Source organism: Burkholderia sp. SRS-W-2-2016 (assembly GCF_001931485.1).
Classification (GTDB): domain Bacteria; phylum Pseudomonadota; class Gammaproteobacteria; order Burkholderiales; family Burkholderiaceae; genus Paraburkholderia.
This window is the reverse complement of record NZ_MSDV01000019.1, coordinates 1-114,325: the sequence shown is the minus strand read 5'-3', so window position 1 is coordinate 114,325 and position 114,325 is coordinate 1. Positions and strand designations below refer to the sequence as shown.

At 64.4% G+C, this 114,325-nt stretch carries 98 protein-coding genes and 2 pseudogenes (1 of these 100 cut by a window edge); 34 read left to right on the top strand and 66 right to left on the bottom strand.

What is annotated here, in order from left to right:
- Together BTH42_RS06960 and BTH42_RS06955 are read right to left on the bottom strand one after the other, a co-directional pair.
- Positions 1-334 carry the 5' portion of a 3-oxoacid CoA-transferase subunit B gene (locus tag BTH42_RS06960; RefSeq protein ID WP_075297243.1) on the bottom strand. Its footprint begins 326 nt before the window's first position, so only the first 334 of its 660 coding nucleotides appear in the window; its start codon is at positions 332-334; the stop codon falls past the left edge of the window.
- A gap of 13 nt (positions 335-347) precedes the next feature.
- Positions 348-1,055 (bottom strand): 3-oxoacid CoA-transferase subunit A, encoded by a 708-nt coding sequence (locus BTH42_RS06955; RefSeq protein ID WP_075297241.1) that lies wholly within the window; start codon positions 1,053-1,055, stop codon positions 348-350.
- Positions 1,056-1,528: 473 nt separating this feature from the next.
- On the opposite strand from BTH42_RS06955, the gene BTH42_RS06950 reads away from it, so the two are divergent.
- The 3 genes from BTH42_RS06950 to BTH42_RS06940 all read left to right on the top strand — a co-directional run bounded on the left by BTH42_RS06950 (position 1,529) and on the right by BTH42_RS06940 (position 4,458).
- Entirely contained in the window at positions 1,529-2,458 is a 930-nt protein-coding gene (locus tag BTH42_RS06950; RefSeq protein WP_075297239.1) for a LysR family transcriptional regulator, read from the top strand.
- 118 nt (positions 2,459-2,576) lie between these two features.
- Positions 2,577-3,215: a GTP cyclohydrolase I FolE gene (gene folE, locus BTH42_RS06945; RefSeq protein WP_075297237.1), complete on the top strand. Its 639-nt coding sequence runs from the start codon at positions 2,577-2,579 to the stop codon at positions 3,213-3,215.
- Between the two features lie 79 nt (positions 3,216-3,294).
- Positions 3,295-4,458 carry a VTT domain-containing protein gene (locus BTH42_RS06940; protein WP_075297235.1) on the top strand — a complete coding sequence of 388 codons (1,164 nt, stop codon included), beginning with the start codon at positions 3,295-3,297 and terminating at the stop codon, positions 4,456-4,458.
- 135 nt (positions 4,459-4,593) lie between these two features.
- On the opposite strand, the gene BTH42_RS06935 is transcribed toward BTH42_RS06940, so the two are convergent.
- Positions 4,594-6,108, bottom strand: coding sequence for a diguanylate cyclase (locus BTH42_RS06935; RefSeq protein ID WP_083654684.1), 1,515 nt, complete (start codon positions 6,106-6,108; stop codon positions 4,594-4,596).
- Positions 6,109-6,315: 207 nt separating this feature from the next.
- A complete protein-coding gene (locus BTH42_RS06930; protein WP_075297231.1) occupies positions 6,316-7,161 on the bottom strand; it encodes a CHAD domain-containing protein in 846 nt (281 codons plus the stop codon).
- 516 nt (positions 7,162-7,677) lie between these two features.
- On the opposite strand from BTH42_RS06930, the gene BTH42_RS06925 reads away from it, so the two are divergent.
- Positions 7,678-9,264 (top strand): inorganic phosphate transporter, encoded by a 1,587-nt coding sequence (locus BTH42_RS06925; RefSeq protein WP_075297229.1) that lies wholly within the window; start codon positions 7,678-7,680, stop codon positions 9,262-9,264.
- Between the two features lie 97 nt (positions 9,265-9,361).
- Here BTH42_RS06925 and ppk2 read toward each other — a convergent pair whose 3' ends face one another.
- Together ppk2 and BTH42_RS06915 are read right to left on the bottom strand one after the other, a co-directional pair.
- A complete protein-coding gene (gene ppk2, locus BTH42_RS06920; RefSeq protein ID WP_075297227.1) occupies positions 9,362-10,288 on the bottom strand; it encodes a polyphosphate kinase 2 in 927 nt (308 codons plus the stop codon).
- A gap of 218 nt (positions 10,289-10,506) precedes the next feature.
- Positions 10,507-10,905 carry a glyoxalase/bleomycin resistance/extradiol dioxygenase family protein gene (locus tag BTH42_RS06915; RefSeq protein WP_075297225.1) on the bottom strand — a complete coding sequence of 133 codons (399 nt, stop codon included), beginning with the start codon at positions 10,903-10,905 and terminating at the stop codon, positions 10,507-10,509.
- A 116-nt stretch (positions 10,906-11,021) separates the two neighbouring features.
- On the opposite strand from BTH42_RS06915, the gene BTH42_RS06910 reads away from it, so the two are divergent.
- Both BTH42_RS06910 and BTH42_RS06905 read left to right on the top strand, forming a co-directional pair.
- Entirely contained in the window at positions 11,022-12,071 is a 1,050-nt protein-coding gene (locus tag BTH42_RS06910) for a S1C family serine protease (protein WP_075297223.1), read from the top strand.
- Between the two features lie 166 nt (positions 12,072-12,237).
- The gene (locus BTH42_RS06905; RefSeq protein ID WP_075297221.1) at positions 12,238-13,440 is read left to right on the top strand and encodes a Fic family protein; all 1,203 of its coding nucleotides are present in this window, start codon (positions 12,238-12,240) and stop codon (positions 13,438-13,440) included.
- A gap of 50 nt (positions 13,441-13,490) precedes the next feature.
- Here the strand turns inward: BTH42_RS06905 and ggt are convergent, their stop codons facing one another.
- From ggt to BTH42_RS34705, 7 genes are all read right to left on the bottom strand, one after another.
- The gene (ggt, locus tag BTH42_RS06900; RefSeq protein ID WP_083654683.1) at positions 13,491-15,218 is read right to left on the bottom strand and encodes a gamma-glutamyltransferase; all 1,728 of its coding nucleotides are present in this window, start codon (positions 15,216-15,218) and stop codon (positions 13,491-13,493) included.
- A 120-nt stretch (positions 15,219-15,338) separates the two neighbouring features.
- Positions 15,339-16,742, bottom strand: coding sequence for an MFS transporter (locus BTH42_RS06895; protein ID WP_075297219.1), 1,404 nt, complete (start codon positions 16,740-16,742; stop codon positions 15,339-15,341).
- 243 nt (positions 16,743-16,985) lie between these two features.
- Positions 16,986-17,750: an NTP transferase domain-containing protein gene (locus tag BTH42_RS06890; protein WP_075297217.1), complete on the bottom strand. Its 765-nt coding sequence runs from the start codon at positions 17,748-17,750 to the stop codon at positions 16,986-16,988.
- Between the two features lie 27 nt (positions 17,751-17,777).
- Positions 17,778-18,809: a lysylphosphatidylglycerol synthase domain-containing protein gene (locus tag BTH42_RS06885; RefSeq protein ID WP_075297215.1), complete on the bottom strand. Its 1,032-nt coding sequence runs from the start codon at positions 18,807-18,809 to the stop codon at positions 17,778-17,780.
- Entirely contained in the window at positions 18,806-19,621 is an 816-nt protein-coding gene (locus tag BTH42_RS06880; RefSeq protein ID WP_075297213.1) for a 2OG-Fe(II) oxygenase, read from the bottom strand. The genes BTH42_RS06885 and BTH42_RS06880 overlap by 4 nt, the downstream gene beginning before the upstream one ends.
- Positions 19,618-20,313, bottom strand: coding sequence for a CDP-alcohol phosphatidyltransferase family protein (locus BTH42_RS06875; RefSeq protein WP_075297211.1), 696 nt, complete (start codon positions 20,311-20,313; stop codon positions 19,618-19,620). Before BTH42_RS06875 ends, BTH42_RS06880 begins: the two co-directional genes overlap by 4 nt.
- Positions 20,310-20,555: a hypothetical protein gene (locus BTH42_RS34705; RefSeq protein WP_143751988.1), complete on the bottom strand. Its 246-nt coding sequence runs from the start codon at positions 20,553-20,555 to the stop codon at positions 20,310-20,312. Before BTH42_RS34705 ends, BTH42_RS06875 begins: the two co-directional genes overlap by 4 nt.
- On the opposite strand from BTH42_RS34705, the gene BTH42_RS06870 reads away from it, so the two are divergent.
- Positions 20,554-20,985: a hypothetical protein gene (locus BTH42_RS06870; protein WP_075297209.1), complete on the top strand. Its 432-nt coding sequence runs from the start codon at positions 20,554-20,556 to the stop codon at positions 20,983-20,985. The genes BTH42_RS34705 and BTH42_RS06870 overlap by 2 nt on opposite strands.
- 51 nt (positions 20,986-21,036) lie before the next feature.
- Here the strand turns inward: BTH42_RS06870 and BTH42_RS06865 are convergent, their stop codons facing one another.
- On the bottom strand, positions 21,037-21,573 hold the full coding sequence (locus BTH42_RS06865) for a hypothetical protein (RefSeq protein ID WP_075297207.1): 537 nt from the start codon (positions 21,571-21,573) through the stop codon (positions 21,037-21,039).
- Positions 21,574-22,202: 629 nt separating this feature from the next.
- On the opposite strand from BTH42_RS06865, the gene BTH42_RS06860 reads away from it, so the two are divergent.
- The gene (locus BTH42_RS06860; protein WP_075297205.1) at positions 22,203-23,354 is read left to right on the top strand and encodes a porin; all 1,152 of its coding nucleotides are present in this window, start codon (positions 22,203-22,205) and stop codon (positions 23,352-23,354) included.
- 116 nt (positions 23,355-23,470) lie between these two features.
- Here the strand turns inward: BTH42_RS06860 and BTH42_RS06855 are convergent, their stop codons facing one another.
- A complete protein-coding gene (locus tag BTH42_RS06855; RefSeq protein WP_075297203.1) occupies positions 23,471-23,677 on the bottom strand; it encodes a hypothetical protein in 207 nt (68 codons plus the stop codon).
- Here BTH42_RS06855 and BTH42_RS06850 point away from each other — a divergent pair.
- Positions 23,676-24,029, top strand: a complete 354-nt coding sequence (locus tag BTH42_RS06850; RefSeq protein WP_075297201.1) for a hypothetical protein — start codon at positions 23,676-23,678, stop codon at positions 24,027-24,029. The two genes, BTH42_RS06855 and BTH42_RS06850, sit on opposite strands and share 2 nt — an antisense overlap.
- A gap of 122 nt (positions 24,030-24,151) precedes the next feature.
- On the top strand, positions 24,152-24,664 hold the full coding sequence (locus BTH42_RS06845; protein WP_075297199.1) for a metal-dependent hydrolase: 513 nt from the start codon (positions 24,152-24,154) through the stop codon (positions 24,662-24,664).
- Between the two features lie 69 nt (positions 24,665-24,733).
- Here BTH42_RS06845 and epsC read toward each other — a convergent pair whose 3' ends face one another.
- Together epsC and BTH42_RS06835 are read right to left on the bottom strand one after the other, a co-directional pair.
- Positions 24,734-25,660: a serine O-acetyltransferase EpsC gene (epsC, locus tag BTH42_RS06840; protein WP_075297197.1), complete on the bottom strand. Its 927-nt coding sequence runs from the start codon at positions 25,658-25,660 to the stop codon at positions 24,734-24,736.
- 190 nt (positions 25,661-25,850) lie between these two features.
- Positions 25,851-26,084, bottom strand: coding sequence for a hypothetical protein (locus tag BTH42_RS06835; RefSeq protein WP_075297195.1), 234 nt, complete (start codon positions 26,082-26,084; stop codon positions 25,851-25,853).
- A 334-nt stretch (positions 26,085-26,418) separates the two neighbouring features.
- On the opposite strand from BTH42_RS06835, the gene BTH42_RS06830 reads away from it, so the two are divergent.
- Positions 26,419-26,871, top strand: coding sequence for a DUF3005 domain-containing protein (locus BTH42_RS06830; protein WP_075297193.1), 453 nt, complete (start codon positions 26,419-26,421; stop codon positions 26,869-26,871).
- Between the two features lie 154 nt (positions 26,872-27,025).
- On the opposite strand, the gene araD is transcribed toward BTH42_RS06830, so the two are convergent.
- From araD to BTH42_RS35915, 7 genes are all read right to left on the bottom strand, one after another.
- Positions 27,026-28,795 carry an L-arabinonate dehydratase gene (araD, locus tag BTH42_RS06825; protein WP_075297191.1) on the bottom strand — a complete coding sequence of 590 codons (1,770 nt, stop codon included), beginning with the start codon at positions 28,793-28,795 and terminating at the stop codon, positions 27,026-27,028.
- 31 nt (positions 28,796-28,826) lie between these two features.
- Complete coding sequence (locus tag BTH42_RS06820) at positions 28,827-29,762, bottom strand: ABC transporter permease (RefSeq protein ID WP_075297189.1); 936 nt, start codon at positions 29,760-29,762, stop codon at positions 28,827-28,829.
- Entirely contained in the window at positions 29,762-30,658 is an 897-nt protein-coding gene (locus BTH42_RS06815; RefSeq protein ID WP_075297187.1) for an ABC transporter permease, read from the bottom strand. The genes BTH42_RS06820 and BTH42_RS06815 overlap by 1 nt, the downstream gene beginning before the upstream one ends.
- Positions 30,655-31,734, bottom strand: coding sequence for an ABC transporter ATP-binding protein (locus tag BTH42_RS06810; RefSeq protein WP_075297848.1), 1,080 nt, complete (start codon positions 31,732-31,734; stop codon positions 30,655-30,657). Before BTH42_RS06810 ends, BTH42_RS06815 begins: the two co-directional genes overlap by 4 nt.
- A gap of 233 nt (positions 31,735-31,967) precedes the next feature.
- Positions 31,968-33,137 carry an extracellular solute-binding protein gene (locus BTH42_RS06805; protein WP_075297185.1) on the bottom strand — a complete coding sequence of 390 codons (1,170 nt, stop codon included), beginning with the start codon at positions 33,135-33,137 and terminating at the stop codon, positions 31,968-31,970.
- Positions 33,138-33,448: 311 nt separating this feature from the next.
- Positions 33,449-34,402 carry an SMP-30/gluconolactonase/LRE family protein gene (locus tag BTH42_RS06800; RefSeq protein WP_075297183.1) on the bottom strand — a complete coding sequence of 318 codons (954 nt, stop codon included), beginning with the start codon at positions 34,400-34,402 and terminating at the stop codon, positions 33,449-33,451.
- Positions 34,399-35,541 (bottom strand): dihydrodipicolinate synthase family protein, encoded by a 1,143-nt coding sequence (locus BTH42_RS35915; protein ID WP_256701847.1) that lies wholly within the window; start codon positions 35,539-35,541, stop codon positions 34,399-34,401. Before BTH42_RS35915 ends, BTH42_RS06800 begins: the two co-directional genes overlap by 4 nt.
- Positions 35,542-36,114: 573 nt before the next feature.
- On the opposite strand from BTH42_RS35915, the gene BTH42_RS06790 reads away from it, so the two are divergent.
- Positions 36,115-36,819 (top strand): LuxR family transcriptional regulator, encoded by a 705-nt coding sequence (locus BTH42_RS06790; RefSeq protein ID WP_075297181.1) that lies wholly within the window; start codon positions 36,115-36,117, stop codon positions 36,817-36,819.
- On the opposite strand, the gene BTH42_RS06785 is transcribed toward BTH42_RS06790, so the two are convergent.
- Entirely contained in the window at positions 36,803-37,120 is a 318-nt protein-coding gene (locus BTH42_RS06785) for a hypothetical protein (RefSeq protein ID WP_075297179.1), read from the bottom strand. The genes BTH42_RS06790 and BTH42_RS06785 overlap by 17 nt on opposite strands.
- 153 nt (positions 37,121-37,273) lie before the next feature.
- Between BTH42_RS06785 and BTH42_RS06780 the strand changes: the two genes are divergently transcribed.
- Positions 37,274-37,867 (top strand): acyl-homoserine-lactone synthase, encoded by a 594-nt coding sequence (locus tag BTH42_RS06780; protein WP_075297177.1) that lies wholly within the window; start codon positions 37,274-37,276, stop codon positions 37,865-37,867.
- Positions 37,868-37,998: 131 nt separating this feature from the next.
- On the opposite strand, the gene BTH42_RS06775 is transcribed toward BTH42_RS06780, so the two are convergent.
- A complete protein-coding gene (locus BTH42_RS06775) occupies positions 37,999-38,688 on the bottom strand; it encodes a FadR/GntR family transcriptional regulator (protein ID WP_075297175.1) in 690 nt (229 codons plus the stop codon).
- Between the two features lie 274 nt (positions 38,689-38,962).
- On the opposite strand from BTH42_RS06775, the gene BTH42_RS06770 reads away from it, so the two are divergent.
- The 3 genes from BTH42_RS06770 (at position 38,963) to BTH42_RS06760 (ending at position 41,942) form a co-directional block, all read left to right on the top strand.
- Positions 38,963-39,430 (top strand): universal stress protein, encoded by a 468-nt coding sequence (locus BTH42_RS06770; protein ID WP_075297173.1) that lies wholly within the window; start codon positions 38,963-38,965, stop codon positions 39,428-39,430.
- A 385-nt stretch (positions 39,431-39,815) separates the two neighbouring features.
- The gene (locus BTH42_RS06765; protein WP_075297171.1) at positions 39,816-40,472 is read left to right on the top strand and encodes a helix-turn-helix domain-containing protein; all 657 of its coding nucleotides are present in this window, start codon (positions 39,816-39,818) and stop codon (positions 40,470-40,472) included.
- A 177-nt stretch (positions 40,473-40,649) separates the two neighbouring features.
- Complete coding sequence (locus BTH42_RS06760; protein ID WP_075297169.1) at positions 40,650-41,942, top strand: SUMF1/EgtB/PvdO family nonheme iron enzyme; 1,293 nt, start codon at positions 40,650-40,652, stop codon at positions 41,940-41,942.
- 238 nt (positions 41,943-42,180) lie between these two features.
- Here the strand turns inward: BTH42_RS06760 and BTH42_RS06755 are convergent, their stop codons facing one another.
- The 8 genes from BTH42_RS06755 to BTH42_RS06720 form a co-directional block, all read right to left on the bottom strand.
- Complete coding sequence (locus tag BTH42_RS06755) at positions 42,181-43,182, bottom strand: LysR substrate-binding domain-containing protein (RefSeq protein ID WP_075297167.1); 1,002 nt, start codon at positions 43,180-43,182, stop codon at positions 42,181-42,183.
- A gap of 316 nt (positions 43,183-43,498) precedes the next feature.
- Positions 43,499-44,992: an aldehyde dehydrogenase gene (locus BTH42_RS06750; RefSeq protein WP_075297165.1), complete on the bottom strand. Its 1,494-nt coding sequence runs from the start codon at positions 44,990-44,992 to the stop codon at positions 43,499-43,501.
- 17 nt (positions 44,993-45,009) lie between these two features.
- Positions 45,010-46,341, bottom strand: coding sequence for an FAD-binding oxidoreductase (locus BTH42_RS06745; protein WP_075297163.1), 1,332 nt, complete (start codon positions 46,339-46,341; stop codon positions 45,010-45,012).
- An 8-nt stretch (positions 46,342-46,349) separates the two neighbouring features.
- Entirely contained in the window at positions 46,350-47,237 is an 888-nt protein-coding gene (locus tag BTH42_RS06740; protein WP_075297161.1) for a dihydrodipicolinate synthase family protein, read from the bottom strand.
- Positions 47,238-47,307: 70 nt separating this feature from the next.
- On the bottom strand, positions 47,308-48,603 hold the full coding sequence (gene glyA / locus BTH42_RS06735; protein ID WP_075297159.1) for a serine hydroxymethyltransferase: 1,296 nt from the start codon (positions 48,601-48,603) through the stop codon (positions 47,308-47,310).
- Positions 48,604-48,703: 100 nt separating this feature from the next.
- The gene (locus BTH42_RS06730; RefSeq protein ID WP_075297157.1) at positions 48,704-49,585 is read right to left on the bottom strand and encodes a glycine betaine ABC transporter substrate-binding protein; all 882 of its coding nucleotides are present in this window, start codon (positions 49,583-49,585) and stop codon (positions 48,704-48,706) included.
- Positions 49,586-49,666: 81 nt separating this feature from the next.
- The gene (locus BTH42_RS06725; RefSeq protein ID WP_075297155.1) at positions 49,667-50,548 is read right to left on the bottom strand and encodes a proline/glycine betaine ABC transporter permease; all 882 of its coding nucleotides are present in this window, start codon (positions 50,546-50,548) and stop codon (positions 49,667-49,669) included.
- Positions 50,545-51,834 (bottom strand): glycine betaine/L-proline ABC transporter ATP-binding protein, encoded by a 1,290-nt coding sequence (locus tag BTH42_RS06720; RefSeq protein ID WP_075297153.1) that lies wholly within the window; start codon positions 51,832-51,834, stop codon positions 50,545-50,547. Before BTH42_RS06720 ends, BTH42_RS06725 begins: the two co-directional genes overlap by 4 nt.
- 557 nt (positions 51,835-52,391) lie before the next feature.
- Here BTH42_RS06720 and BTH42_RS06715 point away from each other — a divergent pair.
- Positions 52,392-52,982: a dimethylsulfonioproprionate lyase family protein gene (locus tag BTH42_RS06715; protein ID WP_075297151.1), complete on the top strand. Its 591-nt coding sequence runs from the start codon at positions 52,392-52,394 to the stop codon at positions 52,980-52,982.
- Between the two features lie 174 nt (positions 52,983-53,156).
- Here the strand turns inward: BTH42_RS06715 and ilvD are convergent, their stop codons facing one another.
- Complete coding sequence (ilvD, locus tag BTH42_RS06710; RefSeq protein ID WP_075297140.1) at positions 53,157-55,019, bottom strand: dihydroxy-acid dehydratase; 1,863 nt, start codon at positions 55,017-55,019, stop codon at positions 53,157-53,159.
- Between the two features lie 265 nt (positions 55,020-55,284).
- A complete protein-coding gene (locus BTH42_RS06705; RefSeq protein ID WP_075297138.1) occupies positions 55,285-56,106 on the bottom strand; it encodes an alpha/beta hydrolase in 822 nt (273 codons plus the stop codon).
- Positions 56,107-56,608: 502 nt separating this feature from the next.
- On the opposite strand from BTH42_RS06705, the gene BTH42_RS06700 reads away from it, so the two are divergent.
- The gene (locus BTH42_RS06700; RefSeq protein ID WP_075297136.1) at positions 56,609-57,997 is read left to right on the top strand and encodes a TIGR00366 family protein; all 1,389 of its coding nucleotides are present in this window, start codon (positions 56,609-56,611) and stop codon (positions 57,995-57,997) included.
- A gap of 108 nt (positions 57,998-58,105) precedes the next feature.
- On the opposite strand, the gene BTH42_RS06695 is transcribed toward BTH42_RS06700, so the two are convergent.
- Positions 58,106-59,251, bottom strand: coding sequence for a branched-chain amino acid ABC transporter substrate-binding protein (locus tag BTH42_RS06695; protein ID WP_075297134.1), 1,146 nt, complete (start codon positions 59,249-59,251; stop codon positions 58,106-58,108).
- A gap of 704 nt (positions 59,252-59,955) precedes the next feature.
- On the opposite strand from BTH42_RS06695, the gene BTH42_RS06690 reads away from it, so the two are divergent.
- The 3 genes from BTH42_RS06690 to BTH42_RS06680 are packed head-to-tail and all read left to right on the top strand — an operon-like array spanning position 59,956 to position 64,195.
- Entirely contained in the window at positions 59,956-62,700 is a 2,745-nt protein-coding gene (locus BTH42_RS06690) for a xanthine dehydrogenase family protein molybdopterin-binding subunit (RefSeq protein WP_075297132.1), read from the top strand.
- On the top strand, positions 62,688-63,206 hold the full coding sequence (locus BTH42_RS06685) for a (2Fe-2S)-binding protein (protein WP_075297130.1): 519 nt from the start codon (positions 62,688-62,690) through the stop codon (positions 63,204-63,206). Before BTH42_RS06690 ends, BTH42_RS06685 begins: the two co-directional genes overlap by 13 nt.
- 2 nt (positions 63,207-63,208) lie before the next feature.
- On the top strand, positions 63,209-64,195 hold the full coding sequence (locus tag BTH42_RS06680; RefSeq protein WP_075297128.1) for a hypothetical protein: 987 nt from the start codon (positions 63,209-63,211) through the stop codon (positions 64,193-64,195).
- A gap of 43 nt (positions 64,196-64,238) precedes the next feature.
- Here the strand turns inward: BTH42_RS06680 and BTH42_RS06675 are convergent, their stop codons facing one another.
- From BTH42_RS06675 to BTH42_RS06660, 4 genes are all read right to left on the bottom strand, one after another.
- The gene (locus tag BTH42_RS06675; RefSeq protein ID WP_083654682.1) at positions 64,239-64,670 is read right to left on the bottom strand and encodes an NUDIX domain-containing protein; all 432 of its coding nucleotides are present in this window, start codon (positions 64,668-64,670) and stop codon (positions 64,239-64,241) included.
- Positions 64,671-64,731: 61 nt separating this feature from the next.
- Positions 64,732-65,385 (bottom strand): LysE family translocator, encoded by a 654-nt coding sequence (locus BTH42_RS06670; RefSeq protein WP_075297124.1) that lies wholly within the window; start codon positions 65,383-65,385, stop codon positions 64,732-64,734.
- An 83-nt stretch (positions 65,386-65,468) separates the two neighbouring features.
- Complete coding sequence (locus BTH42_RS06665; protein ID WP_075297122.1) at positions 65,469-66,458, bottom strand: substrate-binding domain-containing protein; 990 nt, start codon at positions 66,456-66,458, stop codon at positions 65,469-65,471.
- Positions 66,458-67,825 (bottom strand): leucine-rich repeat-containing protein kinase family protein, encoded by a 1,368-nt coding sequence (locus BTH42_RS06660; RefSeq protein ID WP_075297120.1) that lies wholly within the window; start codon positions 67,823-67,825, stop codon positions 66,458-66,460. The genes BTH42_RS06665 and BTH42_RS06660 overlap by 1 nt, the downstream gene beginning before the upstream one ends.
- A 270-nt stretch (positions 67,826-68,095) precedes the next feature.
- Between BTH42_RS06660 and BTH42_RS06655 the strand changes: the two genes are divergently transcribed.
- Complete coding sequence (locus BTH42_RS06655) at positions 68,096-68,785, top strand: methylated-DNA--[protein]-cysteine S-methyltransferase (protein WP_075297118.1); 690 nt, start codon at positions 68,096-68,098, stop codon at positions 68,783-68,785.
- Positions 68,786-68,901: 116 nt separating this feature from the next.
- Here the strand turns inward: BTH42_RS06655 and BTH42_RS06650 are convergent, their stop codons facing one another.
- From BTH42_RS06650 to BTH42_RS06630, 5 genes are all read right to left on the bottom strand, one after another.
- Positions 68,902-70,143: a Zn-dependent hydrolase gene (locus BTH42_RS06650; protein ID WP_075297116.1), complete on the bottom strand. Its 1,242-nt coding sequence runs from the start codon at positions 70,141-70,143 to the stop codon at positions 68,902-68,904.
- Positions 70,144-70,147: 4 nt separating this feature from the next.
- Positions 70,148-71,182, bottom strand: coding sequence for a helix-turn-helix domain-containing protein (locus BTH42_RS06645; protein WP_083654681.1), 1,035 nt, complete (start codon positions 71,180-71,182; stop codon positions 70,148-70,150).
- 130 nt (positions 71,183-71,312) lie between these two features.
- A complete protein-coding gene (locus BTH42_RS06640) occupies positions 71,313-72,020 on the bottom strand; it encodes a dienelactone hydrolase family protein (protein ID WP_075297112.1) in 708 nt (235 codons plus the stop codon).
- A 683-nt stretch (positions 72,021-72,703) separates the two neighbouring features.
- Positions 72,704-73,777 carry a porin gene (locus BTH42_RS06635; protein WP_372237248.1) on the bottom strand — a complete coding sequence of 358 codons (1,074 nt, stop codon included), beginning with the start codon at positions 73,775-73,777 and terminating at the stop codon, positions 72,704-72,706.
- Positions 73,778-73,924: 147 nt separating this feature from the next.
- The gene (locus BTH42_RS06630; protein ID WP_075297108.1) at positions 73,925-74,707 is read right to left on the bottom strand and encodes an IclR family transcriptional regulator; all 783 of its coding nucleotides are present in this window, start codon (positions 74,705-74,707) and stop codon (positions 73,925-73,927) included.
- Positions 74,708-74,950: 243 nt separating this feature from the next.
- Here BTH42_RS06630 and BTH42_RS06625 point away from each other — a divergent pair, with 243 nt between their 5' ends.
- The 4 genes from BTH42_RS06625 to BTH42_RS06605 all read left to right on the top strand — a co-directional run bounded on the left by BTH42_RS06625 (position 74,951) and on the right by BTH42_RS06605 (position 79,314).
- Positions 74,951-76,327, top strand: a complete 1,377-nt coding sequence (locus tag BTH42_RS06625) for an MFS transporter (protein WP_083654680.1) — start codon at positions 74,951-74,953, stop codon at positions 76,325-76,327.
- Between the two features lie 78 nt (positions 76,328-76,405).
- A complete protein-coding gene (locus BTH42_RS06620) occupies positions 76,406-76,861 on the top strand; it encodes a type II 3-dehydroquinate dehydratase (RefSeq protein WP_075297104.1) in 456 nt (151 codons plus the stop codon).
- A 349-nt stretch (positions 76,862-77,210) separates the two neighbouring features.
- Positions 77,211-78,719 (top strand): MFS transporter, encoded by a 1,509-nt coding sequence (locus BTH42_RS06610; protein WP_075297101.1) that lies wholly within the window; start codon positions 77,211-77,213, stop codon positions 78,717-78,719.
- 67 nt (positions 78,720-78,786) lie between these two features.
- Positions 78,787-79,314: a DUF2867 domain-containing protein gene (locus tag BTH42_RS06605; protein WP_075297099.1), complete on the top strand. Its 528-nt coding sequence runs from the start codon at positions 78,787-78,789 to the stop codon at positions 79,312-79,314.
- A gap of 135 nt (positions 79,315-79,449) precedes the next feature.
- On the opposite strand, the gene gudD is transcribed toward BTH42_RS06605, so the two are convergent.
- Positions 79,450-80,799, bottom strand: coding sequence for a glucarate dehydratase (gene gudD / locus BTH42_RS06600; RefSeq protein ID WP_075297846.1), 1,350 nt, complete (start codon positions 80,797-80,799; stop codon positions 79,450-79,452).
- Between the two features lie 550 nt (positions 80,800-81,349).
- Between gudD and BTH42_RS06595 the strand changes: the two genes are divergently transcribed.
- Positions 81,350-82,060 (top strand): FadR/GntR family transcriptional regulator, encoded by a 711-nt coding sequence (locus tag BTH42_RS06595; RefSeq protein WP_075297097.1) that lies wholly within the window; start codon positions 81,350-81,352, stop codon positions 82,058-82,060.
- A gap of 42 nt (positions 82,061-82,102) precedes the next feature.
- Here BTH42_RS06595 and gcvA read toward each other — a convergent pair whose 3' ends face one another.
- On the bottom strand, positions 82,103-83,014 hold the full coding sequence (gene gcvA, locus BTH42_RS06590) for a transcriptional regulator GcvA (protein WP_075297095.1): 912 nt from the start codon (positions 83,012-83,014) through the stop codon (positions 82,103-82,105).
- Positions 83,015-83,233: 219 nt separating this feature from the next.
- On the opposite strand from gcvA, the gene BTH42_RS06585 reads away from it, so the two are divergent.
- Both BTH42_RS06585 and BTH42_RS06580 read left to right on the top strand, forming a co-directional pair.
- On the top strand, positions 83,234-84,007 hold the full coding sequence (locus BTH42_RS06585) for an SDR family NAD(P)-dependent oxidoreductase (protein ID WP_075297093.1): 774 nt from the start codon (positions 83,234-83,236) through the stop codon (positions 84,005-84,007).
- Positions 84,008-84,199: 192 nt separating this feature from the next.
- Positions 84,200-84,475, top strand: coding sequence for a DUF4148 domain-containing protein (locus tag BTH42_RS06580; RefSeq protein ID WP_075297844.1), 276 nt, complete (start codon positions 84,200-84,202; stop codon positions 84,473-84,475).
- A gap of 39 nt (positions 84,476-84,514) precedes the next feature.
- Here the strand turns inward: BTH42_RS06580 and BTH42_RS06575 are convergent, their stop codons facing one another.
- The 8 genes from BTH42_RS06575 to BTH42_RS06540 all read right to left on the bottom strand — a co-directional run bounded on the left by BTH42_RS06575 (position 84,515) and on the right by BTH42_RS06540 (position 96,475).
- Positions 84,515-85,933, bottom strand: coding sequence for a heavy metal sensor histidine kinase (locus tag BTH42_RS06575; RefSeq protein WP_075297091.1), 1,419 nt, complete (start codon positions 85,931-85,933; stop codon positions 84,515-84,517).
- Positions 85,933-86,613: a heavy metal response regulator transcription factor IrlR gene (irlR, locus tag BTH42_RS06570; RefSeq protein WP_075297089.1), complete on the bottom strand. Its 681-nt coding sequence runs from the start codon at positions 86,611-86,613 to the stop codon at positions 85,933-85,935. The genes BTH42_RS06575 and irlR overlap by 1 nt, the downstream gene beginning before the upstream one ends.
- A 6-nt stretch (positions 86,614-86,619) precedes the next feature.
- Entirely contained in the window at positions 86,620-89,841 is a 3,222-nt protein-coding gene (locus BTH42_RS06565; RefSeq protein ID WP_075297087.1) for an efflux RND transporter permease subunit, read from the bottom strand.
- A 76-nt stretch (positions 89,842-89,917) separates the two neighbouring features.
- Positions 89,918-91,393 (bottom strand): efflux RND transporter periplasmic adaptor subunit, encoded by a 1,476-nt coding sequence (locus BTH42_RS06560; RefSeq protein WP_075297085.1) that lies wholly within the window; start codon positions 91,391-91,393, stop codon positions 89,918-89,920.
- A 16-nt stretch (positions 91,394-91,409) separates the two neighbouring features.
- Positions 91,410-92,741 (bottom strand): TolC family protein, encoded by a 1,332-nt coding sequence (locus tag BTH42_RS06555; protein WP_075297083.1) that lies wholly within the window; start codon positions 92,739-92,741, stop codon positions 91,410-91,412.
- Positions 92,742-93,482: 741 nt separating this feature from the next.
- The gene (locus tag BTH42_RS06550) at positions 93,483-93,788 is read right to left on the bottom strand and encodes a hypothetical protein (protein WP_075297081.1); all 306 of its coding nucleotides are present in this window, start codon (positions 93,786-93,788) and stop codon (positions 93,483-93,485) included.
- Position 93,789: 1 nt separating this feature from the next.
- Entirely contained in the window at positions 93,790-95,145 is a 1,356-nt protein-coding gene (locus BTH42_RS06545) for an acyclic terpene utilization AtuA family protein (RefSeq protein WP_075297079.1), read from the bottom strand.
- 25 nt (positions 95,146-95,170) lie between these two features.
- Positions 95,171-96,475 (bottom strand): CitMHS family transporter, encoded by a 1,305-nt coding sequence (locus BTH42_RS06540; RefSeq protein ID WP_075297077.1) that lies wholly within the window; start codon positions 96,473-96,475, stop codon positions 95,171-95,173.
- 99 nt (positions 96,476-96,574) lie between these two features.
- Here BTH42_RS06540 and BTH42_RS06535 point away from each other — a divergent pair, with 99 nt between their 5' ends.
- From BTH42_RS06535 to BTH42_RS06525, 3 genes are all read left to right on the top strand, one after another.
- Positions 96,575-97,498, top strand: a complete 924-nt coding sequence (locus tag BTH42_RS06535) for a LysR family transcriptional regulator (RefSeq protein ID WP_075297075.1) — start codon at positions 96,575-96,577, stop codon at positions 97,496-97,498.
- 133 nt (positions 97,499-97,631) lie between these two features.
- Positions 97,632-98,486 carry an alpha/beta fold hydrolase gene (locus BTH42_RS06530; RefSeq protein WP_075297073.1) on the top strand — a complete coding sequence of 285 codons (855 nt, stop codon included), beginning with the start codon at positions 97,632-97,634 and terminating at the stop codon, positions 98,484-98,486.
- 426 nt (positions 98,487-98,912) lie between these two features.
- A complete protein-coding gene (locus BTH42_RS06525) occupies positions 98,913-99,140 on the top strand; it encodes a hypothetical protein (protein WP_075297071.1) in 228 nt (75 codons plus the stop codon).
- A gap of 162 nt (positions 99,141-99,302) precedes the next feature.
- On the opposite strand, the gene BTH42_RS06520 is transcribed toward BTH42_RS06525, so the two are convergent.
- Positions 99,303-101,522, bottom strand: a complete 2,220-nt coding sequence (locus tag BTH42_RS06520; protein ID WP_075297069.1) for an NADP-dependent isocitrate dehydrogenase — start codon at positions 101,520-101,522, stop codon at positions 99,303-99,305.
- A gap of 328 nt (positions 101,523-101,850) precedes the next feature.
- The gene (locus BTH42_RS06515; protein WP_083654679.1) at positions 101,851-103,242 is read right to left on the bottom strand and encodes an MFS transporter; all 1,392 of its coding nucleotides are present in this window, start codon (positions 103,240-103,242) and stop codon (positions 101,851-101,853) included.
- 127 nt (positions 103,243-103,369) lie between these two features.
- Here BTH42_RS06515 and BTH42_RS06510 point away from each other — a divergent pair.
- A pseudogene (locus BTH42_RS06510) lies at positions 103,370-104,350 on the top strand (LacI family DNA-binding transcriptional regulator); the annotation flags it as partial.
- A 98-nt stretch (positions 104,351-104,448) separates the two neighbouring features.
- Here BTH42_RS06510 and BTH42_RS06505 read toward each other — a convergent pair.
- The 7 genes from BTH42_RS06505 to BTH42_RS06475 all read right to left on the bottom strand — a co-directional run bounded on the left by BTH42_RS06505 (position 104,449) and on the right by BTH42_RS06475 (position 112,519).
- The gene (locus BTH42_RS06505) at positions 104,449-105,333 is read right to left on the bottom strand and encodes an alpha/beta fold hydrolase (RefSeq protein WP_075297065.1); all 885 of its coding nucleotides are present in this window, start codon (positions 105,331-105,333) and stop codon (positions 104,449-104,451) included.
- A gap of 79 nt (positions 105,334-105,412) precedes the next feature.
- Entirely contained in the window at positions 105,413-106,666 is a 1,254-nt protein-coding gene (gene mhpT / locus BTH42_RS06500) for a 3-(3-hydroxy-phenyl)propionate transporter MhpT (RefSeq protein WP_075297063.1), read from the bottom strand.
- 104 nt (positions 106,667-106,770) lie between these two features.
- A complete protein-coding gene (gene dmpG / locus BTH42_RS06495; RefSeq protein ID WP_075297061.1) occupies positions 106,771-107,802 on the bottom strand; it encodes a 4-hydroxy-2-oxovalerate aldolase in 1,032 nt (343 codons plus the stop codon).
- Between the two features lie 20 nt (positions 107,803-107,822).
- On the bottom strand, positions 107,823-108,764 hold the full coding sequence (locus tag BTH42_RS06490; RefSeq protein ID WP_075297059.1) for an acetaldehyde dehydrogenase (acetylating): 942 nt from the start codon (positions 108,762-108,764) through the stop codon (positions 107,823-107,825).
- Between the two features lie 64 nt (positions 108,765-108,828).
- Positions 108,829-109,638 carry a 2-keto-4-pentenoate hydratase gene (mhpD, locus tag BTH42_RS06485; RefSeq protein WP_075297057.1) on the bottom strand — a complete coding sequence of 270 codons (810 nt, stop codon included), beginning with the start codon at positions 109,636-109,638 and terminating at the stop codon, positions 108,829-108,831.
- Between the two features lie 18 nt (positions 109,639-109,656).
- Positions 109,657-110,607: a 3-carboxyethylcatechol 2,3-dioxygenase gene (locus tag BTH42_RS06480; RefSeq protein WP_075297055.1), complete on the bottom strand. Its 951-nt coding sequence runs from the start codon at positions 110,605-110,607 to the stop codon at positions 109,657-109,659.
- Position 110,608: 1 nt separating this feature from the next.
- Positions 110,609-112,519: a bifunctional 3-(3-hydroxy-phenyl)propionate/3-hydroxycinnamic acid hydroxylase gene (locus BTH42_RS06475; RefSeq protein WP_075297054.1), complete on the bottom strand. Its 1,911-nt coding sequence runs from the start codon at positions 112,517-112,519 to the stop codon at positions 110,609-110,611.
- A gap of 207 nt (positions 112,520-112,726) precedes the next feature.
- Between BTH42_RS06475 and BTH42_RS06470 the strand changes: the two genes are divergently transcribed.
- Positions 112,727-113,572, top strand: coding sequence for a DNA-binding transcriptional regulator (locus BTH42_RS06470; RefSeq protein ID WP_075297052.1), 846 nt, complete (start codon positions 112,727-112,729; stop codon positions 113,570-113,572).
- 279 nt (positions 113,573-113,851) lie between these two features.
- Here the strand turns inward: BTH42_RS06470 and BTH42_RS06465 are convergent.
- Positions 113,852-114,325 (bottom strand): annotated as a pseudogene (locus BTH42_RS06465) (highly repetitive protein); the annotation flags it as partial.

Sequence of the window (114,325 nt, the reverse complement as noted above, 5' to 3'; positions counted from 1 at the left end):
CCTTGGCCGACACCTGGAACGCGCCGAGCACGCAGAAGTCGAGGTGGCCGCCGCGCATCATCGCGAACGAATCCGCGTGATGGAAGAACGCGCCGCCCGTCAGCAGCGTGACGTGCTGCTTGCCGGCGTTGATCAGTTCGTCGTCTTCCTCGCCCTTCGCCGGTGCCGGGCCCATGCCGAGCAGACCGTTTTCGCTGTGCAGGAAGATTTCCTTGTCGGCGCCGAGGTGGTTCGCCACCAGCGTCGGCACGCCGATGCCGAGGTTCACGTACGCGCCTTCAGGGATGTCCTGGGCAACGCGCTTGGCCATTTCGTCGCGGGTCAGTTTTTTCATGTCGGTCTCCGGTTCAGGCAGCGGCGTCGTGAGGGTTCGGCGCCGGGGCATGTGCCGCTTGCGGCACTTCGATCACGCGTTGCACGAAGATGCCGGGCGTGACGATCACTTCCGGATCGAGCGCGCCGAGCGGCACCACTTGCGACACCTGGACGATCGCGGTCTTCGCGGCGCTCGCCATGATCGGGCCGAAGTTACGCGCGGTCTTGCGATAGGTCAGGTTGCCCCAGCGGTCGCCCTTGTACGCCTTGATCAGCGCGAAGTCGGCGTGCAGCGGCGCTTCGAGCACATAGTGCTTGCCGTCGATCAGGCGCGTTTCCTTGCCTTCGGCCAGCTTGGTGCCGTACGCGGTCGGCGTGAAGAAGCCGCCGATGCCGGCGCCCGCCGCGCGGATGCGCTCGGCGAGGTTGCCTTGCGGCACGAGTTCGAGTTCGATTTCGCCGGCGCGATAGAGCGCGTCGAACACATACGAATCGGTCTGACGCGGGAACGAGCAGATGATCTTGCGCACGCGCTTCGCTTTGAGCAGCGCCGCGAGGCCGATGTCGCCGTTACCTGCGTTGTTGTTGACGATGGTCAGGTCGCGCGCGCCCTGCTCGATCAGCGCGTCGATCAGCTCGGACGGCATGCCGGCCGTGCCGAAGCCGCCGATCATGACGGTCGCGCCGTCGTGGACATCGGCGACCGCCGATTGAAGTGTCTCGAAAATCTTGTTGATCATGTCGAATTTCCTTTGGGGGCGCTACGTGCCGTAGGGCTGACAGCCCTCACCGATCAGGCTCGCGGCAAGGCTCGCGCGGAAACAGGCTCCGGGCAATGCTGGCGACGGCTCGCGCGATGCGAAGCGGGCTGGCGCCTTCGGTTGGTTCACCACCGGGTTGCTCGATATAGCCAAAAAGTTCGGCATATGAACAGTGATTCGTTTAGCGAACGCTGCGGCGATTATGGTTGCGCAGCGGCCGGCTTGTCAAGGCAGGAAAACCCCCTTCATGATAGGCGTCAAAAGACGGCCGGAGGGAGCCAGCGTGCGCCGGGGCGTGCTCTGCGAGGTGTGCCCAGTTGCGCGCGAAAAAGCCGGCTACGGCAAATCCCACTATGCTGACGGGCGATTTTTCACCTAGGCTTTATAACGTTCAGCGATAACGGCGCTGCGGCCATTTGCCTGCCCGCTTGCCCTGCCCAAACATAACAAGCATGTCCGAGACATCCCTGGATCTTAATCTGATCCCCTACCTGGTCGCGATGGAAGACACCCGCAACGTGAGCCGCGCGGCCGAACAACTGGGCGTCAGCCAGCCGCGCGTGAGCACCGCGCTCGGCCGGCTGCGCGAATACTTCGACGACCCGCTGTTCGTGCGCACCTCGAAAGGAATGGAGCCGACGCCGCGCGCGCTGGCGATTCTGCCGGCCGCGCGCGACGCGCTGCTGCGGATCGAAAAAGGCATGCTCGATGTGCAGGACTTCGATCCGGCGACCAGCACCCATACGTTTTCGATCGCGCTCTCCGACGTCGGCGAGATCGTGTTTCTGCCGCGGCTGTTGCAGCTCTTCGCGGAGCGCGCGCCGAATGCGAATCTGCGCTCGGTGTCCTTGTCGCCCGCGCAGGTCGAACGCGGGCTCGAATCGGGCGACGTCGATCTGGCGGTCGGCTACTTCCCCGATCTGGCGGGCACCAACTTCTTCCAGCAGCGGCTGTTCACCCACCGTTTCATCTGCCTGATGCGCAGCGGCCATCCGCTCGCCAAAGCACCGTTGACGCTCGACCAGTACGTCGCGTCCGGGCACGCAGTGGTGCGCGCCGAGGGCCGCAGCCAGGAAGTGCTCGAACAATATCTGGAGAAAAAGCGCATCAAGCGCCGCGCGGTGCTTGAGACGCCGCACTTCATGAGCCTGCCGTTTATCCTCGCGCGCACCGATCTGCTCGCCACGGTCCCGCACGCGATCGGCTTCGCTTACGTGTCCGAGCATGCGTCGATCACGCTGGTCGAACCGCCGCTGCCGTTGCCGCGCTTCGATCTGCGCCAGCACTGGCATCGCAAGTTTCATAACGATCCGCGCGGCGGCTGGCTGCGCGGCGTGGTCGCCGAGCTGTTCAACGATGCGCTCGACGAGTGGCCGAAGTAGGCAACGCCGCAAAGCGCAGCGGCACCCCGCGACGCAAAAACATGGAACAATGGCCGAATCAGTTACTGACCCCGCGCGCAATCCGCAGCGTCGGCGCGCGATCCAGAAGGAGCGACGCATGACCAGCAGCAAGGCAAAGAAAACCAAACCCGCAGCGGCCGTCGAACGTCCGAGCCGCGACGAAGCCGAGGCGGCCGTGCGCGTGCTGTTGCGCTGGGCCGGCGACGACCCGAAGCGCGAAGGCCTGATCGATACGCCGGCGCGTGTGGTGCGCGCGTACGAGGAGTTCTTCGCGGGCTACCAGACCGACCCGCGCGAGATCCTCGCGCGCACCTTCTCCGAAGTGGACGGCTACGACGAAATGATCGTGCTGAAGGACATCCGCTTCGAAAGCTATTGCGAACACCATATGGTGCCGATCATCGGCCGCGCGCACGTCGCGTATCTGCCGAATCACCGGGTGGTCGGCATCTCGAAACTCGCGCGGCTGGTCGATGCGTTCGCGAAGCGGCTGCAGATCCAGGAAAAGATGACGGTGCAGATCGCCGATACGCTGAACGACGTGCTGCAACCGGCCGGCGTCGGCGTGATTCTCGAAGCGGCGCACCAGTGCATGTCGACGCGCGGCGTGCACAAGGCCGGCGTGACGATGGTCACCTCGCGGATGATCGGCACGTTCCGCAGCGATCCGTCGACGCGGCGCGAGTTTCTGTCGATCGTCGGCAGTCCCGGCGTGATGGCGGTGCCCAATACCTGAGCGCACCTGAGCGCACTGGCAGCGCCGGCTCGATGCCGGCTCAACCGCCGGTTCAACCGCAGCAACAGGAGCGCGTCAATTGCTCGAGTTTCCGACGTCGGCGGTTGCCAGCTGGGGCAGCGCGATCGTCTTTGCGAATGTTCTGCTGACCCGCCTCGGCGTGCCGATTCCGGCCGTGCCGGTGCTGCTGTTCGCGGGCTCCGCGATCGCCGCCGGCACGCTGTCGTTCTGGCCGATTCTCGGCGCGGCGATGCTCGGCGCGCTGATCGGCGACGGCACGTGGTTCGCCGCCGGCCGTCTGTATGGACGCACGCTGCTGGCGTGGCTCGGCCGCCTGTCGCCGGCCGTCGACGCGAAGCTGGACATGGCGCGCTCGCTATTCGAGCGCTATGGCGTGCCGCTCGTGTCGGTCTCGAAGTTCGTGCCCGGGCTCGGGCTGATCACGCCGCCGCTGATGGGCACGACCGCCGTCGATATCCGTATCTACGCGCTGTGGGAGCTCGCCAGCGTGCTCGCATGGGCGAGCGTGTGGCTGCTCGGCGGCGCGGCGGTCGAACGCGAACTGCATATGCTGCGCGAGTTCGTGGTCGCGCGCGGCGGCACGCTCGCCGATATGCTGGTCGGCGTCGCGCTCATCTATCTGGGTTACCGGCTGTATCAGCGCCATCGCCAGCGGCGTCTGCGGGCATTGGCCGCCGCGCGGCGCGGCGCGCCGATGCTGGGCGCGCCGGCGCCGGTCGCGGCGCCGTATCGCGGGCCGCTGCCGGCCGCGCCGGACGAAGCAGCGCCGCTAGCCGCGCTGCCGGCCGCGTTCCCCGGCGCGGGGCGCTGGGGCCGCTTCGGCCCGATTGGCCGCATCGCGCCGTCGCGTGTGCTCGATACGCGCCCCGACGCGCCGCTCGTCGAACTGCAGCGCTATTTCCCCGGCGCGCTCGCGCTCGATCCGCATAGTCCCGAGCAACTCGACGGCGCGCTGCGCACGCATGACATGGTGATTTACTGCATCTGCCCGGACAACACGACCGCGGCCGAAGTGTCGCAACGGATGCGCGGCAACGGCTATACGCGGATTCGCGCGCTGCGCGGCGGGCTCGATGCGTGGCAACGGCGCGGCTTTCCGGTCGGCCTGCCGGCCGCGGCGAACGACGCGACCGCCAACCAGGCGGCGCCGTGGTTGCGCGACGCGACCCAGGGCGCGGTGACGTTACGCGGCTTCGCGCCGCGCAGCGGGCGGCGCGCGTGAAGCGCGCGGAGTGCGGCGGGCGGCTTGAAGCGCGCGGCGGGCGGCGTGAGGCGTGCGGCTTGAAGCGCGCGGCGTGCGCGTGCGGCGTGCGGCAGCGGCCCCCGCTCACGGTAACGACTGACCAGCGCGAACTACTCAGCCCGACGCGCCCTGCTCGACCGGCTCGCGCCACTGCGCCGAGCTGGTCCGATTACGCCCCTGCTCCTTCGCGATATACAGTTGCCGGTCGGCCTCGGCGAGCAACGCGGCCGCGCCGCCGCGCTGCTTGCGCGTGGGCGTCGCCGTCGCGCAACCGACACTGACGGTCAGCGTGATTCCGGCCTCGGCTCCGCGCACGACCACCACCTTGCCTTCCACCTCGCGGCGAATCCGTTCGCCGATCTCGAACGCGCGCTGCGCCGTCGTGTCCGGCAACACCACCGCGAACTCTTCGCCGCCGTAGCGCGCGACCAGATCGACCGAGCGCCGCGCCACCGATGCAATGCGGGCGGCCACCGCGATCAGCGCCTCGTCGCCGCTCGCATGGCCATACGTATCGTTGAAACGCTTGAAGTGATCGATATCGATAAACAGCACCGACAGCGGTTTCTGCTCGCGTTGCGCGCGCCGCCATTCTTCGCCGAGCCGCTGGTCGAGCACGCGGCGATTGCTCAGGCGGGTCAGCGGATCGGTGGCGGCGAGGCGCATCAACGCGGACTGCGCGCGCTGCTTGTCGCGCAACGCAAACGCGAGCAGCCACGACACCACCACGAACACGCCGCCGAACGCGACCGTCAGCGCGCCGGCCAGATCGCTGCGCTGCCGCCACGGCGCGAGCACGTCGTCGAGCGCGGGCGCGACCACCGCGATCAGCGGCGTGCCGGGTACATGTGCATAGGTGTACATACGACGCACGCCATCGATCGTCGCGGTCGCTACATAGGTGCCCGAATCATGCGTGGCCATCGTGCGGAAAGTCGGCGAACCGGCGACGCTCGCGCCGACCTCGTGCTCGTCGAACGGCTTGCGCGCGAGCAGCGTGCCGTCTTTCATCACGATAAACACCGAGCCCTTGCGGCCGGTATCGATCTGCGCGAGCAGATGTTCGAAGTACTCGATGCGAATCGCCAGCAGCGCGACGCCGGCGAAGCGGCCCTGCGCATCGTCGATGCGCCGCGTCAGCGCCACCGATAACTTCTCGCCGCGCAGCCGCGAGCGGAACGGATGCGAGAAATAAAGGCCCGTCGCGGGATTGCGCTGTTGCGCCTGGAAATAATCGCGGTCGTCCAGATGAACCGACGGATCGACCGTATCGTTCTGCGCGGCGCTCACCGTGCCGTCCGCGCCGAGCAGATACGCACCGCCGAGATACGCGGCGGTGGTCGCGCGATCGAACAGCATCGCGCGCCGCAGCGCGGCCGGCAGGCTCTGCATTCGCGGATCGCGCGCGCCGTCCACCATCGCTTGCAACGACAGGTCGTAGATCTCGACATTGCGCGCGAGATCCATCGATATGATCGATACGAGGTTTTGCGAGGTCTGGCGCGCATGTTCGAGCGCGTCGCGGCGGCCGGCGTTCAGCGTGGCAAGCGTCAGGCCGGCCATCGCGGTCGCGACCAGCGTGCCGGCGATCCCCGCGAGCCACGGCCAGTCGCTGACATGGCGGACCATGCCGGCTCTGAGCCGATGCCAGATCGCTCGCACGCGGCAACGTCCCCGATGCGTTTGCTGTACCACGCCGATCGCCTCCTTGTGCGGACGATTTTTCTGTCACCAGCGTCGCGGCCCGACGTGGCTCCCCTTTTTGTTCGCGTCGTTCGCTTCGCTTGTTTCGTTCGTTTCGTTGCTCTGGCGCCGGGCGCGCATTCCCGCCGCTGCTCAGTCGAGCAATCTGGCCGCCGCGCGCAGACGGCGTTTGCGCTCCCGGTTCAGCCAGTCCAGCGCGGTGTCCAGCTCGCCGCTACTGCTCGTTATCGCCGCATTGTCGCGCAATAGCGTCGCGCTGGCGACGGTGTCGTTCAGCATCCCGAAGCGCTTTTGCAGGCGTTTCAAACGCTTCAGCATGCGCTTATGGCCGTCCTGCAATTGCGGCCCGAAAAACTCGAACAGATAGCGCAATTTTTTACCGGCCTTTCTGACGTCGTGAAAAGCCGCATAGTCGGAACGCTTCGCGCGCCGCGCACGTTTGATGCGTTTTTTTAGCGTGCGCTCCGATGCGTTCACGCGTTTGGCGGCGAACTTGTGCAGTGCAATGCGCGGCGTATGCGCGGTGTTCAACTGCGCGGTCGTGGTCGTGAACGCGTCGCGCAGCAGATGCTTGACGTCGGCGTTGAGCAGCGTGTCGCGGCTGACCGCGAGCGTTTCGCCGCGCGCCTGCCGCAGCTTCGGCAGCAGATCTTTCGCGCCGCCCCGTTGGTCCTCCAGCAGTTCGATCAGGATGTCCCAGTCGCGGGTCTTGCCGGCTGCCGTCGCGAGGAACTGATAGACCGCGCGTTGCCGGGCGTTTTCGCCCTTGTCGAGCAGCGGCGCGAATGCCCACCACAATGAACGCAAGCGCCGTAACGACACGCGCAATTTGTGCAGCGCTTCGGGCGACGGATCGTCATGGACCGCATCGGCCAGCGCGATCGTCTCGCCGATCAGCGGCCCGGCATATGCGCCGAACGCCTGTTGCGCGGAGGCTTCGCGAGTGGGCTGGGGAGTGCTTTCGCTGTCTTGCTTCATCGACGCTCCTCGAAACATGACGGTATTTTCAGCGTAGCAAAAATAGTGCACGCGAGCGATTCGCGTGCGCGTCCACAGCGTCTGATCGTGAAGCTATCGGTATCGGCGTGTCGTGCGTATCCGCGCATTCCCAGCGCACGCAGTGTAGCAATCCACTTCAACGAGGATCTATGCGAATACTCGTAGTCGGCGCCATCGGTCTGCCCGGCTCCGCCGTGGTGAAACTACTGGTAGCCGGGTCGGCGAAATTCGCATCGCTCGAAGTGTCCTCGCGGCGTTTCTATTCGCCGTTTGTTTCATAGCGATTCTCAGTGTAGTTTTTGCACTGTTCTCGTTCGGATTTCTTAATTTTTCCGACTCGCCCAGCGGCGGTGCATTCACCCTTGCGGCACGCGGCGTAAGCCCCGTGCCGCAGCCGTCTTAGCGGCACTCCGGCGCCGTCATGCAATTGTCATCATTGCGACACATCGCGCCAGCAGCATCGGGAGTCCGCGACAAACTTTTGGGGCTTATGTCATGCCGGAACTTTCGTATCCGCAACCCGGCGCCGCTAGCGGCAAAGGGCGTAACTTCGGACTGTTTATCTTTCTGGCCCTGCTGGCGGGCGGCGTCGTATATTGCGCGGTCCATCTCCTCGACGATTTGCAGCCCGTTCGCGAAAGCTCGGTGTTGCCGTATCTGCTATTGGGAGTCGCGCTGCTGATCGCGCTCGGCTTCGAGTTCGTCAACGGCTTTCACGATACGGCCAACGCGGTCGCCACCGTGATCTATACCCATTCGCTGACGCCCAATCTCGCAGTGGTCTGGTCGGGCGCGTGGAATTTTCTCGGCGTGCTGACTTCGAGCGGCGCGGTCGCCTTCGGCATCCTGCAACTGCTGCCGGTCGAACTGATTTTGCAGGTCGGCAGCAGCGCCGGCTTCGCGATGGTGTTCGCACTGCTGATCGCCGCGATCATCTGGAATCTCGGCACCTGGTATTTCGGCCTGCCCTCGTCGAGCTCGCACACGCTGATCGGCTCGATCATCGGCGTCGGTCTGATGAATCAGATGCTGCATGGCGCGAACGGCACCAGCGGGGTCGACTGGAATCAGGCGCTCGGTGTCGGCAAGTCGCTGCTGTTCTCGCCGCTGATCGGCTTTCTGCTCGCCGGTCTGTTGCTGCTGATTCTCAAGGCGGTGGTGCGGGTGCCGGCGCTGTATGCCGAACCCAAAGGCAAGGAGCCGCCGCCGTTCTGGATTCGCTGCCTGCTGATTCTGACCTGCACCGGCGTGTCGTTCGCGCACGGTTCGAACGACGGCCAGAAAGGCATGGGCCTGATCATGCTGATCCTGATCGGCACGGTGCCCACCGCGTATGCGCTGAACAAGGCGGTCACCGCGGAGCAGACGCAGAACTTCGTCGCGGTCGCGCAGCAGACGTCGGCGACGCTCGCCCGCCACACCCAGGGCGCCGCGCCTTCCGCGAATCCGCGTGCCGATGTCGAGGAATTCGTGCGCACCCGGCAGCTGACGCCCGCCACGCTGCCGGCACTGCAGCAATTGACCGCGCAGATCGGCCAGCAGGTGGCCTCGTATGGCTCGATGGCCGCGGTGCCGCAGAGCGTGGTCGATAACGTGCGCAACAACATGTATGTGACGTCCGAGGCGATTCGTCTGATGCAAAAGGCCAATCAGCCGCAGTTCTCGCCAGAGGACGCGAAGGTGATCGGCAACTTCAGAAAGCAGATCGACGGCGCGACCAAATTCATTCCGACATGGGTCAAAGTCGCGGTGGCGATCGCGCTGGGGCTCGGCACGATGGTCGGCTGGAAGCGCATCGTCGTGACGGTCGGCGAGAAGATCGGCAAGCAGCATCTGACCTATGGGCAAGGCGCGGCCGCCGAAGTCGTCGCGATGGTGACGATCGGCGCCGCCGACGTCTATGGCCTGCCGGTATCGACGACCCATGTGCTGTCGTCCGGCGTGGCCGGCACGATGGCCGCCAACGGTTCGGGTCTGCAATGGGGCACGGTGCGCAGTCTGCTGCTCGCCTGGGTGCTGACGCTGCCCGCGTCGATCGGGCTCGCGGCCGGGTTGTACTGGGTATTCCGCACGGTGTTCTAGGCGCGGATACGCGTAGATTCAAGGACAAAAAAAGCGCGGTACTTTATGTACCGCGCTTTTTTATTGGGCCGCCGCGCTATGCGTAAGCGGCTCGCGATCAATACGTGTCGGGCACGATCATCGCCTGCGGCACCGGCTGACGGCTATAGTCCTCGTGATAAACACGCGACGGCAATTCGATCTGCGGATGCTCGATCTCGTGATACGGCACCTGGCTGAGCAGATGATGAATGCAGTTCAGACGCGCGCGTTTCTTGTCGACCGCCTGTACGACCCACCACGGCGCCTCCGGAATATGCGAGCGCTGCAGCATTACCTCTTTTGCCTGCGTATAGGCTTCCCAGCGACGCCGGCTTTCCAGGTCCATCGGGCTCAGTTTCCACTGCTTGAGCGGATCGTGAATACGGTTCTGGAAGCGGATTTCCTGCTCTTCGTCGGTAATCGAAAACCAGTACTTGAGAATCTGCACGCCGCTGCGCACCAGCATCTTTTCGAACTCGGGCACCGAGCGGAAAAACTCTTCGTACTCGTCGTCGGTGCAGAAATTCATCACGCGCTCGACGCCCGCGCGGTTATACCAGCTGCGATCGAACAGCACCATTTCGCCGCCAGCGGGCAGATGCGACACATAGCGCTGGAAATACCATTGCGTGCGCTCGCGATTGTTCGGCGCGGGCAGCGCGGCGACGCGGCATACGCGCGGATTGAGCCGCTGCGTAATGCGCTTGATCGCGCCGCCTTTACCGGCCGCGTCGCGGCCCTCGAAAATCACCACCAGCCGATGGCCGGTCTTGACGATCCAGTCCTGCAGCTTGACCAGTTCGCCCTGCAGCCGGAACAGCTCGCGGAAATAGTGCTTGCGCGCCTCGCGATGCTCGGCGGTAAAGCCGCCCGGACCGTCGATGATCCGATCGTCGACTTCCATTTCGAGTTCTTCGTCGTAGGCATCGATCAGGTCTTCCTCGAAACGGCGCTGCCGCTCCGCCATCAGTTCGACTTCAGATCTCGGGTCCGGCTCTTTCATTGCGGCTCTCCTCGCAACAGGAATGGAATGGCGCGCGGCGGCGAGCGCGACGCGGGCGCTTTCGATTATCGAAGCGCGAGGTGTCACGCGTATTACCGCAACGGGCGCGCCTATGGCGATGTTCATGATAGCGAGTTTTGCGCCCGAAACCGCCGGCGGCGGCCGGTGCTTCCCGCGTTCCCGCTGCTTCTCCTTGCTTCTCCTTGCGTCTTCCGAAACTAACGCAGCGGCCGCGCAAAGCTCAGTTCATGGCCGTCGGGATCGGTGATATGGAAATAGCGCTCGCCCCACGGCGCATCCGCCGGCTCAAACGACGGCTGCAATCCCGCCGCGAGCGCCCTACGATAAATCGCATCGACGTCCGAAACATAGACGATCACGCGCCCCCACCAGTTGACCGGCGCGCGCGGATCGGCGATCAGGTTCAGATACGAGCCGCCGAATTCGAACGAGGTGAATGCTTCCTGCGGACCGCCGAATTTAAGCGGAAAGCCGAGCGCCAGATAGAACGGCACCGCGCGCCGCATATCGGCGGTCGCGAGGGTGATCGCGCTGAGCGATTCGATGCGCGGTTCGGCGGGCGTGGGTGGTGACGCTGAAGAGGCGGCTGCGGACATAGCGATGGTCTCCGTGGCGCGTGACAGGCGGCGGGTGGTTGGCATGAGCTTAAGGGTACCCTTGAAAACCCGCGCGGCGCCCCGCATTTCGCAGCCCGTTTATCTGGAGCATCGCAATGGGAAGCCGCCCACGCTTCATCGATGACCTGACGAGCGCCGCAGCCGACGCCCCCGGGCCCCAATCCACCGCCCTACTCAACCCCGACGACGACGCGTTGCTGGACGCGTACTCGCGCACCGTAATCGGCGCGCTGAAACGCGTGCAGCAGGCGGTCGCGTTTATCGCGGTCGAACGCCGGCTGCCCGGCGAGCCGTCCGCGCAAGGCCGCGGCGCGCGCGGCGGCAGCGGTTCGGGTTTTCTATTCACGCCCGACGGTTATCTGCTGACCAATAGCCATGTCGTGCATGGCGCGACGCATATCCAGGTGACGCTTGCCGACGGCGCGAAATTCGACGCCGATCTGGTCGGCGACGATCCCGGCAGCGATCTCGCGGTACTGCGGATCGGCTCGCCGGAACCGTTGCCGCATGTCGATCTGGGCGATTCGTCGAAGCTGCGGGCCGGCCAGATCGCGATTGCGGTCGGCAATCCGCTCGGTCTGCAGCAGACGGTGACGACCGGCGTGATTTCCGCGCTCGGCCGATCGCTGCGCTCGAACTCGGGCCGCATGATTTACGACGTGATCCAGACCGACGCGGCGCTCAATCCGGGCAATTCGGGCGGGCCGCTGATCAATTCGGCGGGCCAGGTGATCGGCGTGAATACGGCGATCATCCCCGGCGCGCAGGCGATCTGTTTCGCAACCGCGATCGACACCGCGAAGTGGGTAATCATGCAGATCTTTGCGCATGGCCGGGTGCGGCGCGCATATATCGGCGTGGCCGGCACCACCACGCCGCTATCGCGGCGCGTGCAGCGCTATTTCGGTCTGAGCGCGACCAGCGGCGTGCATGTGATGGAGCTGGTCAAAGGCAGCCCGGCCGCGCTCGGCGGCCTGCGCACCGACGACACGATCGTCGCGATCGACGCGCAGCCGGTGCAGGACGTGGATAGCCTGCAGCGCACGCTGGACGCATCGCGGATCGACAGGCCGGTGAATGTGACCGTGCTGCGCGGCGCGCAGCGGGTCGAATTGACGGTGACGCCGGTGGAGCAGGCGGGGTGATCGCTTTGCTGGCCGCGCTGCGGCCAGCAGGGCTCACGGACGGTTTTCGACTCTACAATCAACCCTACATCGAACCCTACAGGAAAAAGAAAAATACATTACAAATCAAGAAATTACAGTATAAAATCGCGGACATCGAACCCTACATTCAACCCTACCGTCCGCTATGACGACTGTCGTTTCATTCGAACCGTTGTTTCCCGAGGACCGGGTACTCGATCCCCTGCTCGATCGCACCGCGGAGCTTGTCGATTCGTCCCGGCAATTGCAGGCCGTGCAACGAACCCCGCTAGCCTTGGCGCTGATACCGCAGTTGCGGGCGATGAATTCGTATTACACCAACAAGATCGAAGGGCAGCACACCACACCGGCAAAGATCGAGGCCGCCCTGATGCGCGACTATTCACCCGACCATACCGAACGAAAAAAACAGCGCCTGGCAATTGCGCATATTGCGGCGGAAACGGCGCTGGAAGAAGAATGGGGTTCGCTCGAGGTCTCCGCTTTATTTGAACCGGCACGGCTAACCACTATTCACGACCGGTTTTTTTCCGATCTGCCAGCCGATGAGCGATTTACCAGCGAAGGCGAACCAATCGTCCCCGGTGAGCTTCGTCAGATCGACGTTACCGTTGGCCGCCATCTGGCGCCGGAGCCCGGCATGATCGAGCCGCTACTCGACGCATGGGCAAAACGCTATGCGCGTATCCGGATCAAGGAGTATCAGTTGATTGGGATCGCCTGTTCGCATCATCGGTTGGCCTGGATTCACCCGTTTGCGGACGGCAATGGCCGGGTAGCACGCCTGCATTCGCATCTCGCGTTGCGAGCGGCTGATTTAACCCATGATCTCTGGTCGCCGCTGCGCGGCCTGGCACGCGAACACGAGCTGTATTACGCAAGATTGAGTGAAGCCGATCAGACCCGTCGCAACGATCTCGACGGTCGAGGCAATCTTTCGCAGGAAGGTCTGGTGAAATTCGCGCAGTTCTTTCTCGACTGCTGCCTGGACCAGGTACGTTTTATGGTCCGTATGACCGAATTCGATGGCGTAACGGATCGCCTGCTCGATCTATTGCGATATCTCGATGCCAACCCCTGGATGGTGGGCTCCGAAAAATCGGTTATCCGTCCCGAGGCCTCTGGCCTTGCGATGGAATTCGTGGCCACGCGGCGCGCCGTTACGCGCGCGGAATTCAATCAGATGCTCGGCGTAAGCGATGTTCTGGCGCGCCGGATTACGCGCTCGCTACTCGATATCGGCCTGCTGAATTCGCCTTCGCATCGCGGCGATCTTTCATTCGGACTCCCGTTAAAAAGCCTTCGCTTTCTATTTCCGCGCTTATGGCCTGAAGTCGATCAGGAGTAGCCGCATCAACAACGGTAATGCCGCCGGGCCAGCCGGCGGCATTCGCATTCCTACCTCACCACCCGCGCCACCCCACGCCCGCGCGGATCGGCCGCCGGCTCCGGCTTGTCGCCGTTGATCCTGATCACCTGGATATCGCCGTTGAACCCCTGCCCCGACAACGTATAGCCCTTCGCTTCGATCTGCTTGGCCAGCTCGCCGTCGATCGGCTTATACGGCTCCCAGAAAATCGTATTGGCCGGCAATAGCTGATGATGGAAACGCATCGCGGCAAGCGCATCCGGCAACGGCATCTCGTAGTCGTAGAGGTTGTTGATCACCTGGAAGATCGACGTAAAGATACGCGAGCCGCCCGGTGTGCCGATCACCAGCACAACCTTGCCGTCGCGGGTCAGAATGGTCGGCGTCATCGACGACAGCGGGCGCTTTTTCGGCTCGATCGCATTCGCGTCGCTGCCCACCACGCCGAACATATTCGCGGCGCCCGGCTTGGCCGAGAAGTCGTCCATCTCGTCGTTCAGCACGATGCCCGCGCGATCGACCACCACGCCCGAACCGAACGCGCCGTTCAGCGTATAGGTGTTCGATACCGCGTTACCCCATTTATCGACCACCGAAAAATGCGTGGTCTCCGCTTTCTCCGGCATCGACGTGCCGAGCCCCGCCTGCACGCTCGTCGTATCGGACGGCGCATTCGGATTGACCTCGCCCGCACGCTTCGCGACATACGCGTCGTCGATCAGTTGCGCGACCGGCACGTTATAGAAGTCCGGATCGCCGAGATACTGCGCGCGATCCGCGAATACGCGCTTCTCGATCTCCGCGAGCAGATGCACGTATTGCGGGGAATTGAGCGACACGCCCTTGAAGTCGCCAGCGAGATCCGCCTTCATCTTCAGCAGCTGCACGAGGCCGATGCCGCCCGAACTCGGCGGCGGCGCGGTAATCACGCGATAGCCGCGCCACTCGGCCTGCACCGGCTCACGCCACGCCGCCTTGTATTGCGCGAGATCGGCCTTGGTAATCAGGCCGTGGCCGCGCATCGACGCGGCGATCAGATCGGCGGTCTTGCCGGTATAGAAATCTTTCGCGCCCTGCTGCGCAATCCGCTCCAGCACCGCGGCCAGATCGGGCTGCGTGAAGTTCACGCCCTGCTTCAGATTGCCGAAATAGCTATCGAAATTGGTCTTGCCCGCAAAGCTCTTCGCCGCCGAGTCGCGACGCGCCTGCAATTTCTCGCTGACCTCGAAGCCGTCGTGCGCATAGTGAATGGCCGGCGCCAGCACCTGCTTCCATTGAAGCTTGCCGAAACGGCGCTGCGCCTGCCACATTCCATCGACGGTACCCGGCACGCCGACCGCGCGATAACCGACGAGGCTCATGCCCGGCACGACTTCGCCTTTATCGTCGAGGTACATGTTTTTCGTGGCCGCGAGCGGCGCGCGTTCGCGATAGTCGAGAAAGTACGGCTTGCCGTCGACATACAGCGTCATAAAACCGCCGCCGCCGATATTGCCCGCTTCCGGATAAGTCACCGCGAGCGTAAAGGCAATCGCGACGGCCGCATCGACCGCATTGCCGCCTTCCTTGAAAATCCGCTCGGCGGTATCGGCGCTATAGCGGTCGGGAACCGCGACCGCCGCACCGGTCAGAATGGCCGGCTGGGCGGTGGCCGTCTTTGCGACGGCCGGCGTTGGCTGGAGAAAACCGCTGGAAACGGTGACGAGTGCGACCAGCGCGAGGCCGCTGGCTGATTTGATGTGACCGAACAACTTCAAGCCCTCCTGAACGATGACAACGCAATCCGTATGAAGATTTCAGCTGTCTTGCGCTTATAACACGCGCCGTCAGGATTTGCGAAGCCGCCGGGAATGCGCAGGACAAGCTGCGAGCGGCGCTTAAGCCCGCCCGCGGCTGCCTCGCGCGATCTCGTCGCCGGCATCGCGCGGCATCCGCGCGGTGATCGGAATCGATAGAAACGAGAACAGGCCGACCACCAGAAACGCGGGCCAGAAATCGGAGAACACGATCTTCGGATGGCCCTGCAGATGATGCGAAATCTGCAGCACGATGCCCGAAATCGTTACGCCGAGACCGAGCGACATCTGCTGGATCACACTCGCGACACTCGTCGCGCGGCCCACGTCGCTGCTCGGAATATCCGCATAAGCCAGCGAATTGAGCGAGGTAAATTGCAGCGACGGGAAAAAGCCGCCGACCAGCACCACGCACCAGATAACCCAATGCGGAGTGCCGGGGAAAAACAGTCCATAGACCATGATCGCGAGACCCGCGCACGCGGCATTGGCCATCAGCACGGTGCGAAAGCCGAAATGGCCGAGGATGCGCGACGCGATCGTCTTCATAAACATCGAGCCGAAAGCCGACGCACAAGTAATTGCGCCGGCGCGAAACGCGGTCATGCCGAGCCCTTCCTGCAACGCGAGCGGCAACAGAAACGGCACCGCGCCGAGACCGATACGAAACAACGAACCGCCGGCCACGCTCGCATGAAAACTCGGAATCCGCAGCAGACGCAGATCGAGTACCGGCAGCGCGACGCGATTCGCATACGCGACATAGACCAGCAATAGCACGACACCGGTCACGCACATACCGACCGAATTGCGGGTCGACACCAGTTCGCCGCCGACCAGCGACAAACCCAGCATAAACAGCGATGCGCCGCTCGCCGACAGCACGAAGCCGATCCAGTCGAGCCGGCCCGGATGCGGCTCGCGCGTATTGGAGATGTATTTATTGGTGAGCCAGATACCGAGCAGACCGATCGGCAGATTGATCACGAAGATCAGCCGCCAGTGCAGATAGGTGGTGATAAAACCGCCGAGCGGCGGACCGACCACCGGGCCGAGCAGCGCCGGGATCGATAGATAGTTCATCGCGCGGATGAATTCGGATTTCGGCAGCGAGCGAAAAATAATGATGCGCCCCACCGGCACCATCAGCGCGCCGCCGATCCCTTGCACGAAGCGCGCGACCACGAAGGTATCGAGCGATGTGGAGGCCGCGCACATCAGCGAGCCCGCCATAAAGATGCCGATCGCGGTCCGGAACACAGTGCGCGAGCCGAAGCGGTCGGCGACCCAGCCGCAGATCGGGATAAATACGCCGAGGCCGATCACATACGCGGTGACCGCGAGCTTCAGGGTAATCGGATCGTGGCCGAGATCGCGCGCCAGAACCGGCAGCGACGTCACGATGACCGTGCCGTCCACGTTTTCCATGAACATCGCGCATGCGACGATCAGCGGAACGATGAAAGTGCCTAAAGCGAGCAGCATTGTCGTAACGACGGGCGGCCAGGCCTTTGGTGGAAAGCGACGATTATGGCATTGGGGGCGGCAACAAATGTTGTTGCGCGGGGGGATTTTGCCGCGGCTAGCCGAACGAGTGGCGCGGGCGAGGCGGACAGCAAGGTGGGAAATACAGGCAACGCGGACGCTGCAAGCAGCGCGGACGGCACGTACTGCGCGCGCTACGAGCCGGCGCAAACACCGGCTCGTAGCGCGCGCGGTCGTTGAGGCTCAGCGCGACGCGCTGACCAGCGGCTGCAACTGCGGCAGGATTTCGTTGGTCGCGCGCGCGACGTCGTTCGGGAAGTCGATTTCGATCCACGGCGCGCCGGTCACGTCCGCGGTATCGAACACCGAGCTGCGTTCGAGCAGCAGGTCGCGCACCGCTTCTTCGTGCGGCATGTTGGCCCGGCCGCTGTCGATATAACCGGCGACGATCTGCGCAAAGCGTCGCGCGGTGTCCTGCTGGAAGCGGAAGAAACCGACCGACTCGCCGATCGTGTCGTACTCCAGATTGACCGCCAGCTGCTTGCGCAACTCGACCGGCACGCCGTCTTGCAGACACAGCTTGACCGGCTCGTCGCCCGCTTCGAAATCGCGGTCGATCAGCAGACGGTTGGCCGTTTCACCGGCCACCAGCGCGCTCAGAATGCGCTCGTCGTACAGCACGTCGGCATCCATCAGCAGCACGTCGCCGCCGCGCGTCAGCGCATCGGCGACCGTATGCACGGTCAGCACGCTGCCCAGATCGAAGCGCGAGTTGATCACGGTCTCGACCGAATGCGGCCAGTTGATCCGCGCGAGTTCCGCCTGCACCGATTCCGGCTGGAAACCGAGCGCCAGCACGACGTCGGTCACGCCGGCGGTTTCGAGCATCTGCAGATGCCGTTCGAGCAGGCTCATGCCGTCGAACTGCAACAGGCACTTCGGGAACTGGGCTTGCGGCGGCTGCTGAAGACGCAGGCCGAGGCCCGCTGCGAGAATGATGGCGCGCATGCGCGGTCCTTTGAAAAAATACGGAGATCAATGGGCAACCGGGGTGCGCCGTGGGGCGCGCCGCCGTTGCCAGCGTCGTTCGCTGAAATGCAGTACCAGCAGGCCCGGCAGGCCTAGCAGGAGTTCACGCGCACGCTTGGCGAGCGACAACGCCAGCGCCGCGTCGGGCGGCAGACCGACCAGCGGCGCGAGCAGCAGATAGCCGCCCTCCTGCACGCCGAGCGAACCCGGAATCATAAACGCCGCGCCGCGAATCGCCTGACCGATGCTTTCGAGCAGCAGCGCGTCGAGCCAGCCGACCGGATGGCCGAGAAAACGCAGCGCGAGCCACACCTCGACCGTGCCGACGATCCAGCCGACGAGGCTCAGCAAAAAGCTCGCGGCGACCCGGCCGCGCTCGCGGTACAGGTCCTGCACGGCCGCATCGACCGATTCCGCGCGGGTCATCAGCGACGACCAGTCGCGCTTGCCGAACAGCTTCGACACGAGGCCGAGCAAACCGCCGAACAGGCCGCGCCGCTGCGCGAAGTAAAAAAGCGCGATCAGCGCGCCGAGCACGCAGGTCGCGACGAGGGTCGCGGTGCGCACATCGTGCAGCGTGCCCTGCGCGGCATAGGCGCCGAACATCGCGAGGCCGCCGAGCGCGAACAGGATTTGCGCGAGCGCCTGCCAGGTCGTGCTGACGGTAATCGCCGCGGCCGCGTCGCGCAGCAACATGCCGCGCTGCGACAGCTGCCGCACCATCACGACCGGACCGCCGATCTGACCGGCCGGCAACAGACTATTCACCGACTCGCCGATCCAGCGCGCGAACAGCGCATCGCGCAGAGACGGCTGATGCGCGGGCGCGCCGTCGCGCGCGGGTTCGTTACGCTTGAGCAGCACCGAAATCGCGCCGGCATCGAGCACCAGTGGCACGAGGTGAAACAGCGCGACAACCGCGAGCCCCCAGCCGGCCGCGAGCAGCGTCGATGCAACCGAGCCGAACCCCTGCCACGCGAGCAGGCCGACGAACAGCGCCGTGCCGATCGACAGCAGAAGTACAGCCGCGCGACTCATGCGGAGTCCTTCGCGCGCGAGGTCATCTGACGGAACACCTGGCGGAAACCGAAGTACGCGATCGCGTCCTTCATGTTGGAGATAAAACGGCGCCACGGCCGCATGTTCGGGTCGGTCACATACTCGAACGTCAGCGACACGCGCATCTCGTTCGCACCCGCCGGCGTGATCCGGTGACGCAGCTTGTCGCCGTCGAAAAACACCAGCCCGCCCGGCGGAATCTGCACCGAACCCGGCTGGTCCGGCACATCCGGATTGCGCGTATGCAGCTCGTAGTCGAGCCGGCAGGTCGATTCGTCGATTACGCCCAGCAGCAGCGTATAGCGGCGTCCGTCGTAGTACGAAGTATCGTAATGCCAGCCGATATGGTCGCCGGGCCGCGTGTAGTAATACAGCGCGTACGCGTGCGGATCGTCGGCCGGCGACACCTGCAGCTTGTCGCCGCTCAGTTGCTCGAGCCAGCCGATCAGCTCTTTCGAGCGATACAGCTCGGCGATAAACGGCGCGAGCCGGTCGATCGTATGGCGGCTCACGCTGCCGCCCTGCTTGTGCCCCGGCAGATAGTTGCGGTTCACTTCGTCGAGCAGGGAGCGCGCGCTATGAATCAGCTGCGCGGTGACTTCCGGCGCGAGAAAGTCTTCCAGATACAGAAACGCGTCCTGCGCGGCGAAATCCTTGCGCAGGCGCGGGTTGTCGAACGTGCGGGTGCGGCTCGCGACCGCGCGGTCCGGGTCGGGCGCGGGCGTGAGCGCGGCTGCGGGAGCAACTGACGACACGGGCGCGATCACGTCGTCTTCGGCGTGGGAACTCATTCGCTGGCCCAAAGTTGAGTTTTGGAAGCTTCGGCGGGTGCCGCCGAGCGGGCGCTGCGGCGTGCAACGCGGCAGTAATCGACCACGACCCACGCGGCAAACAGCGGCGCACCGATCGACGCGACCACCACGAACGGCGCGGTCACGCTGGTCAGCGTGACGATCGGCAGCAGATACAGCACGTCCTCGGTTTCGAAACCGCCGAGCGACGCCTGTTTGGTTCCGGCCTTGCCGGCCATTTCCTCGATGCGCATGCGCAAAAAGAAAATCAGCGCAACGGCCACGCCGGCGACTGCGCCGAGCACGCCCGGCGCGATCTTCAGGCCGCCGAGCGAAGTGGCGCCAACGCCGATGCCCATGCCGACGAACAGCATCACGGTGACGAGCGCGTCGCACGCGAGGTCGTAAAAATGACCGATACGGCTCGATTTGCCACCGATACGCGCGAGCTCGCCGTCCGTATGGTCGACGAAATTGGACAGCACGATCAGCAGCGCGCCCGCATTGGCCCACGCGAAACCGCCGTGAGCAAGACACAACGCGCCCGCGACGCCGATCAGCAGGCGCAGCGTGGTCAGGTGATTGGGCGTGACCCAGGTATCGACTAGCGGTGTCACGAGCCGGCGGGCGAGCCGGGCGTCCCACGTGCGTGGCAATGGGACGTTTAATGGAGATTGGGCTTGCGAAGTCATAACCCGGAAATATATACGGGATCGTGAAAGATTGCTTTCATCCCGCGTGTTTCTTTGCGCTTGAACAATGACGTTTCGGTGTCGGCGACAAAGCGCAATCGCGGGAATCGCGATAAAGTGCGAATCCAGTTGCGCCTGCCACGCGGAATCCCTTCGATGCACGGCGTTTCGCGGCCCGCGGCGCGGCGCCCAAGGCCGTTGTGAATCCACGACATCGAAGCGGACCTGTCGCCTACACTCATGAACCGTTTTCTTGCCCCTGCCCTGTTGCTCGCGGCTCTCGCGTTGCCGCTGCCGTCGTTCGCGGTGGAACTCGATACGCCGCTGACCTGCAACGAGAGCGGCCACCAGTTCATCGCCGATCTTCTACAGCAGCAATTGATCGACCCGAAGCCGAGTCACGTGGAACGCAATTCGATCAACGCGTTTTCGCCGGTCTCCAATGCCAATCTGACCGCGTTCGGCTTTCGCGTGTTCGCGGTGGTCGGTTTCGAAAAAGACGATCCGCTGTTTCGCGTCGGCGACGGCGAGCCGCTCGCGCAATCCGCGTACGGCGCGGTCGTGTTCGGCAGCGAGGAGAAGGTGAAACGCGCGTTGCAGGACGCCGGCAGCACCGCCATCGTGCATCACGTCGCGCCGCTGATCACCGCGATTTTCTGCAAGCGCAGCTAAGGCTGCGCCGCCTTCCCTCCACTACGCTTCACCGCGCCATTTAGCCGCCGCTCACCCCGGCCGGCGAAATTCGTTTTCCACCCACGCCGCCGCGCTCGCCTTGCTGAGCTTGAAGTTCGGTGCGACCTGCACCTGCGCGATCTGTTCGCCGAACATATCGAGCGCGCTCAGCAGTGCGTACGGTTCGATGTCGTCGGGGATGATGTCGAGCGTGATTTCGAGTTCGTCGTTGCCGTCCGCGCTCGGCACCCGCAGCGTCTTGTGCAGTTGCGCGCGCAGTTGCTGCTCGTGACGGCGCAGCACTTCGGCCGCGGTCTTCACCAGCGTGTTGAACGCCGACACGTCGAGCGGCTTCGGGTCCTTCTTGTTGCGGCCCATCGTCCACGGTCCGACCAGCGCGGGCTCCGCCTCGCCGTCCTTGATCATTTCGACGGCCCAGCCTTCGTCGTCTTCGTTCTTGATCACGCGCGCGGTCCAGCCGTTGTCGCGCCACAGACGATCCTCACGCACGCTTTCGTCCGCCCCGGACGATTCGTCGGTCGGCAATTCGGCGTCCATCTCGGACGAGGGCAAGGGCGTGTCGGTCATCGCAGGTTCACTCACTTCGCAAGGCATCAAACAGATTCGAACCCGCGATTTTACCTGCCCGCGACCATGCCGCCCCGCCACCCTGCCGAACGGACAAGTCGCGGCGGCCACCGCGAACCGTCCGGGCGCGCTAATAAACTGTTTTATTCCGCATTAAAAGCGTATAAATTCCATTTTTAAATCGGGATTAAAAAACGCGGCCCACAGGCCGCGCGTAAAAATGAAAAAGACCCACTTGGTCAGAGGGGCCGTTCGGAATTATAAATGGCCGACCAGCCTGGTTTAATAGGCGCATCGCAAGACTGCGTTGCGCAAAATAGTAGGAATCAGTAGCCGTGAAAGCTCGCCGACAGGCGCTTGCGCGCTGGCGTCGTCGCGCACCGACAACGGCGTTTCGCTTGACAATGCCGCACGCATTCGATTGTCAAAAAGAGAATTCTTTTATTCGCCGGTACTTGCCGGTTTACTTTTTACATTTCCAAAGCCCGGAATTAATTATTGTAATGCGCGCAATTAAGTAGCCGCGCAACCGGAATACACTGCGCCGCGAATCGCCAGTCATCGAGCGCAATCCGCGCCTCATCGCTGGAACGCCGATTCTCCATGCACTTTTCCGGAGTAATCTGAAGATGAACAAAACCCTTATCGCGGCCGCTCTGCTGGGCGCGTTCGCCGTCACCGCGCAAGCACAGAGCAGCGTCACCTTGTACGGCTCGCTCGACGCCGGCATCGTCTATTCGAACAACCAGGGCGGCCACAGCAAATGGCAGCAAGGCAGCGGCGCGCTGTCGAATACCTACTTCGGCCTGCGCGGCAGCGAAGACCTGGGCGGCGGTCTGCACGCGCTGTTCACGTTGGAAAGCGGCTTCAATCTGAGCAACGGCCGCAACATCGAAAACAGCACGCTGTTCAACCGCCAGGCGTTCGTCGGTCTGAAGAGCAACAACTTCGGCACGCTGACCTTCGGCCGTCAATACGACTCGGTGAGCGACTATCTGGCGCCGCTGTCGGAAGCGGGCGAGGGTTTCGGCAACAACCTCGCGGCCCACCCGTTCAACAACGACAATCTGGGCAGCGCGTTCTCGATCAAGAACGCGGTCAAGTACACGAGCGTGAACTACGGCGGCCTGAAGTTCGGCGGCCTATACGGCTTCAGCAATGCGGCCGGCGAGTTCTCGAACAATCGCGCGTGGAGCGCGGGCGCTTCGTACAACAACGGCCCGCTGCGTTTGGCCGCCGCCTATCTGCAACTGAGCAACTCGGGCAGCTCGAACCTGAACGGCGCGGTATCGCAAGGCGACGGCGCCTCGGCGATCGGCGCCGATCTGCAGCGCTCGTTCGGCGCGGGTATCAGCTATGCGTTCGGCCCCGCGGTCGCCGCTTTCGTGTACACGCACTCGCAACTGGACGGCATCACCAGCATGAATGTCGGCGGCGCGACGCTGCCGGGCATCAGCGGCACCAATCTGCATCTGGACAACTACGAAGTGAACGGCCGCTATGCACTGACGCCGGCGCTGAGCGTCGCGGGCTCGTACACGTTCACCAACGGCAAGATGAGCGGCGCGAACGGCTCGGGCGATCCGCGCTGGCATACGGTGTCGCTGCAGGGTGACTATTCGCTGAGCAAGCGCACCGACGTGTATATCGAAGGCGTGTATCAGCACGCGTCGGGCAAGTTCGGCAGCTTCGGCCGCAACGTCGCGTCGATCAATACGCTCGCGCCGTCGTCGACCGACAACCAGGTGGCTGCCGCGATCGGTCTGCGTCACCGCTTCTGATAGCGACAGGTCTTCCACAGGCAGCGGCTGCGCGAGTCCGGCGATTCGCGCAGTCCCCGAACCCGCGCGTGATGCGATCACGGCGCGGGTTTTTTCGTGGACCTTACGATTGGCCGTCATGCTCGCGAACCAACGGCGCCGGATAGTGACGATGCCGCCGCGCGCTCGGTATACTGCCCCGGCCGCAATGTGCCGCCGTGCGATACGAACGACGCGCGCATCGCGGCTTCGTCGCGAAGCATCGCGCTGCCCGTCAGTGCAGCGCGCTTCGCCCGCGCCTCTCCTTCCCATGCACGACCGGGAACGCCGACGATCGGATCCATGAAAAGACTTTTCCTGCTTGCCCCTGCTGTCGCCCTCACCGCCACTCTCGCTGCCTGCGGTTCCGCCAGCGGCCCCGCGCGCGATGCATCGGTGCCCCTGGTGTACGTGTCGTCGTCGCGTCCGCCCGCGGCGATTGCCGCGTGTCTCGAAGACCGTCTCGCGCGCGTGCGTACCTCGCACGCCGGCGCCGCGACCGAACTCGCGGTCGGCGCCGATGGACGCAACTCGTACTTCATCACACTGACGCCGCTCAACGGCAGCACCGTGATCAAGGTCATGCGTCCGGCCAATGCGCCCGACGATCCGCCCGAAGAGGAAATGCGCTTCGACATCGCGCGCTGCGCGTCGTAAGCCGTTTCGTCAGCACCGAGCCGACGCGCGATTTTTATCTCGCGTCGGCTATTTTTTTGTTCGCGCATCTGCGAACATAGCCGCCCTCTGATTTTCGGGCGGCGCTCGTGCCGCAAGCTTCAATGGCATCAAGCAAAGCCCATCAAGCGACCGGCTTCGCGGCCGGCGTCATCGCTGCCGCAATCGTCGCGCGCTATGGCGGCGGTCCGTTTCAGCCGGGCGTGCTGCTCAGTTTTATCGCCGGCATGGCTGGCGCCACCGCGCCGGACTGGCTCGAGGTCGCATGGTGGTCGCGCTCGCGGCGCCTGTGGATCACACATCGCACATTGACGCATTGGGGTATCGGCTGGCTCGCGTTGCTCGCGGTGTCGTACCACCTGCTCGGCCATTCGATTTATGCGGCGCCGGCGTTCGGCTTCGCATGCGGCGGACTGATGCATCTGTTCGCGGACTGGCCGAATCCGCTCGGCGTGCCGTGGATCGCCGGGCGTCACTCGCTGAATTTGTGGAATAGCGGCAACTGCGATCTGATCGTCGTCGCGGCGTCGTGGGCGGCCGCGTGGTTTATCGGCCAGCATGTGTGGCTGCACGACGCGTATGGCTTGCCGTGGTTACGGCATTTGTGCGCTGGATGACGCGTGCCCGGAATGCAGCCCCGGGCAGCCCCTTGCAATTGAAACTTCGCTGCCGGCTTTAGCGCGGCGTCAATGCCGGCCGTCGTGATCGCGCTCGCCCTCGCGGACCTTGCCTTGCGACACGCTGCTGCCCGGCGGCACGCTATGCGTGAGCCACACATTGCCGCCGATCACCGAACCGCGCCCGATCGTCACGCGTCCGAGAATCGTCGCGCCCGCGTAGATCACCACATCGTCCTCGACGATCGGATGGCGCGCATTGCCCTTGATCAGCGTGCCGTCCTCGTCGGCCGCGAAGCTCTTCGCGCCCAGCGTCACCGCCTGATACACCCGCACCCGCTCGCCGATGATCGCGGTCTCGCCGATCACGACGCCGGTGCCGTGGTCGATAAAAAAGCTCGGCCCGATCGTCGCGCCCGGATGAATGTCGATCCCGGTGGCCGAGTGCGCGATCTCATTGATAAAGCGCGCGAGCAGCGGCACGCCGAGACGATGCAGCGCATGCGCGATCCGGTGATGGGTCATCGCGCCCACGCCCGGATAGCACAGCAGAATTTCGGTGATGTGCTGCGCGGCCGGGTCGCCGGTGAACGCCGCCTGAATATCGCTGACGAGCAGCGCGCGAATGCCCGGCAGTTGCGTCGCGAATTCGCGCGCGACCGCGAACGCGCGCTCGCGCAGCTCGGCCTCCGGCGTGGTGCCGAACTCGGGCAGAAAGCGCAGCGCGCGGCGAATCTGTTCGGCCAGCAGACGTAACGTGCTTTCGAGCGTGTGGCCGACGTAGTAGTCGACGGTTTCGTCGGTCAGATCGGGCGCGCCGTAGTGGGTCGGAAACAGCGCGGCGCGCAGACCGGTCACGATATTGATCACCGCTTCGCGCGACGGCAACTCGCGAATGCCGAGCGGATGGCGCGTGCGATGCAGTTGCTCGCGCGACGCACGCAGGTCGGCGACGATCTGTTCAAGACCCCAGTTCTGGGAAGGCACGTTGGGCATGGGGAAGGCGCCGTGCGGCAAGCACGGATCAAAGTGGTTATTGCGCAGAGATTACCGCGTTTTAACGGACGGGGTGCGCGATGGCGCAGTTCGACGAGACGATGGCATCGGCGCGGGAGCGCGCTGGGGAGCGGCTCTGAGCGGCGCGCGTGGCGCGAGCGGCGCACGCTGCGCGCGCCGCTCGCGCGGGTCAGATAGTCAGGCTGCTCATATCGATCCAGCGCACCGCCCAGTCACGCGCATGGGCGATCGCCGCCGCTTCGTCGGAGAAGCGCAACTCGGTGGGAAAGAACCGGTTGGCCACCAGTTCGCCGTCGCTCGAGCGCGAGATCACCACATACGGTTGCCAGGAGCCGTCGCCCGCGCGCGCCGGTTCGCAATTCAACAGATAGCCGCGATGTGTAAATGCAGCATCGAAGTGCATGAGTCACCCGCCCCTGAAGCCCCGTAACATATTTTCGGTCGCGCGGCCCTGTGTATTTGTTCATTATTTCCGATCCCGACATAACCTCAACCGCATGTCGTCAATTTAACCGCGCATCGCTTGCCGGAGTAAGATCATACTCTGTAGAAAATACGCGTCCATTAAAAAAATCGAAAAGAATCGCGGACGTCATCGCCACTCGATCAACCGACAAATGCGCGCCGCGATCAAGCGCGCGGCAGGCGTCGCGCAAGTGCCGCGCACTGGGGCGCCGTGAAGTTCGGAACGGCTTTTGCTGGGTCTTTCAACGATGTCTTCTTCAGGAGAATGCACGATGAACAGCGCGATTACGAAGCCAGAGAACGCCGGCACCAAACCCGACGCGAAGGATCCGAAGAGCACGGATATGCACAACGACCGCACGCACGACAGCACGGTCGATACCGACGGCAAGAACCACGAAGCCGCGCGGATCGCGGGCCACAGCGCGATTTCGCCCGACGAGATCACGACCAGCAATGCGACGCTCGACAACAGCGTGCCCGAAGCACTCGACGGAATGGCCGGCTTCGACAGCCGGATCGGCGGCAATCATCTACTGCTCGCTCTCGAGCCGGGCTATGCGGTGATCGACAAAGGCATGGTCGAACCGCTGGGCGCTTATTCCGCCGACCATCAGTACAACGACCCACGTCCGGTCGGCCAGCGCCAGGATCGCGGCCGCATTCATTACGCGCTCAATCATTTGCGCCCCGCGCGCGTGATCGAAATACAGCGGCTGAAATAAAGGTAAGCGGATAACGCGGTCCCGCTCGCCGCGCGTTTTAATTACCGGTTTTATTCCGTTTAATCAGTAAATAATGGAGCACGCGCCGTTTCACTCGCGGCGCGTGCTTTGCCTCATTTGATGTTTTGCGAATTCGACGCGCGCCGAGCCGGCTTTAGTGAATCTCCGGCTCGCCGGTGGAACGCGGGTTCGCCCCGCCCGCCGTCGCGGCAGTGCCAGCGGCGGCCCCGCCGCGTTGCAGGAAATCGAAGTCGCAACCCTGATCGGCCTGCATCACATGCGCCTGATGCAGCGCGCCGTAGCCGCGTTCGAAGCGCGCCGCCGGTCTGACCCACGCGGCCTTGCGGCGCGCGAGTTCGTCGTCCGAGATCAGCAGGTTCAGCTTGCGTTGCGGCACGTCGAGTTCGATCAGATCGCCGCTTTGCACCAGCGCGAGCGGCCCGCCGACGAACGACTCGGGCGCCACGTGCAGCACGCACGCGCCATAACTGGTGCCGCTCATTCGCGCATCGGAAATACGCACCATGTCGCGCACGCCTTTTTGCAGCAGCTTGCGCGGAATCGGCAACTGGCCCCACTCGGGCATCCCCGCGCCGACCGGACCCGCGTGTTGCAGCACCAGCACACAGGTCTCGTCGATATCGAGCGAGTCGTCGTCGATCCGCGCGGCCATGTCGTTGTAGTCGCTAAAGACGACCGCGCGGCCGGTATGCACGAGCAGATGCGGCTCGGCCGCGCCCGGTTTGATCACCGCGCCGCCGGGCGCGAGATTGCCGCGCAGCACCGCGAGGCTGCTGTCGGCGAGCAGCGGCTTGTCGCGGCGGCGGATCACGTCGTCGTTGAAGATTTGCGCGCCGGCCAGATTCTCGCCGAGCGTGCGGCCGTTCACCGTCTTCTGCGAACCGTCGATCAACTCGCCCAACTCCGCGAGCAGCGCACGCAAGCCGCCCGCATAGAAAAAATCTTCCATCAGATAACTGCCGGTCGGGCGGATATTCGCGAGCACCGGCGTGCGGCGCGCGATCTCGTCGAAGCGATCCAGCGTCAGCTCGATGCCCGCGCGCCGCGCGAGCGCAATCATGTGCACGACCGAATTGGTCGAGCCCGACAACGCGACGCAGGTCGTCACCGCGTTATCGACCGATGCGGCGGTGATCAGGTCCGACGGCTTCAGATCCTCCCACACCATTTCGACGATGCGCCGGCCGGTTTTCGCGGCCATCTGCGCATGTCGCGAATCGACCGCCGGAATCGATGCGAAGCCGGGCAGCGTGAAGCCGAGCGCTTCGGCCGCGCTGGTCATCGTCGACGCGGTGCCCATCGTCATGCAGTGCCCCGGCGAGCGCGCGATGCCGCCCTCGACGCCCTGCCAGTCGTCCGCCGTCAGCGTGCCCGCGCGCAGCTCGGCCCAGTAGCGCCACGAGTCGGAACCGGAGCCGAGCGTCACGCCGTTCCAGTTGCCGCGCAGCATCGGGCCGGCGGGCAGAAAGATCGCCGGCAGATCCATCGAGATCGCGCCCATCAGCAGCGCGGGCGTGGTCTTGTCGCAACCGCCCATCAGCACCACGCCATCGGCCGGATACGAGCGCAGCGTTTCCTCCGCTTCCATCGCGAGGAAGTTGCGATACAGCATCGTGGTGGGCTTCTGGAACGGCTCGGACAGCGTCTGCACCGGCAGTTCGACCGGAAAGCCGCCGGCCTGCCAGATGCCGCGTTTCACTTCCTCGACACGCTGGCTGAAGTGCGTGTGGCACGGATTGATCTCGCTCCACGTATTGAGAATCGCGATGACCGGCTTGCCCGCGTATTCCTCGCGGTCGTAGCCCATCTGCGCGGTGCGCGAGCGATGGCCGAACGAACGCAGATCGTTCGCGCCATACCAGCGATGGCTGCGCAACTGCTCGGGGGTCTTTCTCTTCGTCAACGTCTACTCCACGATGCGCGCCGGACATGGTTCAGCGCCGCTGTTCTTTCACGCGCGACACGATCTGCGTCGGGCTCACGAATTGCAGTGCGATCAACACCCAGATCAGCGTGATCGCCATATAGATCATCGCCATCGCGTCGATCGATTGCGGCGCGCGTACGCCGGTTGAAAACACAGCGTAGTACAACGCGACCACCAGCGTTTGCGTCGCCGGTCCGGCGGTGAAGAAGGTCAGCTCGAACATGCCGATCGTGCGCACCAGCACCAGCAGCCCGGCCGCCAGCATACCGGGTACCAGCAGCGGCAACAGCACGTAGCGGAAATAGCGGAACGTGTTCGCGCCGAAGATGCGCGCGGCCGCTTCGAGATTCGGATCGATCTGCTCGATGAACGGCGTCATCACGAGAATCACGAACGGCAGCGCCGGCACGAGATTCGCGAGGATCACGCCCCACAGCGTGCCGGCAAGGCCGATCTTGTACATCACGGTCGCCATCGGAATGCCGTAGGTGACGGGCGGCACCATCAACGGCAACAGGAAGATCAGCATCGCCAGACGCTTGCCGGGAAACTGCACGCGCGCGAGCGCATACGCGGCCGGCACGCCGAGCAGCACCGACAGCAGCACAACCGCGCCGACCACCTGCACCGTCACCCACAGCACGCTCGCGAGCTGGAAATCGCGCCATGCCTGCGCGTACCAGTGCAGCGTGAAGCCTTGCGGCAACGCGGTGCCGAACCAGCGCGTCGCGATCGAATTGACCGCGACGGTGGCGATCAGCAGCACCACGTTGAGCAGAAAGAACACCATCACCGCCCAGACCAGCGTCTGCCACAGGCGGCCGGCGACGCTCGCGCGCTGGCGTGCATGTTGCGCGGGTTCGCGGGCGCCGTCGCCCGGTTGTGGCCCGGACGCCAGGGCGGACGCGTTCAGGTCGGCAGGCGCGCGGCGATCGGTCGTCATCAGCCTTTGCCTCCGGTCGTGGGTCCGCGATAGAACCAGCGACGCGCGCCGAGCAGCGCGGCGACCACGATCAATTGCACGAAGCCCATCACCATCGCGATCGCGGATGCGAGCGAGTAGTCATAGCTCTCGAACGCGGCCTCGGCGGCGGCAATCGACATCACCCGGGTCGGGCCGGCCGGTGCGCCGAGCAGCACCGCCGACGGAAACACCGAGAACGCCTGCACGAACGACAGGCACGCGGCCATCGTCAGTCCCGGCACCAGCAGCGGGAAATAGATGCGCCGGAACTGCTGCCACGGACTCGCGCCGAGCGTCGCGGCGGCACTGGCGAGCGTCGGGTCGATGCCGGTCACATACGACAGCGTCAGCAGAAACGCGAACGGAAAACCCGACACGATCAGCGACAGCAGCACGCCGGTGAAGTTATGCGTGAGCCGCACTTCGCGCGTGTATAGATGCAGCGCCTGCAACGCCTGCGGCAACCAGCCGTGCGGGCCGAAATAGGTGAGCATGCCGTCGGCGATCAGCACGGTGCCGAGCGTGACCGGAATCACCAGCAGCGTCGTCACGATCTTCTGATAGCGCGAGTAGCGGCGCAGCGCGAACGCGACCGGCACCGACACGCCGACGTTGATCAGCGTGGCCGGAACCGCGAGCTTCAGCGTGACGATGATGGTCGGCCACATCGACGTGTCGGTAAAGAACGTCAGATAGTTGGCCCAGACGCTGCCGCCGTTCATCGGCTGGAACGACAGCGCGAGCCCGTACGCGAACGGATAGATGAACAGCGCGACGATGAACAGCAGCGCGGGGGTGACGAGCCATGCCTTTGCGTCGCGCGGCGCACGGGCCTGCAACGGCGGCGATAGCGTCGGCGTGTTTGGCGTGTTCATGCGGCCTCGGCGTCGTAGACCAGCACGCAGGCCGGCCGCACCCGCAACGCGATGCGTTCGCCATGCGCGAATTCGCCGCTCACGCGCGCCCATATGTCGCCGAACGCGGTCTTCGCGCGCAGCAGCGAATCGTGGCCGCCGTATTCGACCGCGTCGATCAGCGCGTCGAACGCGTTGTCGGCGCCGGGCTCGGCAAGCTGCATGTCCTCGGGGCGCAGCGCGACGCTCACGCGTTTGCCGTTGAACGCGGCCATCGGCGTGCCGGCGAGGCGCACGCCGTCGGCAGCGACCACGACATGCTCGCCTTGCATTCCCTCGAGCGTGAACTCGGCGACATTGCGATAGCCCATGAAACGCGCGACATGCAGATTGCGCGGCCGCGTATAGACCTCTTTCGGCGTCGCGACCTGCTGCACGACACCCTCTTTCATCACGACGATGCGATCGGCCATCGACAATGCTTCGTCCTGATCGTGCGTCACGTAGAGCGTCGCGCGATCGAGCTGGGTATGAATGCGGCGAATTTCCGCGCGCATTTCGATGCGCAGCTTGGTGTCGAGATTCGACAGCGGTTCGTCCATCAGGATCAGCGGCGGTTCGATCACGATCGCGCGCGCGATCGCCACCCGCTGCTGCTGGCCGCCGGACAGTTGCCCCGGCAGTTTGTGCTCATGACCGACCAGTTGCACGAGCTGCAGCGCTTCGCGCGCGCGGCGCGCGATCTCGCTTCTGCCGACACCGCGCATCTTCAGCCCGAAGCCGACGTTCTCGAGCACGCTCATATGCGGGAACAGCGCGTAGTTCTGGAACACCATGCCGAAGCCGCGCTTTTCCGGCGGCAAGACGTCGATGCGCCGTTCGTCGAGCCAGATGCCACCGCCGGTCAGCGGCTGCAAACCGGCGATACAGTTCAGCGCGGTCGACTTGCCGCAGCCCGACGGCCCGAGCAACGCGATGAACTCGCCGCGCCGGATCGTCAGGTCGAGCCCTTGCAGCGCCGCGATCGCATGGCCCTGGGCGTTGGTGAAACTGCGGCTCACCGAGTCGAGTCGCAACTGCTCGAAGTGATGCTTCATGGCGGTTTCCTGATCCGCTTGGCGCGCGCGATACGGCAGGTGCTGCGCGAGTGACGGGCGCGTGATGCGTGTGAAGTGGCCGGCGCGCGTTGGGCGTGGTGCGAAGCGCTTGCCTGTATGCACGCACGCCGTAGCGATGACGCGGCACGCGGCAACGGGTGAAGCGGTTATCGACGCGCGACGCGGCCGGCCTCCGATCGCGTCGCGCGGCACGCGGCTCTCGCTGGACCGGCTTACTTGGTCTTCTGCGCGCCCACGTCGGTATCCCACTTCTTGAAGGCCGCGACCATCGCCGCCGCATTCAGCGGCAACGCGTGCGGATGATCGGCCAGCATCTTCGCGTACTCCGGCCGGCCGAACTTCTTTAGTACTTCCTGGCTATGCGCGGGCGCCTGCTCGACCGTCACACCCTTGATCGCCGGGCCCGGATAGAAGTAGCCGTCGTCGTAGGTGAGCGCCTGTTGCGCGGGCTCTAGCATGAAATTCATCATCTTGTAGATCACGTCGAGCTTTTCCTTCGGCACGCCCTTCGGGATCACCATGTAGTGCGCGTCGTTGACCCACGTCATGTTGTCGAACGGCTGCACGCGAAATTCCGCCGGCACGATGCCGAGCGCGCGCGGGTTGATGTCCCAGCCGGTCACCGTCACCGTCATATCGCGGGTGCCCTCGCCGAGCTCCTTCATCACCGCCGATGTGCCGCCCGGATAGTAAGGAATGCAATCGTTCAGCTGCTTGAGGAACGCCCACGTCTTGTCCCAGCCGTGCACCGGATCCTGCGGGTCCTTGTCGCCGAGGATATACGGCAGGCCCATCAGGAACGTGCGGCCCGGGCCGGAATTCGAGGGCCGCGCGTAGATCAGCTTGTCGGGATGCGCCTTGCACCACTGCAGCAGTTGCTCGGGCGTCTTCGGCGGATCGCTGACTTTGGCCGGGTTGTATTCGAGCAGCGGACCGGCCGGCATATACGCGACCTCGAGCCCGTAGCCTTGCGCAAGCTCCTGCATCTTGCGCGGACCCGGCGCGTACTTGTCGAGCACGCCGGGGAACTGCGCCGCGTTGTCGGGCAGCAGCTTCAGCCACAGGTTCTGTTCGATGCCGGCGGCGAGCGCGTCGGTGCCGGTCAGCACGAGATCGATATCGGAGCGGCCGGCGGCCTGCATCGCCTTGATCTTGCCCGGCAACTGCGGCGCCGGCGCGTTCGTGAAGGTGATGTTGCCGACCAGGTTCGGATATTTGGCTTTGAACGCCTCGAAGCCTTTTTGCGTGAGTTGCAGATCGCCGGCCACGTCGACGATGTTGATCGTGACCGGGTCGGCCGCGTGCGCGGCGGGGGTGAAGGCGGCGCTCGCCGCGATGCATACGGATACCAGCTTGAGCGACAACCTGTGCGAAACAGTCATTGCGTCTCCTCGCTTCTTGGTATGGAAGCCCGCCGGTCCGAGCACTGCGGGCGGTGTCTTTCTACCAACGCAACATAGCGAAGCGCAACAGCCGATGTCAAGCAAATAGTCGTGGCCGGCGGGGGTGCGCGAACACGACCGATTCGGTTCGGAATCCTTGCGGCTCAATGGTTTGTCCGCTGCGTCCAGGGACAAACCCGAGCATTGGAAACGCTGACAACAAACGTTGTCTGGCGAGCAGACGACTGACGGGTTGTTGGCGTCGCCCCGTCTGGTCGTCCCCGCTCAGCCGTCCTGCCTGGTCGTTCTGTTTAACCGCCGCGCACGCCCTGTGTGTTCACATAGAGCGAGTACAGCCCATGGCTCGCGGCCATGAACAGCCGGTTGCGATGCCGGCCGCCGAAGCACACGTTCGCGCAACGCTCCGGCAACGCGATATGACCGAGCGCCTCGCCCTGCGCATTGAACACGCGCACGCCGTCGAGTTCGTCGGTGCCCATGCCCCAGCCGCACCACAGATTGCCGTGCACGTCGACGCGGAAACCGTCCGGCGTGCCCGGGCCCGCGTCGATCAGCACGCGACTGTTCGACAGCGTCGCGCGTTGGCCCTTGCCATCGCCATTCACGTCGAACACGCGAATCTTGCGGGTCGGCTCGCCGCGCGATTCGACCACGTACAGCAACGCTTCGTCCGGCGAAAACGCGAGACCGTTCGGGCCGAGCACGTCGTCGGCGACCATCGACACTTCGCCCGACTGCCCGTCGATCCGATACACGCACGCGCTCAGTTCCGACTGCTGCTGCTCGCCTTCGTAGAAGCTGTCGATGCCGAAGCTCGGATCGCTGAACCAGATCGAGCCGTCCGATTTGACGACCACGTCGTTCGGCGAATTGAAGCGCTTACCCTGGTAGCGATCGGCGAGCACGGTGATCGAGCCATCGTATTCGGTGCGGGTCACGCGGCGCGTCAGGTGTTCGCAGCTCACGAGGCGCCCTTCGCGATCGCGCGTATGGCCGTTCGCATTGTTCGACGATTGCCGGAACGTGCTGACCGCACCGGTCGTTTCGTCCCAGCGCAGGATGCGGTCGTTCGGGATATCGCTCCACAGCAGGTAGCGGCCGTCGCCGAACCACACCGGCCCCTCCGACCAGCGCGCGCCCTGATACAGACATTCGACGGAGGCCGACGCCAGAATCAGCGACTTGAAGCGCGGATCGAACACGCGGATGGAGGGATCGGGATAGCGTCGGCTGTTGTCGGTCATGCGGATGTCTGAGTGTCGGAAAGGTTGGGGTGGGTGTGCGCGAACTCGCGCTCGAGGGCGAGCAGCGTGTGCGCGGCCTGCGCGATCTTCGCATGATGCTCGGCCGGCGTCGAACTGAGCAGCGGCAACAGCGGTCCGGTCTCGGCGAGACCCGCGAACGCGACGGCGTCGTGCAGCACGCGGATCAGTGAGATCTGCTCGCGGAGTGTTTCGAGCGGAAGGAACGCGTCGTATAGGCGGCGTGTGAGGTTGTGGTCGGGGTTGTGGTCGCGGTCGTGGTCGTGGTCGTGGTCGTGGTCGTTTTCGCTGCGGTAGCGGCCCTTGCCGCCACCATCGCCCACGCTGCCGCGGTGCCCGTCGACGCCAACGCTGCCTGCGTCGCTGCGATGGCCGTCGTGGCCGTCGCCGCCGTCATCGCGACCGCTCCAACCGCCACGCTCCCGCTGCACCGCCCGCAGCAACGCCATCGCCATGCGCGGCGCGATGCAGCCGGATCCGGTCGTCCACGCGGCGAGGCCGAATTCGCGCAGATGCACGAGCGCCGGCCGCTCGCCCATGCCGGACACGACCTTCGCGGCCGGCACGCAGTCCAGCAGCCGGCGCAGATAAGGATCACGCGCAGGCTCGGCGCGCGCGATCGCGTACTTGATCGCGCTCAGCGTGCCGCGCTCGACCAGCCGCGTCAGCGCATCGAGCGCCAGATAGTCTTCGCTCTTCAGATACAGCGTGAGCGGCATCCCCGCGGTGTCGGCGATCCGCGTCAGACCGGCCTCGACGCCATCGGACGTCGTGAAGCCGCCGAGCGGCAGCACCATCGCGGTCCGGTAGCGGGACTGCGCAAGGATGCGCGCCTGGTCGAGCATCTTGCCGTAATCGGGGCCGATCGCCGGAATCACCCGCGTGGCGGGACCCGCCGCGTCGGCCAGCAGATCCAGCAGGTCGCGATACTCGCTGACCGCGACGTGATAGAGGTTCGCGTTGCCGCCGTACAGCAACGTGCGCACGCCGCCCGCTTCGATATGGCGGATCAGCGCGCGATTCTGTGCGGGGTCGAGCGAATAGTCGGCGCGCCGCGCGAGCGGCGGCACGGCCATCACCGACGCGGCGAACTCGCCGTCGTTGAGCGGAGCTTCGTTCATGAAATGTCACGCGAGCGGGCACGAGCAGGAATTTGACGGTAGCATTGGACCGCAAAGTCGTCAAACAACTTCGAATAAGTCAGTCGAAAAACGGGCGTTGCGGGGGGCGGAGCATGCGGACTTCGAGTCGTAAATTATTCTTTTATAAGACAATATGGGCTGTTGGCGGTCGAACCGCCCACCGCAGCCGTTCCAGCATTTCGAGGCTTCGCACCCGCCAGCCGCCATTAACCGCGTTCCCGGATAATCGGATGAATACGATTAATTAAAAATGCATCAGGCAATAATGTTGTCAACCAGACAGATTAAAATCGCGCGTCGCGATTAAATGAGCGGTTTTTAAGCGTTGACGCACCCTGTATTGGCTTAAATTTGACGTCGTCAGGCGTAGCGTTCGCGATCCGGCAAGTGCCGGCGTCCTTCCGCAAGAGAATCCGGCGCGTTGATTTTAATTTTTAGTGATAAATTACGCGGATAAAACAGGCGGACAGAACACCTGTCCGTCAATAACGCAAATGGGCTGTTTGCGAGTCTGAGAGAGTCAAAAAATTGTCGCTACATTTTATCGAGCAGATGGCACCGCTACTGGACGCCGCCGACGAAGCGGAATGGTTCGGCGCGATCGCGGGCCTCGCCGAGACGTGGGGCTTCGACAGGATTCTGGTCGCGATGCTGCCGCGTCCCACCATGCGGCTGGAAGACGCCTACCTGCGCAGCACTTATTCGCCGGCATGGCGCCAGACATATGACGATCAGGGAATGGTCCATTTCGACCCGACGGTCGCGCATTGTCTGTCGCGTTCCGCGCCGCTGATCTGGACCCCGGAGATTTTCTCGACCACCGCGCAGCAGTCGCTGTACGAGGAAGCGCGCGGGTATGGCCTGCGCTCGGGGATCTCGCTGCCGATTCACGGACCGAATCAGGAAGCCGGCATGATGTGCTTCGTCAACGACAGCGCGCCGTCAGACAAATTCCGGCGCGACGTGAACGCCGCGTTGCCGAACCTGGTGTTGTTGCGCGACCTGGTGATCGATACCAGCCAGCGCCATCTGAATACGCACGCTCAGAGCCTGTTGCCCAAGCTCACGCCGCGCGAGCGCGAATGTCTGATGTGGACCGCACGCGGCAAATCCACCTGGGAGATCTCCCACATCCTGAACTGTTCGGAAGCCGTGGTGAACTTCCACATGAAAAACATCAGGACGAAATTCGGCGTGAATTCGCGGCGTGCGGCCGCAGTGATTGCGGCCCAGTTAGGTCTTATTGACCCGGGTTAAGCAGCGCGGCGGCGTCGCGGCTGTACATCACACGTTCGGCGCGACCCAGATCGGCGTCCGACACGGTCTTCATGAAATACAGACCCAGCAGGATCGACACCGGTGCCGGAATCTCCGCGCCCGATTCGAAACGGCTGCCGCGCGACTGGGTGACACCGAAACGGGCCCAGAAACGGCGCTGGCTTTCCTTTTTCTTCTTGCGGTAGGCAATGATCAGAACACGGTCCACTGCCGAGGAAACCTCCGCGGGACGCGCCGGGAGATGGGTCTGCGGTTGCCAGTGATTGTCAAGAAGTTCCATTTTCGAGCCCTGTAGGTTATTGGCGGATACGTGTCTGAATTCTCCTTTACGCGATAAGCATCCACACCTATCCAGGTAGGTAGGTGGCACAAAGATTCAAAGTGCATACGTTTTCCTGCGTACTGGCAACCCCAACACGTTCAGGAGAACGTCATGCAAACAACGATCCGTATTGGAATGCGGCAGGAATTCGACAACGAGCTGATCAACGAGATGTACCGCCTACGGGCCCGGGTGTTCCACGGGCGGCTTGGGTGGGAGATCCCGACCATCGCGGGGATGGAAATCGACGGCTACGATGCGCTCGGTCCGCACTACATGCTGATTCAGGATGAACAGCAGCGCGTACGGGGCTGTTGGCGACTGATGCCAACAGAAGGCCCCAACATGCTGAAAGATACCTTCCCTCAGCTGCTACATGGCGCCGCGGCGCCGTGCGGGCGTCATATCTGGGAATTGAGCCGCTGGGCGATCGAAACCGGCGGAGAAGAACAGTCGTTTGGTTTCACGGATATGACAATCCGCGCGATTCAGGAGGTCATGCGCTTCGCGCAGCGCATGAGTATCACCCATTACGTGACGGTCACCACCACGCCGATCGAGCGGATGTTGCGCCGCGCCGGCCTCGACATCAGCCGGCTGGGTGAACCGATGCGCATCGGCATCGAACGCGCGGTGGCGCTCGACGTCGCGGTGAGTGAAAAAACCCTGACCGCATTGTTCGGCCCGGTCGCCGCGGCCGCGTAAGCGCGGTCCGAACGGGTTTGAATACGGCCCGGTTGCCGCAAAAAACCGCGCTGCCTGATGCGGTCCACGGTAGCTCTGGCGGATCGCGCCCGGGCTTCCGCTAGCGGCAACCGGGCCGGGCGCGCGCAGACTCAGGAGCCGAACATCCGCTCCAGCGCATTTTCGAGATGCGCGCGCATCGCCTCCCCCGCCCCCGCCGCATCCTTGCGGCGGATCGCATCGAGCACCGCCATGTGTTCGGCCTGCACCAGCCGCTGCCGCTCGACCGTCTTCACCAGCGACAGATTGCGCGACAGATTCATGCTGAACATGATCTGCTCTTCGATAAACGACATCACCGTAATGAAAAACGGGTTCTTCGACGCGCGCGCGACCGCCAGATGGAACATGAAGTCGTCTTTCGCGCCGATCCCCTGCGTCTCGATGATGCGCTCGAGCTCCTCCCACGCATGCTGGATCGCGGCGATATCGTCGGCATCGGCCTTCAGTGCGGCTTGCGCGGCCGCGCCCGCCTCCGTCACGATCCGGAATTCATAGCAGCGGCGAATATCGGACAGGGTTTCCAGCGGCGCAAAGCGGCGCACATCCGGATCGGGCCGCCGCGCGACGGTGGTCCCCGAACCGTGCCGCGTAGTGATGATGCCGTCGGCGCGCAGCCGCGCCAGCGCCTCACGCACGGTCGGCCGCGAGGTCGCGAAACGCTCGGCCAGCGCATGCTCGGTCGGCAAGCGCTCGCCCTCCTTGTATTCGCCTTCGAGAATGCGGCTGAGAATGTCGCTGTAGATCTGGTCGGGCAAGCCCTTGGTTTTACGATCGTTCATCTGCGGACTGGGCAGCGGGTCGGAATATGGCCTGATTGTACGGTCAAGCATCGGGGCGCTTCAGCAAACTTATGCGCGCTGTATCTTGCGCGAGCGCCCATGCACTGTCGATTTTTCGTATGTTCAACGCGGATATATTTGGCAAAAGCTTGATCTATGTCTAGGTCGAGTGCATGTTTTTCGGCAATCCTCTAAAGTTCGCTGGTATAAAAGATCAATTAACCCTGCCGTGGCGAACAACGCGGCAGTCGCATTTTTCACACGCGGAGCCGATATGTACACACGCATTCTTGTAGCGGTCGACGGCAGCAATACCTCACGCCGGGCGTTCGAAGCAGCGCTCGACCTTGCCAAAACCAACGGCGCGGTACTGAGACCCTTCTACGTCGTGGAAAACACTCCGATGTACTTCGAGGCCCCCGGCTACGACCCGTCCATTCTGCGTACCCGGCTGGTCGAGGAAGGCCAGGAACTGCGCGCCGAATTCTCGAAAGCGATGGCCGACCGCGGCGTGCAAGGCGACCCGGCGGTGGCCGAAGCGTCGTCGCTCGGCGATGTGTCCGAAGTCGTGCTGAAGGCCGCGGCCGAATTCAACGCCGACCTGCTCGTCATGGGCACGCATGGCCGTCGCGGCTTCCAGCGGCTGATCCTCGGCAGCGTCGCCGAGCGCTGCGTGCGCCAGGCCACCCTGCCGGTGCTGCTGATCCCGTCAGCCGCGGGCACGGACAAAGAACCCAGCTGATTTTTTCGATGCAAGGGGCGGCGCGCCATGCATCGCCCCGCCGGATCGAGCCGCTCCAACGGTCGAGGCACGCCGTCGCACCATCCAGTGGCTCCCACCCCACTCCCGCCAGAGCACGCTTCGTCGCTCAGGACCACTGAGCAGACAGACGCGTCACTTTGCCACCAATGGCGCGTCTTAGCGGGTGGGACAATTCACCACTACTACGATACGCGCGCAGACCATGTTGACCCCAACCCCGACCCGCCGAGCCCGTTCAACCCCCTCCACCCGCAGCACCAAGCGCCCCGCCGTCAAGTCGCCTTCGCATAGCGCCCGCGCCGAGCCGTCCGTCGCAACGCCGCGCCCGCCTACCCGTACCGAAGCCCGCTGCTCGAGTTGTTCGATGCGTCAGCTGTGCATGCCGCAGGGCCTGTCGGCGTCCGAACTATCGAGACTCGAAACCCTGATCTGCAGCGCGCGCTGTCTCGAACGCGGCCAAACGCTGTATCGCACCGGCGACCGCTTCGACAACATCTACGCGGTCCGCTCCGGCTCGCTGAAAACGGTGATGCTGCACCGCGCCGGCCGCGAGCAGGTCACCGGACTGAAACTCGCGGGCGAAGCGCTCGGTCTCGACGGCATCAGTACCGGCGCGTATGCATGCAGCGCGGTCGCGCTCGAGGACAGCACCGTCTGCATCGTCCCGTATCGGGCGCTGAGGTCGCTGTGCCGCGAAAGCGGGCCGATGCAGGACCGCATGCACAAGCTGCTCGGCGCCCATATCGTCAGCGAGGCCGCGCAGATGATGGTGCTCGGCTCGCTGTCCGCCGACGAGCGCGTCGCCGCGTTCCTGCTCGACGTGTCGCAGCGCAATGCGCAGCGCGGCTACTCGGTCTCGGAATTCAATCTGCGCATGACCCGGGAAGAGATGGGCAGCTACCTCGGCATGACGCTCGAAACCGTCAGTCGCGCCCTGTCAAAATTTCAAAAGAGCGGATTGATCGACACCCAGGGCAAGCTCATCCATATCGTCGATCTGGAACGGCTGCAGCAGATCTGACGCCCCCCGATCGAACTGGACGCGCCGCCTGGCGCGCCCCATGCGCTCCTCCATCTGATTGAACCGGCTGGTCCGCCGGTTCCGCCCGGCCACCGCGCCGGCGCTCATTTCGCCTTGGCATGGCCCCTGCGAGCGGGTACAGTCTTCAGACCGTCCCCCGCAAGGAGACCCGGCGAAATGAATCGCGACCCCGCCCCGCATCACCCGCTCGTGCAGCGCCTGATCGATGCGCGTCAAGTCACCGACGCCCTGTTTGCGATCGTCAAACCCGACTATCTGTATGAAAGGCCGATCCGCGAGCGTCACCGGATCGTGTTCTATATCGGTCATCTCGAAGCGTTCGATCGCAATCTGCTCGACCAGCGCCTGTTCGAGCTGCCGGCCTTCTCGCCGCAACTCGACCAGCTGTTCGCATTCGGCATCGACCCGGTGGGCGGCGGTTTTCCGACCGATCAACCCGCCGACTGGCCGTCGCTAGAAGCAGTGCGTGAATATGGGGCGCGCGCACGTCGGCAGATCGATGCAGCGCTCGCCGGACTCGGCGATCCGACGCGCAACGAAGTGGCCGCGCAACTGCTGAACGTCGCGATCGAGCATCGCTTGATGCATGCGGAAACCCTTGCGTACATGCTTCATCAGTTGCCGCTCGAACAGAAGGACACCGCGTTGCGCGAGCCGGTGCTCACGCAGGCCGGGCGGCGCGACGCGTTGGCGTCGATGGTCAGCGTGCCCGGCGGGTCGTGCGTACTCGGCATGCCGCGCGAAGCGGGTCGTTTCGGTTGGGACAACGAGTTCGGCGAAATGCGCGTGGAAGTGCCCGGGTTCGATATCGATCGCCATATGGTGACGAACGGTGCGTTCGTCGACTTTATCGACGCGGGCGGTTATCGCGAGCAGAAATGGTGGTCGCCGCGAGATTGGGCGTGGAAGGAAGCGGAGCGCATCGCGCATCCGGCCGGCTGGTCGCAACGCGCGGCGCCGGACGGCGCCAGTCAGTGGACGCTGCGCACGATGTTCGCCGAAGTACCGCTGCCGCTCGACTGGCCGGTCTATGTGAGCCACGCCGAGGCGAGCGCGTACGCGCGCTGGGCCGGCAAGGCGCTGCCGACCGAAGCGCAATGGCAGCGCGCGGCGCAAGGCACGCCGCACGCGAGCGCGGGTAATTTCGATTTCCGCAGTTGGGATCCGCAGCCGGTGGACGCGCATCCGGACAACGTCAGCGCGTTCGGCGTGCAAGGCCAGTTCGGCAATGGCTGGGAATGGACCTCGACGCTATTCGAAGCACTGCCAGGCTTCGAGGCATTTCCGTTTTATCCCGGTTACTCGGCCAATTTTTTCGACGGCCAGCATTACGTGCTGAAGGGCGGCTCCGCGCGTACCGCGCAATGCATGTTGCGGCCGGAATTTCGCAACTGGTTTCAGCCGCATTATCAATACGTTTATGCGGGGTTTCGCTGCGTGCGGGCCTAGTGCGCAATACGGAGGCGGAAGCGGTCCGCCCCGACGCGCGTCGTCAGAACTTATGACGTATTGCCGCGCGAACCACCAGTTGATTGCGATTCGACGAAAAACATCGGCTGTATACCCGGCACATACGCGAAATCGCGCACCGTTTTGAGTCTTGTCGCTGCCCGCGTGTTCGTATCCGCATCGGCAAAACCGCTGCATTCCACCACTACTAGTAGAACGAAAAGCCGCTACCCGCTAGCTAGCCCGCAACGGTAATCCCGGCGTCGAGCCAGCCCTGCATCATGACGCCGGCCTCTTCGGCGAGCCAGTTGCGGAACTGCAGATACTCGGTCCGCGGCCGTGCTTTCCGATGCGTAATCAGATAGTGATGGCGATCCTTAAAGACCAGCGCATCCGGAACCGGCCGCATCAGACGCCCTTGCTCGATCTGCTGATGAACCAGATGGTGCCAGCCGAGCAGCGTGCCTTCGCCGGCTTCAGCCTGGGCGACCAGCAACCGATAGTCGTTGCTCTCCAGATGCCGGTTCTCAGCCGGGATGTCGGTGCCGTCTCCCTGCTGAAACCAGTTTCGCCACACCCGCCAATCCACATGCTCGCAAATCTGCGCGCGCCCGAGCAGCGACAGATTCAACGTGGGTTGCGTCAGCAGATCGAGCGGCTTGAGCCTCTTGCCGCGGAAATGCCGCTCGTGAAATGCAGGACTGCAGACCGGATAGACGACATCATGAAACAACGGCTCCACCTCGTATTCCGGCTCGCGCGGCGGGTTCTTCGTGATGATGATGTCGGGCTCCATCAGTTCGTCCAGTTCCATGAAATGCTCGGTGGCCATTACATGTAAGCGGATTTCCGGATATTGCTCGCGAAAAGACGGCAGTCGCGACGATAACCACAGCGCCGAAAACGTGTGCGACACGCAGATGGTCAACGCCTGCCGGTCGGTACGCCGCACCGCCTCCGCCGCTTCGGCGATGTTCATGATCGACAGGTACGACGCGTTGTACAGAATCCGGCCGGCATCGGTCAGCGCAATATGCCGGCCGGTGCGCTCGAATAGCGGAACGTCGAGCGAATCCTCGAGTTCTTTTATTTGTCTGCTGATCGCGGCCTGCGTCACGCACAACACTTCCGCCGCCTGAGTAAAGCTCTCGTATCTCGCCGCGGTGACGAAGCATCGGAGTGCCCGCAGCGACGGCATCTGGGCGAGGAGTCGATCTGCAAATAGCTGCTTCTTCAACATGGCTTGCGCTCTCTAACGGGGGCTCGCATCGCGCGTTGCGGGTCGCTCGGCCGGCACTTCCAGCCGCTGGTGCCCGGCAACGCTCGCGCCGCGAAACATCGAGGAATTCGAAGAATAATAGTGTGCGAGTCCGTCTGTTTGCTGGCAATCGAGGTGATCCATAATCCGGCTCGCGCAGGCGACGCAAACCCTTCTCCAAGCGCCCGCCGTGCTCACCGGCTTATGATCCGCCGACGCTCCGCGCCGGCGTCGCAACACGCGGATCGCGAACCGTCCTCCGGTCCGCGCTTTTTTCCGCTGCAAGTTCAAGCGAACTTCAACCCAGCTTCAACCAGGTCGTCTTCAGTTCACAGTACTGATCGTGGGCATAGACCGACTTGTCACGCCCGCCAAAACCGGATTGCCTGAAGCCGCCGAATGGCGTCGACAGATCGCCCTCGCCGAAGCAGTTGACCGTGACCGTCCCTGCACGAATACGCGCGGCCACTTTATGAGCGCTATTCACGTTATCCGTCCACAACGACGCGGCCAGTCCGTAGCAGGTATCGTTTGCAATCCTGATCGCGTCTTCCACGTCGTCGTATTCGATGAAGCAGACGACCGGCCCGAACACCTCTTCACGCGCAATCGCCATTTCGGGCGTCACCCGATCGAAGATAGTTGGTTCGACGAACCATCCGCCCGTGTCGGCCAGCGCCGCACGGCCCCCGCACACGAGCCGCGCGCCCTGCGCATTGGCCTGCTCGATGTGCGCGAGCACCTTTTCGTAGTGCTCCCGTTCGATCAGCGCGCCGAGCTTCACGTCAGGATCGAGCGGGTCTCCGGTCTTCCAGCCGGCCAGCACCGCCTGAAGTTTTTCGACCAGTTGCGCGCGCTGACTCGAATGAACCAGAATCCGCGAGCCGGCGCTGCAGTTCTCGCCCATGTTCCAGAACGCGGCAGCGACCGCCTGTTCGGCCACCGCGTCGAGATCCGTCACATCGGGAAGAATCACTTGCGGGTTCTTCCCGCCGCATTCGAGTACGACCCGCTTCAGATTGGTGTCCGCGGAATAATGCAGAAAGCGTTTGCCGGTAGCAGTCGAACCGGTGAACGCGATGAGGTCGACATCCGGGTGGCGGCCCAGCGCCTGTCCCGCGCTTTCGCCCAGGCCCGTGACGACACTGAACACGCCTGCGGGCACGCCCGCCTCGAAAGCCAGTTCGGCGATACGCAACGTGGACAGCGACGTCTGCTCCGCGGGTTTGACGATCACGCTGTTGCCGACCGACAAAGCCGGCCCGATCTTCCATGCGAGCATCAGCGCGGGGAAATTCCACGGCAGCACCGCGCCGACCACACCGATCGGCTCGCGCGTAATCATCCCCACCACCTCCGCGCCCGAAGGCGACAGCGCGTCGTAGCGCTTGTCGGTCACTTCGGCATGCCAACGAATGCAGGCCGCCGACTCGGGAATATCCAGCCCCATGCATTCGCTAATCGGCTTGCCGGCCTCCTGCGCTTCGAGCAGTGCCAACTCTTCGGCGTGCTCATCGATCGATTGCGCGAGACGCAGCAGCACCGCCTTCCGATGCGCGGGCGCGGCCTTCGACCATACGCCCGCCTCGAATGCGTCGCGGGCCGCCGCGACCGCGCGATCGACCTCGGCGTCATCGCACTTCGCCACCTGCGCCAGCAACTGGCCGGAGGCGGGATTGAGCGTCGCAAAGGTTTCGCCCGAGGCCGCCTGACAGCGCGCGCCGGCAATGAATGCCCGGCCGTCCAGCGACAGTTCCGCTGCTTTCTGTTTCCACTGCTGATACGTCGTCATGTTGCGTCCTCGGTTGATTAGAGTTCGGCGCCGGCCGATCTTTCCTTGGCCCAGATCGTCGCGGAAACGGCCACGTCCACGATCGGTCGCAGCGGCAGCGAGCGTGGCTGCGGCTGGTTCAGAAGCTGGCGCACCAGTTCGTTGGTCTCGCCCAGCGCGTATTCGGCGATCAGCTTGCCCGACGACGACCCTCTGCTCAGCCCCAAACCATTGCATCCAACTGCTTGCAGCAGGCCGTCGGCGCGCCGTCCGAACAGCGCGCCGTGGTTACTCGACAGACACAGCGGACCGCCCCACGTGTACTCGAACTCGACATCCGCAAGCATCGGAAAACGCCGCTCGAACGAACGTTGATGCAGCGCTTTGGCCTTGGCCAGATCGCCGGCTGAAACATGCAGTTCCGGCCGGAACGCGAAATGATTGCGAATGCAGATGCGATCCGTCGCCAGCCGGCGCACGGTCGTGCCCATCGGGTCCGCGGGAATCAGCGACCACGAGCGCGTGCCGCCCAGCCGTTCGATCTCGTCGGCGTTCATCACGCGAGTCAGCGACGCGAACGTGTAGACCGGCAGCAAACCATTCGGATGAATGCCGAAGGTCGCCGCGTACGCGTTTGTGCACAGAATCACCTGCTTCGCGGTGATCGTTCCGCCCGCGAAATGCAGGACCTTTTCGTTGCCGCCCGTTTCGACCCGGGTAACCGGGCTCGACTCGAAGACCGTCACGTTCGCGGGCTGGGTGGCCGCCAGACCGCGCATCAACGCGGCCGGTTGTACCGTGCTGCAACCGGGCGTAAACAGCGCGCCCTGATAAAAATCCGTTCCCGTCACCGCGCGAATCGCGGGGCGGTCGAGCCACTGGAATGCTTCGTCGATGCGGACCAGTCCCTGCGCAAAATGCCCAAGCGCATCAAGTCCTTTCTGATTGACCGACGCGTGGAATTTGCCGTCGTCGCGCCAGTCGCAATCGATCCCGTGCTCGCGCACGATCGAGCGCACGTAGTCGATCCCGTGACGCTGGAAGCGCACGTCGGCTTTGTCCTCCGCGACGCTGCGCGAATAGCTTTCGCTGCTGATGTCGTGCGGCAAATCGACGAAAAATCCGGAATTGCGGCCGGCCGTCGTGCGCCCGATCCGGTCCGCCTCGACTAGCGCGATCGACGCTTCCGGCGCCAGCTCGGCGAGCCGGCGCGCGGCGCACAGCCCGGTGATGCCGCCGCCGACCACCACCCAGTCATAGCGATGCTGCGCCGACACGATGTTCGCGGCCCGCGCGGGAGCGAGACTTTCCCACCAGCCGTTGACGCCGTCAGGCGCGGGAAAGCGCGCGAATTCCAGATTCGAGGCCATCTCTGTCGTTACCGGACGTTGCGAATCAGCGGCTTCACGAGTTGCGCGAACGCACCGCGTTCCTCGTCCGTCAGCGAACCGAGCGGCGCGCGCGCGACGCCCACCGGCACGCCGGCCAGCTCGCAACCGTAGCGCACGTATTGAATGAATTTGCCGCTGCGCTCGAGCAGTTCGAGCACCGGCAGCAGTTGCGCCATCAGCTTGCGGCCCAGCACGAAATCGTTGTGCTTCACGCAGGCGTCGAACAGCGCGGTGTGCGCTTCCGGCAGAAAATTCGACGCGCCGCCTACCCAGCTTTTCGCGCCCCATGCGAAAAATTCGAGCGCCTGGTCGTCCATTCCGCAACTGAGCACGAGCCGGTTCTCGTAGTGAGTGACGAGATGATGCAGACGCGCGATATCGCCGGTGCTCTCTTTCATCGCGATGAAGTTCGGGCGCTCGAGCAGCCTGGTCAGTACTTCGTCGCTAATTTCCGTGCCGGTGCGGGCGGGAAAGTTGTACAGCATGATCGGCATATCGAGTGCGTCGTCCACTTTCAGAAAATGGGCGAGCAGTTCCGGCTGGGTCGGTTGCGCATAGTACGGCGCGGCTACCAGTAGTGCCGACAGGCCCGCGCGCTTCGCCTCAACACCGAGCCGGATCACTTCCTTCGTCGTGGTCGCATTGATGCCCGCGGTCAGATAAGTTTTGCCGCCCGCCGCGTCGGCGACGGTGGCGAATGTGCGGACCCGTTCGTCGAAACTCAGCGCATAGTATTCGCCGGTGGTGCCGCCGATTCCGAGCCCCGAGACGCGGCCCGCGAGATCGGCTGCGTGCTTGCCGAGCAAAGCATGATCGATTTCGCCGTCTTCGCTAAATGGGGTGACGAGCGGAGTATGGACGCCTTCAAAGCTCATTTCGGTTGCACTCCTGATTGATAGTAAAGACGGAGCCGTAACGCTCCGCCGCATGCGCGCTCGTCAAGGCTTACGCCAATACGTCGGCATGCGAATAAATCGGAAACTGGTGGCACAGGTCGCGCACACGAGCGCGCACCGCGCGTTCGATCCGGTCGTCGCCGCCTGGGTCGCGCGCGAGTCCGGACAACACCTCGAGAATCATTGCGCCGATCTGCTCGAACTGCGCGACCCCGAAGCCGCGCGTGGTCCCGGCAGGCGTGCCGAGCCGGATACCGGACGTGACGGTCGGGCTTGCGGTATCGAATGGGATGCCGTTCTTGTTGCAGGTAATGCCCGCGCGCTCGAGTGCTTTCTCGGCCTGCGCGCCGGTGATCCGTTTGGTACGCAGATCGACGAGCAGCAGATGGTTGTCGGTGCCGCCGGTGACCAACGAAAGTCCGCCGGATTGCAGCACCTTGCCCAGCGCTTCGGCGTTGCGCAGCATCCGGTCGATGTAGTCGGCGAACTCCGGACGCAGCGCTTCGCCAAACGCCACCGCTTTACCGGCGATCACATGCATCAGCGGGCCGCCTTGCAAGCCGGGGAACACCGCCGAATCGATCCGCTTCGCGAGGTCGCCGTCGTTGGTGAGAATGAAGCCGCCGCGCGGTCCGCGCAGCGTTTTATGAGTGGTCGACGTCACCACGTCCGCGTACTTGAGCGGATTGTCGTGACGCCCGGCCGCGACGATCCCCGCGATATGCGCGATGTCGACCATCAGCAGCGCGCCGACGCTATCGGCGATCTCACGGAACGCGGCAAAGTCGAGAGCGCGCGGATAAGCCGAGTAGCCGGCGATGATGAGCTTGGGCTGATGCTCGCGCGCGAGCCGGCGCACCGCGTCGTAGTCGATCCGGCATGTCTGCGGGCTCACGCCATACTGCACCGCGTTGAACCACTTGCCGGAGAGTGCGGGACGCGCGCCGTGCGTGAGATGGCCGCCGGCATCGAGCGACATCCCCATCACCGTATCGCCGGGCTTCACGAGCGCCAGCATCACCGCGCCGTTTGCCTGCGCGCCCGAATGCGGCTGCACATTCGCATAGTCCGCGTCGAACAGCGCCTTCACGCGATCGATCGCGAGCGACTCGATCCTGTCGACGTGCTCGCAGCCGCCGTAATAACGCTTCGACGGATAGCCTTCCGCGTACTTGTTGGTCAGCACCGTCCCTTGCGCTTCGAGCACCGCGGCTGAAACGATGTTCTCGGAAGCGATCAGTTCGATCTGCGTTTGCTGCCGGCGCAGTTCGAGCTTGATCTCCGATGCAATCACCGGATCGCGGCTTTGCAGCGTGTCAGAAAAGAAGCTCGGGGTTTCGCTCACAGGTCACTCCAGGAAGTAATCGTGTCAGGCAGGCCCTACGGAATCACCGGCTCGCGCGAGCAGCGGCCCGTTGCCGCCTTCGCGAGTCCTCGCCACGCGCTTACTGCTGCAACCAGGCCTTCACCTTGTCCGGGTGCGAATCGACGAATTTCTTCGCGGCGGCCGCGTAGTCGTTCGTGCTGTTGCCTTCCAGTTCGATCGCCTCGATGTCGGCCAGCGTCAGCTTGAAATGCTTGAAGAACACATCGGCGCGCGGATATTTGCCGGCAAACTGTTTGGACGCGAATGCATGGATCTGCTCTTCACCGCCGAGCGTGCCCTTCGGATCCTTCAGATAACGCATCGGCCACTTCTGCCACAGCCAGTGCGGACTCCAAACGGTCGCGACCACCCACTGCTTCGACTGATTCGCGCGCGACACCGCGGCCAGCATGCCGGCCTCGCTCGACGACTGCAGGTTGTAGCCGTTCAGGCCGTACGCCTGCACCGCTTTCTGCGACGCCTGCATCAGGCCGGATCCCGGTCCGGTTCCCTGAATCGTGCCGTCGAGCTTGCTTTTGACCTCCGGCTTGTTGAGGTCCGCAATCGAAGACAGTTGGGACTCCGGTACATACGCCGGCACCGCCCAACCATTGCGGCCGCCCGAGTAGATGATCCCGACATCGTCGAGGTCGTTCTTATACTTGTCGTAGTACACCGCATGGGTGACCGGCAGCCAGCCACCCACCATGATATCGAGGTCGCCGCGCGCGACGCCCTGGAACTGGATGCCGATATCCGCGTTGACGAATTTGACCGGCTGATTCAGTTTGGTTTCGAGTGCGTATTTGGCGACATTGGCGGTGGCCAGCACGTCCGCCCAATCGGTAATCGCCATCTTGATCGGCTCCGCGGCCGACGCGGAGCCGACGCCGACACCCACGGCAACCACGGTCGAGACCGCCAGCTTTGCCAGCATCGATCCGAAATTATTGCTTCGCATATTAGTACTCCGTATTTATGTCGAGATTACCCATTCCGTCGCGCACTGCGCGCCTGTCACATCAGGCCGTCCTCGAAGTGCTCAGGTGCGCGCCGCCTCTGCGCCACCGGTCTTGCCCACTTTCGCGACGGGTCTCCTCTTCTTCGCCTTCACACCAAACGTCTCCGTCAGACGGTCGAGCACGATGGCCAGCAGCACGACGCCGAGACCGCCTTCGAAGCCGATACCGATATCCAGGCGCTGGATGCCGCTCAACACGTATTCGCCGAGACCGCCCGCGCCGATCATCGACGCGATCACCACCATCGACAGCGACATCATGATGGTCTGGTTCACGCCGGCCATGATGGACGGCAATGCATTCGGCAGCTGGATTTTCCACAGCAGTTGCGAATCGGTGCTGCCGAACGAGCGGCCCGCTTCCAGCAGTTCTTCGCGTACCTGGCGGATGCCCAGTGTCGTGAGCCGCACGACCGGCGGCATCGCGAACACCACCGTGGCGATCACGGCGGGAACCCGGCCCAGCCCGAACAGAATCACCGCGGGAATCAGATAGACGAACGCGGGCATCGTCTGCATGAAGTCGAGCAGCGAGCGCAGCACCATTTCAACCCGCTTGTTGCGCGCGCCCCAGATGCCGAGCGGCACCCCGACGATCAGGCTGAAGACCGTCGCGGCAACCACCAGCGCAAGAGTCGCGACGGTTTGCGGCCACAGGCCCATGTAGTTGATCAGCAGCAACGCGATACCGACGAAAATCGCGAATGCGATGCCACGGCGCCACAACGCGAACGCGACCAGCATCACGAGCATCGCGATAAACGGAATCGCGCCGAGACCGTCTTCGAGAAGTTTGACGACCGCGCCCAGTGCCGCGGAAAAAGCGTTGAAGCCGCCCTGGAAGTGATTGAAAAGAAAGTTGACGCAGTTCTCCGCGAACTTGCCGATGACTGATGAGTTCATGCTGCTCTCCGCTCCATAACCTGCTTGAGAATTGTCCGGCACGACACCACGCCCGCGAGCTTGCCGGCGCCATCCGTCACCGGCACGTCGTGTTGTTGGCTCAACGCGATCGCGGAGAGTTCGTGCAGGTCGGTGTCGAGCGAAACCGCGTTCAGGTCCCGCAGCAACGCATTTCGCAGCGGACCGGCACCGACCTTGTGCACCGACGCGGCGGTCACGCAACCTTGATAACGGCCCGCCTGGTCGCATACATAGCCACACTCGGCGCCGCTATCGATCAGTTGATTCAGATAACGCTCGGCAGGCGCGCCGACATCGGCGACGATCAGGCCGCGCTCGACCCGGGTCAGCAGGCCCTCGGCCTTCAGGAAGCGCGACACGTCGACGTGCCGGAAAAAGTCCCGCACGTAGTCGTCGGCCGGCGACTGGATCAGCTCGGCCGGCGTACCGACCTGAATCAGGCAACCGTCTTTCATGATGCCGATCCGGCCGCCGATCTTGATCGCCTCTTCGATATCGTGCGAAATGAACACGATGGTGCGCTGCTCTTCCTTCTGCAGCCGCAGCAGTTCGGTCTGCATTTCGAAGCGGATCAGCGGATCGAGCGCGGAGAACGCTTCGTCCATCAGCAACACCGCGGGATTGACCGCGAGTGCGCGCGCGAGACCCACCCGCTGCTGCATGCCGCCCGACAGTTCGCCGGGCAACAGCTTTTCGTACGAACCGAGACCGACGCGCTGCAACGCGGTGCGGGCGATTTCATAGCGCTCGGCCTTCTTCATGCCGGCGACTTCGAGGCCATACGCGATGTTGTCGAGCACCGTGCGGTTCGGCAGTAGTGCGAACGACTGGAACACCATCGCCATTTTCTTGCGGCGCACTTCACGCAGTTCCAGCGTGGACATCGGCGCAATATCGCGGCCTTCGAGAACGACCTGGCCGGAAGTCGGTTCGATCAGCCGGTTCAGCAAACGCACCAGCGTCGACTTGCCGGAACCCGACAGGCCCATGATCACGAAAATTTCGCCGGCCTTCACGTTCAGGCTGACGTCGTTGACCGCCACCATATTGCCGGTGCGCTTGAACACTTCATCGCGTCCGAGGCCCTGTTTGACGAGTTGCGCGGCGACTTCGGGCTTGGGGCCGAAGATCTTCGACAGGTTTTTCACCGTCAGGATGTCGGTACCGGAGATGGCGACGGGCCGGGTCACGGAAGGCGTGGGCGCTGTATCGATTGCGCCTGGGGGTATCACGTCATGCGGCGAGAACGTCAGATTCGGGCTCATTCGGTCTTCCCAACTGGCTGATTCAAAAGGTGACGCTGGAGAACTCCGGTATGACCAGAAAATCCGGCGTGGCGATTTGGCGGGCATCGGCGCATAGCTGACAGCGAATTCGCTTCGTCGATCATTTCGCTTTAGCTGCGGCAGTTGATGCGGTGATTGGAGCGTAGCAATTCAAATTGCGCCCTCCAGCGATATTTTTGCGACCCTTTTCCATACCTTTGGTAATGCATGACACGGAGCAGGCGGGCAATGAAGCGTGCGTTGAATTGACGTGCGAAGCGCCGAGCCTTGACAGTCGGACCTTCGCGGCAAGCGTGGGGCGCGGGTCAGGCGGTTTGGCGATTTGCGGACGATTAACGGCAATCGGCCGCGCCGAGGGAAAGTCCCGACAGGGTTTGCTCTGAGAAAGTAGCCGCAAAATCGCAATTCGCCGACCTTGCTTACGCAATTAGCACTATTGCAGTGCATTCACCTGTCGGTTACGGTTTGAATTAATAGCAATACGATGAGTCCTGGCGGAATACGCGCCGCTACTTTTTTTGCAGGGGCATTCATTGATGTATGCGCGACCTGAAGAACTGACCCATTTCATCGACGTAGCGCACGAGCTATTTCGCTCTCACGCGCTTCCCGACCCGGCGCGTCAGCTCGCGGTAAAGGTGTTCGAGCGGATCGGACAACCATCCGACGACGGCAAACGCCACGCGCGGCGTTACCCGGCCTGCGCCCTGCTCGATGCCGCGCTGGCGCCGCTGCTCGATGCCCGATCCCAATTGACTGTCGCCGCGCGCGCGATCAAAGCGCTCGAACCGTGCATCGGTTGGCAACGGCGCACGTCGGGAGCGAATGGAAGCGACGGTTATATCGACGGTCACGTGCACGGGATGATTTGCGGCCCCGGCGGAATGGAAAGCCGCTACGACATCCAACTGGGCTTTTCGCTACTCGCGCCGCGCACCCGCTACCCCGATCACCAGCATCCGCCGGAAGAGGCGTATGTGCTGCTGAGTGCCGGGCAATTCCGGCAAGCGGACGGCGACTGGTTCGATCCGGGCATCGGCGGCGGTCTCTACAACTCGCGCAATCTCGTGCATGCGATGCGTTCCGGCGATACGCCGTTGCTCGCGCTGTGGTGTCTGCTGGTTTGAAGTCGCGACCGTGCACTGGTGCGCGCGCAGTTCAGAGTTCGCACAGCAGCCGCTGCGCATCGCGCGCGGTGTTCGCCGCAAAAGAAAAACCGGCAAGCGGTTCCCCGCCTGCCGGTTTTTCATCGAGGCTCCGTACGCGTCACCGCGCCGAAGCCGCCGCACTCATCCGCGCGATTACTTGCGCTTCAGCTGCGAAATATCGCGCACCGCGCCGCGATCGGCCGAGGTGGCCAGCGCCGCATAAGCCTGCAGCGCCTGCGACACCACGCGCTCGCGATTAGCCGGCTGCCATGCGTTGTCGCCGCGCGCTTCCATCGCCGCGCGACGCTGCGCGAGAACTTCGTTCGACACCGCGAGGTGCATCTTGCGCTGCGGGATGTCGATCTCGATCACATCGCCGTCTTCGACGAGGCCGATCGTGCCGCCTTCGGCCGCTTCCGGCGACGCATGACCGATCACGAGACCGGACGAGCCGCCCGAGAAACGGCCATCGGTAAACAGCGCGCAGCTCTTGCCGAGACCCTTCGACTTCAGATACGAAGTCGGGTACAGCATTTCCTGCATGCCCGGGCCGCCCTTCGGACCTTCGTAGCGGATCACCACGACATCGCCTGCGACGACCTTGTCGCCGAGAATCGCTTCGACCGCATCGTCCTGGCTTTCGAACACGCGCGCGCGGCCCGAGAACAGCCATTGCGATTCGTCGACGCCCGCGGTCTTCACGATACAGCCGTTCTGCGCGAGGTTGCCGTACAGCACCGCGAGACCGCCGTCCTTCGAATACGCGTTTTCCTTGCTGCGGATACAGCCGCTCTTGCGGTCCGTATCGAGCGTCTGGAAGGTCGCTTCCTGGCTGAACGCAACCGTGGTCGGAATGCCGCCCGGCGCCGCGCGGAAGAACTTCTGCGCTTGCTCGCCCGCGCCGCCCGCGACGTCCCACTTCTCGATCGCGTTGCCGAGCGTGCCGCTATGCACGTTGCCGCACGACAGGTCGAGCAGGTTCGCGCGCGCCAGTTCGCCGAGAATGCCGATAATGCCGCCCGCGCGATGCACGTCTTCGATGTGGTACTTGTCGGTCATCGGCGCGGCCTTGCACAGGCACGGCACCTGACGCGAGATGCGGTCGATATCCGACATCGTGAAGTCGACGCCCGCTTCCTGCGCGGCCGCCAGCAGGTGCAGCACGGTGTTGGTCGAGCCGCCCATCGCGACGTCGAGCGTCATCGCGTTTTCGAACGCCTGCTTGGTCGCGATGTTACGCGGCAGCACCGAGACGTCTTCTTCCTGGTAGTAACGGCGGCACAGATCGACGACGAGGCTACCGGCCTGTTCGAACAGGCCCTTGCGCCATGCGTGCGTCGCGACGATCGTGCCGTTGCCCGGCAGCGCGAGGCCGATCGCTTCGGTCAGGCAGTTCATCGAGTTCGCGGTGAACATGCCGGAGCACGAACCGCAGGTCGGGCACGCGCTGCGCTCGACTTCGGCGACTTCGGCGTCGCTGATCTTCGGATCGGCGGCCTTGATCATCGCGTCGATCAGGTCGATCTTCGCGATCACCTGGCCGTCGGTCGGCGACTTGACCTTGCCCGCTTCCATCGGACCGCCGGACACGAACACGACCGGAATGTTCAGGCGCATCGCGGCCATCAGCATGCCCGGGGTGATCTTGTCGCAGTTCGAGATGCAGACCATCGCGTCCGCGCAGTGCGCGTTGACCATGTACTCGACCGAGTCCGCGATCAGTTCGCGCGACGGCAACGAGTACAACATCCCGCCGTGGCCCATCGCGATACCGTCGTCGACGGCGATCGTGTTGAATTCCTTCGCGACGCCGCCGGCCGCTTCGATCTGCTTCGCGACCAGCGCGCCGAGGTCGCGCAGATGCACGTGGCCCGGCACGAACTGCGTGAACGAGTTCACGACCGCGATGATCGGCTTGCCGAAATCGTCGTCCTTCATGCCGGTCGCGCGCCACAGCGCGCGGGCGCCGGCCATGTTGCGGCCGTGAGTCGAGGTGCGGGAGCGATAGTGGGGCATCTGTATCCTCAGAATTGCTGTTATCGGTTTTGGTAAGCGCCTGCGCCGGCCTGCCGCTGGGTCGCCGTGCCGGTTATGGCAACGACGCTGTCGCGGGCTGGCTCGCGGGCGGTGGGGATCGCAATGGTACGCGCAGTTTGCGCTGGGAACGAATAGTGCAAGAACGCCAGTAAGACGTCCAATATATTTTTTCGGCGCGATTAGGTCGCAAAAGATATTAATGCGGCGGCGCGATTTACCCGCCCCGCCGCGCGCCCGGCGCCGCTCAGCCCCGCTTCGCGAGCACGCTCAGCAGGACGCCGTCCGGCCGCGCCAGATCGTCGAGCACCGAGAAATGCGTGCAGCCCGGCACATGGACGAGCGCGGCCTGCTCGCCCGCCGCTTCGCAGGCGGCCGCGTAGTCGTCCGAATGACGCACCAGCTCCGGCAATTCCGCGCCGCCGACCGCGACCAGCGTCGGCACGCCCTTGCCGATATGAAGGATCGGGCTGTACGCGGCGATCTCCTGCTCGCTCAGTTGCAGCTTGTCGTTCAGCCAGCACAGGCTGATCGGTTCGAGATCGACCAGCGCGCTGATCGGCAGCGCGCGGGTAACGGACGGATGCGCGCGATGCAGCGCGGTCAGATGGCCGCCCGCCGAGTGCCCGCTCAGGCACACGGGCCGGCCCGCGGTGCCGAGCCCGTCCGGATCGCGCTGCAGATGATCGAGCAGCCCGGTGATTTCCCCGACGATCTGCGTCATCGACGCTTCCGGCGCCAGCGTGTACTCGGCCAGCACGACGTTGTAGCCGAGCGCGAGCGGACCGTCCGCGATGAACGCGAAGTCTTCCTTCACGCAGTTCTGCCAGTAGCCGCCGTGAATGAAGATGAAGGTCGGCGCATCGGCTTTGCCGCACGACAGCCAGTCGAAGCGCTCGCGCGCCCGCTCGCCGTAGCGCAGATCGCGCTGACCGGGCACGCGCGCGTAAAGCTGCGCGCTGCGCTGCTGGAAATCCTTCAGCACTTCAGGAAAGTTCGGAATCGCCTGGGTGTTGTTATAGGCGGCATCGAGCGTCGGTCGATCCATGCCGCGATAGACGGTCGTCATACTCTTCAGTCCCGTTCGGAGAGATTAAGGGCAATGCGCGCGAGCGCATCGTCGTGCTGTTTCGGACTGGGCGACGGGACGGCATGGGCGCGGCTCGCGCCGCCGTCGAATGCGGACGTATCCGCGCTCGCAGTGTGCCACACGGTTATGCCCGCACACGCCGGCACTCTCCCATGCGTTGCCACCGCCGCGCCGGACGTTTCTTGACATTCGATCCGCATAAGACGAATAATGTAGCGTTCGCTTACCGAAACACTGTTCATTGTAAGAACATTGAAAAGCAAACGAAAGTCTCGCACGGCACTTCGCCGCGTTCGACATCAGTCGCGCCGAAACCCGGCTTCCCGGCCTGGAATTCCCGCCGCACTGCCTTCCGTCATCGAGGTCAGGTAAGGCAACAAAAACTTGCCGACGATACGCGCCCGCTCCCCCACACCGGCCCGGCGCGCCGTTCCTGTCCGCTCCGTCCTGCCAGTGGCCGGTATCACACAGAGTCATACACATGAAGCGAGACACCGCTCCCCATGCCGCCCGGCCTGCCGCCTCGCGCGGTATCGTCGAAGGGCTGGTTTATGTTTTCGAACAGGTCATGCCCGATCCGTTCGTACTGTCGATCTGCCTGACGTTCTTCGTCGCGGTGCTGGCGATGCTGATCGCGCCGACCGGCACGCTGCCCACGCTGCTCGATGCCTGGTACACCGGAACATTCGGGATCCTCGGTTTCGCGCTGCAGATGATCCTGATTCTCGCGACCGGCTACGCGATCGCCGAAGCGCCGGTCGTGCAGCGCGGTCTGCGCGCGCTCGCCGCCCATGCGCACACGCCGGCGCGCGCCGCGCTGCTGGTGTTCCCGGTCGTCGCGCTCGCCGCGTGGCTCAACTGGGGGCTCGGGCTGATCGTCGGCGCGTTGCTGTCGCGTGAAATCGCGCGGCGCGTCGACGTCGATTTCGCGTGGCTCGTGGCCGGCAGTTATTCGGCGTGGTCGATCTGCAATAGCGGGCTGTCGAGTTCGATTGCGCTGTCGCAGGCGTCGCACGGCAATGCGCTGAACCTGGTCGAGAAAGCGACCGGCCAGGTGGTGCCGCTCAGCCAGACGATCTTCGCGCCGTTCGTGTTCATTCCGACCGTGCTGGTGGTGGTCGTGATGACCGCGATCTTCATCAAGATGCATCCGAAAGCGGAAAACGTGATCGCGTTCCGCCAGACCGCCGAAGCCGCCGCCGACGCACCGAGCGACGATCCGCACGCGCGCGCGAGCAATGCGTCGTCGCTGGCCTCGCGCCTCGAACAGTCGATGCTCGGCACGCTGTTGCTGCTCGCGCTCGGCATCGGCTATCTGACGATCACGTGGCGCAAGGAAGGCTTCGATCTGGACATCAACAACACGATCCTGATCTTTCTCATGATCGGCCTCGCGCTGCAACGCACGCCGATCGCGTACGCGAATTCGATCCGCCGCGCCGCGCGCCAGACCGGCTCGATGCTGCTGCAGTACCCGATGTACGGCGGGATCATGGGCATCATGAAGGGCACCGGGCTCGCGTCGATGATCGCGAAAGCGTTCGTGACGATCGCCTCGCCGGTCACGCTGCCGATCTGGAGCTTCCTGAGCTCGCTGATCATCACGCTGCTGGTGCCGAGCGCCGGCGGCCACTGGGCGGTGCAGGGTCCATTCGTGCTGCCGGCCGCGCTGAGCCTGCATGCGTCGGTGCCGCGTACCGCGATGGGCGTTGCAATGGCCGAGAACGTGTCGAACATGCTGCAGCCGTTCTGGGCGGTGCCGATCGTCGCGATCGCGGGCATCCGCATCCAGCGCGTGATGGGCTATACCGCGGTGACGTTCGCGGTGTCGCTGGTGATTTACGCGGTGGCGTTGTGGCTGGTGCCGTAACGGTTTAACTCCGCGCAGCACGCATCGATGCCGGATGCAAAAAGGGCCGATGAAGCATGCTTCATCGGCCCTTTTGCTATTTACCGCTGATCGGCGGCTACCCGCTTCTTACATCTTCACCACGTCGACCAGCGTCTTCTTGCCGTCCTTGTAGTTGTACAGCGAGATCACGCCGTGCTGCAGGTCGCCCTTCGCGTCGAACGCGGTCTGGCCGGTCACGCCCTTGAAGTTGGTGCCCGGAACCTGCGCGAGAATCTTCGCCGGCTCGGTCGAGTTCGCGCGCTTCATCGCGTCGACGACGATATACACCGCGTCGTACGTGAACGGTGCATCGAATTCGACCGGGTGACCGAAGCGCTTCGTGTACTTGGCCGCGAATTGCGCGCCGCCGTCCATCTTCTCGATCGCCATGCCGGCCTGCGAGCACACCACGTTGCCGGCCGCCGGGCCGGCGAGGTCCGCGAGGCTTTCGGTGCAGACGCCGTCGCCCGACAGCATCTTCGCGCGCAAGCCGAGCTGACGCGCCTGCTTCGCGAACGGGCCGCCGGTCGCGTCCATGCCGCCGTACATGATCGCGTCCGGATTCTCGCCCTTGATCTTGGTGAGAATCGCGCGGAAGTCGACTGCCTTGTCGTTGGTCGCGTCGTGCGACAGGACCTTCAGGCCGAGCGACTTGGCGGTCTTTTCGAATTCGTTCGCGAGGCCCTGGCCGTACGCGGTCGAATCGTCGACCACCGCGACCGACTTCACGTTCAGGTTCTTCGCGGCAAAAGTTGCGAGTGCAGGACCTTGCTGCGCATCGGTCGCGACGACGCGGTACGTCGTCTTGAAACCTTGCTGCGTGTAAGCCGGATTCGTCGACGACGGCGAGATCTGCACGATGCCCGCATCGCTATAGATCTTCGAGGCCGGAATCGATGCGCCCGAGTTCAGGTGGCCGACCACCGCGACGACCTTGTCGTCGACCAGCTTCTGCGCGACCTGGGTGGCCTGGCGCGGGTCGCCCGCGTCGTCCTGCGCGTCGAGCACCAGCGTGACCTTCTGACCGTTGATCGTCAGGCCCTTCGCGTTGATTTCCTCGATCGCGAGGCGCGCGCCGTTTTCGTTGTCCTTGCCGAGGTGGGCGGAGCCGCCCGTCAGCGGACCGACGTGACCGATCTTGACGACCTGATCCGCGTGCGCGGTGCCGGCGATAGTTGCGAATGCAACGACTGCCGCGCTAACCGGCAGCAGCTTATGAAATTTGAACGACATACAACACATCTCCTCTTTGCTTACCTTGCCAACCGGGTGGTTGGGCATTGCTGATGGTCCCGATACTGCGGTCACGCGCCATTCATCCTTGCCGGACGAGTCGATTTGCGGCGGATCGGGCTGGCTGCGCCCGTCCGCCTTTTTAAGTGGCAGCACAATAACGCAAATCTCGCCGGAGCGACAGATTTGCGCACGACCGGCTTTTTCGAGATAGCACGCGCGCCCGCGTCGACATGCTCTTTTCCGGCCGCCTCGCAGGCCTTGTCAGCGAGTTGAAAAGCGCTTGCGGCGACGCTAAAAAGCATCGCCAATCATTCAATCCGGATATTCTTCACACTTATCTTGCGGTAAAAATTTATTCCGCCTAGCATTGCCGAAAAGTCGATTCAAAAATGAATAAAGAAAGACGACGCGAGCAATCAACATGATGAGAGGCAGGGGTATTCAAACCGGGACATCCACGCACCGTTCGCAGCCACTGCGATGACCGGCAGGGTCGCCGGCAACGCTTGTTCGCTATGGGTTCGCGCGCGCTGAGACGGCGCATTGCACGCTTACCGGGACATCTGGCGGACCACTCTTAACCATTAATTCCGCAGCGGCTTAAAACCGGCTGCGTGCGTCGCGTCATGCGCGATAAATAACAAGACTATTCAATCGTTTTGCATAAAAACCCAAATAACAATTAATTCCCGGAGCCCCACATGGCTTTCGATATCCCCGTTACACGCCGTACCTTCCTGAAGGTGATGGGAAGCAGTACGCTCGTCGCGATTTCGATCAGCAATCTGCCGGCGGCGGTGCTGAGTTCGGCGTCGATGCAAACCGAGCCCGACAACGGTCCGCCGTGGGCGCCCGAGCCGGGCCAGGCACGCTGGCGCATCGACGGCGTGCCGAAGGTGACCGGCCAGAAAATCTACGCGCGCGACTTCAAGGCGAGCGACTTCGCCGGCTGGCCGAAGCAGGAAAACTGGCTCTATGCGCTGCGCTGCAATCGCGTCGATCGCGTATACGACGGCTACGACCTGAGCATGCTGCCGCCGGAATTGCGGCCGATTGCGATCGTCGACACCGATGCGCTGCTCGCGCGCCAGATCGCGCTCGCGCCCGAAACCGATCCGATCGCGAGTCAGGACATCTACTGGCTCGCGCGCAAGGGCCACGCGGCGGACTGCTACGGTCAGCCCGCCGCGCTGCTGATCTTCGCGAACTTCGACGTGTACCGGCGCGCGCGCAAGCTGCTCGAATTCAACGACAGCGCGATCCGCTACGGCGCACCGGTCAATGCCGAGGATCGTCCGAAGGCGGTCCCGTATACGCCGACCACGACCTACGTGCGCGACGATGACACCAACTTCAACTACGTCAAGGACTACCAGACCGGCAGCGACGGCAAACCGACCCCCGCGTATCTGGCGGCGCTCGCAAAGGCCCGCGAGAACATCTACGCGACGATCCAGCGCAACCTCGACGCGGGCACGTGGTTCAGGGCCGGCGCGTCGAACCCGGCCGGTTTCATCACGCCCGCGATGGACCCGGTGTTCATGGAACCGGAAAGCGGGCTCGCGTGGTACGACGCGAGCGCCGGCCAACTGCGCCTCGTGCTCGGCACGCAATCGGCCGGCGAGGACGCGGGCAGCGCCGCGGCGCTGTTCGCGAACAGCAAGGTGACGATCAACGGCGTGCACATCGTCGCGTGCTATCCGGGCGGCGGCTTCGGCGGCCGCGATCGTTCGTATTTCCCGCTCTATCTCGCGCTCGCGGCGCCGTTCGCGCAAGGCCCGCTGCGTTGGCAGCAGTCGCGCTACGAGCAGTTCCAGGTCGGTCTCAAACGCTGCGAAACGCAATTTACCGAAGCGCTGTGGTTCGACCGGCAAGGCAAGATCCAGGCGCTCAGTTGCGACTTCACGATGAACGGCGGCGGCAAGAAAAATCTGTCGCCGTACGTCGCGCAACTCGCGGCGCTGAGCGCGATGAGCTGCTATGAAATTCCGCGCGCGAACGCGACCGCCGCGTCGCTGTACACGCCGGAAGTATTCGGCGGCTCGCAGCGCGGCTTCGGCGGTCCGCAGGCGTTCATCGCGATCGAAACGCTGCTCGACGAAGCGGCCGCCGAACTGCGCATGTCGCCGTTCGAGATTCGCCGCGCCAATCTGCTCGGCAGCGCGCCGTCGCTCGGACGCGGCCGCGCGATCACCGGCGCGCCGATCCTGTTCGATCTGCAATTGAACGGCGTGCTCGATGGGCTCGAACAGCATCCGCTGTGGCGGGAGCGCGACGCGACGCGCGCACAACGCGCGGCCCAGGGCCTCAAATACGGCGTCGGCCTCGCGATGGCCAACGAAGCATTCGGCACCTCCGGCGACGGCATGTACGGGATGGTGCAGGTACTGCCCGACGGCAGCCTGCGCGTAATCACGACCTACACCGACATGGGCAACGGCGCGGCCACCACGCTCGGTCTCGCGCCTTCCGAATATCTCGGCCAGAACGCGCGGACGATTGCGATGAGCGTGTTCGAACCGTTCAACGCGCTGGGGCTGAACACCACCAGCAATCCGCAGAAACCGACCGACGTGCGCTACGGCTCGGGATCGTCGAGCGCGTGCCTCGGCGCATTTCATCAGTACCACGCAGTAAAGGGCGCGGCCCAGGCGTTGCTGCTCGAAAGCGTGCTGCCCGCCGCGCAAACGCTGTGGCATCAGAACGTGAAGGCCGCCGACGTGAAGTGGGTCGACGGCGCGCTGGTCGCGAACGGCAACGGCAAACCGCTGCCGTGGGCCGATCTGCTGCAACAGATGCGTAACCTGAATCTGCCGACCGTCGCGGCCGTGCATGCGAGTTACGCGGGCTCGTTCTGGACCGCCACCTATCCGTTCAAATCCGGTCCCGCCGACATCGAATACGACTACGTCGCGGTCGGCATGAATCCGGACAGTCTGACGCCGCTGCAACGCGAGCTGCATCAGCCGGCGGTCAACGGCGCGAAGTTCCAGCGCACCACCTATGCACCGTCGGCCGCGTTGCTGGCGCTGTCGGTCGATCCGTCGAACGGACGGGTGAAGGTCGAGCACGTGGTGTCGTCGGTGAGCGTTGGGCGGCAGCTGTGTCCGCAACTGGTGCAAGGGCAATCGGAAGGCGCGGTCGCGATGGGCATCGGCAACGTGCTGAGCGAAACCTGCCCGCTCGGCAACGACGGCCCCGGCAACGGCCGCTGGAATCTGGACCGCTACCAGATCACGCGGCTCCCCGACATTCCACGACAAACGCTGATCGCGCTGCCGCCGCCCGCCGACGATCCGCACAACGCGCGCGGCATCGCCGAGGCGGTGATGTGCCCGATCGCGCCGGCGCTGCTCAATGCACTCGCGATGGCGACAGGCCAACGCTTCAGGGAAACCCCGGTTACGCCGGAACAGATTCGGAGGGCTTTGCAATGGGCAGCGTGATTCGCCTGTATATCAACGGAGAGGCCGTCGACGCGCCAGCGGACGACGCCGACATGAACCTGATCGACTTCCTGCACGAACGGCGCGATCTGACCGGCACCAAGCTGTGCTGCGGAATCGGCGTATGCCGCGCGTGCACGGTCGGCACCCGCAACCTGCCCGACGCGCCGATGGAAAAAACCCTCGCGTGCTCGACGCCGGTCAGCGCGGTCGAGGGGCTGCACGTCTATACGGTCGAGGGCTTGATGCGGGACGGCAAGCTGTCGCCGCTGCAGCAGAGCTTTCTCGAATCGTTCGCGTTCCAGTGCGGCTACTGCGCGCCCGGCTTTCTGATGGCCGCGACCGCGATGCTCGATCACCTGCGCACGAATCCGGTCGACGCAGCGCAACTCGACGACACGATCGAGTCGTGGATCGGCGGCAATCTGTGCCGCTGCACCGGCTACGTGAAGTACCTCGAAGCGATCCGCAAGGTCGCGGCGCCCTATACCCGCAACGGAGCATGACGATGACAACCTGTTTGCGCGTACTGCTACTGCTGCTGATGTGCGCGGCGCGCTCGAGCTTCGCCGCCGGTATGGCGGAGCAAACGCTGCTGCAATACGGTCAGCAATGCGCCGACGAGATCGGCGAGATTCCGGCGTTCGACTGCAACGCGGGTACGACGGTGCCGATCACAGTGAACAACCGCGTGCCGGCGCGCTACTTCGCGAACATGACGTGCGACCGGCCCGCGCTGCTGCCCTACGAAGCGCCGACTTCCGGGCCGTGTACGCCGTACTCGAAGATCCTGAACCTGTCGCACGGCGAAACGGAGATCTCGGCGTTCTGCCGCCGCAAGATGATTCGCTCGAAGGAAAGTCCGCTCTACGACGAAGTCGACATCGTGCTGCACAACACCGGCAACGGCAAAACCTGCTGGTTTCATGCCGAGCATCCGGGCAGCGCGGCGGGCTTCAACGCGACCCGCGTACCGCCGCCGAACGAGAAGACGCCGCCGCCCGGACACGTGTCCGCCGAGACGTTCTGGTGGGCGCCCGCCGCGACCGCGACGAAGAAATGCGTGTCGTGCCACGACGCGAGTCCGGTGATGTACAGCCCGTGGATCGGCCAGGTGTGGGACAAGGTGCCGACCGATCCGTGGGGCAAGTACATCAATCTCGGCGATGCGTTCGAGTCGTGGGCGACGCTGTCGATCAGCACGCCGGGCAATACCTGCATCGGTTGCCATCGGATCGGCAATGAAAAGAGCTGCAGCATTTATGTGCCGCTCGCGGCCGGCATGCTGGCGCCGCCCAAAGGCAGCAACAAGCTGGCGAGCAGCTATCCGCTCAATCACTGGATGCCAATCGACAATAACCGCAGCAAGGACGAGTGGGATGCGGCGAACGTCGAGTCGGTGAGGAATCTGCTGACCTGCTGCTCCGAGCAGGGCAAGAACGATCCGAAGTGCCACTTCGCGCCGAATGCGCAAGGCAGCACGAAGGGTGGTTGAGCGGGGCTTCGTATGAAAAGCCGCGGCGCGAAAGTCGCGGCGTTCAGGCCTTGAAATCGGCCAGCATCACGCCCTCGCGGATTTGCGCGAGGGCGGCTTCGATATAGTCGACCACCGGCGCCGGTGGATTATCGGGCTTCGCCCACACGAAGCCCGAGCATTTATCCGGCTCCATGTTCGCGAGTACGCCATCCCATGCATGGCACGCGAAAAAGAAGCTGATGCGATTCTGGTCGGAATCGCGTCGCATCACGAGTTTGAATTCGAGTGTGCCGGGCGCAATCGTCACGCCCGCCTCTTCCTTCGCCTCGCGAATCGCGCACTCTTCCACCGATTCGCCCGGTTCGAGATGGCCCGCCACCAGCGAGTACTGACCGTCGCGAAAGCCGGTATTCGCGCGCTGGAGGAACAGGCACTCGCCGTGCGGATTCAGAAACAGCACGTTGACGTCGACGACGCTTTGCATTCGGCTCATGGTGATTTCGCGGGCAACTGACAGAATCGCGAGTGTAATGCAGCCGCGCGCGGTCGTGCCGTTATGCGCGCTGCGCGGCCAGCAGCTTGAGGCCGAGCGCGACGAAGATCAGTCCGCTGCCGCGCTTGAGCACCGCAAGCCAGCGATTCGCGCCGAAGCGCCGATGAAGGCCGCGCACGCCGAACGAATAGATGGCGTGCACGCTCGCGACGATCACCGCGACCGTCAGATACATGACGATGAACTGGCCCGCCAACGCGCGCTCATGGTCGATGAATTGCGGCATGAATGCGGATAGAAAGATCAACGTCTTCGGATTGCTGCCCGATACGAGCAACGCTTCGCGGAAGACTTTTTTCCATTCGAACGTGTGGACCGGCAAGGCGCCAGCCGTGGGCTGTGTGGTTTGCGCATGTTGGCCCGCCTGAGTTTTGCCGCCGCGCAATTGCTTGATGCCGAGATACATCAGATACGCGGCGCCGAGCACCTTCATCGCGACGAACAGCGGCGGCAACGCCGCCAGTGCCGCACCGACGCCAAGCGCCACCAGCAGCACCACCACCGCTTGCGCAAGCAGATTGCCGCCGACAGTCGCCGCCGCGCCGCGGCTGCCATAGCGCACCGAGTTGCGGATCACCAGCAGCACGTTCGGCCCCGGCGAAATCGTGGTGAGCAGATAAGCGGCGGCGAATAACAACCAGGTGTGCAATGACATGACGGACCTTGCGTGTCGTTTTTAGATGCGGTCGAACAGCAAGGGGATCATGCCACGGACAAAAATGCGTTACCCACGCAACCTCAACGTTTCGCCGCCGTCACCAGTTGCAGCGGCGTCTCGACCAGCGGCGACAGTTCGCGCTGCTTACGGTGCTCGCTGACCGCTTTGACTGCGAAGTCGATTCCGAACACCGCCTGGCGGTCGGCGAACTGATTCATCGTCGCGAGTACGCGGCCGTCGGCGAGCAGTGGCTTGATCGCGTCGATCGCGTTGTAGCCGGTCACGTAGACACCGCCGCCGCGGCCCGCGTCGCGAATCGCGTCGACCGCGCCCATCGCCATGTTGTCGTTGCCGCACAGCAGCGCGCGCAACTGCGGATGATCGACTAGCATCTTCGCGGCCACGTCGCGGCCACGCCCGTAGTCCCAGTTGCCGGACTGCACCGCGACGACCTGCATGCCGGCCGCTTCCATCGCGTCACGACCGCCGGCCGTGCGTTGGCGCGCATTGCTGCTGACCGAAATCCCCTCGATGATGCCGACCTGATCGCCGCGCTTGAGCCGCGCGGCCAGATATTCGCCGACCTGGCGCGCGCCGTTGCGGTTGTTCGGCCCGACGAACGGCACCGAAATACCGGCGGTCTTTTGCGCGGCCTCGTCGAGCGGATTGTCGATCGTGATCACGATGACGCCTGCCTTGATCGCGCGCGCGAGTACCGGCGCCAGCGCCTTCGAATCGGTCGGCGCGATCACGATCGCGTTCATCTTCGAGCGGATCATCTCCTCGACCATGCGAATCTGCGCGGCGGTATCGGTCTGCTTCGCGGTGCCGCGGATCGTCAGACTGAATTGCGATGCGAAGTGCTGCTGGTAATTGCGCGCGGCATCGACCATCGCGACCGTGAATGGGTCCGTCATCGATTTGACCACCAGCGCGATCTTCGGCTTCGCGACGGACATCGCTTCGGTGCGCGCGGCACGGGCGAGGCCGGCCGCGCCGGTCAGACCCGCAAGGCCGGTCGCGGCCAGCGCGCTCGCGAGCAACGCGCGGCGGCGCAGGTTCTGCGTCATTACTTGTCTCCTTCGTCGCGTGTCCGATCGAGCGCCGCGATGCAGGCGGCGATCTCGTCGAACAGCGGCCGGCTGTCGGGCTGCTCGCTCAGGCAGCGCGCCTGCAATGCGGCGAGTTGCGCGGCAAGCCGCGGTTGGGCGTCGAGCGCGGCGCAGCGTTCGACCAGTTCTTCGAGCAGGCAGCCGAACGCGCGCACTTCGAGCCGCTGCAACGCGCCGCCGAGTTCGCGATCGTCCGCGCGATAGAACGACGCCGCGCCGAAGTCGCCGAGCAGCGCGTGCCCGGCGCCTCCGTGCAGGATATTGTGCGCGTACAGATCGCCATGCATTACGCCGCGCCGATGCAGATGGCCGCCGACTTGCGCGATGCCGCGCGCGATCCCGAGCAGCGTGTCCAGATCGAAACGTGCGGCGTCGCTGTAGATATCGCGGGTACACGATGCGAGGCTCGGCGGCCCGGCGAGATTGACGAAGCGCGGCTCAATCAGCTCCATCACGAGTCCATGCGTATCCGCAGGATGATCGATCACTTTGCCGAGTACCGGAATCAGATTCGGATGATCGCCGCTACGAATGCAGGCGGCCATTTCGCAGTCGGGCAAGCCGTCGCTCGTCACCGCGCCTTTGAACAGCTTGACGGCGACCGGACGCGCGGCGGCGTCCGCATCGGTGTCCGCTTCAGCGCTTAATGCCGCGCGATAGATCACGCCCGATGCGCCTTCGCCGAGCGGTTGTTCGAGCTTCAGCGCATTCCAGCGAATCGCGCGGATCGGCGTGTCGCTGAGCGCCGTCTGTTCGAGCGCCGCGTTAAACGGATTGCCCGCATACGCGAGCCACGTGAGGCGCGGCATCCGCGGCAGCCAGCGCGGCAGTTCGTCGAAACGGTTGGCCGCGAGCCGCAGCAATTCGAGCCGCGTGCACGATGCAAGCTCCTCGGGCAGCGAACGCAGCCGGTTGCCGGCGAGCATCAGCTTCTGCAACTGCGTGCAGCGGCCCAGTTCGGCGGGCAAGTACTCGATTTCGTTGTCGGTCAGAATCAGCCAGCGCAAGCGCGGCGGCAACGCACTCGCCGGTACTTCGCGAATCCGGTTCGCCTTGAAGCCGATCATCTCCAATTGCGCGCATTCGCCGAGCACGGCGGGCAGCACCGTAAACGGATTGTTGGACGCGAACAGAATGCGCAATTTGCGCAGCCGCGGCAGGTCGTCGGGCAACGTGGTCAGCGCGTTATTCGACAGATCGAGTACTTCCAGCGTATCGGCGAGCTCGAAGATTTCGCGCGGAAATTCGCGCAGGCCGCACGCCAGTTTGAGTTCGCGTGCACCGGCCAGTTGGCCGGTACGCAGTTGTTCTAGAGTGGTGGTCACAGTCGTGGAGAAAAGGTTCGGGTAGCGCCGCGCGTCGTACCGAAGGACTCAATTCTACTGAGTTGACGGCTCTCTGCGGTACAGTGGCGCGAAACGCCGGGTTCGCGGCGGCCAGTCGAATGCGAATCAGACCGCAAGATCCGGAGCGCGTTCAGACCACGTGAAGCACACACTGCAGAATAACGGCGCAGCCTTTATGCGGCTTTCCGCGACAGATCGCGGATAGATGCCGCAAGCCGCGCGCCTCCACCCCGTCAGGAGTAGATTCAAATGACGTACGCATACAAGTTGATCGAGTCGCCGGTCGGCCAGTTGAAGCTCGTCGCAAAAGGCGAGCGCCTCGCGGCGATTCTGTGGGAACACGACAAACCGAACCGCGTGCGGCTCGGCGAAATGGTCGAAGCAAACGAACTCGCGGTGCTACTCGAAACCGAGCGGCAATTGCGCGAGTACTTCGCCGGCACGCGGCAGAGCTTCGATCTGCCGCTCGAGTTTCAGGGCACCGAATTCCAGCAGAAAGTCTGGCACGCGCTGCTGACCATTCCATTCGGCCAGACCCGCAGCTACACCGAGATCGCGCAGCAGATCGGCAATCTGAACGCGGTGCGCGCGGTCGGCGCGGCCAACGGGCGCAATCCGATTTCGATCATCGCGCCGTGTCATCGCGTGATCGGCGCATCGGGAGAGTTGACCGGGTTCGCCGGCGGACTCGCGAACAAGATGCTGTTGCTGGCGCTGGAGGCGGGACAGACTTCGCTCGAAGCGGCGGCCGAGGCTGGGGCCGAGCGGGAGCATGGGCAGGAGCAACAGCGCGAGCCGGCGCGGCAAACGGTGCAAGCAACGCAAGCGGCTAAACCGAAGCCCGCGGCCGAACCGGCCGCTGCCGAACCCGCCACAGCGGCGCAACCGGCGCGTCATCCGCCGAGCCGCGGCACTCAGGCATCGCTGTTCGGAAACTGAGCGGCAACGCGCCGCCGCCGCGATTGCGCGGCAATAGCCCGTCAACCGGGCGGCCACAGAGGTAACGCGTGAGCGATCCGGCGGCGACGCAACGCCGCCGCCCCGCTCTCGCTCTATCAACTGACGTTAGCCGCCAACTCCAGCAGCATCGAAGCGGCCGCCGTCGCCGCGACCTGACAGCCGAGCACGATATGTTGCTCGGCCGTGTCCTCGATAAAGTCGTGACTCACGCCGCCGATACTCGGCACGAACATCATGCAGGCCGGCATGCAGCGCGCGATCACCTGCGCGTCGTGCGCGGCGCCGCTCGGCATGTGCAGCCATTGCCCCGGCGCAATCGCCTCGGCCGCTCGCGCGATGTGCTCCGCGAGCGTCGCGTCCATGCTGACGGGGTCGATCGCTTCGTCGACGGTCTGCAGTTCGACGCTCACCGCGTTACGCGCATTGAAGTCGCGCACCAGTTCGGCGAGCGCGCTTTCCATTGCCTGCAGCCGCGCCGGATTGGCGTCGCGAAATTGCAGGTACATGTCGGCGGTGCCCGGCACGACGCTCATCGAACCCGGTTCGAGATCGATGCGGCCGACGGTCCAGACCGTGTCGGCATCGGCGAGCTGTTTGAACGCGTCGTTCATCGTCGCGATGAACGCGACCAGCGCCGCGCCCGCGTCGCGGCGGATCGCCATCGGCGTGGTGCCGGCGTGATTGCGCTGTCCGGTAAAGCGCAGCCGCAACTCCCGCATGCCGACGATCGTCGTGACGACGCCGATCGCTTTGCCGATCGCTTCGAGCCGCCCGCCCTGCTCGATATGCGGCTCCAGATAGGCGAGCTGGCGGCCCGGCTCGAATTGCGCGCGCGGCCGGCCCGCGAGTCCCGCGGCCGCCAGTACGTCTTCGAGACGCTCGCCCTGACGGTTGGCCGCGTCGCGAATCGCGCTGTCCACCTCTTCGCCGACGAAGCTGCGGCTGCCGAGCAGTCCGGAGAACGTGCCCTCCTCGTCGATCCACGACGCGACATCGACCGCCAGATGCCGGGTCGCTTCGTGTTCGCCGAGCGCGCGAGCGATCTCGAGCCCGTAGATCACGCCCATCGCGCCGTCGAGCCAGCCGCCGGTCGGCTGCGTGTCGGTATGCGAACCGATCAGCAGCGCGGGGCCGGGATTGCGCGAGCGCCCGAACACGGTGCCGATGCCGTCGATGCGCGCATCGAGACCCGCTTCGCTCATCCTGCCGGCCAGCCACTCGCGCGCCGCCAGATCCACCGGCGACAGCGACAGCCGCACCACGCCGGGACCGGTCGCGCCGAAACTGCGCAGCTGTTTGAGGTCGGCCATCAGCCGGTCCGGATCGATCTTCACCACGTTGTCATCTCCTTTGATTGATTGCCGATGCCGTCGCGCGAAAATCGCCCGGCGACATCTCGTAAGCACGCCTGAACGCACGATTGAAGTCCGACGCGCTATTGAAGCCCCAGCCATACGCGACGTCGATCACCCGCTTGTGCGGATAGCGCCGCAACTCGTCGGCCGCTTCGCGCAGCCGGCGGTTGCGAATATACGCGGCCAGCCCGCCTTCCGGTTCGAACAACCGGTAAAGCGTGGGACGCGACAGTTGCGAAACCGCGAGCACGCGTTCGACCGTCAGGTCCGCCATGCCGAGATGCGCATCGATATAGCGGCGCGTGGCCGCGAAGCACGCGGTACGGGCGATCGCGCGCGCATTGCCGATAAGTCCGCTCTGCTTGCCGAAGGCGGTGGCGATCAGCTGCACGCAACTGTACAGCGCCTGTTGCGCGTCGGGCGCGCTCAGCGTGGGCAGCGTGCGGCCCAGCTCGGCCAGTTGCGCGGGAATCAGCCGCGCGAGCGGCGTCTGATATTCGAGCACGCTGCCATGAATCGACTCCGCTTCGGGCAGCATCGCGTTGACCATCTCGCGCGACACGAACAGCGCGATCATGTGACACGGGCCGCGCGCCATCCGCATCGGCTGATCGAGGTCGAGCGCGAGAATGCCCGGGCGGGTTTGCAGCGCGGTGCGCTTCGGATACGGACCGGTCGTGGTTTCGAACGGGCCGTCGAGCGCTACATGAAACACGAAGTCGCGCATGCTGTCGGTCGAAATCCGCGCGAGCGGACGCGATTGCGTAATCGGATCGGTGCTGCAATCCATGAACGCCATGCCGCCGACGCGATAGCTGTCGACTCTCGCGCGAAAGCCTTCGCTCAGTTGCTGGCGCGAGATCGGCACATCGAGGATATAGCAGACGCGCTCGCGCCATGCGAGCAGTTGCGCCTGGGGCGCGGCGCGATAGGTATCGAAGTGGCTGTATTCGCACTTCGCCGCTGTCGCGGTCGGCGCGGCTGTCGCGGTGCTCGCGCGGCCGGCTACCGGATCGCTCATCAAGGTGTCTCCGCAGGGTCGTCATTTGCACGGGATCATAGCCGCACTTTGCGTGCCCAGGATGACGATCCGGCCTTTTGCGAAGCGGCCGCGGGCACCGGCCGCGCGGCCTCTCAGGTCTACCCGCGAATCACTTCCACAAGGTGCGGCCGAAGAACGTCAGCGTGCGGTCCCACGCCTGCTGCGCCCACACCGGATCGTACTGGGTCTGCGCGATGCGGCCCGGCCCGACCGCCGTTTCGTTCGCGAACGCATGGTGCGCCTGATAACGATGAAACTCGAGGTCGACATTCGCTTCGCCGAGCTTCTTTTCCAATGCATCGACGGTGTCGGCCGCGAAGAACTGGTCCTGCAGCGCCCAGTGACCCATCACCGGCGCGCTGATCTTCGACGCATCGATATAGTCGAGCGGCGGGAAGCCATACCAGACCACGCCGGCCGCCGCTTCGGACACGTTGCACAGCGCCAGCAGCGTGAGCGCGCCGCCCATGCAGTAGCCGGTCACGCCGACCTTCGCCGAATGCTGCTTCAGGTATTGAACCGCGCCGCGCACGTCCTGGCTCGCGGCGTCGCCGAAATCGAGGCCGCTCATCAGGTGATGCGCCTCCTCTTCCTCGACGGTCGTCTTGCCGCGATACAGATCGGGCACCAGCGCGAAATAGCCGGCCTGCGCGAGCCGATCGGCGACGCCGCGAATCTGCTCGTTCACGCCCCACCATTCCTGAATCACGACGACCGCGGGCGCGCCGGCGGTTTTTTGCGGCGTGGCGAGATAGCCCTGCAACTGCTTGCCGTCCGGGCGGTTGAACGTGATCATCGAACCTGCGGGTTGGGTCATGGTTGCTCCTTGAGTAGACGAGACCGCTAGCATAGCGCCACTACCCGCTGTTCTGCCCGCCAATACAGCGTTGCGCGCCGATGCGCGAACCGCGCGCCGCATTTCAAACCGCGCTGTCAACAGAATGCAAGTCGAATCAATTCGATCCTTATTCCAATCCGCCAATCGAATGATAAACGTGACAATTTCGTGCTAATTAAATGGTAATATTTTTCTTTCACAAAATCGATTTACGACGTTATACTCGGCGCCATGCGTTTTGGTTCAGCGACGCTCACCGGCCGGTCGTTCCACCTGCGAACCTGACGTTACCCGTATTCCGTTGGAAAGCGCCGCCGGTAAGCGCGGCGTGCTTACCGCGCATTGCATCGGCCAGCCGTACAGGCCCATGCGTTGCGCCGCTTCACTGCTTCACGTTCACGTCTCTCAGGTTCTGGCCAACATCCTCGGACGCCAGAATCTTTAGGCCGGCACTTCGTGCCGGCCTTTTTTTTATCCGGAAACCTGACAAGTCAAAAGCCATCCGGACTTTGACGAAGAACGGCGCGATTTATAGAAATTCCGTGCATTTCGCATCGGGTTAATTCCGACACTGCCCACGCATATTTACACGCTATCGATTCACGCGCCTTTACCCAATTAGTGGGCTAATGGCGAGCACTGCCGGCCGGGTCGAATCGATATCAGAAACGCTGCAACAAGCCGACCTGCACACCCGCGACCGGCGCACCCGGATAGGCGACCGGCAGCCCGGTCACGTTGACGCCGCGCAGCGTGAAACTCGAGTCTTCGTGATTCGCCAGATAGGCGGCGCTGAAATAGAGCAGCAACGTGCGCGACATGTCGTATTCGAACGCGGCACTGAACTGGTCCGCGCTGCCGTTGGAGGTCGTGTAGTCGCGTACGTGCGCATAACCGAGCGCGGCGCGCGCATGGGCCGAGAAGCTGTATTGCGCCGACAGCGAGCCGCCCGCGCCGTGATAGACCGGCGAGCCGCCGTCGCCGTTGAAAAACGCCAGCCACACGCGCAGATGGCCGAAGCCGTAGCTCGCGCCGCCGAGATTCGCGCGCAGCGCACCGCTGCCGTGGGTCTGCTGATGCGCGTACAGCAGATGCAGCGCGTCGAGATGATAGGTCGCGGTCACGTAGTAGCCGTCGATACCGTTGCCGTCGTGCTCGGACGGATCGCGCGTCGCGGTCATCAGCGTCGCGCTGAAACCGGCGACGCGCGGCGACAGATACGCGATCGCGTTGCTCGCATACGGCGTGATCTTCGACAGGTTGTTGAGCCCCGACGCGATGGTGCCGGCGCCGAACGCATCGAGATCGCCCTTGAACGGGATATAGATCGGCGAGTACTGCCGGCCGACGCGCACTTCGCCCCATGCGCCGCTCGCGCCGAGCCACGCCTGGCGGTTGAAGATCGAGCCGGGAAGCTGCATCGAACCGTCGACCGAACTGAAGCCGTTCTCCAGCGTGAACACGATCGACGTGCCGTTGCCGAGCGGCTCCGCGCCATGCAGCCCGAGACGCGAGCCGCGAAACGCGCCCGAGTCGAGCCGCGGGGTCCAGCCGGAGCCGGGGTCGGTGATTTCGAGGCTGGTGTCGAACACGCCGTACAGCGAGACGAAACCGCTGTCGTTGCCGAGCGCGGCGAACGCGGTTTGGGCGTGGAAGAAAAGTAGCGCGCCGCTAACAAGGCCCGCTTTCGCGCTCAAGTTAAACGCCAGCCGCGCGCGATGGCGGGCGGTCTTCACGAAAATCACCGGAGCATGTCGCAGGATCAGGTCCTCCGCGGGCACATCGATCGGCTGTATCGCGAGCGAAGTTATCACGTTCGCGCGGCCTCGTGCAGCACCACTTGCGGTAGCGCCGTCCAACACCTAACGCCTAACGCCTAACGCCTACCGCCCGCGATTGAACAACGGCGACGCATGACTCGCCGCCGCCACTTCCGCGGCAGCCGCCAGCAGCGTCGGACCGAGGCTCGCCATGCGTTTTTCGTCGAGCCGCACCAGCGGCCCGGCGATGCTGATCACGCCGAGCGCCGGATAACCGCGTCGCTGCACCGGCGCGGCCATCGCGGTCATGCCGGGCGCGAACACCTCGTTGATCGTCGCGTAGCCACGCTCGCGCGCCGCGTGCACGAACTTCAGCAAGCCGGCGATCGTGGTCGGCGCATTCGGCCCGTACTGTTTCGGCTGACCGAAGCCCTGGCGCGACACCAGTTCGAGCGCGCGTTCGTCCGTCATCGTCATCATCCATGCGTGGCCGGTCGCGCTGCACGACAGGATCGTGTCCATCCCCATGTCGGGGTCGTAGCGCAGACCCTTCAGCGCGCCCTGCGCTTTCGCGACCCACGTGAGGCGGTCGCCGTCGACGATCGCGAGCCGCACCAGCTCGCCCGATTTTTCCGCGAGGCGGTCGAGCATCGTCTGCGCGATATCGACGATGCCGGACGTCGCGAGAAAGCCGAGTCCGAGGCCGACGAGTTTGGTGGTCAATACGTAGTCGCCGTGCTCGCGCAGCTGCCGCACGTAGCCGCACTGCTTCAGATCGACCAGCAGCCGGTGGCATGCGCTGCGCGGGATGTCGAGTTCATCCGAGATCATCGCGAGCGGCGTGCCCTCCATCTGGGTGGCGAGAAATTCGAGTACCGCGAGGGTGCGTTCGGTGACGCCGGGCATCTCTGTCTCCTGGATTCTTGTATTCGTGTGTGCGACGAGTTTTGCACATTATGAGATGAAATTCCACCCTGGAATGGCATCCCACCCACGGGTGTTAAGCTGTTTTCACGGTAGCGGACACGTGTCCACCGACGCGAATCGTTCCGGACTACCGATTACATTTCTCGCTCACACAACAGCGCGGCAGGCGCACCCGGCACAGCCCGGTCGCCCAGCCGCGCGGCAGATGCACAAGGAGACAACATGATGGACGCTGCACAACCCGGCTCGCACGCCGCGATGCGCACCCGCGCGGTCACGGCCGCCGCGATCGGCACCGCGCTCGAATGGTTCGACTTCACGCTTTACGGCGCACTCGCCGCGACGATCCTGCCGCGGCTGTTTTTCCCGTCGATGGACCCGACCTCCGCGCTGCTCGCGTCGCTCGCGACCTTCGGCGTCGGGCTCGCGGCGCGGCCGCTCGGCGCGATCATCTGCGGCCATCTCGGCGACAAGCTCGGGCGCCGCAATCTGATGCTCGGGACCGTCACCGTGATGGGGCTAGCGTCGATGGGAATGGGCTTTTTGCCGACCTACACCAGCATCGGCGTGTGGGCGCCGGTGCTGCTGGTGCTGCTGCGAATCCTGCAAGGCTTCGCGCTCGGCGGCGAATCGACCGGCGCGCAGTTGATGGCGATCGAGCACGCGAGCCCCGACCGGCGCGGCAAATACTCGGGAATTCTCGGCCTGTGCTCGCCGCTCAGCCAGATCATGGCGAACGGCGTGCTGCTCCTGCTGTCGTCGACGATGTCCGCCGCGGCGTTCGACAGCTACGGCTGGCGCATCCCGTTCGTAATGAGTTTCGTGCTGGTGATCGTCGGGCTGTATATCCGTTTGCGCGTCAGCGAAACGCCGGCCTTCGTCGCGCTGCGCAAGACCGAGGTCGTGCATGTCGGCAGTCCGCTGCGCGACGCGCTGCGGCTGCACTGGCGCACCGTGCTGCGCTGGATGCTGTTCTTCTGCGGCCCGGCGGCGATCTTCTATCTGATCGTGGTGTTCTCGCTCAGCTACATCACCAAAACGCTGGCGATTCCTAAACAAACCGGCTTTTTGCTGCTGATGGGCGCGAACGTCTGCGCGATCGTCGGCGCGCTGGCGGGCGGGATGCTGAGCGACCGGATCGGCCGCAAGAAAGCACTCGCGATCGGCTCGACCGCGACGCTGCTGATGCTGTTCGTCTACTTCCAGATTCTCGATACCCGCAGCTTCGTGCCGATGCTCGCCGCGATGGGTTTCTTCCTCGGCTTCACGCAGTTCCAGAGCGGCATCCAGCCGGTCGCGTTCGCCGAGGCGTTTCCGACCAACGTGCGCTACTCCGGTTCGGCGCTCGCCTATACCGGCGCGAACCTGGTGGCCGGCGGTCCGATGCCGGTGCTCGCGGTGTGGCTGTTCGCGGTGTGCAACGGTTCGCCGTGGGGCGTCGTCGCGGTGTGCGTGGTGTTCAACGTGATTTCGCTGGTGATGATTCTGACCGCGCGCGAAACCGCCGGTATCGATATGAACCGCACCGACTCGGCGGCGGCCGTCAGCGGCGTGGACGATTTCGCGGCCGTGCATGCGGGCAATAGTCATCGGCTGTGACGGTGACGCCGGGGACTTTTTCATTTCGCAGTGCGCACGTATTTGGCTCCATCGTTTTGGCAAACAGGTAATAGAACCATGACTGATCTCGTCTATGTATTGAACGGCTCGAACCTCAACATGCTCGGCAGGCGCGAGCCGCATCTGTACGGCACCACCACGCTCGCGCAGATCGAGCAGCAGATGCAGGCGCTCGCCGCGCGCCTCGAACTGCGCTGCGAGTTTCGCCAGACCAATAGCGAGGCGACGCTGATCGACTGGCTGCAGGAAGCATTCGAGCGCGACGCGGCGGTGATCCTGAACCCGGCCGGCTTTTCGTTCGGGTCGGTGCCGGTGCTCGATGCGGCCAAGCTGATCGAGCGGCCGTTGATCGAGTTGCACATCACCAATATTCATAAGCGCGATGAGACGTATCGCCATTCGCTGATTTCGCGGGTGGCGACCGGCGTGATTTGCGGGCTTGGGGCCGACGGGTATCTCGTTGCGTTGCAGGCAATGGCGATGGCGCTGGGGAGGAAGGCTAACTTCGGGTGATTGGCGCCGCGGGTTGAGCGGCGCGCCGGATTGTCTTTTGATAGATGCAAAGCCGTGCTCTCCGTAGCACGGCTTTTTTATTGGCCGCGCGCCACCCTCCCCGCCCACTGTCGCGTCCGCACGACGATTAATTTCGGATCAGGGAAAACCCGTATAATCGACGAAGAGGTCAGACAACTTGCGTACAATCGTCGGCAATCTGACCGCGACCCGACGCGCAGCGCCTACTCCCGACACTTCCGCCCGCCCCGTGAATTCGACCGCCCCCGACTCCGCCTCGCCCGCCGCAGCAGCCGCACCCGCCACGCCCTCCACTTCCGCCCTGCCGTTCCGCCACGCGTTGTACGCGATGCTCGGCATCGGTCTCGTCAACATGCTGGTCGCGCTCGATCAGACCGTCGTCAGCACCGCGCTGCCGTCGATCGTTGCCGAACTGCATGGCTTCGAATATTTCGCGTGGATCGCGAGCGCTTATCTGCTCGCGTCGGTGGTGACGGTGCCGGTGTTCGGCCGGCTCGGCGACTACTTCGGCCGCAAGCGCTTCGTGATCGCCGCGGTGATCACGTTCACGGCCGCGTCGGTACTGTGCGGGCTCGCCAACAGCATGCTGTTTCTGGCGATCGCGCGCGGCCTGCAAGGCATCGGCGGCGGGATGATGGTCGGCACCGCGTTCGCGTCGATCCCGGACCTGTTCCCCGATCCGCGCACCCGCGTGCGCTGGCAGGTCGTGCTGGCCGCCGCGTACGGGATCGGCACGGCCGCCGGTCCTTCGCTCGGCGGCTGGATGAGCGAGCACCTCGGCTGGCGCTCGACATTCCTCGTCAACCTGCCGGTCGGCGCGGCGGCGCTCTATTTCATCTGGGCGCATCTGCCGAATTTCCGCCGGCCGATCGAGGGCGAAGTGAAGATCGACTGGCTCGGCGCGGGTCTGGTCGCGGCGGTGCTCGGCGGCTTGCAGGTGTTCATCGAGGCGGTGCCGAAGCACGGTCTGACGGCCGGCAACCTGGTGCTCGGCGTCTGCGTGATCGTCGGCGCGATCGCACTCTATATGTGCGAAAAACGCGCGCAGCACCCGATCATCCCGCTCGACCTGTTCAAGGACGGCCAACTCGTCACGCTGTTTACGCTCGGCATGCTGTCGGGCTTCGTGATGTTCTCGCTGATCTTCTTCGCGCCGCTGCTATTGCAAGGCGGCTTCGGCCTGTCGCCGCAGCAGGCCGGCCTGCTCGCGACGCCGATCGCCGCGTGTATCGCGCTCGGCAGTCTGCTGAACACGCGCATTGTGATTCACATGAAAAAGCCGACGAAGATTCTGACGATCGGTTTCGCTCTGCTGATGTTCGCGTCGATCGCGCTCGCGTTCGCGAATCCGGACACGCCGCATCTGCGCATCGTGGTGCCGATGGGCGCGGTCGGCATCGGGCTCGGTTTCATCCTGAACAATCTGAATATCTTCGCCCAGGAAATCGCCGGACGCGAACGCTTCGGCATCACGACCGCGCTGCTGCAATCGACGCGGATGGTCGGCGGGATGCTCGGCACCAGCATCGTCGCGACTGTCGTGTCGCATCACTATCGCGATGTCGTCTCGCGCACGATCAGCGTGCTCGGCGAGCCGGCCGCGTCGCAATGGCAGCCGCGTTTCGCGGACCTGCGCATTCTGATCGACGACGCGTCGCGCACGCAGTTAATCGCGGATATGAAGACTTCGGGGCTCAATACGCTTGCGCTGCTCGATAGCGCGCGCGATGCGCTGGTGCAGTCGATTCATATCGGCGTATGGTTGACGGCAGTGGCGTCTCTTGCGGCCGCGCTACTGGTGCAGCGCATTTCGCACGTGGTGTTTCGCAAGGGGTAAGGGGGCGGGTCGACGTCGTTCGATGGAGCCCGCGTTTCGTTGATCGCTTGAATTAACGGAGCTGAACATGCCTGGTTATCCGAAGATCGAGCAGGTAGGTTTGCCGCCGGCCTCACGGCTCAGTTCGTCGTATGGCCGGGCTGATTTCGCGGACGCATTCTCGGTGGACCTGTCGGACACCGCCGCCGACGACGCCGCGTCTCTCGCGCGGCACGCATTCGCAAAACAACCCGAGTGGATCGCGATGCTGGTGAAATTGCGCGACATCCTCGTGTTGCCGTTCGGCCTGAAGCGAGCGGTCGATCTCCAGGCCAAACCGGCGAACGCAGACGAGCGGATCAGCCTGTTTCGCGTGTTCGAACGACACGACGACGAGGTCGTTCTCGGCGAGAACGACAAGCACCTTGATTTCCGCGTGTCGGTTCTGGTGCAGCCGGCATCTCGAGGTCGTTCCCGTCGCCTGATAATAACGACGCTGGTTTTCTACAATCGTCCGCTGGGGCAGGCCTATATCGCGTTGATCGCACCGTTCCATCGGATGGTGGTGCGAGCCACGCTCGATCGGGCGCAGCAACTCGGCTGGCCCACCGCATAACGACGAGCAGAGACAAGCAGAGGCAAGCAGAAATGCAAACGCCCCTTTTTCAAGGGGCGTTTGAACCTTCCGGCTGAAACACGCCGGAGCGTTCGTTAGAGCTTGCCGCGCAAGCTCAATACAGTCACCGCACGATCACCGCACCAGGCACGGCTTCTTGTTGTCGAACTTCCAGTTCGGAATCAGGTACTGCATCGCGACGCCGTCATCGCGCGCACCGAGCCCATGCTGCTGATACAACGCGTGCGCTTTCTCCAGTTCGTCCATATCCAGTTCGACGCCAAGACCCGGCTTCTGCGGCACCTTCACCTTGCCGCCGACGATCTGCAACGGCTCCTGCGTCAGGAACTGGCCGTCCTGCCAGATCCAGTGCGTGTCGATCGCGGTGATCTTGCCCGGCGCGGCGGCCGCGACGTGCGTGAACATCGCCAGCGAAATATCGAAGTGGTTGTTCGAGTGCGAACCCCACGTGAGGCCCCAGTCGTTGCACATCTGCGCGACGCGCACCGAGCCCTGCATGGTCCAGAAGTGCGGATCGGCGAGCGGAATGTCGACCGATTGCAGCTGGATCGCGTGACCCATCTGACGCCAGTCGGTCGCGATCATGTTGGTCGCCGTCGGCAGACCGGTCGCGCGGCGGAACTCGGCCATCACTTCGCGGCCCGAGTAGCCGTTCTCCGCGCCGCACGGATCTTCCGCGTACGCGAGCACGTCGTGCTGGTCGCGGCACAGGCGCACCGCTTCGGCGAGCGACCACGCGCCGTTCGGGTCGAGCGTCACGCGTGCTTCGGGGAAGCGCTCGGCCAGCGCCGTCACCGCTTCGATCTCCGCATCGCCCGGCAGCACGCCGCCCTTCAGCTTGAAATCGTTGAAGCCGTAGCGCGCCTGCGCGGCTTCCGCGAGTCGCACGACCGCTTCCGGCGTCATCGCGACTTCGGTGCGCACGCGCTCCCAGTCATCGCGCGCGCCGGCGTTGTCCGCGTAGGGCAGATCGGTCTTGTTGCGGTCGCCGATATAGAACAGATAGCCGAGCATTTCCACCTCGTCGCGCTGCTGGCCTTCGCCGAGGAGTGCCGCGACCGGCACGCCGAGATGCTGGCCGAGCAGGTCGAGCAGCGCCGCTTCGAGCGCGGTCACCGCGTGGATCGTCGTACGCAGATCGAAGGTTTGCAGACCGCGGCCGCCGGCGTCGCGATCCGCGAACTGCGTGCGCACCTTGTTCAGGATTGCTTGCAGATTGCCGATCGACTGACCGACCACGAACGGCCGCGCGTCATCGATGGTCTTGCGGATGTTCTCGCCGCCCGGCACTTCGCCGATGCCGGTATGGCCCGCGCTGTCGCGCAGAATCACGATGTTGCGTGTGAAGAACGGACCATGCGCGCCGCTCAGATTCATCAGCATGCTGTCGCGGCCGGCGACGGGCACGACGCGCAGTTCGGTGACGATCGGCGTAGCGTTCGATTCGGGAGATTTCGTGGTCATGGAAAAAACACCTGTGTGGTGAAGTAAGCCGGCCGGCGGAAGCCGCAGCGCTGCGCGCGCGTGTTCGACCGGACGGAAACGGAACGACGGCCGCATGCGACCGCCAGTGCACCGACGGGAAAGCACACACCGCGAAAAACACGTTGTCTGACGACAGTCTACCTTGAGATTTTCTTAAAAACCACCCGAGTGTTTACCCTGTAAACGTGGTTGTAATCATTGTTTTATCTGGGTTTCACGCTGCACCAGCTTGAGCGATCGTCAGGAAATTACGCTCAACAAGACGTCTGATGACTTAAAATTTACGTCCTGTCGGCCGGTCCTGCCAGCGTCACGCCAGCGCGTCGCCCGGCCACCGCGTCTCCGACGCTGAAAACCGTTCGCCCTTCCACTAACGACAACCCTCGCCTCGCTACCCCACCGCACATCGGGTGGACATTCAACCGGCATTCAACCCGCAAAAATAGCCCGTCCCCCTGCCGCCCGGACCGTCAAATCGAGTAAAGTCCTGTGCGATACTTTGCGGGCAATCAGTCAACCAGCCACAAAAATGAGCAGCCTAACTGAGAAGGTGGTGGCCACCCTTTCCGACGAAATCCGCCGCGGAGCGCTAAGGCCTGGCGACCGCATCCCCACCGAAGTCGAGATGATGAAGCAGCTCTCGGTGAGCCGCTCGGTCGTGCGCGAGGCGATCTCGCGCTTGCAGGCCGCCAACATCGTCGAGACGCGCCACGGCATCGGCACCTTCGTGCTCGCGCCGGCCTCCGAAAAACCGATGCAACTGGCGGCCGCCGACCTGTCGAGCATGCTCGACGTGATGGCGATCATCGAATTCCGGATCGACGTCGAAGCGGCCGCGGCCGCGCTCGCGGCGTCGCGGCGCACCGAACAGAATCTGAAGCAGATCCGCGCCGCGCTCGATCGGTTCGAATCGGAGCTGGAGCGCGGCAGCACCGACACGCTCGCGCACGACATCGAGTTCCATCTGCAGATCGCGCGCGCGAGCGGCAATCGCTATTTCTTCGATGTGTTGAGCCAGCTCGGCCGTTCGGTTAGCCCGCGTACGCGGCTTGGCTCGGCTGAGATCGCCGAGCTCGACCAGATCGAAGTGCTGCGTAACGTGCTCGGCGAGCATTTGCTGATCTATCGCGCGATCGAGCGGCAGGATGCGGACGATGCGCGTGCGGCGATGCGCATGCATCTGAGTAACAGCCGCGAACGGCTGCGGCGTGCGCATGAGTTGACGAGGGTGGGGGTTTGAGGGAGGCGCGGATGGGGGCACGCGCTGAACGCTCGTTATCCGCTAGGCCGCCGCCTCCTCGAGCAACCAATCCCGGAACGCCACCAGCTTGGGAAGGCTGGCACACTCGGCGCGATACACCACGTAATAGGCCAGCGGCGAAGCGAACGTTACTTCCGAAAATAATCGAATCAGGCGCCCCGCTGCCAGATCGTCGCGCGCCATCACACTGCGAGCGAGCGCGATGCCCTGCCCGTCGATCGCCGCCTGCAGGACTGCCGCCGAATTGTTGATCTTCATCCCGCGTCTGGTAGAGACATCAACCGCGCCCGCCTTTTGCAGCCACGTGTTCCAGGTGGGAAAGCCCGTATGGCTGTCCATCGACAAATCGTGAATCAGCGTCTCGCGAGCCAGGTCATCTGGATTCTGCAAACGCCCACGCTCGCGTAGCAGTTTCGGCGAGCACACCGGGTAGATCTCCTCATCCATCAACTTGTCCGCCGTCAGGCCCGGCCAGGCGCCCGCGCCGTAGCGCACGCCGATATCGACTCCCTGGGCAACGAAATCCACCGGCTTCAGGTTCGTGTCGAGCCGCACATCTGTATCCGGCCACGCGCTCTGGAAGGTTTCGATGCGCGGCAGCAACCACTTGGCGGCAAACGCCGGACTGACGGCCACGGTGAGCACCCCGCTGGCCGAGCCCTCCCTGAGCTTTTCGAGGCCCAGCGCAATCCTGTCGAAACCCGCGCGGAAGTCCGGTAACGCGCGCTCGGCCGCCTCGGTGGGAATGAGGCGAACTCGCCCGCTGTTACCGCGATGAAACAGCGGGGTACCCAACCATTCCTCCAGTGTGCGCACGAGCTGGCCGACCGCCGCGGGAGTGACGTGAAGTTCGGCCGCCGCCGCGGAAAAGCTCTGATGGCGGGCGCTGGCTTCGAACGCACGCAATGCATTCAGATGAACGGGCGTTTTCATACCGATAAAGAATTTCTTTCAGTAACCGCAACTTTATCTCGTTTGTTGTCGGCGCGAAATCAGAGAAAAATTCCTTCTGTACCGAAGAAGCGTGCTCCTGGCACGCACATGACCGTCGCTTCAGCCATCGCCCAGCAAGATAGTTTTGCTTCTAGCAGGTGCGGGCTTCGATGGCGCCCTTAACCCAGAGCCTGCGATCGGCAGGTAGAGAGATTTCAGATGAGCAATCAGTTCAAAGGCAAAAAGCTGCTGGTCGTCGGCGGCACCAGCGGTATGGGTCTGCAGACGGCCCGCATGGTTCTCGACGAGGGCGGCAGCGTTGTGATCGTCGGCAATCGCGCGGAGAAAACCGAACAAGCCCGCAAGGAGCTGGCCGCGCATGGCCAGGTCGAGGCGCTAACGGCCAACCTGTCCAGCGAAGAAGGGCTGGCCGCGCTGCTCAAGGTCATCGACGAACAGCACTCCGACATCGACCTGCTGGTCAACGCGGCCGGCATCTTCTTTCCAAAACCCTTCCTCGAGCATCAGGACGCCGATTACGACCAGTACATGAAACTGAACAAGGCGTTTTTCTTCATTACGCAGAAGGTCGCCGCGAACCTGGTCGCGAAGGGTCTGCCGGGCGCAATCGTCAACGTCGGTTCGATGTGGGCCAGGCAGGCCATCGCGGCAACGCCGTCGTCGGCATACTCGATGGCCAAGGCCGGTCTGCACTCGCTGACCCAGCACCTGGCGATGGAGCTGGCGCCGAAGCAAATCCGCGTCAACGCAGTGTCGCCGGCGGTGGTTCAGACGCCGATCTACGAGGGCTTTATTCCGAAGGCCGAAGTGCATGGCGCGCTGCAAGGCTTTAACAGCTTCCATCCGATCGGTCGTGTCGGCACTGCGCAGGATGTCGCCGAAGTGATCGCGTTCCTGCTGTCGGACAAGGCGAGCTGGGTCACCGGCGCGATCTGGGACGTCGACGGCGGCGTGATGGCCGGGCGCAATTAAGGCGCTGGACGGCCGGCAATCATGCCGGCCGGTGCGGGCGAAAGACGACACACGAAGCACGCCCCCCCGCCGACATTCCCCTGACAACTTTCTCATCTTCGCGTCATACCCGCGAACCGCCCGCCTCACATACTGACTTCCATGACACGTCACCCGACGGTCGTATTCATGGAAATGGAGAAGGAGATGAACATGAAAGCAGCCAGGTTCGCAGTTATCGTTCTCGCGGCATCGGTGGGATCGACGATCCTTTCGCCGGCCGCGTTCGCGCAGGCCAAAACCCGCGAGCAGGTCAAGGCCGAGTTGATCCAGGCCCAGCATGAAGGCGTGACGCCGACCACCAAAACCCAGTATCCGCCGACGCCCGACAATCTCGAGCGTCAGAAGCAACTGCACGTGCTCACGACTCACGCGGGCGAGGCGGCGCCGGGCCTCGATCAACACGACAACCTCGCGAGCCGCCGCTAACAGAGCCGGGATCCGGCTCTGTTACTCAGACTCCGTTACTCAGACGTCTTCGCGAACGCCCGGCGCGCGCCCAGCCCGCGCGCCGCGCGGAAACCGCAGCCAGAACGTGGTGCGGACGCCCGGCTGGCTGTCCACCCCGCATTGGCCGCCGTGACTGCTCATGATGGACTTCACGATCGCCAGCCCAAGTCCGGTGCCGGACGCGGAGTTGGACCGCGAAGGGTCGACGCGATAGAAGCGCTCGAAGATCCGCGCGGCATGTTGCGGCTGTATGCCCGCCCCGCTGTCGGTCACCGCGATCGTTACGCCATCCTCACTTTCGCCGCACTCGATAAAAACCGTCGAGCCTCGCGGCGCATGCGCCAACGCGTTGGAAAGCAGGTTGCTGAGGGCGCGCTGGAACAGCAACAGATCCGCCTGCACGTGCGCGCTGCCCCGCACTTCGATCAGCACGTCCACATCGGCCGCCATCGACTCATAAAAACCCGCTACCTGCTGTGCTTCCGCAAACGCATCGATCGTTTTGACGGCGACCAGCGTATCGGCATTCTCGGCTCTGGCCAGAAACAGCATGTCCTCGACCATCCGCGACAGCCGCTGATATTCGTCGATGCTCGACTCGATCACCTCGCGATACTCCCCCGACGAACGCGGCGCGGACAACGCCACCTGCGCGGCCGCCTGCAGATTCGTCAGCGGCGTACGCATGTCGTGCGCGAGATTCGAAGAAAACTGGCTCAGACGCGAGAACGATTCGTGCAGCCTCTGCTGCATGCCGTTGAACGCGTGCTCAAGTTCCTTGAGTTCACCCGCTGTGTCGAGTTCGGGAAGCGGCTGCGCGAGACGGCTCGACGACATCTTCTCCGCTCGCCTCGCGAGGCGCCGCAGTGGACTCAAGCCGACGAGCGCAATCCCATACGCGAGCGCGGCCGCGAGAATCACGCCGCTCACTTCGATCAGCACGATCGTCCATGCATGCGCGCGCAGCAACGCAATGTCGCGCGTCCGGTCGTACTGGATCATCACGCGCAGCGAAGTCCCCCCCTGAAGCGGGACCACCGCCACGAGGTAGCGGTAGCGCGTTGCGCGCGGCGCAATCAGCACGGGGGCTGCGCCCGTCACCGTCAGCAGCGGCGCGTACGGCTGGAAACCGACGGTCGTCAGCAGCGCCTGGTCCGCCATATCGAAGATGGCGAGATCCATGCTTTCGTGACCGTGTAACTGATCGAGCCAGAGTTCGGTGTTGCCGGCAACCTCGGCCGTCGACTGGAACTGCGCCATGTGCGTCTTCAATGCCGACATCGTGCTGTCCATCTGTTCCAGCGACGTGCTGTCGATCCGGCTTCGCAAAGCTTCGTAGAGCGCAACACCGCTGAGCGCGAGCACGACCGAGGTCGACAGGAAAATCAGCGCGGTGAGCCGGGAGCGCAGCGTGCGCGGCAAAAGTCTCGTCAGCATCAGTCGTCGCTGTCGCGCTGTTCCAGCACATAGCCCATCCCGCGCACGGTATGGATCAGCTTGGGTTCGTACGCATCGTCGACCTTCGAGCGCAGGCGCCGGATCGCCGAGTCGACGACATTGGTGTCGCTGTTGAAATTCATGTCCCAGACCTGCGACGCGATGATCGCGCGCGGCAGGATCTCGCCCTCGCGCCGCATCAGCAGCCAGAGCAACGCGAACTCCTTCGCGGTGAGCAGGATGGTATCGCCCTGCCGGGTGGCCTTGCGGCGCGTCAGGTCGAGTTCGAGATCGGACACCTTCAGTGTGTTGGTGTCGCGCGCGGCACCACGCCGCAGGATCGATTTGACGCGCGCAGTCAGCTCGACGAAGTCGAACGGCTTGGCGAGATAGTCGTCCGCGCCCAGTTCCAGGCCCTTCACGCGATCGCCGACATCGTCGCGCGCGGTCAGGAACAGCACCGGCGTCGACTTGCTGCGCCGCAAATTGGCCAGCAACGCCCAGCCGTCCTGCCCGGGAAGCATCACGTCGAGAATCAGCAGGTCGTAGTCTTCCGTTTCAGCCTGGTGCTGGCCGGTGATGCCGTCCTCCACCCAGTCGACGACATAACCGGCCTCGGTCAGCCCCTTGCGCAGATAGGCGCCGGTCTTTTGCTCGTCTTCCACAAGCAGTATCCGCATCGATCGTTACCTCGTAATCAGTCCAAGCCGGCGCAGCATCTGGCCGGGCACACCGTTGCGCAGGCGCGCGCCGAACGCGCCGCGCAGCGACACCGAATGGCACACGCGGTACAACACCGGCAGCACCAGCAGCGTGAGCGCCGTAGACGAGAGAATGCCACCGATCACGACGGTCGCGAGCGGACGCTGCACTTCCGCCCCGGTTCCCGTCGCCACCGCCATCGGCAGAAAGCCGAGCGATGCTACCAGCGCGGTCATCAGCACGGGCCTGAGGCGCGTCAGCGCACCCTCGCGGACCGCGACATCGAGACTCGCGCCTTCCTCGCGCAGATTACGGATGAACGAGATCATCACCAGCCCGTTGAGCACGGCCACCCCGGACAACGCGATGAAGCCGACAGCGGCGGTGATCGACAGCGGGATGCCGCGCAGCCACAGCGACACAACGCCGCCGCTCAACGCGAATGGAATGCCGGTGAACACGAGCAGACCGTCCTTCAGGTTGTTGAACATCACGAACAGCAGCACGAAGACCATCAGCAGCGCCAGCGGCACGACGAGCTTCAGGCGTTCGCTCGCGCTCTGCAACTGCTCGAACTGGCCGCCCCAGGAAACCCAGTAGCCGGCCGGCACCTGCACGTCGCGCGCGATCTGCTCGCGCGCATCCGCGACGAACGAGCCGACGTCGCGGTCGCGCACGTTCGCGCTGACCACCACCCGGCGCTTGCCGTCTTCGCGGCTGATCTGGTTGGGACCGGGCCCGACCTCGATCGTCGCGAGTTCGGCGAGCGGCACGTACGGCGCCTGCATCATCGGCCCACTGGCGCCCGCCGGCGCGGCGACCGGCAATGCGATCGGCAGGCGCTTGATCGCCTCGACATCCGAGCGCAATTCGTCCGGCAGGCGGACCACGATATCGAAGCGGCGGTCGCCCTGGAACAGCGTGCCGGCTTTCTGGCCGCCCACCGCGGCGGCGACCGCATCCTGCACTTCGGTGACGGTCACGCCGTAGCGCGCCAGTTTCTCCCGGTCCAGACCGATCGTCAGGACCGGCAGGCCGGTGGTCTGCTCGACCTTCACTTCCGCGGCGCCGGCGACCTTTTGCAGCGCAGCGGCGATCTTCTCGCCGGTCTCGTTCAGTACCGCCATGTCGTCGCCGAAGATCTTCACGGCGACGTCGCTGCGCACTCCCGAGATCAGTTCGTTGAAGCGCAACTGGATCGGCTGGGAAAACTCGTACGCATTGCCAGGAATTTCCGCGAGCACCGCCTCGATCTCCCTGATCAATTGCTCGCGCGGCTTGTTCGGGTCCGGCCAGCTGTCGGTCGGCCGCAGCATCACGTAGCCGTCGGACAGATTCGGCGGCATCGGGTCGGCGGCGATCTCCGCGGTACCGGTGCGGGCAAACACGCGTTCGATTTCGGGAATGCGCTGCTTCAGCGTGCGCTCGATGGTCTTCTGCATCTCCAGCGACTGCGACAGGCTGGTGCCCGGAATACGCAGCGCGGCGACCGCGAGGTCTCCTTCGTTCAGGCTCGGAATGAACTCGCTGCCCAGGCGCGTCACGAGGCCAAGCGTCAACGCGACGATCACCACCGCACCGGCGAGCACACGCTTTGGCCGCGCGATAAAGCGCGTCAGCACCGGCTCGTAAGCGCGCCGCGCCCAGCCCATCAGGCGGTTTTCCTTCTCTTCGACGCGCTCGCCGATGAACAGCGCGACCGCGGCCGGAATGAACGTGACCGTCAGCACCATGGCCGCGGCGAGCGCCATCACGACGGTCACCGCCATCGGATGGAACATCTTCCCTTCGACACCGGTCAGCGCGAAGATCGGCAGATACACCACCATGATGATCAGCTGTCCGAAGATCAGCGCGCGGCGTGCTTCCTGTGATGCGCGGAACACTTCGGCAAACCGTTCGTCGCGCGTCAGCGACCGGCCCGCCGCCGCCTGCGCGTGCGCGAGCCGCCTCACGCAGTTCTCCACGATCACGACGGCGCCGTCGACGATGATCCCGAAGTCGAGCGCGCCGAGACTCATCAGGTTCGCGCTGACCTTCGCGTTGACCATGCCGGTGAACGTCATCAGCATCGACAGCGGAATCACCAGCGCGGTGATCAGCGCCGCGCGAATGTTGCCGAGGAACAGGAACAGCACGGCGATCACCAGCACCGCGCCTTCCAGCAGGTTCCTTTTGACCGTCGAGACCGCTTTCTCGACGAGCACGGTACGGTCATAGACCGGCACCGCCCTGACGCCCGGCGGCAGCGAACGGTTCACCTGCTCCATCCTGTGCGCGACCGCCTTCGACACCGCGCGGCTGTTCTCCCCCATCAGCATGAACACGGTGCCGAGCACCACTTCCTGGCCGTTCGACGTCGCCGCGCCCGTGCGCAGTTCCCGGCCGATGTCGACCTGGGCCACGTCCCGCACGCGCACCGGCACGCCGCCCACGTTGGTCAGCACGATACTCGCGAGGTCGCCGACCGACCCCGCCTGGCCCGGCACGCGGACCAGATACTGCTCGCCGCGCTTCTCGATATAGCCGGCGCCGACGTTGTCGTTGTTGCGCTCGACCGCCCGCACGACATCGGCAAGCGTCAGCCCATACGACATCAGCTTGGTCGGATTCGGCGCGATCCGGAATTCCTTCACGTAGCCGCCGATCGAGTTGACTTCGGTGACGCCGGCGACATTGCGCAGTTGCGGCTTGACCACCCAGTCCTGCAATTCACGCAGATCCGCTGACGTGTAGCGCGTTCCGTCCGGCTTGCGCGCGGCGGCGTCGGCCTCGACGGTCCACAGATAGATCTCGCCGAGACCGGTCGAGGTCGGTCCCATCGACGGCGCGACGCCAGCGGGCAACTTTTCCTTCGCCTCCTGAATCCGCTCGTTCACGAGCTGACGGGCGAAGTAGATGTCCGTGCCGTCCTTGAAGATCACCGTGACCTGAGACAGGCCGTAGCGCGAAATCGAGCGCGTCTGGTCGAGATTCGGCAGGCCGGCCATCGCCGTTTCGATCGGGAACGTGATGCGCTGCTCGGCTTCGAGCGGCGAATAACCCGGCGCGGACGTATTGATCTGCACCTGCACGTTCGTGATGTCGGGCACCGCGTCGATCGGGAGTTTCTGATAGCTGAATACGCCGAGCGCGGCGGTCGCCGCAACCGCGAGCATCACGAGCCAGCGATGCGCGATCGCGAAGCGGATCAGTCGTTCAAACATGGAACGTTCCTATGAACTGGGTCGAAGCAGGCGGCCTGCGGAAGCGTCGCGGGCCGCGTTGAAAGCGGGGTCGTCGTCAGTCTTCTTCGACGCTGCCTTTGCCGAGTTCCGCTTTCAGCAGGAAGCTGTTGGCGGCGACGTATTGCTGCCCCGGCTTCAGTCCGGCCGTCACCTCGACGACGCGGTCGTCCTTGCGTCCGGTCTTGACGGCCTGGGCGACGAAGCCTTTCGGTGTCCGTACGAACACCGTTGGCGAGCCGTCGATCTCCTGAATCGCCTCGTCCGCGACAGCCACCGGAACGGCTTGCTGGCCGGCGTTGACGGTCACGTTGACGAACATGCCGGGTCGCCACACGCCCTGCGGATTGGTCAGCACGACACGCGCGGGCGCCGAGCGGGTCTGCTCGCCGAGCAACGCGCCCACGTAGGCGATGCGGCCCTCCGCGCTCGATTCGAACGCGGCCGCCTTCACCGTCGCGTCGCGACCGACGCGCACGTCGTTCAGATGCTGCGCGGGCACCGCCATCTCGGCCCACACGGTGGATAGGTCGGAGAGCGTGAATACGTTCGCATCCCCCGCGATCGCTTCGCCGGCCGTCGCATGCTTCTCGACGATCGTTCCGGCGAATGGCGCACGCAGTTCGTAACGGTTGAGCGGGCCGCCGTTGACAGAGGCATTCAGCGCCAGCAGCTTCTGACGCCCGGTCTGCACCGCGATCTCCGCTTCACGCAACTGAACCTGCGCTTGCAGATAGTCCTGTTCGGCGGAGATACGCTCCTGCCACAGTGTTCTTTCCCGTTCGTAAGCAGTCCTCGCGGCGGCGAGCCGGCGCTCCGCGGTCAGCAGTTCGCTGCGGCGGTCCGCGAGGTCTGTGCTCGCGATCACCGCAAGCAGCTGTCCTTTCTCGACGGTCTCGCCGATCGAAACCGCAACCCGTTCGACGATTCCCGCCACGCGCGGCACCACGTGGGCGGTGCGATCCTCGTTGAAGCGGATTTCGCCCGGCACCTGAAGCGTCGATTCGATTTGCGCCGGGCCGGCCTGGGCGAGCTCGATGCCGGCGCTCTGAATCTGCGCGGGCGTGAGGGCGATCAGGCCGTCGCTGCGGGACCAGTCGAACGTCGTCGCTTTACCCTGCGACGTCAGCGTGAACGATGCATCGAACACGTGCGGCTTCGCGATCGGCTCGACCGACCGGTAGCCGTTTGCCGAGCGCACGAAGCGCACGCTTTCGGTCGCGCCGTCGACACGCGTCAAGCTGCCGGAAAGCTGCGCGTCCGCACGAACCGGCCCGCCGTTCGCCTCGGGATAGACCACGAGGCGGGCATCGCCGGGCTTCTCTTCGAGTACGACCTCGAACGTATATTCGCCCGCTTGCGCGAGTGTCCCGCCATGCGATCCGAGACCCTCCGCCGTGGTTTCGCCGTTGCTCGCGGGCGTCGATGCCGACCCGGCGCCGGGCTGATTGCGCGTCAACGCATACACCGTCAATGCGGCACCCACCCCAATAGCGAGGGCCGCGGCGACGGCCACGATCTTTTTACGCGACATGTTGTTTCCTTCGGATTTACTGGATTGCAGGGGACGTACCGGCGGGCATCGGCATACCGACGAGACGGTAGAGCTCCGCATAGGCAACATGGACGCTGGCCAGCGACTGCACGTAGCGGGACTGCTGCTCGAACAGCGTGCGTTGTGCGTCGAGCACATCGAGAAAGCTGAATTTGCCGAGTTCGTAGCCGCGCGACATCGCATTCAATGCGTCGCGCGCGGCGGGCAAAACATCGGTCCGCAGACGCTTCGCCTCCAGAGCCGAGGTTTCGAACGTCGCGTACGTCTGGGTCAGTTCCATCCGCAGCGACGCCCTCTCGGCATCCATCGCGGCCGACGCGCTTTCCGCCTTGTGGGCCGCTTCGAGGATGGCGCCTTTGTTCGAATCGAACAGCGGCAACGGGATCGAAATGCCGACGACCGCCTGGTTGTCGGGCACACCACCGGTGACGACGCGCTTCATTCCGGCGCTGACGGTGATGTCGGGAATGCGCTTCGCGCGCTCGACGGAAATCGCCGCGTTCGCACGCAGCATCTGCGCCTTCGCCGCGCGCGCGTTCGGCGAATCGTCCAGACGCGACACGAGAGCACTGAGCGGTTCCGCGGATGGCACGTTTTCCAGATCGCCGACGACCGGGTGGCCCCGCAGCGCGTCACTGCCCGCTACGTTCTGAAGTCTCTCCAGCGCGGTCAGCACCCGCGTGCTGGCGTTGTCGCGTTCTATCTGCGCGCCTGCCGAAGCAACTCGCGCTTTGGTCGCCTCGACCGGCGACACCTTGCCCGCGCGGGCGCGCTTTTCCGCCATGTCGGCAGAGCGCGCGGCGATCCGCGCGGAGTCTTCGGCGACTTCGAGTTGGCGCTGTGCCGCCAGCAAGCCGTAGAACGCCGCAATGACCTGGGCGCGAAGCGCGGCGCCGCGGCCGTCGAGCGCGGCGAGCGCCGCTTCGCGGCCGTAGGCGGCGACGTCGAGCCGCGCGCCGCGCTTGCCGCCGAGTTCGATCGTCTGGTTCACGAGCGCGGTGCTCGTGCGCTCCATCCCACCGAAGCCTTCCTGCAGAAACGACAGACCGGGATTGGGACGAGCGCCAGCTTGCAGCAGCACGCCCGCCGATGCGTCGGCATCGGCGCGGGCGCCGCGCAGCGAGGGATTGGCCTGCGCGGCGAGGCCGAGCACGTCTTCGAGTGAAAGTGCACTTGGAGTACTTGCGTCGGGCGAATCGCCGTGCGTGGCAGTCAGCGATGTCGTCGCGAGCGGGGCGGCACTATCCGCGGACGGAACCGCCAGTTGCGCGGCCGCCGAGGAGGCGGTCGTCGCGAGGAGCAGCAGGGTCAACCAGCGTGGGAGCATGTCGAGACATAAGGCTTCATTGATGTGCGGCGATGCTACGGGCGCACCGCAGTGCAAACATGACGGCAATATGAGAATTCCGTCATCTGCGATTTGCGAACCGCACCCGGGTCCGACGCGCTAATTAGCCGGGAGCCTGAGCAGGCTTGAGAGAGGGGGAGTTTGTCGGGCGCGGAGTTGAATTGCCCGGAGGCGAATTTTGCGGTCGTGCATTGAACCGCACGCGGGTGCCCGGCAACACAAACCGCGTTACGGAAGGCCCCGCGACACGGCACAGGCCGTACGCAGCCGGCCCGGGACTATCGATGAGAAGGAGATGACAAGAATCTCACTTTCGCGTCATGGCAGGAATGGATGCGGCGCCCACACTGGGCCATCCTTTCCCACCCGTTCGATCCTCTGACGACGCGAGTCTTGCCGCGCCGCCGATCAGGGAATCGGGCTTTACAGACCGACCGCCGATGAACCGCCTGAGACTCCTGCTGCCCAGTTTCGCGACTGCGATCGCGTTGACGCTTGGCGGATGCGCTTCCGAAAGCCCGCTCAAGTCGGGCAGCGCTTCAACTCAACGTGTAAAAAAGCCGCTGCCCAAAAATCTGCTGCCGGGAGAGCAGATTGACTATGCGGGGCATCGCTGCGGTAGTCCTTATCTGCACGTAAAAACGCATCTTTGTCTTTTCCCGATACGTCGCAGCGGTCAGCAAGGGGCGCCGGCAGAGCCACGCGGCGCTCCTGCGCTACTCACTCCCCTACCTCGAAATCCATCAACGCCGAACTCACCGATTTCCCGTGCGCATCCAGCGCGAGCGAACGCGTGACGCCACCACCAAGCGCGTCGCCGAGCACGAAATTGAACGCGGCCAGATTCGGCAGTTCATGGCGCACTACCCCGCCGCGCACCACATCGCGCAAATGCGCTTTCACCCGCTCCGGCGTCAGCACCGCACGCAACCGGTCGTAATTGCGCGCGTCATAACAGATCACCGAAACATTCAGCGTATTGCCCTTGTCACCGGTGCGCGAATGCGCGAGTTCACGTAGTTTCATCTCAAGCCTCCACCAGCGAGAAAGCGGGCACCGCATGTTCGCGCGGCAGCAGCACCGATTGCACCGCGACCACCTCGCGCGCCGCCTTGGTCACGCCACCGCCGCCCGCCGGTCCATTCGTATAAAGCGTCTCGATTTCGTTGCCGATCCGCAGCGCTTCGTCGAGCGACGCGGTGCGGCCCGCCACGCGCACACGCACTTCATACGGCTCAGCGTAGCCCGCAGCCGCCGTCTCCCCGTGCAGCGAATTCACACCGATCAGATCGAAACGCAGTTCGCGAGTCGCGACACCGGTCAACGCAAGCCGCTCGCGCACGATCTCCAGCGCAAGCCGCGCACGCGCAACCGCGCCGGGGCCACCGTACGAAATCTGCCCTTCGCCGATATAGCCATCGAAATACGCAACCGACACCTTCAGCGTCCCAGTCCGCTCGCTCCCCTGCCCGCCGCTCACCCGCACGCGATCCGGCGCCTGCTGTTCGATCCGCACCTGCGAAAAATCGGCGACCACGTCCGGCTGCAAATAGCGGCGCGGATCGTGAATCTCATACAGCAGCTGCTCCTTGCAGGTCGCCTCGGTCACCTGCCCGCCGCTTTGCGCGAGCTTCGTAATCACAACCGATCCGTCACCCGCGACTTCCGCGATCGGAAAACCGAGCCGCGCCAGATTCGGCACATCCTTGAAGCCTGGGTCTGCAAAATATCCGCCGGTGATCTGCCCCGCGCATTCGAGCAGATGCCCGATCACCGTCGCCTGCCCCAGCGTCGACCAGTCGTCCATACGCCAGCCGAATTCATGGATCAGCGGCGCGACGAACAGCGACGGATCGGCAACGCGCCCGGTCAACACGATCTGCGCGCCGGCCGCCAATGCATCGACGATCCCGCTCGCGCCCAGATACGCATTCGCCGAAATCAGCCGCTCGCGATAGTCGCCCACCGCTTCACCCGATTCGACAAACTGAAACTCGCCCGCGCTCACCACGTCGAGCACGTCGTCGCCGGTCACCGCAGCGATCTTCAACCCGCTCAGCCCCAGTTCGCGCGCGATCTGCGCGGTCTTGCGCGCCGCCGCGAGCGGGTTGGCCGCGCCCATGTTCGAGACGATCCGCACGCCGTTGCGCGCCGCCGCGGGCAACACCGCGCGCATCCGCGCTTCGAGCAGCGGGTCGTAGCCGAGCGCCGGGTCCTTGCTGCGCGCCTGTTGCGCGATCGCGATCGTGCGCTCGGCAAGGCATTCGAACACGAGGTAATCGAGCTGGCCGTGCTCGGCCAGTTCGAGCGCGGGCTCGATGCGGTCGCCCGAATAACCGGCGCCGGCGCCGATGCGCACGACGCGTTGATCAGTGGCTGTCATGCTGGTCAATTCCGTTCAGTGGAACTCAGAGAGGAAAGATCCCGAGCACGACGCAGGCAATCGTCATCACGATCGACGCGCCGAACAGTAGGGGAAAAGTGAATTTCTGATGATCGGCCAGATCGATCCCGCACAGGCCGACCACGAGAAACGTGGCGGGCGTCAGCGGGCTGACCGGGAAACCGGTGGTCATCTGGCCGAGCAGCGCGGCCTGGCCGACGTGCACCGCGGGCACGCCGAGCTGTCCGGCGACTTCCGCGATCACCGGCAGGACCCCGAAATAAAACGAGTCGGGGTCGAACAGCATCGAGAGCGGCATCGACAGCAGCCCGAGCACGATAGGAATATGGCTCGCCATTGCCGGCGGCACGAAACCGACCGCGGCCTGCGCCATCGCCTTCAGCATCCCGCTGCCCTGCATTACGCCGGTAAACACGCCGGCCGCGAGCAGGATGCCGGCCATCATCAGCGCGGCGCGCGCATGCGCGTCGATCCGTTTGCGCTGCATGTCGACGTTCGGGTAGTTGACCATCAACGCGATACACAGGCCGACCATGAACATGATCGCGGGCGGAATCTTCTCGCCCATCACGACCATCGTGCCGAGCACGATCAGCGTCAGCACGATGTTGAACCAGAAATTGCGCGGCCGGCGCAGCGCCTGCTCTTCGGGCGTCAGCTCGCGCTTGGGCATCGGGATCGAACCGCTCGCCGCGCCGAGGCCGAGGCGCTTTTCTTCACGCCGGCCGAGCCAGTACGCCATCGAGAACACGAACACGAGGCCGATCGCCTGCACCGGAATCAGCGGATTGAACAGCGCCGAGATCGGCAGATGCAGCGACGCCGACGCGCGGATCATCGGTCCGGTCCACGGCAGGAAGTTGATGCCCGCCGCCATCGATACCGCCGCGGCCAGCACCCGCCGGTCCATCTTCAGGCGGTCGTAGAGCGGCAGCATCGCGGGAATCGTCACGAGGAAACACACCGCGCCGGAGCCGTCCAGGTGGATCAGCAGCGCGAGCAGCGTGGTGCCCATCACGATGCGCGTCGGTCGCGTGCCGACCGCCTTCAGGATGCGGTCGATGATCGGGTCGAGCGTGCCCGCGTCGGTGATCGTGCCGAAGTACAGGATCGCGAACACGAACATGCAGACGACCGGAGCGAGACTCTTCAGCCCGTCGAGCACGAACTTGCTGGTGTGCAAACCGAAGCCGCCGAGCAGCGACGCCGCGAGCGGCACGATGATCAGCGCGACCAGCGGCGACATCCGTTTCGACAGGATCGCGCCGAGCAGCACGACGATGGTGGCCAGCCCCAGTAACGGCAGCATGTCTTTGTCTCCAAGGTTGTTTTTTACTGGGATCGAGCGTAAGTTCGGCGCAGCGATAAAACAATTGAAATGAATTGATTGCAGCAATCACGAATCATCATGGATCTGAATCTACGGGATATCCGCGCGTTTATCGCGGTTGCGCAAACCGGCAGCTTCACGCGCGCCGCCGCGCGGCTGCATCTGTCGCAACCGGCGTTGACGGTGCAGATCCGGCGGCTCGAGGAGACCGTCGGGCTGCGGCTATTCGACCGCAACAGCCGCAACGTCGCACTGACCCCGACCGGCCGCGAGCTGCTGCCGGTGCTGCAGAAATCGCTGCACGACATGGAGCACGTGCTGCTCGATGCGCGCGCGCTCGGCGAAGGCGCGAGCGGCACGGTGCGGATCGCGTGTCTGCCCACCTTCGCCGCGAGCGTGCTGCCGGAACTGGTGCAGCAGTTGAGGAAGAGCGTGCCGCGGGTCGGCTTCGAGGTGCGCGATGTGGTCGCGAGTATGGTCAATGCGCTGGTGCGCAGCGAGGAGGCCGATATCGGGCTGACCGGCGGCGAGCTGAACGACAGCGGGCTCGAAGTGCTGCATACGAGCGTCGACCGGCTGGTCGCGGTGCTGCCGAAACAGCATCCGCTCGCGCGGCGGCGCCGGCCGCTGACGCTCGCCGATCTCGCCGCCGAACCGCTGGTGCTGACCGCGCAGGGCACCAGTGTGCGCGCGGTGGTCGATCGCGCGTTCGCCGCCGCGCAGTGCGCGCCGCGGATCGCCTGCGAGCCGACTTACATGATGAGCGCGGTCGCGATGGCGCGCGCCGGGCTCGGCGTGACGATCCTGCCGGCCTCGGCGCGCGAGGTGCGCGCGGAGCCCGAACTGGTCGCGCGGCCGATCGACGAACCGGCGTTCACGCGGCACATCGCGCTGATCCGCAAGCGCGGCCGGACCTTGCCGCCGGTGACCGAAACCTTCGTCGGGATGCTGATCGAGCGGCTCGGCGGCGACGGGGAAAACGAAGCGAAGCCGGCGACGTGATACAACAGCGGCTGCCGCATCCGCTCGCGATACCGTGATGCTCGCCACGACGCGCATGCCGGCGCCGTGCCGGCGCTAATCGGCGGCAAGCCCCCCCCGATCCCGAACCGCTACCCGCTCTCCGGAGTTCGCCATGCAGCCCTCCCCGCAGCAGCACGACGACACCCTCGAACACTTCACCGCGCACGGCGCCGCGCCATTGCCGCCGGCCGACGCGAGCGGCCAGCTCGACCACGACGGCGCCCGCATCTGGTACGCGACGTATAACGCGGAGAGCGCGGCAGGACCGGACAAAGACGCGAGCGCGGGCACGCCGGTCATCCTGCTGCACGGCGGACTCGGCCATAGCGGTAACTGGGGCTATCAGGTGCCGGCGTTGCTCGCCGCCGGGCATCGCGTGATTGCGATCGACAGTCGCGGCCACGGCCGCAGCACGCGCGACGCGCGGCCTTATAGCTACGAGTTGATGGCGTCGGACGTGCTGGCGGTAATGGATACGCTGCGCGTCGACAAAGCCGCGCTGGTCGGCTGGAGCGACGGCGCGTGCGTGTCGCTGGTGCTGGCGTCGCAGGCACCGGAACGCGTCGCGGGCGTGTTCTTCTTCGGCTGCAACATGGATCCGGGCGGCACCAGGCCGTTCGTGATGACCGAGGTGATCGAGCGCTGCTTCAGCCGGCATTCGCAGGACTACGCGAGCCTGTCGGCGACCCCGCACGACTTCGACAATTTCGTCGCCGCGGTCAGCGAAATGATGCGCACGCAGCCGAACTACACCGCCGACGACCTCGCCCGCATCGCAGTGCCGGTCGCGATCGTGCAAAGCGAGCACGACGAGTTCATCAAACCCGAGCACGCCGACTATCTGGCGCGCAGCATCCCCGGCGCGCAGTTGATCGTGCTGCCCGGTGTCAGCCACTTCGCGCCGCTGCAACGGCCGGCGCAGTTCAATCGGGCGATGCTCGATTTTCTGCGGCGGATCGCCGGCTAACGCCCGCCCGACACCGCTCCCTTCGTTCCGGATAACGCTCCGCTCGCGGCATAGGGCCGCAGGGCGCCGCTTTGCCTATTGCGGCAGCCCTATAAATTTCACGATACGAAACGATCCCGCGCGTCGTAAAAAATCATGTTGCGTGGCACAAATCGGCCATTTCACGATGTCGCCCCACGTTGCACATCGCAAAACGACCGTCGCAACACATTGTTTTTACAGTTACTTTTTTCGATAGAAGAAGTGTTTGACGCCCCTTTGCAGGCCGGGTCGCTGACGTAGACTCTTTCACAAGAGCACGCGCTTCACGCAGTCGGATTCGAGGGGGTCACCAGCCAGGCCCGCCCAAATCCCACAGATTGCAGCGAAGCCGTCACGAACCACGGTTTATCGATTGGCAACTTATTGGCAACTGGGAGACGACAAATGAAAGGCTTTCGCTTTGGTTCCACGCAAGGTGCGTTCTACATTCTGCCGGGTCAGGACGGCTGGGCAGCCACCTACGGCAACGAGACACTCGGTGAATTTTCGAGCCCGCAACAGGCCTGCGACGACCTCGCCCGCGGCCTGAGCTGCGAGCATCTGTCCGAGCTCGATACGTCGACGCTCGAGATTCCGGAAAAGCTCGCCGACTGGGAAATCGTGCACGTGTAAGGACAGCAGATGACCGATACGCACGTAGACGAACCCTCCGACGTACAAACGACAATGGCGCCTTTCGGCGCCATTGTCGTAGTTACAGCCTTGCTTGCTGCGGGGCTGAGTGCGTTGCCGCGGGTTTATCGCGTGTTCATCGACTCACGCGGTCCCCGAGCCTCAGGCCAGCGAGTCGACGATCGCGTTCAGCGTCGCGCTCGGGCGCATCGCGTTGCCGGTCAGCTCGACGTTCGGACGGTAGTAGCCGCCGATGTCCACCGGCTTGCCCTGCGCCGCGCCGAGTTCGGCGACGATCTTCGCTTCGTTGTCGGCCATCGCCTTCGCGACACCGGCGAACTGCGCCTGCAGCGCCGCGTCGTCGGTTTGCGCGGCCAGTGCTTCGGCCCAGTACATCGCGAGGTAGAAGTGGCTGCCGCGGTTGTCGATGCCGCCGACCTTACGCGCCGGCGACTTGTCGTTGTCGAGGAACTTGCCGGTCGCCTGATCGAGCGTCTTGGCCAGCACCTGCGCCTTCGGGTTGTGATACGTGGTGGCCAGATGTTCGAGCGACGCCGCCAGCGCGAGGAATTCGCCGAGCGAATCCCAACGCAGGAAGCCTTCTTCGACCAGCTGCTGCACGTGCTTCGGCGCCGAACCGCCCGCGCCGGTTTCGAACATGCCGCCGCCGGCCATCAGCGGAACGATCGACAGCATCTTCGCGCTGGTGCCCAGTTCCATGATCGGGAACAGGTCGGTCAGGTAGTCGCGCAGCACGTTGCCGGTGACCGAGATCGTGTCCTTGCCGGCACGAATCCGCTCGACCGAGAACTTCGCCGCTTCGACCGGCGTCATCACGCGGATGTCCAGACCGTTGGTGTCGTGGTCCTTCAGGTACTGCTCGACCTTCTTGATGATCTGCGCGTCGTGCGCGCGCGCCGCGTCGAGCCAGAACACGGCCGGCGTGCCGGTCGCGCGGGCGCGGTTGACCGCGAGCTTGACCCAGTCGCGAATCGGTGCGTCCTTGGTCTGGCACATGCGGAAGATGTCGCCTTCTTCGACCGCCTGCTCAAGCAGCACCGTGCCGGCTTCGTCGGTCACGCGGACCACGCCGTTCGCGGCGATCTGGAACGTCTTGTCGTGTGAACCGTATTCTTCAGCGGCTTGCGCCATCAGGCCGACGTTCGGCACCGTGCCCATCGTGACCGGATCGAATGCGCCGTGCTGCTTGCAGTCTTCGATCACCGCCTGGTACACGCCCGCGTAGCAGCGGTCCGGAATCACCGCCTTGGCGTCGTGCAGCGCGCCGTCGGCGCCCCACATCTTGCCCGACTCGCGGATCATCGCCGGCATCGACGCGTCGACGATCACGTCGCTCGGCACGTGCAGGCTGGTGATGCCCTTGTCCGAGTTGACCATCGCGAGCGGCGGACGCTGTTCGTATTGCGCCTTGATGTCGGCTTCGATCGCCGCGACCGTGTCGGCCGGCAGATCCTTCAGGCGTGCGTACAGATCGCCGATACCGTTGTTCGGGTTGAAGCCGACCTTGGCGAGCGCGTCGGCGTGCTTCGTGAGCACGTCCTTGTAGAACACCGAAACGACCTGACCGAAGATGATCGGGTCCGAGACCTTCATCATCGTCGCCTTCAGGTGCACCGAGAACAGCACGCCGTTGTTCTTCGCGTCGGCGATCTGCGCTTCGATGAAGCTGCGCAGCGCGTTCTTGCTCAGCACCGATGCGTCGATGATTTCGCCCGCCTGCACCGGCGTCTTCGCCTTCAGAACCGTGGTCGCGCCGTCGGCGGCCGTCAGTTCGATCTTCACGCTACCGGCTTGCGCGACCAGCGCCGACTTCTCGCTGCCGTAGAAATCGCCGCCGTCCATGTGCGCGACGTGCGACTTCGAGTCCGCGCTCCACGCGCCCATCTTGTGCGGATGCTTGCGCGCGTAGTTCTTCACCGACAGCGGCGCGCGACGGTCCGAATTGCCTTCGCGCAGCACCGGGTTCACCGCGCTGCCCTTGATCTTGTCGTAGCGGGCCTTGACGTCCTTCTCGGCGTCGGTGGTCGCGACGTCCGGGTACGACGGCAGCTTGTAGCCTTGGTCGCGCAGTTCGCCGATCGCGGCCTTCAGCTGCGGCACCGACGCGCTGATGTTCGGCAGCTTGATGATGTTCGCTTCCGGGCGCGTGGTCAGACCGCCGAGCTCAGCCAGATCGTCGGAAGCCTTCTGTTCCGCGCTCAGGTAGTCGGGGAATGCCGCGATGATGCGGCCGGCGAGCGAGATGTCGCGCGTTTCGACGAGCACGTCGGACGAGCGCGTGAACGCCTTGACGATCGGCAGCAGCGAGTAGGTCGCCAGTGCGGGCGCTTCGTCGGTCAGGGTGTAGATGATCTTGGACATGATTGGTGCTTGGCCAGGTAGTGTTAGACAGAGCGTTGGCAATCGGAGCCAGCGCAAAAGCGCGCCACGGCGGCGGCAACGGCGTCCGGAAAGCCGACGCGCCCCCGCGCTTCGTTTTGCGATAAGACCGAGAGTATATGCGCGTTTTCCACTATGTGTGGCTAAACAAACAGGTCCACAGACCTATGCGAAAGGGGTCGAGCCCCGCCGGACAAGGCTTTGCGGCCGATTCAGCAAGTCTTAGAACAGATATCTTATAGATGACTTGAGCAGGCTCAATTTTGGATGAATGAGAATTGATCGCATTTTGCGATGTGCGCGGGTGGGGTTACACGCGTGCTTCCCGCGCGGCGGGTTTTTGCGCGGATTCCTGTGCGGATTCCTGCACCGATTCCTGCGCCGATTCCTGCGCCGGTTCCTGCACAGGGTCTTGACCCGGGTTCTGAGCGAATTCCTGCAGCGGCGCCGCCGCCGGCCTGCGCACCAGCGTCCACACCAGCGCCGCGCCGAGCAGATCGCCGAAACCGAGCGCGACGAAGAACGGCGTATAGCCGACGCGGCTGACGAACCAGCCCATCGTCAGCGTGAACGCGAAGTTGCCGAGCCCCGCGACCAGCGCGGCGAGTCCGGTCACGGTGCCGACCTCGCGGCGCGGGAACAGATCGGCCGACATCGAGATCACCGCGATCGACAGCGTCTGATGCGCAAAGCCGCCCAGGCACAGCAGGAACACCGCGAGCGCCGGACTGCGCACGAAACCGACGCCCGCCATCCCGATCATCAGAACCGCCGCGAGCGTGAACGCGATGCGCTTGCCGTCGACGATCGGCACGTCGAAGCGGCGCTTCAGCCACGCGGACAGCGGCCCGCCGACCATACAGCCGAGATCGGCGGCGACGAACGGCAGCCACGCGGTCAGCGCGATCGCCTTCAGATCGAAGCCGCGCGCCTGGTACAGGTACAGCGGCATCCAGTAGACCAGCGTGCCCCACAGCGGATCGGCGCAGAAGCGCGGCAGCGCGATGCCCCAGAAATTGCGCTGTTTGAGGATGTCGAGCACTTTCGGCCCCGAACGCGGCGACGCGCGCCGCCCCGGCTCCTCGCTCGCGCCGATATACGCGGCCTCCTGGCTGGAGAGCGCCGGATGCCGGTCCGGATTGCGGTAGAACACGAACCACAGCACGACCCACGCGAGCCCCAGCGCGCCGACGATCATGAACGCGACGTTCCAGCTGTAATGCAGGATCGACCACGCGATCAGCGGCGGCGCGAGAATCGCGCCGGTCGACGTGCCGAGGTTGAACACCCCCGCCGCGGTGCCGCGCTCGTGCGGCGGAAACCAGTACGCGGCCGTGCGCATTCCGCCCGGAATGAACGCGGCTTCGACGAGTCCGAGCAGCGCGCGCAGCACCAGCAGTCCAACCCAGCCCGACGCGAAACCGTGCGCGAAGCAGATCAGCGACCAGCCGAGCCCGCACAGCAGAAAGCCGAGCCGCAAGCCGACCCGGTCCATCAGATAGCCGGTCAGCGGCGCGCCGAGCGGATACATGACGAGAAACGCGGCGGTGATCCAGCCGTACTCGTGAGTGGAAATATTCAGGTGATGCAGCACCGTCGGCGCGGCGACGCTCAGCGAACTGCGCGCGAGATAGTTGGTGATCGTGCCGAGCGTCAGCAGTCCGATCATCCACCAGCGCAGTCCTTTCACCTTCATCGTCATCGATTTCCTCGTGTGTCTCTCGTGTTTCATGCGGCGCCGGCGCGGACGTGGCGCGCCTTTACGCTATTTGGGCCAGCCGATATTATTCAGAAATCGATATAAAACGTTACCCGTACCAACGCTACCAATGAAAAAGGGTGCCACCATTCGCGATGTCGCGGCCGCCGCCGGCGTGTCGGTCGCGACCGTCTCGAAGTACATGAATGGGACCCAGCGCTTCACCGCGGCCGTCGAAGCACGGCTCAAGGAAGCGATCGCGCGACTCGGTTACCGCTCCAATCCGCTCGCGCGCTCGATGATCACCGGCCGCACCCGCGCGATCGGTCTGGCGATTCTCGACATCAGCAATCCGCATTTCACCAATCTCGTCAAAGGCGCGAATCGCGTCGCGATCCAGCACGACTACACGCTGCTGCTCGTCGATACCGAAGAGAATCCGCAGCGCGAGCAGACGCTGATCGAATCGCTCGCGCAGCGCGTCGACGGGATGATCGTCAGTTCGCGGATGCCCGACGATTCCGTGCAATGGCTGCTCGATCTCGGCAAACCGGTCGTGCTGTTCGGGCGCGGCGCGCGTTTTCCGGTGGCGAGCGTCGGCACCGACAGCTGCCTCGCCGGCTATATGCTCGCGAATCATCTGGTGAAACTCGGGCATCGGCACATTGCGTATCTGGGCTTCGGCCGTTCGCGCTGGAACGACGAGCGGATTCGCGGCATTCGCAACTGTCTCGACGAGCACGGGCTGGCGCTCGACATTCACGACGCGGCGAGTCCGTCGGCGGCGGGCGGCGAGCGTGCGTGCTCGGGTCTGGTGCTGGGGCCGAAGCGGCCCGATGCGGTGATCTGCTACAACGATCTGATCGCGCTCGGCTTCATCAAGCAGGCGCGTGAGTTAGGGCTGCAATTGCCGCGCGATGTGTCGGTAGCCGGGTTCGATAACGTGCCGTATGGGGAGTACACGTCGCCGGCGCTGACCACGGTGGATTTTCAGAGCGAGAAGATGGGCGAGCTTGCGATGACCAAGCTGCTCGATCAATTGCACGGCAATGCTGAAACGGCGGCGAGCTATTCGCTGCTCGATCCGCGCCTGGTGGTGCGGGAATCGACGCTGAGGCGAGAGGTGGCGGCGGACGATGCCGCCGCGGCCGGCGATGCGCTTACGCGCCGGCATGAGAGTCGGATGCCGGCGGCGGAATAACGCCCTGCTTAACCCTTCCGCCCCAAAAACTCCACCACCATCCGGTTGAACTTCTCCGCATGCTCCCACTGCGCCCAGTGCCCGCAGCGCGTGAAGATATGCATATCCGCGTTCGGCATCCCGGCAACCAGGCGCAGGCCCACGTCCATCGGCACGAAGCGGTCGTCGCGGCCCCAGATCACCAGCGTCTGCGCGGTCACTTCGCCGAGGCGCGCGTTGAAGTCGTTGAACTGCTTCGGATTCGCGGCAAGGCTCGCGACGAAGTTCTCCAGGTGATCGCGGCGCGCCAGCATATTGTCGAGCCGCGCCTGCATCAGGTCTTCGGTCAGCGCCTTCGAATCGAACACGAACACGCTCATCATGCGCTGCAGGTTCTCGATCGTCGGATTGCGGTACAGCCCCTGCAACAGCTTGATGCCTTCGGTCGGCATCGGCACGAACTGGCTCGGGCCGCCGGTGCCGCCGCCCATCAGCACCAGCTTGCCGACGCGTTGCGGCTCGGCGAGTGCGAACGCGACCGCGCTATGGCCGCCCATCGAGTTGCCGATGATATGCACGCGGTCCAGCCCGAGCGCATCGAGCAGCGACTTCAGCGAGCGCGCGTTCAGCTCCGAGCGCGAACCCTTGCAGACGATCGGATCGCTCTTGCCCCAACCGAAGCAGTCCATCAGGATCACGCGATAGCCGGCCGCGACCAGCGGCTCGACGTTGCGGTTGAAGTTCGCCCAGCCGGTCGCGCCCGGACCCGAGCCGTGCAGCATCACGACCGTTTCCGCGCCCTGCCCGGCGTCGTTGTAGTGCAGCTGCATCTCGCGGCCATCTTCGGTAATCCGAACGAACCGGCTGGTCGCTTCTTCGGTAATCGCCACTGCCTGGGTGTTGGTGTTGCTCATGTCGAATTCCTTTCTGTCACGGGTTGAGTGAGCGGAGCGCCGTCGACGGCCACTCCGCGCAATATGTGAGGCCGCCGGCTTATTGCGCGGCCGCCGGGGAATAACGGGGCGTCGAACGGTGCACGACGAGCCAGGCCGCGAGCGCCGCGACCGCGATCAACGGAATGCTCGCGCCGAGCAGCACCGTCGCGCCCTGACCGATCGCGAGCAGTTGCCCGGCGATCAACGGTCCGAGAATCGAGCCGAGACGGCCGATCGCGACCGCCGCGCCGACGCCGGTGCCGCGCACTTCGGTCGGATACAGGCTGCTCGCGAGCGCATACAGCACCGACTGGCCGCCGACGAGGAACAGCCCCGCGAGCAGTCCGCCCCACGCCATCGACGTACCGCCGCTCGCGCTCAGCAACGCGCCGAGCGCGGCCACGATGCCGATATACATGCCCACCACCGTGCGGCGCCGGCCCATCCGGTCCATCATCCCGGCGATCACGATCGCGCCGATCCCGCCGCCGATGTTGAACATCATCTGCACGACGCCCGACTGCACGCGCGTCAAACCGCGCGTGAGCACCAGCGACGGCAGCCAGTTGATCAGGAAATACAGCACGATCAGCGTGCCGAGATAGCTGATCCACAACGCGATCGTGGTGCCGGCGCGGCCCTCCTGCCACAGCGCGCGCGATACGCTGGCCGACGCGTCGCGGCGCGATCCGCCGGACGCACGCGTCGCGCGGGCCGCGACGAATTGCGACGACTCGCGCAGAAACAGCGCGAGCAGCGGCAGCACCAGCAACGGCCCAAAGCCGCCGACGTAGAAGATATGCCGCCAGCCCGCATCGCTCGGACTGAGAATCCCGATCACCGCCGCCAGCGCCGCGCCGAACGGCATCCCGCAGTACATCGCGCCGACCGCGGTGTTGCGCTGATGCGGCGGCGCCGCTTCCGTGCACAGCGCGATCAGGTTCGGCATCGCCGCGCCGAGACCGAGGCCGGTCAGAAAGCGCGCGGCCAGCAGGCTGTTCAGATCCCACACGTGCGCGGTCGCGAGCGAGAAGATGCCGAACAGCGCGACCGACCACATCAGCACGCGCTTGCGCCCGAGCCGGTCGGCCAGACGTCCGCCGATCGCCGCGCCCGGCAACAGCCCGAATGCGCCGATGCTGAACGCCCAGCCCATCTGCGCGACCGCCAGCTGAAACTCGCGCGCCATGCGCGGCGCGGCGAGGCCGGTCGATTGCAGGTCCAGCCCTTCGAGCAGCGCGACGATCAGGCAAAGCCCGATCGTCAGCGCGCCGTGGGTGGGTGTTTGTGTCGTTTGCGTTGACTGCCGCATAAAAGTCTCCAGTGTTGTTTCAGCATCGCTCTGACGGCGATCTCGCTGCTTGAAATGAACGCGGCACGCGCGACACTTTCGGTGCCGGCGTGCCGCGTTCGGGATCATGAAGCCGAAGCTCCGTTGGCCTGCGCGCGCTTCAGATCGAGCGCGACGTCGACGATCATGTCTTCCTGGCCGCCGACCATCCGACGCTTGCCGAGCTCGACCAGGATGTCCACGGTCTTCAGCCCGTATTTCTTCGCGGCCACTTCCGAGTGCCGCAGGAAGCTCGAATACACGCCCGCATAACCGAGCGCGAGCGTTTCGCGGTCCACCCGAACCGGGCGATCCTGCAACGGCCGCACGATGTCGTCGGCGGCGTCCATCAGCGTGTACAGATCGGTGCCGTGGTTCCAGCCCATCCGTTCGGCCGCGCCGATGAACACTTCGAGCGGCGCGTTGCCGGCGCCCGCACCCATCCCCGCGAGCGATGCATCGATACGGTCGCAGCCCTCCTCCACCGCGACGATCGAATTCGCGACGCCGAGCGACAGGTTGTGGTGCGCGTGCATGCCCGTTTGCGTTTCCGGCTTCAGCACCGCCTTCACCGCGCGGAAACGGTCGCGCACGTCGTTCATCGTCAGCGCGCCGCCGGAATCGACCACGTAAATGCAGGTCGCGCCGTAGCTTTCCATCTTCTTCGCTTCGACCGCGAGGTTTTCCGGCGTGGTCATGTGGCTCATCATCAGGAAGCCGACCGTGTCCATCCCGAGTTCGCGCGCATATTCGATGTGCTGCTTCGAGATGTCCGCTTCGGTGCAATGGGTCGCGACGCGCACGATGCGCGCGCCCGCGTTGTACGCGGCCTTCAGATCGTGAATCGTGCCGATGCCGGGCAGCAGCAGCGTCGCGATCTGCGCGTGCTTGACCACGTCGGCGACCGCCTCGATCCATTCGAGGTCGCTATGCGCGCCGAAACCGTAGTTGAAGCTCGAACCTTGCAGACCGTCGCCGTGCGCGACTTCGATGCTGTCGACTTTGGCTTTGTCGAGTGCGCGCGCGATGTCCTGCACGTTCTGGATCGAGTACTGATGACGAATGGCGTGGCTGCCGTCGCGCAGCGTCACGTCGGAGATATAGAGTTTCTTGTCCATGCGAGTGTCTCCTGATGCCGTTAGGCCTGCACGAGCGCTTGCGCCATGCGCTCGGCGGTCGCGAGCGCGGCGGAAGTCATGATGTCGAGGTTGCCTGCGTATGCGGGCAGGTAGTGAGCGGCGCCTTCCACTTCGATGAACACCGAGGTTTTCAGGCCGCTGAATTTGCCGAGGCCCGGAATGTTGAGCGGCGCGCTCGCGCTGATTTCGTCGAACTGCACTTTCTGCTTCAGGCGATAGCCCGGCACGTACGCCTGCACCGCGGCGGCCATCTGTTCGATCGACGCTTCCACCTTCGCGCGGTCCGCGAGTTCGGACAGCGTGTAGACGGTGTCGCGCATCATCACCGGCGGCTCGGCCGGGTTCAGCACGATGATCGCCTTGCCCTTCGCCGCGCCGCCGACCACTTCGATCGCCTTCGAGGTCGTTTCGGTGAACTCATCGATGTTCGCGCGGGTGCCGGGGCCGGCCGACTTGCTGCTGATCGACGCGACGATTTCCGCGTAATGCACGTTCGCGACGCGCGACACCGCCGCGACCATCGGGATCGTCGCCTGGCCGCCGCAAGTGACCATGTTCACGTTCAGCGCGTCGAGCTGCGCGTCGAGATTGACGACCGGCACGCAGTACGGACCGATCGCCGCGGGCGTCAGGTCGATCAGGCGGATGCCGGGCTTCAGCGCGCGCAGGAACGCGTCGTTCTTCACATGCGCGCCGGCCGAGGTCGCGTCGAACACGAAATCGATGTCGTCGAACACCGGCAGACGCGTGAGACCTTCGACGCCTTCGTGGGTGGTCGCCACGCCGAGCCGCGCGGCGCGCGCGAGACCGTCCGAGTTCGGATCGATGCCGACCATCGCCGCGACTTCGAGATGCTTGCCGTGCCGCAGGATCTTGATCATCAGATCGGTGCCGATATTGCCCGAGCCGATGATCGCGGCCTTGAGTTTTTCGCTTGCCATTTGAGTCCTCAATCGAGTGAATGCGCTTGCCGGCGCGTGCTGCGAGTGCCTGGGTGTGCTTGCGTTAGGCGGAGAAAGTCGCGCGGACGCTGCCGAGGCCGTCGATCTGCGCGCTGAAGGTGCCGGCCTGTTTGACCGCAACCATCGGGCCGAGCGCGCCGGTCATCAGCACGTCGCCGGCCCGCAGCGGAGTGCCGAGCCGGACCATCCGGTCCGCGAGCCACGCGGCGGCGTTCAGCGGATTGCCGAGACAGGCGGCGCCGTTGCCGCGCGACAATACTTCGGTTTCCTGAGAAAGCGTCATCGCGCAGGCGGTCAGATCGAGATCGCGCAGCAGCACCGGGCGGCTGCCGAGCACGAAACGTGCGCTCGACGCGTTGTCCGCGACCGTATCGACGAAGCGGATGTTCCAGCCTTCGATACGGCTGTCCACCACTTCGATCGCCGCCACCGCATAGGCGGTCGCGCGCAGCAGATCGGCGTAGGTATGGCGCTCGTGAATCAGATCGTGTTCGAGCACCAGCGCGATTTCGGCTTCGACTTTCGGCTGGATCAGCTCGCCGAGCGGGATCGGCTGGCTGTCGCCGTACGCCATCGACGCGAACAGCGCGCCGAAGTCCGGTTGATCGACGCCGAGCTGGCGCTGCACCGCGGGCGACGTCAAACCGATCTTGCGGCCGACGATCCGCTCGCCCGCCGCGACGCGCGCGGCCACGTTGACCTGCTGGATCGCATATGCGAGCTGTTCGGCGTCAGCCGGGTTCGACACGGCGGCGAAGCCCGGGTCGTCGCGCAACGGCGCGACGGTCTGACGGCTGCGTTCGGATTCGCGCAGGCGCACGGCCAGCGCTTCGATGGTGCTCTGATTGCTCATGACGTATTCCTGATTCGGTTAGACGTTGGCGGCAACGGGGCGCGCATGCATCGCGCCGAAGCCGGCGATCCATTCGGGGATCGGGCGGTAGTAATCGAGCGACGCGCGATACGGGCCGCTCGCGTTCAATGCGCCGAACGCGGCGACCCACGTGCGGATTTCGTGCGCCGACTTGCCGGCGTCGCGAGTGATCGCTTTGTCGGTCAGGCCGTCGAGCGCGGTCAGCTCGCCCTCTTCGAGCAGCTTCAGGAATGCGCGGTCCCAGTCGGGATTGAGCGGATGCAGATGGCTGTCGCCGCTCGCGAACGCGCGCGCCGCCGCAATCGTGCGGGCCTGGCGAGCGGCGCGCGATTCGGCCGACGGATTGCGGCCGGCGATCAGACGCTCGGCGACTTCGTCGTTCGCGCCGGCCAGCTCCGGCACCGGCGGCTCGTGCGAGATGCCGCCCGAGCCGACCACCAGCACGCGTTTGTTCATCCGCGCGAGCGCGCGGCCCAGCGCATCGCCGAGCAGTCGAGCGCGGCGGCACGACGCCATCGGCGCGGCGACCGAGTTGATGAACACCGGCACGACCGGGTAGCGATCGAGGCCGCCGGTCAGCAGTTCGAGCGCTTGCGCGCAGCCGTGATCGACCTGCATCCGGTACGACACCGCGACGTCGACGTCGCTCGCGAGCACCGCTTCGGCGAGTTCGAGCGCGGTATCGGCGGGCACGCTCAAAGGGCCGGCGAGGCTCTTGAAGTCGCCGATCGCGCTCGCCGACGCGCCGATGCAGAACGGCGGCATCACGTCATAGAAGAAACCGTTGTAATGGTCGGGCGCGAACACGACGACCAGTTCGGGATCGAACTCGGCGACGCGTGCGCGCGCCGCCGCGTGAATCCGCTCCACTTCCGCGACCACTTCCGGCGCGGGATCGTAATAGCCGGACAGCGGCGTGTGCGACAGACATTCGAGCAACATCGGCATATCAGGCTCCGGCGGTTGCGGCGGTGGCGGCGCTTGCAACGCTTGCGTTGCCGGCAACGGTTGAGAAAGTGACAACGCCGTTTTCCGAAGCAGCTGCCTCGTGGTTCGCAGCGCCAGCGGCCGTGGCCGCATTCGCGCGCGCCGCCATCTCGAGGTGCAGCTTCGCCGCCAGTTCGACGACCGACTGCGAGACCTGCTGCGGCGAACACACACCCGCGACGAAACGATCCGGGCGCAACAGCACGACCGATTGCGGAATCCGCGTGAACCAGTCCTTCATGCGCGTATTGACGTCGCCGATCGCAATCACGCCGGCGGGTACGTCGTCATGGAAAACCAGTTGCGTATCCGGCTTCGCGAGCACGAACACGCCGCCGAGACGCTCCCAGATCGCGCGCGCTTCCGCGCTGAGGCCGAAGGTCGGATCGGCGCCCCAGCCGAGAATCGCGAAGCGGTTGCCGAGCACGTCGTCGAGTCGCACGACGTCGCCGCCGACCGTGCGCACGCGCGGCTGGATGAACATCCGGCCGACCGGCGAATTGCAGTGCGGATCGCGACCATAGACGAGGCGACCAAGACGCGATTCGCGCTTCTCGCTCATCAAACCGAACAGACGTCCCGGCGCCGAATGCCCCGAACGTTCGAGCACGCGCGCGAGCCAGCCATGCTTGCGCGGCGTGCGCGCGAGCAGCACGACGCCGCTCTCGTAACGCGGCATCGGCTTGAAACGCATCTCGACGAAGTAGCGCTTGACCGCCGGGAACAGATTGAAGGTGCGTACGAACGCGTCGCGGAATTTGATGCCGAAGCGGCTGGTCGGCGCGAAGATGTCGCCCGCCACTTCCGACAGATGGATCATCGAACGCGCATGCGAACGGCGCTCGGCGGTGTAGGAGTCGAGCAGCGCGTCGCCGGCGAGGCCCTTGACCACCATCGACAGCTTCCAGCCCAGATTGCTCGCGTCGCGGATCCCGCTGTTGTAGCCCTGGCCCTGCCACACCGGCATGATGTGCGCGGCGTCGCCGGCGAGCAGCACGCGGCTCACGCGGAAGCTGCTGGCGAGTCGCGCGTTGTGCGTGTAGACGCGCTTGCGGATGTAGTCGACCTTGTCCGGCTCGGCAACCACCTTGCGGATCAGCGCGGCGAGGTTCTCCGGCTTCGACAGTTCTTCCTCGGTCTCGCCCGGCATCACCATGAATTCGAAGCGGCGGATCCCGTGCGGCAACGCGGCCGACACATACGGACGACGCGGATCGCAATGCATGTACACGTGCGGCGAGCCGATCGGGTCGTTGCGCACATCGACGACGATCCATTGATTCGGTTTGGTGCGGCCTTCGAACGGCACGTCGAGCGTGCGGCGCACGAAGCTGTTGCCGCCGTCAGCGCCGACCACATACGACGCACGAATCGTGCGGCGCTCACCATTCACGTGTTCGGTTTCGATCGTGACGCCGTTGCCGTCCTGCGTGAACGAATCGACCGCGTGGCCGAACAGCACTTCGACGTGCGGAAAGCGCGCGAGTCCTTCGTACAGCACGCGATCGGCCAGCGGCTGAATGAAGGCGTTGCGGCGCGACCAGCCGAATTCGTCGGTACGCGGCTCGATCGATGCGAAGCAATGACCGTTGCTCGTGACGAAGCGCATCCAGTGATCGGGAGTGGTGTGCGGCAGCAATGCGTCGGCGAGACCGACCGCCTGGAACACGCGCAATGCTTCGTCATCCAGACCAATTGCGCGCGGATAGTCGATGATCTTTTCGAGCTTTTCGATCAGCACGACGCGCACGCCCTGCAGACCGAGGTAGTTGGCGATCATCAGACCGACCGGGCCGGCGCCGATAATCGCGACGTCGGTGGCGACGGTTGCGCTGTTGGCCTGGGGAGCGAGCGGATCGGGAGCTGCGGGCATGTTGTCTCCTAACTGGGTCGAGATAGTCAGGGAGCGCGCCGGCCGGGAACCGGCCGTGGCCGCGGCGAAAAAAGCGCCTGCGGACAACAGCTTGCGTCTCCATGAGATCTTTGATTTGTTCGCAGTCTAGGACCGGCCCCGCGCCCGCTCAACAAAATCTCCAATTTGTGCATAGAATGCACATAGCTGATTTCATTGAGGTTTTAGGTGACCAAATACACAAATGTCAGAGGATTGTCGCGCGGGCTGCAGGTATTGCAGGCGCTCAATTCGATGGACAGCGGGCGCGCGACCAGCCAGCAGATCAGCGAGCTGACCGGCCTGCACCGGACCACCGCGCGGCGTCTGCTCGAAACGCTGATGGAGGACGGCTTCGTGCGCCGCAGCGCGTCGGACGACAGCTTCCGGCTCACGCTGAAGGTGCGCGCGCTGAGCGAAGGTTTTACGGACGACGAACGAATCGCGACGATCGCGCCGCCGGTGATGGGCCGGCTGCTGCAACGGGTCGCGTGGCCGTCGGATCTGACCACGCCCGACGGCGACTCGATGATCATCCGCGAGACCACCCACCGTTTCAGTCCGCTGTCGTTCCATCGCGCGATGGTCGGGCGGCGCCTGCCGATCCTGCTGACCGCCGCGGGCCGCGCGTACTTCGCGATGTGCTCGGATACCGAACGCGAGGACATTCTCGATCTGCTGCGCGCGGGCACCGGCGGCGAGGAGCAGAAGGCGCTCGCGTCGAACGATGCGTTGATCCGCAACCTGGTGCGGCGCGTGCGCGCGGACGGCTTCGGCTCGAATCACGGCGACTGGCTCGATCAGGGGAAGATCGGCGCGGTCGCGGTGGCGATCGTGTTCGAGGAGCGCGTGCTCGCTAGTCTGAACGTGGTGTTTCTGTCGCGGGCGGTGTCGCTTGCCGAGGCGAAGCGGCGCTATGTGCCGGAGCTGCAGACCGCCGCGCGCGAGATGGTGGCGGAGCTGGAGGCCGAAGCGGCTAGCGGGAAAGGTGGGGGGAAAGCGGCGGTGGCGATGACGCGCGCGCGGCGGTCGTGAGCGGCGCCGCAGGCGGCGGTGCGGGCGGTGGCCGAGCGGCGGCGTAAGTAGCGCCGTGAGGCGATTTTCGTGTTTTATGCGAGTTGGCTAAAAGGCCGTTACGGCGCGGCCGGACGTTACGTAGCACGGCGCGGAACAAGGCCCGGACACAGTCTGCTAAACACGCGTTTTGACGATTTAGATTGCTTGCTCAGCTCGCTTATTCGGTGAATATTCTTACCAATCGTTATCTGGAAGTATTAATTACGTTTGGCGCATAACTTGCATTGCTGGCCTCCATCAATAGTCGTTCAACGAGGACATCATGCAAAAATTCGCCGGTCGCACAGCCATCGCTCTCGCGACGTCCACACTGCTCGCCCTGTACGGCTGCGGCTCGACTCTCAAGACTCCCAGCACCGGCGGAAGCGCGCTGTCGGGGATCGGGTCGTCGGGTAGTTCGGGGGCTTCGTCTTCTTCGTCGGGGTCTTCGGGATCTTCCGGTTCTTCGGGTTCTTCGGGTTCTTCGGGTTCTTCGGGTTCTTCGGGTTCTTCGTCGTCGGGTAGCTCCTCGTCGGGCACCTCTTCGTCCGGTACCTCTTCGTCCGGTACCTCTTCGTCGGGTACCTCTTCGTCGGGTACCTCTTCGTCGGGTACCTCTTCGTCGGGTACCTCTTCGTCGGGTACCTCTTCGTCGGGTACCTCTTCGTCGGGTACCTCTTCGTCGGGTACCTCTTCGTCGGGTACCTCTTCGTCGGGTACCTCTTCGTCGGG

Bases quoted from the DNA above. Each gene is read 5' to 3' on its own strand.
- BTH42_RS06655 (WP_075297118.1), top strand. From the start codon at position 68,096: ATGACGTACGCATACAAGTTGATCGAGTCGCCGGTCGGCCAGTTGAAG.
- BTH42_RS06700 (WP_075297136.1), top strand. From the start codon at position 56,609: ATGAAGCGAGACACCGCTCCCCATGCCGCCCGGCCTGCCGCCTCGCGC.
- BTH42_RS06785 (WP_075297179.1), bottom strand. From the start codon at position 37,120: ATGGAACTTCTTGACAATCACTGGCAACCGCAGACCCATCTCCCGGCG.
- BTH42_RS06680 (WP_075297128.1), top strand. From the start codon at position 63,209: ATGACAACCTGTTTGCGCGTACTGCTACTGCTGCTGATGTGCGCGGCG.
- BTH42_RS06560 (WP_075297085.1), bottom strand. From the start codon at position 91,393: ATGTCGCGTAAAAAGATCGTGGCCGTCGCCGCGGCCCTCGCTATTGGG.
- BTH42_RS06740 (WP_075297161.1), bottom strand. From the start codon at position 47,237: ATGAGCTTTGAAGGCGTCCATACTCCGCTCGTCACCCCATTTAGCGAA.
- BTH42_RS06885 (WP_075297215.1), bottom strand. From the start codon at position 18,809: ATGAGTCGCGCGGCTGTACTTCTGCTGTCGATCGGCACGGCGCTGTTC.
- BTH42_RS06855 (WP_075297203.1), bottom strand. From the start codon at position 23,677: ATGGATCCGATCGTCGGCGTTCCCGGTCGTGCATGGGAAGGAGAGGCG.
- BTH42_RS06895 (WP_075297219.1), bottom strand. From the start codon at position 16,742: ATGCTGCTCGCTTTAGGCACTTTCATCGTTCCGCTGATCGTCGCATGC.
- BTH42_RS06505 (WP_075297065.1), bottom strand. From the start codon at position 105,333: ATGAGCAACACCAACACCCAGGCAGTGGCGATTACCGAAGAAGCGACC.
- BTH42_RS06860 (WP_075297205.1), top strand. From the start codon at position 22,203: ATGAACAAAACCCTTATCGCGGCCGCTCTGCTGGGCGCGTTCGCCGTC.
- BTH42_RS06790 (WP_075297181.1), top strand. From the start codon at position 36,115: ATGGCACCGCTACTGGACGCCGCCGACGAAGCGGAATGGTTCGGCGCG.
- BTH42_RS06875 (WP_075297211.1), bottom strand. From the start codon at position 20,313: ATGACTTCGCAAGCCCAATCTCCATTAAACGTCCCATTGCCACGCACG.
- ppk2 (WP_075297227.1), bottom strand. From the start codon at position 10,288: ATGAAAGAGCCGGACCCGAGATCTGAAGTCGAACTGATGGCGGAGCGG.
- BTH42_RS06665 (WP_075297122.1), bottom strand. From the start codon at position 66,458: ATGACGCAGAACCTGCGCCGCCGCGCGTTGCTCGCGAGCGCGCTGGCC.
- BTH42_RS06535 (WP_075297075.1), top strand. From the start codon at position 96,575: ATGGATCTGAATCTACGGGATATCCGCGCGTTTATCGCGGTTGCGCAA.
- BTH42_RS06620 (WP_075297104.1), top strand. From the start codon at position 76,406: ATGACTGATCTCGTCTATGTATTGAACGGCTCGAACCTCAACATGCTC.
- BTH42_RS06565 (WP_075297087.1), bottom strand. From the start codon at position 89,841: ATGTTTGAACGACTGATCCGCTTCGCGATCGCGCATCGCTGGCTCGTG.
- BTH42_RS06720 (WP_075297153.1), bottom strand. From the start codon at position 51,834: ATGAGCCCGAATCTGACGTTCTCGCCGCATGACGTGATACCCCCAGGC.
- BTH42_RS06815 (WP_075297187.1), bottom strand. From the start codon at position 30,658: ATGAACACGCCAAACACGCCGACGCTATCGCCGCCGTTGCAGGCCCGT.
- BTH42_RS35915 (WP_256701847.1), bottom strand. From the start codon at position 35,541: ATGAACGAAGCTCCGCTCAACGACGGCGAGTTCGCCGCGTCGGTGATG.
- BTH42_RS06925 (WP_075297229.1), top strand. From the start codon at position 7,678: ATGCCGGAACTTTCGTATCCGCAACCCGGCGCCGCTAGCGGCAAAGGG.
- BTH42_RS06910 (WP_075297223.1), top strand. From the start codon at position 11,022: ATGGGAAGCCGCCCACGCTTCATCGATGACCTGACGAGCGCCGCAGCC.
- BTH42_RS06865 (WP_075297207.1), bottom strand. From the start codon at position 21,573: ATGACCGACACGCCCTTGCCCTCGTCCGAGATGGACGCCGAATTGCCG.
- BTH42_RS06670 (WP_075297124.1), bottom strand. From the start codon at position 65,385: ATGTCATTGCACACCTGGTTGTTATTCGCCGCCGCTTATCTGCTCACC.
- BTH42_RS06750 (WP_075297165.1), bottom strand. From the start codon at position 44,992: ATGACGACGTATCAGCAGTGGAAACAGAAAGCAGCGGAACTGTCGCTG.
- BTH42_RS06950 (WP_075297239.1), top strand. From the start codon at position 1,529: ATGTCCGAGACATCCCTGGATCTTAATCTGATCCCCTACCTGGTCGCG.
- BTH42_RS06715 (WP_075297151.1), top strand. From the start codon at position 52,392: ATGTATGCGCGACCTGAAGAACTGACCCATTTCATCGACGTAGCGCAC.
- BTH42_RS06810 (WP_075297848.1), bottom strand. From the start codon at position 31,734: ATGAAGCATCACTTCGAGCAGTTGCGACTCGACTCGGTGAGCCGCAGT.
- irlR (WP_075297089.1), bottom strand. From the start codon at position 86,613: ATGCGGATACTGCTTGTGGAAGACGAGCAAAAGACCGGCGCCTATCTG.
- BTH42_RS06890 (WP_075297217.1), bottom strand. From the start codon at position 17,750: ATGCGCGCCATCATTCTCGCAGCGGGCCTCGGCCTGCGTCTTCAGCAG.
- BTH42_RS06955 (WP_075297241.1), bottom strand. From the start codon at position 1,055: ATGATCAACAAGATTTTCGAGACACTTCAATCGGCGGTCGCCGATGTC.
- BTH42_RS06475 (WP_075297054.1), bottom strand. From the start codon at position 112,519: ATGCCCGCAGCTCCCGATCCGCTCGCTCCCCAGGCCAACAGCGCAACC.
- mhpT (WP_075297063.1), bottom strand. From the start codon at position 106,666: ATGCGGCAGTCAACGCAAACGACACAAACACCCACCCACGGCGCGCTG.
- BTH42_RS06935 (WP_083654684.1), bottom strand. From the start codon at position 6,108: ATGGTCCGCCATGTCAGCGACTGGCCGTGGCTCGCGGGGATCGCCGGC.
- BTH42_RS06525 (WP_075297071.1), top strand. From the start codon at position 98,913: ATGAAAGGCTTTCGCTTTGGTTCCACGCAAGGTGCGTTCTACATTCTG.
- BTH42_RS06520 (WP_075297069.1), bottom strand. From the start codon at position 101,522: ATGTCCAAGATCATCTACACCCTGACCGACGAAGCGCCCGCACTGGCG.
- BTH42_RS06805 (WP_075297185.1), bottom strand. From the start codon at position 33,137: ATGACTGTTTCGCACAGGTTGTCGCTCAAGCTGGTATCCGTATGCATC.
- BTH42_RS06880 (WP_075297213.1), bottom strand. From the start codon at position 19,621: ATGAGTTCCCACGCCGAAGACGACGTGATCGCGCCCGTGTCGTCAGTT.
- BTH42_RS06575 (WP_075297091.1), bottom strand. From the start codon at position 85,933: ATGCTGACGAGACTTTTGCCGCGCACGCTGCGCTCCCGGCTCACCGCG.
- BTH42_RS06830 (WP_075297193.1), top strand. From the start codon at position 26,419: ATGAACAGCGCGATTACGAAGCCAGAGAACGCCGGCACCAAACCCGAC.
- BTH42_RS06845 (WP_075297199.1), top strand. From the start codon at position 24,152: ATGGCATCAAGCAAAGCCCATCAAGCGACCGGCTTCGCGGCCGGCGTC.
- BTH42_RS06685 (WP_075297130.1), top strand. From the start codon at position 62,688: ATGGGCAGCGTGATTCGCCTGTATATCAACGGAGAGGCCGTCGACGCG.
- BTH42_RS06760 (WP_075297169.1), top strand. From the start codon at position 40,650: ATGAATCGCGACCCCGCCCCGCATCACCCGCTCGTGCAGCGCCTGATC.
- BTH42_RS06545 (WP_075297079.1), bottom strand. From the start codon at position 95,145: ATGACAGCCACTGATCAACGCGTCGTGCGCATCGGCGCCGGCGCCGGT.
- BTH42_RS06630 (WP_075297108.1), bottom strand. From the start codon at position 74,707: ATGCCCGGCGTCACCGAACGCACCCTCGCGGTACTCGAATTTCTCGCC.
- BTH42_RS06850 (WP_075297201.1), top strand. From the start codon at position 23,676: ATGAAAAGACTTTTCCTGCTTGCCCCTGCTGTCGCCCTCACCGCCACT.
- folE (WP_075297237.1), top strand. From the start codon at position 2,577: ATGACCAGCAGCAAGGCAAAGAAAACCAAACCCGCAGCGGCCGTCGAA.
- BTH42_RS06725 (WP_075297155.1), bottom strand. From the start codon at position 50,548: ATGAACTCATCAGTCATCGGCAAGTTCGCGGAGAACTGCGTCAACTTT.
- BTH42_RS06835 (WP_075297195.1), bottom strand. From the start codon at position 26,084: ATGCACTTCGATGCTGCATTTACACATCGCGGCTATCTGTTGAATTGC.
- BTH42_RS06870 (WP_075297209.1), top strand. From the start codon at position 20,554: ATGAACCGTTTTCTTGCCCCTGCCCTGTTGCTCGCGGCTCTCGCGTTG.
- BTH42_RS06780 (WP_075297177.1), top strand. From the start codon at position 37,274: ATGCAAACAACGATCCGTATTGGAATGCGGCAGGAATTCGACAACGAG.
- BTH42_RS06675 (WP_083654682.1), bottom strand. From the start codon at position 64,670: ATGAGCCGAATGCAAAGCGTCGTCGACGTCAACGTGCTGTTTCTGAAT.
- BTH42_RS06540 (WP_075297077.1), bottom strand. From the start codon at position 96,475: ATGCTGCCGTTACTGGGGCTGGCCACCATCGTCGTGCTGCTCGGCGCG.
- BTH42_RS06585 (WP_075297093.1), top strand. From the start codon at position 83,234: ATGAGCAATCAGTTCAAAGGCAAAAAGCTGCTGGTCGTCGGCGGCACC.
- BTH42_RS34705 (WP_143751988.1), bottom strand. From the start codon at position 20,555: ATGAGTGTAGGCGACAGGTCCGCTTCGATGTCGTGGATTCACAACGGC.
- BTH42_RS06550 (WP_075297081.1), bottom strand. From the start codon at position 93,788: ATGAAACTACGTGAACTCGCGCATTCGCGCACCGGTGACAAGGGCAAT.
- gcvA (WP_075297095.1), bottom strand. From the start codon at position 83,014: ATGAAAACGCCCGTTCATCTGAATGCATTGCGTGCGTTCGAAGCCAGC.
- BTH42_RS06580 (WP_075297844.1), top strand. From the start codon at position 84,200: ATGAAAGCAGCCAGGTTCGCAGTTATCGTTCTCGCGGCATCGGTGGGA.
- BTH42_RS06765 (WP_075297171.1), top strand. From the start codon at position 39,816: ATGCGTCAGCTGTGCATGCCGCAGGGCCTGTCGGCGTCCGAACTATCG.
- BTH42_RS06515 (WP_083654679.1), bottom strand. From the start codon at position 103,242: ATGACGATGAAGGTGAAAGGACTGCGCTGGTGGATGATCGGACTGCTG.
- BTH42_RS06800 (WP_075297183.1), bottom strand. From the start codon at position 34,402: ATGACCGACAACAGCCGACGCTATCCCGATCCCTCCATCCGCGTGTTC.
- BTH42_RS06695 (WP_075297134.1), bottom strand. From the start codon at position 59,251: ATGTCGTTCAAATTTCATAAGCTGCTGCCGGTTAGCGCGGCAGTCGTT.
- BTH42_RS06930 (WP_075297231.1), bottom strand. From the start codon at position 7,161: ATGAAGCAAGACAGCGAAAGCACTCCCCAGCCCACTCGCGAAGCCTCC.
- ilvD (WP_075297140.1), bottom strand. From the start codon at position 55,019: ATGCCCCACTATCGCTCCCGCACCTCGACTCACGGCCGCAACATGGCC.
- BTH42_RS06640 (WP_075297112.1), bottom strand. From the start codon at position 72,020: ATGACCCAACCCGCAGGTTCGATGATCACGTTCAACCGCCCGGACGGC.
- BTH42_RS06480 (WP_075297055.1), bottom strand. From the start codon at position 110,607: ATGCCGATGTTGCTCGAATGTCTGTCGCACACGCCGCTGTCCGGCTAT.
- BTH42_RS06770 (WP_075297173.1), top strand. From the start codon at position 38,963: ATGTACACACGCATTCTTGTAGCGGTCGACGGCAGCAATACCTCACGC.
- epsC (WP_075297197.1), bottom strand. From the start codon at position 25,660: ATGCCCAACGTGCCTTCCCAGAACTGGGGTCTTGAACAGATCGTCGCC.
- BTH42_RS06775 (WP_075297175.1), bottom strand. From the start codon at position 38,688: ATGAACGATCGTAAAACCAAGGGCTTGCCCGACCAGATCTACAGCGAC.
- mhpD (WP_075297057.1), bottom strand. From the start codon at position 109,638: ATGAGCAATCAGAGCACCATCGAAGCGCTGGCCGTGCGCCTGCGCGAA.
- BTH42_RS06745 (WP_075297163.1), bottom strand. From the start codon at position 46,341: ATGGCCTCGAATCTGGAATTCGCGCGCTTTCCCGCGCCTGACGGCGTC.
- BTH42_RS06625 (WP_083654680.1), top strand. From the start codon at position 74,951: ATGATGGACGCTGCACAACCCGGCTCGCACGCCGCGATGCGCACCCGC.
- BTH42_RS06555 (WP_075297083.1), bottom strand. From the start codon at position 92,741: ATGCTCCCACGCTGGTTGACCCTGCTGCTCCTCGCGACGACCGCCTCC.
- BTH42_RS06595 (WP_075297097.1), top strand. From the start codon at position 81,350: ATGAGCAGCCTAACTGAGAAGGTGGTGGCCACCCTTTCCGACGAAATC.
- BTH42_RS06530 (WP_075297073.1), top strand. From the start codon at position 97,632: ATGCAGCCCTCCCCGCAGCAGCACGACGACACCCTCGAACACTTCACC.
- dmpG (WP_075297061.1), bottom strand. From the start codon at position 107,802: ATGGACAAGAAACTCTATATCTCCGACGTGACGCTGCGCGACGGCAGC.
- BTH42_RS06730 (WP_075297157.1), bottom strand. From the start codon at position 49,585: ATGCGAAGCAATAATTTCGGATCGATGCTGGCAAAGCTGGCGGTCTCG.
- BTH42_RS06905 (WP_075297221.1), top strand. From the start codon at position 12,238: ATGACGACTGTCGTTTCATTCGAACCGTTGTTTCCCGAGGACCGGGTA.
- BTH42_RS06490 (WP_075297059.1), bottom strand. From the start codon at position 108,764: ATGGCAAGCGAAAAACTCAAGGCCGCGATCATCGGCTCGGGCAATATC.
- BTH42_RS06690 (WP_075297132.1), top strand. From the start codon at position 59,956: ATGGCTTTCGATATCCCCGTTACACGCCGTACCTTCCTGAAGGTGATG.
- BTH42_RS06915 (WP_075297225.1), bottom strand. From the start codon at position 10,905: ATGTCCGCAGCCGCCTCTTCAGCGTCACCACCCACGCCCGCCGAACCG.
- BTH42_RS06605 (WP_075297099.1), top strand. From the start codon at position 78,787: ATGCCTGGTTATCCGAAGATCGAGCAGGTAGGTTTGCCGCCGGCCTCA.
- BTH42_RS06755 (WP_075297167.1), bottom strand. From the start codon at position 43,182: ATGTTGAAGAAGCAGCTATTTGCAGATCGACTCCTCGCCCAGATGCCG.
- BTH42_RS06645 (WP_083654681.1), bottom strand. From the start codon at position 71,182: ATGAGCGATCCGGTAGCCGGCCGCGCGAGCACCGCGACAGCCGCGCCG.
- BTH42_RS06610 (WP_075297101.1), top strand. From the start codon at position 77,211: ATGCTCGGCATCGGTCTCGTCAACATGCTGGTCGCGCTCGATCAGACC.
- BTH42_RS06705 (WP_075297138.1), bottom strand. From the start codon at position 56,106: ATGACGACCGTCTATCGCGGCATGGATCGACCGACGCTCGATGCCGCC.
- BTH42_RS06820 (WP_075297189.1), bottom strand. From the start codon at position 29,762: ATGACGACCGATCGCCGCGCGCCTGCCGACCTGAACGCGTCCGCCCTG.
- gudD (WP_075297846.1), bottom strand. From the start codon at position 80,799: ATGACCACGAAATCTCCCGAATCGAACGCTACGCCGATCGTCACCGAA.